General features: G+C 37.0%; 112 protein-coding genes, 2 pseudogenes and 1 riboswitch (1 of these 115 running past the window's edge). Of the genes and pseudogenes, 33 read left to right on the top strand and 81 right to left on the bottom strand.

Annotated features, from left to right (window positions below):
• The 20 genes from C9J29_RS05505 to prsW form a co-directional block, all read right to left on the bottom strand.
• Positions 1-813: the 5' portion of a thiolase family protein gene (locus tag C9J29_RS05505; RefSeq protein ID WP_107921769.1), read on the bottom strand. It extends 336 nt beyond the left edge of the window; only the first 813 of its 1,149 coding nucleotides appear in the window; the start codon lies at positions 811-813; its stop codon lies off the left edge, out of view.
• A gap of 258 nt (positions 814-1,071) precedes the next feature.
• The gene (ndk, locus tag C9J29_RS05500) at positions 1,072-1,488 is read right to left on the bottom strand and encodes a nucleoside-diphosphate kinase (protein WP_008180402.1); all 417 of its coding nucleotides are present in this window, start codon (positions 1,486-1,488) and stop codon (positions 1,072-1,074) included.
• Between the two features lie 86 nt (positions 1,489-1,574).
• Positions 1,575-2,549 (bottom strand): heptaprenyl diphosphate synthase component II, encoded by a 975-nt coding sequence (hepT, locus tag C9J29_RS05495; protein WP_089986596.1) that lies wholly within the window; start codon positions 2,547-2,549, stop codon positions 1,575-1,577.
• A gap of 19 nt (positions 2,550-2,568) precedes the next feature.
• Positions 2,569-3,273, bottom strand: coding sequence for a demethylmenaquinone methyltransferase (locus tag C9J29_RS05490; protein WP_008180404.1), 705 nt, complete (start codon positions 3,271-3,273; stop codon positions 2,569-2,571).
• A gap of 15 nt (positions 3,274-3,288) precedes the next feature.
• Positions 3,289-4,056, bottom strand: coding sequence for a heptaprenyl diphosphate synthase component 1 (locus tag C9J29_RS05485; protein WP_008180406.1), 768 nt, complete (start codon positions 4,054-4,056; stop codon positions 3,289-3,291).
• A 253-nt stretch (positions 4,057-4,309) separates the two neighbouring features.
• Entirely contained in the window at positions 4,310-4,528 is a 219-nt protein-coding gene (gene mtrB / locus C9J29_RS05480; protein ID WP_008180408.1) for a trp RNA-binding attenuation protein MtrB, read from the bottom strand.
• 62 nt (positions 4,529-4,590) lie between these two features.
• A complete protein-coding gene (gene folE / locus C9J29_RS05475) occupies positions 4,591-5,160 on the bottom strand; it encodes a GTP cyclohydrolase I FolE (protein ID WP_008180410.1) in 570 nt (189 codons plus the stop codon).
• A gap of 220 nt (positions 5,161-5,380) precedes the next feature.
• On the bottom strand, positions 5,381-5,653 hold the full coding sequence (locus C9J29_RS05470; protein WP_004232618.1) for an HU family DNA-binding protein: 273 nt from the start codon (positions 5,651-5,653) through the stop codon (positions 5,381-5,383).
• A 198-nt stretch (positions 5,654-5,851) separates the two neighbouring features.
• On the bottom strand, positions 5,852-7,330 hold the full coding sequence (gene spoIVA, locus C9J29_RS05465) for a stage IV sporulation protein A (RefSeq protein WP_008180413.1): 1,479 nt from the start codon (positions 7,328-7,330) through the stop codon (positions 5,852-5,854).
• A gap of 92 nt (positions 7,331-7,422) precedes the next feature.
• A complete protein-coding gene (locus C9J29_RS05460; RefSeq protein ID WP_090001290.1) occupies positions 7,423-8,205 on the bottom strand; it encodes a hypothetical protein in 783 nt (260 codons plus the stop codon).
• Between the two features lie 22 nt (positions 8,206-8,227).
• Positions 8,228-8,440, bottom strand: a complete 213-nt coding sequence (locus tag C9J29_RS05455; protein WP_008180416.1) for a DUF2768 domain-containing protein — start codon at positions 8,438-8,440, stop codon at positions 8,228-8,230.
• A 223-nt stretch (positions 8,441-8,663) separates the two neighbouring features.
• Positions 8,664-9,680, bottom strand: coding sequence for an NAD(P)H-dependent glycerol-3-phosphate dehydrogenase (locus C9J29_RS05450; RefSeq protein ID WP_008180418.1), 1,017 nt, complete (start codon positions 9,678-9,680; stop codon positions 8,664-8,666).
• 111 nt (positions 9,681-9,791) lie between these two features.
• Positions 9,792-11,102: a ribosome biogenesis GTPase Der gene (der, locus tag C9J29_RS05445; protein ID WP_008180419.1), complete on the bottom strand. Its 1,311-nt coding sequence runs from the start codon at positions 11,100-11,102 to the stop codon at positions 9,792-9,794.
• Between the two features lie 197 nt (positions 11,103-11,299).
• A complete protein-coding gene (locus C9J29_RS24905; protein WP_255319012.1) occupies positions 11,300-11,428 on the bottom strand; it encodes a hypothetical protein in 129 nt (42 codons plus the stop codon).
• A gap of 260 nt (positions 11,429-11,688) precedes the next feature.
• Positions 11,689-12,825, bottom strand: coding sequence for a 30S ribosomal protein S1 (gene rpsA / locus C9J29_RS05440; protein ID WP_008180421.1), 1,137 nt, complete (start codon positions 12,823-12,825; stop codon positions 11,689-11,691).
• A gap of 102 nt (positions 12,826-12,927) precedes the next feature.
• Positions 12,928-13,602, bottom strand: coding sequence for a (d)CMP kinase (cmk, locus tag C9J29_RS05435; protein WP_008180423.1), 675 nt, complete (start codon positions 13,600-13,602; stop codon positions 12,928-12,930).
• A gap of 96 nt (positions 13,603-13,698) precedes the next feature.
• The gene (locus tag C9J29_RS05430; RefSeq protein WP_008180425.1) at positions 13,699-14,358 is read right to left on the bottom strand and encodes a flagellar brake protein; all 660 of its coding nucleotides are present in this window, start codon (positions 14,356-14,358) and stop codon (positions 13,699-13,701) included.
• Between the two features lie 86 nt (positions 14,359-14,444).
• A complete protein-coding gene (locus C9J29_RS05425) occupies positions 14,445-15,728 on the bottom strand; it encodes a PepSY1/2 domain-containing protein (RefSeq protein ID WP_008180427.1) in 1,284 nt (427 codons plus the stop codon).
• 15 nt (positions 15,729-15,743) lie between these two features.
• A complete protein-coding gene (gene sleB, locus C9J29_RS05420; RefSeq protein ID WP_008180429.1) occupies positions 15,744-16,577 on the bottom strand; it encodes a spore cortex-lytic enzyme in 834 nt (277 codons plus the stop codon).
• 96 nt (positions 16,578-16,673) lie between these two features.
• Positions 16,674-17,348, bottom strand: a complete 675-nt coding sequence (prsW, locus tag C9J29_RS05415; protein ID WP_043990729.1) for a glutamic-type intramembrane protease PrsW — start codon at positions 17,346-17,348, stop codon at positions 16,674-16,676.
• Between the two features lie 84 nt (positions 17,349-17,432).
• On the opposite strand from prsW, the gene C9J29_RS05410 reads away from it, so the two are divergent.
• Positions 17,433-18,401, top strand: a complete 969-nt coding sequence (locus C9J29_RS05410; RefSeq protein WP_089986600.1) for an asparaginase — start codon at positions 17,433-17,435, stop codon at positions 18,399-18,401.
• Positions 18,402-18,429: 28 nt separating this feature from the next.
• Here C9J29_RS05410 and C9J29_RS05405 read toward each other — a convergent pair whose 3' ends face one another.
• The 7 genes from C9J29_RS05405 to C9J29_RS05375 form a co-directional block, all read right to left on the bottom strand.
• Entirely contained in the window at positions 18,430-19,971 is a 1,542-nt protein-coding gene (locus C9J29_RS05405) for an aminotransferase class V-fold PLP-dependent enzyme (protein ID WP_090001284.1), read from the bottom strand.
• 4 nt (positions 19,972-19,975) lie between these two features.
• The gene (locus C9J29_RS05400; protein ID WP_090001282.1) at positions 19,976-20,536 is read right to left on the bottom strand and encodes a glycerol-3-phosphate acyltransferase; all 561 of its coding nucleotides are present in this window, start codon (positions 20,534-20,536) and stop codon (positions 19,976-19,978) included.
• Between the two features lie 57 nt (positions 20,537-20,593).
• The gene (locus C9J29_RS05395) at positions 20,594-21,559 is read right to left on the bottom strand and encodes a YpdA family putative bacillithiol disulfide reductase (protein WP_036124550.1); all 966 of its coding nucleotides are present in this window, start codon (positions 21,557-21,559) and stop codon (positions 20,594-20,596) included.
• Positions 21,560-21,672: 113 nt separating this feature from the next.
• Positions 21,673-22,428 (bottom strand): metallophosphoesterase, encoded by a 756-nt coding sequence (locus C9J29_RS05390; protein ID WP_043990730.1) that lies wholly within the window; start codon positions 22,426-22,428, stop codon positions 21,673-21,675.
• 146 nt (positions 22,429-22,574) lie between these two features.
• Positions 22,575-23,285 carry a LysM peptidoglycan-binding domain-containing protein gene (locus C9J29_RS05385; RefSeq protein ID WP_008180442.1) on the bottom strand — a complete coding sequence of 237 codons (711 nt, stop codon included), beginning with the start codon at positions 23,283-23,285 and terminating at the stop codon, positions 22,575-22,577.
• A gap of 86 nt (positions 23,286-23,371) precedes the next feature.
• On the bottom strand, positions 23,372-24,814 hold the full coding sequence (locus C9J29_RS05380; RefSeq protein WP_008180445.1) for a RecQ family ATP-dependent DNA helicase: 1,443 nt from the start codon (positions 24,812-24,814) through the stop codon (positions 23,372-23,374).
• The gene (locus C9J29_RS05375) at positions 24,815-25,843 is read right to left on the bottom strand and encodes a YpbB family protein (RefSeq protein ID WP_089986604.1); all 1,029 of its coding nucleotides are present in this window, start codon (positions 25,841-25,843) and stop codon (positions 24,815-24,817) included.
• A gap of 106 nt (positions 25,844-25,949) precedes the next feature.
• Between C9J29_RS05375 and C9J29_RS05370 the strand changes: the two genes are divergently transcribed.
• The 3 genes from C9J29_RS05370 (at position 25,950) to C9J29_RS05360 (ending at position 27,868) form a co-directional block, all read left to right on the top strand.
• Positions 25,950-26,198, top strand: a complete 249-nt coding sequence (locus C9J29_RS05370) for a ferredoxin (RefSeq protein ID WP_004232564.1) — start codon at positions 25,950-25,952, stop codon at positions 26,196-26,198.
• A gap of 142 nt (positions 26,199-26,340) precedes the next feature.
• Complete coding sequence (locus C9J29_RS05365) at positions 26,341-26,937, top strand: hypothetical protein (RefSeq protein WP_237068754.1); 597 nt, start codon at positions 26,341-26,343, stop codon at positions 26,935-26,937.
• Positions 26,938-27,085: 148 nt separating this feature from the next.
• Positions 27,086-27,868 carry an enoyl-ACP reductase FabI gene (locus tag C9J29_RS05360; RefSeq protein WP_008174288.1) on the top strand — a complete coding sequence of 261 codons (783 nt, stop codon included), beginning with the start codon at positions 27,086-27,088 and terminating at the stop codon, positions 27,866-27,868.
• Positions 27,869-28,030: 162 nt separating this feature from the next.
• Here C9J29_RS05360 and C9J29_RS24220 read toward each other — a convergent pair whose 3' ends face one another.
• From C9J29_RS24220 to C9J29_RS05350, 3 genes are all read right to left on the bottom strand, one after another.
• Positions 28,031-28,195 carry a hypothetical protein gene (locus tag C9J29_RS24220; protein WP_164908686.1) on the bottom strand — a complete coding sequence of 55 codons (165 nt, stop codon included), beginning with the start codon at positions 28,193-28,195 and terminating at the stop codon, positions 28,031-28,033.
• A gap of 303 nt (positions 28,196-28,498) precedes the next feature.
• Positions 28,499-29,224 carry a sulfite exporter TauE/SafE family protein gene (locus C9J29_RS05355; RefSeq protein WP_174804711.1) on the bottom strand — a complete coding sequence of 242 codons (726 nt, stop codon included), beginning with the start codon at positions 29,222-29,224 and terminating at the stop codon, positions 28,499-28,501.
• 20 nt (positions 29,225-29,244) lie between these two features.
• Positions 29,245-30,447: an MFS transporter gene (locus tag C9J29_RS05350; protein WP_107921768.1), complete on the bottom strand. Its 1,203-nt coding sequence runs from the start codon at positions 30,445-30,447 to the stop codon at positions 29,245-29,247.
• Between the two features lie 293 nt (positions 30,448-30,740).
• Here C9J29_RS05350 and C9J29_RS05345 point away from each other — a divergent pair, with 293 nt between their 5' ends.
• Entirely contained in the window at positions 30,741-31,565 is an 825-nt protein-coding gene (locus tag C9J29_RS05345) for a methyl-accepting chemotaxis protein (RefSeq protein ID WP_025117432.1), read from the top strand.
• A 15-nt stretch (positions 31,566-31,580) separates the two neighbouring features.
• A complete protein-coding gene (locus C9J29_RS05340) occupies positions 31,581-32,126 on the top strand; it encodes a GNAT family N-acetyltransferase (RefSeq protein ID WP_008174298.1) in 546 nt (181 codons plus the stop codon).
• A 39-nt stretch (positions 32,127-32,165) separates the two neighbouring features.
• On the opposite strand, the gene C9J29_RS05335 is transcribed toward C9J29_RS05340, so the two are convergent.
• Together C9J29_RS05335 and C9J29_RS05330 are read right to left on the bottom strand one after the other, a co-directional pair.
• Positions 32,166-33,725 (bottom strand): flotillin family protein, encoded by a 1,560-nt coding sequence (locus C9J29_RS05335; RefSeq protein ID WP_008174299.1) that lies wholly within the window; start codon positions 33,723-33,725, stop codon positions 32,166-32,168.
• A gap of 15 nt (positions 33,726-33,740) precedes the next feature.
• Positions 33,741-34,271, bottom strand: coding sequence for an NfeD family membrane protein (locus tag C9J29_RS05330; protein WP_008174302.1), 531 nt, complete (start codon positions 34,269-34,271; stop codon positions 33,741-33,743).
• Between the two features lie 364 nt (positions 34,272-34,635).
• Here C9J29_RS05330 and C9J29_RS05325 point away from each other — a divergent pair, with 364 nt between their 5' ends.
• Positions 34,636-35,007, top strand: coding sequence for a hypothetical protein (locus C9J29_RS05325; protein WP_008174304.1), 372 nt, complete (start codon positions 34,636-34,638; stop codon positions 35,005-35,007).
• 90 nt (positions 35,008-35,097) lie between these two features.
• On the opposite strand, the gene C9J29_RS05320 is transcribed toward C9J29_RS05325, so the two are convergent.
• From C9J29_RS05320 to C9J29_RS05300, 5 genes are all read right to left on the bottom strand, one after another.
• Positions 35,098-35,832: a hypothetical protein gene (locus tag C9J29_RS05320; protein ID WP_043989737.1), complete on the bottom strand. Its 735-nt coding sequence runs from the start codon at positions 35,830-35,832 to the stop codon at positions 35,098-35,100.
• Positions 35,833-36,007: 175 nt separating this feature from the next.
• Positions 36,008-36,814 (bottom strand): phosphonate ABC transporter, permease protein PhnE, encoded by an 807-nt coding sequence (gene phnE, locus C9J29_RS05315; RefSeq protein WP_096363930.1) that lies wholly within the window; start codon positions 36,812-36,814, stop codon positions 36,008-36,010.
• A 10-nt stretch (positions 36,815-36,824) separates the two neighbouring features.
• Positions 36,825-37,640: a phosphonate ABC transporter, permease protein PhnE gene (gene phnE, locus C9J29_RS05310; protein WP_164908685.1), complete on the bottom strand. Its 816-nt coding sequence runs from the start codon at positions 37,638-37,640 to the stop codon at positions 36,825-36,827.
• Positions 37,597-38,400, bottom strand: a complete 804-nt coding sequence (gene phnC / locus C9J29_RS05305) for a phosphonate ABC transporter ATP-binding protein (RefSeq protein WP_008174314.1) — start codon at positions 38,398-38,400, stop codon at positions 37,597-37,599. The genes phnE (C9J29_RS05310) and phnC overlap by 44 nt, the downstream gene beginning before the upstream one ends.
• An 83-nt stretch (positions 38,401-38,483) precedes the next feature.
• A complete protein-coding gene (locus C9J29_RS05300; protein WP_237068753.1) occupies positions 38,484-39,557 on the bottom strand; it encodes a PhnD/SsuA/transferrin family substrate-binding protein in 1,074 nt (357 codons plus the stop codon).
• 181 nt (positions 39,558-39,738) lie between these two features.
• Here C9J29_RS05300 and C9J29_RS05295 point away from each other — a divergent pair, with 181 nt between their 5' ends.
• Positions 39,739-41,301: a bifunctional metallophosphatase/5'-nucleotidase gene (locus tag C9J29_RS05295; RefSeq protein WP_237068752.1), complete on the top strand. Its 1,563-nt coding sequence runs from the start codon at positions 39,739-39,741 to the stop codon at positions 41,299-41,301.
• 57 nt (positions 41,302-41,358) lie between these two features.
• Here the strand turns inward: C9J29_RS05295 and C9J29_RS05290 are convergent, their stop codons facing one another.
• From C9J29_RS05290 to C9J29_RS24215, 3 genes are all read right to left on the bottom strand, one after another.
• A complete protein-coding gene (locus tag C9J29_RS05290) occupies positions 41,359-42,150 on the bottom strand; it encodes a GNAT family N-acetyltransferase (RefSeq protein WP_089986641.1) in 792 nt (263 codons plus the stop codon).
• Complete coding sequence (gene abc-f, locus C9J29_RS05285; protein WP_107921766.1) at positions 42,143-43,951, bottom strand: ribosomal protection-like ABC-F family protein; 1,809 nt, start codon at positions 43,949-43,951, stop codon at positions 42,143-42,145. The genes C9J29_RS05290 and abc-f overlap by 8 nt, the downstream gene beginning before the upstream one ends.
• A gap of 104 nt (positions 43,952-44,055) precedes the next feature.
• A complete protein-coding gene (locus C9J29_RS24215; protein WP_008174324.1) occupies positions 44,056-44,196 on the bottom strand; it encodes an RAxF-45 family protein in 141 nt (46 codons plus the stop codon).
• Between the two features lie 213 nt (positions 44,197-44,409).
• On the opposite strand from C9J29_RS24215, the gene C9J29_RS05280 reads away from it, so the two are divergent.
• A complete protein-coding gene (locus C9J29_RS05280) occupies positions 44,410-46,104 on the top strand; it encodes a methyl-accepting chemotaxis protein (RefSeq protein ID WP_096363922.1) in 1,695 nt (564 codons plus the stop codon).
• 44 nt (positions 46,105-46,148) lie between these two features.
• Here the strand turns inward: C9J29_RS05280 and C9J29_RS05275 are convergent, their stop codons facing one another.
• Positions 46,149-47,177: an AbrB family transcriptional regulator gene (locus C9J29_RS05275; RefSeq protein WP_089985534.1), complete on the bottom strand. Its 1,029-nt coding sequence runs from the start codon at positions 47,175-47,177 to the stop codon at positions 46,149-46,151.
• Between the two features lie 224 nt (positions 47,178-47,401).
• On the opposite strand from C9J29_RS05275, the gene C9J29_RS05270 reads away from it, so the two are divergent.
• The 6 genes from C9J29_RS05270 to C9J29_RS05245 all read left to right on the top strand — a co-directional run bounded on the left by C9J29_RS05270 (position 47,402) and on the right by C9J29_RS05245 (position 51,307).
• Positions 47,402-47,851, top strand: coding sequence for a LytTR family DNA-binding domain-containing protein (locus C9J29_RS05270; protein WP_089985532.1), 450 nt, complete (start codon positions 47,402-47,404; stop codon positions 47,849-47,851).
• 1 nt (position 47,852) lies between these two features.
• Entirely contained in the window at positions 47,853-48,257 is a 405-nt protein-coding gene (locus C9J29_RS05265) for a DUF3021 domain-containing protein (protein ID WP_008174333.1), read from the top strand.
• 5 nt (positions 48,258-48,262) lie between these two features.
• Positions 48,263-49,183: an ABC transporter ATP-binding protein gene (locus C9J29_RS05260; RefSeq protein ID WP_107921765.1), complete on the top strand. Its 921-nt coding sequence runs from the start codon at positions 48,263-48,265 to the stop codon at positions 49,181-49,183.
• Entirely contained in the window at positions 49,183-50,058 is an 876-nt protein-coding gene (locus C9J29_RS05255) for an ABC transporter permease (RefSeq protein ID WP_089985527.1), read from the top strand. Before C9J29_RS05260 ends, C9J29_RS05255 begins: the two co-directional genes overlap by 1 nt.
• Positions 50,059-50,192: 134 nt before the next feature.
• Positions 50,193-50,948 (top strand): DUF2087 domain-containing protein, encoded by a 756-nt coding sequence (locus C9J29_RS05250; protein ID WP_008174339.1) that lies wholly within the window; start codon positions 50,193-50,195, stop codon positions 50,946-50,948.
• A 17-nt stretch (positions 50,949-50,965) separates the two neighbouring features.
• On the top strand, positions 50,966-51,307 hold the full coding sequence (locus tag C9J29_RS05245; protein WP_008174341.1) for a GIY-YIG nuclease family protein: 342 nt from the start codon (positions 50,966-50,968) through the stop codon (positions 51,305-51,307).
• 65 nt (positions 51,308-51,372) lie between these two features.
• On the opposite strand, the gene C9J29_RS05240 is transcribed toward C9J29_RS05245, so the two are convergent.
• From C9J29_RS05240 to C9J29_RS05205, 8 genes are all read right to left on the bottom strand, one after another.
• Complete coding sequence (locus C9J29_RS05240; RefSeq protein ID WP_089985524.1) at positions 51,373-51,747, bottom strand: MmcQ/YjbR family DNA-binding protein; 375 nt, start codon at positions 51,745-51,747, stop codon at positions 51,373-51,375.
• A gap of 96 nt (positions 51,748-51,843) precedes the next feature.
• Positions 51,844-52,662: a YitT family protein gene (locus C9J29_RS05235; RefSeq protein ID WP_107921764.1), complete on the bottom strand. Its 819-nt coding sequence runs from the start codon at positions 52,660-52,662 to the stop codon at positions 51,844-51,846.
• Positions 52,663-52,741: 79 nt separating this feature from the next.
• Positions 52,742-54,043: a M48 family metallopeptidase gene (locus C9J29_RS05230; RefSeq protein WP_043989743.1), complete on the bottom strand. Its 1,302-nt coding sequence runs from the start codon at positions 54,041-54,043 to the stop codon at positions 52,742-52,744.
• Positions 54,044-54,234: 191 nt separating this feature from the next.
• On the bottom strand, positions 54,235-55,041 hold the full coding sequence (locus C9J29_RS05225; RefSeq protein WP_008174350.1) for a hypothetical protein: 807 nt from the start codon (positions 55,039-55,041) through the stop codon (positions 54,235-54,237).
• Positions 55,034-56,104: an MBL fold metallo-hydrolase gene (locus C9J29_RS05220; protein ID WP_107921763.1), complete on the bottom strand. Its 1,071-nt coding sequence runs from the start codon at positions 56,102-56,104 to the stop codon at positions 55,034-55,036. The genes C9J29_RS05225 and C9J29_RS05220 overlap by 8 nt, the downstream gene beginning before the upstream one ends.
• On the bottom strand, positions 56,097-57,758 hold the full coding sequence (locus tag C9J29_RS05215; RefSeq protein ID WP_107921762.1) for an ABC transporter permease: 1,662 nt from the start codon (positions 57,756-57,758) through the stop codon (positions 56,097-56,099). The genes C9J29_RS05220 and C9J29_RS05215 overlap by 8 nt, the downstream gene beginning before the upstream one ends.
• 58 nt (positions 57,759-57,816) lie before the next feature.
• Positions 57,817-58,842 (bottom strand): ABC transporter substrate-binding protein, encoded by a 1,026-nt coding sequence (locus tag C9J29_RS05210; protein ID WP_008174357.1) that lies wholly within the window; start codon positions 58,840-58,842, stop codon positions 57,817-57,819.
• Positions 58,839-59,804 (bottom strand): ABC transporter ATP-binding protein, encoded by a 966-nt coding sequence (locus tag C9J29_RS05205; RefSeq protein WP_089985515.1) that lies wholly within the window; start codon positions 59,802-59,804, stop codon positions 58,839-58,841. The genes C9J29_RS05210 and C9J29_RS05205 overlap by 4 nt, the downstream gene beginning before the upstream one ends.
• Positions 59,805-59,942: 138 nt before the next feature.
• Between C9J29_RS05205 and C9J29_RS05200 the strand changes: the two genes are divergently transcribed.
• The 6 genes from C9J29_RS05200 to C9J29_RS05175 all read left to right on the top strand — a co-directional run bounded on the left by C9J29_RS05200 (position 59,943) and on the right by C9J29_RS05175 (position 65,841).
• Positions 59,943-60,854, top strand: a complete 912-nt coding sequence (locus C9J29_RS05200; RefSeq protein WP_008174360.1) for a LysR family transcriptional regulator — start codon at positions 59,943-59,945, stop codon at positions 60,852-60,854.
• A 55-nt stretch (positions 60,855-60,909) separates the two neighbouring features.
• Entirely contained in the window at positions 60,910-61,374 is a 465-nt protein-coding gene (locus C9J29_RS05195) for a PTS sugar transporter subunit IIA (protein ID WP_008174362.1), read from the top strand.
• On the top strand, positions 61,371-61,634 hold the full coding sequence (locus C9J29_RS05190) for a PTS sugar transporter subunit IIB (RefSeq protein ID WP_008174366.1): 264 nt from the start codon (positions 61,371-61,373) through the stop codon (positions 61,632-61,634). Before C9J29_RS05195 ends, C9J29_RS05190 begins: the two co-directional genes overlap by 4 nt.
• A 33-nt stretch (positions 61,635-61,667) precedes the next feature.
• On the top strand, positions 61,668-62,936 hold the full coding sequence (locus C9J29_RS05185; RefSeq protein ID WP_107921761.1) for a PTS ascorbate transporter subunit IIC: 1,269 nt from the start codon (positions 61,668-61,670) through the stop codon (positions 62,934-62,936).
• A 260-nt stretch (positions 62,937-63,196) separates the two neighbouring features.
• Positions 63,197-64,183: a BMP family lipoprotein gene (locus C9J29_RS05180; protein ID WP_107921760.1), complete on the top strand. Its 987-nt coding sequence runs from the start codon at positions 63,197-63,199 to the stop codon at positions 64,181-64,183.
• A complete protein-coding gene (locus C9J29_RS05175; protein WP_043989746.1) occupies positions 64,180-65,841 on the top strand; it encodes a methyl-accepting chemotaxis protein in 1,662 nt (553 codons plus the stop codon). The genes C9J29_RS05180 and C9J29_RS05175 overlap by 4 nt, the downstream gene beginning before the upstream one ends.
• Positions 65,842-65,898: 57 nt before the next feature.
• Here the strand turns inward: C9J29_RS05175 and C9J29_RS05170 are convergent, their stop codons facing one another.
• Positions 65,899-66,657, bottom strand: a complete 759-nt coding sequence (locus C9J29_RS05170; protein ID WP_089985507.1) for an SDR family NAD(P)-dependent oxidoreductase — start codon at positions 66,655-66,657, stop codon at positions 65,899-65,901.
• Between the two features lie 165 nt (positions 66,658-66,822).
• Between C9J29_RS05170 and C9J29_RS05165 the strand changes: the two genes are divergently transcribed.
• The 3 genes from C9J29_RS05165 to C9J29_RS05155 all read left to right on the top strand — a co-directional run bounded on the left by C9J29_RS05165 (position 66,823) and on the right by C9J29_RS05155 (position 70,073).
• Positions 66,823-68,010: an AraC family transcriptional regulator gene (locus C9J29_RS05165; RefSeq protein ID WP_164908684.1), complete on the top strand. Its 1,188-nt coding sequence runs from the start codon at positions 66,823-66,825 to the stop codon at positions 68,008-68,010.
• A 126-nt stretch (positions 68,011-68,136) separates the two neighbouring features.
• A complete protein-coding gene (locus C9J29_RS05160; RefSeq protein ID WP_107921758.1) occupies positions 68,137-69,135 on the top strand; it encodes a permease in 999 nt (332 codons plus the stop codon).
• Between the two features lie 11 nt (positions 69,136-69,146).
• Complete coding sequence (locus tag C9J29_RS05155) at positions 69,147-70,073, top strand: TIGR03943 family putative permease subunit (protein ID WP_107921757.1); 927 nt, start codon at positions 69,147-69,149, stop codon at positions 70,071-70,073.
• Positions 70,074-70,111: 38 nt separating this feature from the next.
• On the opposite strand, the gene C9J29_RS05150 is transcribed toward C9J29_RS05155, so the two are convergent.
• The 11 genes from C9J29_RS05150 to C9J29_RS05100 form a co-directional block, all read right to left on the bottom strand.
• Entirely contained in the window at positions 70,112-71,395 is a 1,284-nt protein-coding gene (locus C9J29_RS05150) for an NtaA/DmoA family FMN-dependent monooxygenase (protein ID WP_107921756.1), read from the bottom strand.
• A 325-nt stretch (positions 71,396-71,720) separates the two neighbouring features.
• Positions 71,721-72,851 (bottom strand): CamS family sex pheromone protein, encoded by a 1,131-nt coding sequence (locus tag C9J29_RS05145; RefSeq protein ID WP_090001257.1) that lies wholly within the window; start codon positions 72,849-72,851, stop codon positions 71,721-71,723.
• 234 nt (positions 72,852-73,085) lie between these two features.
• On the bottom strand, positions 73,086-73,481 hold the full coding sequence (locus C9J29_RS05140; RefSeq protein ID WP_043989750.1) for a VOC family protein: 396 nt from the start codon (positions 73,479-73,481) through the stop codon (positions 73,086-73,088).
• Positions 73,482-73,625: 144 nt separating this feature from the next.
• On the bottom strand, positions 73,626-74,540 hold the full coding sequence (locus C9J29_RS05135) for a D-alanyl-D-alanine carboxypeptidase family protein (RefSeq protein WP_089985498.1): 915 nt from the start codon (positions 74,538-74,540) through the stop codon (positions 73,626-73,628).
• Positions 74,541-74,631: 91 nt separating this feature from the next.
• Positions 74,632-75,726, bottom strand: a complete 1,095-nt coding sequence (locus C9J29_RS05130; RefSeq protein ID WP_174804713.1) for a sensor histidine kinase — start codon at positions 75,724-75,726, stop codon at positions 74,632-74,634.
• Positions 75,727-75,748: 22 nt separating this feature from the next.
• Entirely contained in the window at positions 75,749-76,435 is a 687-nt protein-coding gene (vanR, locus tag C9J29_RS05125) for a VanR-ABDEGLN family response regulator transcription factor (RefSeq protein ID WP_089985493.1), read from the bottom strand.
• Between the two features lie 199 nt (positions 76,436-76,634).
• The gene (locus C9J29_RS05120; RefSeq protein ID WP_107921754.1) at positions 76,635-77,222 is read right to left on the bottom strand and encodes a pyridoxamine 5'-phosphate oxidase family protein; all 588 of its coding nucleotides are present in this window, start codon (positions 77,220-77,222) and stop codon (positions 76,635-76,637) included.
• Positions 77,223-77,352: 130 nt separating this feature from the next.
• The gene (locus C9J29_RS05115) at positions 77,353-78,126 is read right to left on the bottom strand and encodes a DUF817 domain-containing protein (RefSeq protein WP_089985490.1); all 774 of its coding nucleotides are present in this window, start codon (positions 78,124-78,126) and stop codon (positions 77,353-77,355) included.
• A 240-nt stretch (positions 78,127-78,366) separates the two neighbouring features.
• A complete protein-coding gene (locus C9J29_RS05110) occupies positions 78,367-79,794 on the bottom strand; it encodes an amino acid permease (protein WP_008174402.1) in 1,428 nt (475 codons plus the stop codon).
• A 278-nt stretch (positions 79,795-80,072) separates the two neighbouring features.
• Entirely contained in the window at positions 80,073-80,978 is a 906-nt protein-coding gene (rocF, locus tag C9J29_RS05105) for an arginase (RefSeq protein WP_089985488.1), read from the bottom strand.
• A 429-nt stretch (positions 80,979-81,407) separates the two neighbouring features.
• Positions 81,408-81,998: a TetR/AcrR family transcriptional regulator gene (locus C9J29_RS05100; RefSeq protein ID WP_043989754.1), complete on the bottom strand. Its 591-nt coding sequence runs from the start codon at positions 81,996-81,998 to the stop codon at positions 81,408-81,410.
• A 126-nt stretch (positions 81,999-82,124) separates the two neighbouring features.
• Between C9J29_RS05100 and C9J29_RS05095 the strand changes: the two genes are divergently transcribed.
• Together C9J29_RS05095 and C9J29_RS05090 are read left to right on the top strand one after the other, a co-directional pair.
• Entirely contained in the window at positions 82,125-83,117 is a 993-nt protein-coding gene (locus C9J29_RS05095) for an NADPH:quinone oxidoreductase family protein (protein ID WP_008174407.1), read from the top strand.
• 280 nt (positions 83,118-83,397) lie between these two features.
• Positions 83,398-84,525 carry an acyltransferase gene (locus C9J29_RS05090; protein WP_107921753.1) on the top strand — a complete coding sequence of 376 codons (1,128 nt, stop codon included), beginning with the start codon at positions 83,398-83,400 and terminating at the stop codon, positions 84,523-84,525.
• A gap of 169 nt (positions 84,526-84,694) precedes the next feature.
• Here C9J29_RS05090 and C9J29_RS05085 read toward each other — a convergent pair.
• Both C9J29_RS05085 and C9J29_RS05080 read right to left on the bottom strand, forming a co-directional pair.
• Positions 84,695-86,151: pseudogene (locus tag C9J29_RS05085) on the bottom strand (IS1182 family transposase).
• A gap of 337 nt (positions 86,152-86,488) precedes the next feature.
• Positions 86,489-88,966, bottom strand: a complete 2,478-nt coding sequence (locus tag C9J29_RS05080; RefSeq protein WP_090001252.1) for an S-layer homology domain-containing protein — start codon at positions 88,964-88,966, stop codon at positions 86,489-86,491.
• A 532-nt stretch (positions 88,967-89,498) separates the two neighbouring features.
• On the opposite strand from C9J29_RS05080, the gene C9J29_RS05075 reads away from it, so the two are divergent.
• The gene (locus C9J29_RS05075) at positions 89,499-90,395 is read left to right on the top strand and encodes a LysR family transcriptional regulator (protein ID WP_107922000.1); all 897 of its coding nucleotides are present in this window, start codon (positions 89,499-89,501) and stop codon (positions 90,393-90,395) included.
• A 58-nt stretch (positions 90,396-90,453) separates the two neighbouring features.
• Here C9J29_RS05075 and C9J29_RS05070 read toward each other — a convergent pair whose 3' ends face one another.
• From C9J29_RS05070 to C9J29_RS05055, 4 genes are all read right to left on the bottom strand, one after another.
• Positions 90,454-91,443: an aldo/keto reductase family protein gene (locus tag C9J29_RS05070; protein WP_008174423.1), complete on the bottom strand. Its 990-nt coding sequence runs from the start codon at positions 91,441-91,443 to the stop codon at positions 90,454-90,456.
• A gap of 215 nt (positions 91,444-91,658) precedes the next feature.
• Positions 91,659-92,237, bottom strand: a complete 579-nt coding sequence (locus tag C9J29_RS05065) for a type 1 glutamine amidotransferase family protein (protein ID WP_008174425.1) — start codon at positions 92,235-92,237, stop codon at positions 91,659-91,661.
• Positions 92,238-92,395: 158 nt separating this feature from the next.
• A complete protein-coding gene (locus tag C9J29_RS05060) occupies positions 92,396-92,893 on the bottom strand; it encodes a DinB family protein (protein WP_008174428.1) in 498 nt (165 codons plus the stop codon).
• A 76-nt stretch (positions 92,894-92,969) separates the two neighbouring features.
• Positions 92,970-93,884 (bottom strand): helix-turn-helix transcriptional regulator, encoded by a 915-nt coding sequence (locus tag C9J29_RS05055; RefSeq protein ID WP_090001248.1) that lies wholly within the window; start codon positions 93,882-93,884, stop codon positions 92,970-92,972.
• Between the two features lie 399 nt (positions 93,885-94,283).
• Here C9J29_RS05055 and C9J29_RS05050 point away from each other — a divergent pair, with 399 nt between their 5' ends.
• Together C9J29_RS05050 and C9J29_RS05045 are read left to right on the top strand one after the other, a co-directional pair.
• Complete coding sequence (locus tag C9J29_RS05050; RefSeq protein WP_090001246.1) at positions 94,284-94,799, top strand: YwhD family protein; 516 nt, start codon at positions 94,284-94,286, stop codon at positions 94,797-94,799.
• A complete protein-coding gene (locus C9J29_RS05045; RefSeq protein ID WP_089985475.1) occupies positions 94,799-95,035 on the top strand; it encodes an indolepyruvate ferredoxin oxidoreductase subunit alpha in 237 nt (78 codons plus the stop codon). The genes C9J29_RS05050 and C9J29_RS05045 overlap by 1 nt, the downstream gene beginning before the upstream one ends.
• A gap of 158 nt (positions 95,036-95,193) precedes the next feature.
• Here C9J29_RS05045 and C9J29_RS05040 read toward each other — a convergent pair whose 3' ends face one another.
• The 9 genes from C9J29_RS05040 to C9J29_RS05000 form a co-directional block, all read right to left on the bottom strand.
• Positions 95,194-96,477, bottom strand: a complete 1,284-nt coding sequence (locus C9J29_RS05040) for a glycoside hydrolase family 5 protein (protein ID WP_371861896.1) — start codon at positions 96,475-96,477, stop codon at positions 95,194-95,196.
• 150 nt (positions 96,478-96,627) lie between these two features.
• A complete protein-coding gene (gene dut, locus C9J29_RS05035; protein ID WP_107921752.1) occupies positions 96,628-97,065 on the bottom strand; it encodes a dUTP diphosphatase in 438 nt (145 codons plus the stop codon).
• A gap of 11 nt (positions 97,066-97,076) precedes the next feature.
• A complete protein-coding gene (nrdF, locus tag C9J29_RS05030; RefSeq protein WP_008174439.1) occupies positions 97,077-98,045 on the bottom strand; it encodes a class 1b ribonucleoside-diphosphate reductase subunit beta in 969 nt (322 codons plus the stop codon).
• Positions 98,033-100,126, bottom strand: a complete 2,094-nt coding sequence (gene nrdE / locus C9J29_RS05025) for a class 1b ribonucleoside-diphosphate reductase subunit alpha (RefSeq protein ID WP_107921751.1) — start codon at positions 100,124-100,126, stop codon at positions 98,033-98,035. The genes nrdF and nrdE overlap by 13 nt, the downstream gene beginning before the upstream one ends.
• Complete coding sequence (nrdI, locus tag C9J29_RS05020) at positions 100,123-100,482, bottom strand: class Ib ribonucleoside-diphosphate reductase assembly flavoprotein NrdI (RefSeq protein ID WP_025114201.1); 360 nt, start codon at positions 100,480-100,482, stop codon at positions 100,123-100,125. Before nrdI ends, nrdE begins: the two co-directional genes overlap by 4 nt.
• The gene (locus C9J29_RS05015) at positions 100,479-100,703 is read right to left on the bottom strand and encodes a glutaredoxin family protein (protein WP_107921750.1); all 225 of its coding nucleotides are present in this window, start codon (positions 100,701-100,703) and stop codon (positions 100,479-100,481) included. Before C9J29_RS05015 ends, nrdI begins: the two co-directional genes overlap by 4 nt.
• Before the next feature lie 117 nt (positions 100,704-100,820).
• A riboswitch (cobalamin riboswitch) is annotated at positions 100,821-101,000 on the bottom strand.
• A 622-nt stretch (positions 101,001-101,622) separates the two neighbouring features.
• Positions 101,623-102,528, bottom strand: a complete 906-nt coding sequence (locus C9J29_RS05010; RefSeq protein ID WP_115648616.1) for an NAD(P)/FAD-dependent oxidoreductase — start codon at positions 102,526-102,528, stop codon at positions 101,623-101,625.
• A gap of 495 nt (positions 102,529-103,023) precedes the next feature.
• Positions 103,024-106,851 carry a chitobiase/beta-hexosaminidase C-terminal domain-containing protein gene (locus C9J29_RS05005; RefSeq protein WP_107921749.1) on the bottom strand — a complete coding sequence of 1,276 codons (3,828 nt, stop codon included), beginning with the start codon at positions 106,849-106,851 and terminating at the stop codon, positions 103,024-103,026.
• Between the two features lie 72 nt (positions 106,852-106,923).
• The gene (locus C9J29_RS05000; protein ID WP_237068750.1) at positions 106,924-108,798 is read right to left on the bottom strand and encodes an S-layer homology domain-containing protein; all 1,875 of its coding nucleotides are present in this window, start codon (positions 108,796-108,798) and stop codon (positions 106,924-106,926) included.
• 511 nt (positions 108,799-109,309) lie between these two features.
• Between C9J29_RS05000 and C9J29_RS04995 the strand changes: the two genes are divergently transcribed.
• The 3 genes from C9J29_RS04995 (at position 109,310) to C9J29_RS04985 (ending at position 110,468) form a co-directional block, all read left to right on the top strand.
• A complete protein-coding gene (locus C9J29_RS04995; RefSeq protein WP_237068749.1) occupies positions 109,310-109,672 on the top strand; it encodes a DUF2085 domain-containing protein in 363 nt (120 codons plus the stop codon).
• 21 nt (positions 109,673-109,693) lie between these two features.
• Complete coding sequence (locus C9J29_RS04990) at positions 109,694-109,975, top strand: zinc-ribbon domain-containing protein (RefSeq protein WP_107921748.1); 282 nt, start codon at positions 109,694-109,696, stop codon at positions 109,973-109,975.
• Positions 109,976-110,144: 169 nt separating this feature from the next.
• The gene (locus tag C9J29_RS04985; protein ID WP_107921747.1) at positions 110,145-110,468 is read left to right on the top strand and encodes a zinc-ribbon domain-containing protein; all 324 of its coding nucleotides are present in this window, start codon (positions 110,145-110,147) and stop codon (positions 110,466-110,468) included.
• A 200-nt stretch (positions 110,469-110,668) separates the two neighbouring features.
• Here the strand turns inward: C9J29_RS04985 and C9J29_RS04980 are convergent, their stop codons facing one another.
• The 5 genes from C9J29_RS04980 to C9J29_RS04960 all read right to left on the bottom strand — a co-directional run bounded on the left by C9J29_RS04980 (position 110,669) and on the right by C9J29_RS04960 (position 114,615).
• Positions 110,669-110,875, bottom strand: coding sequence for a TM2 domain-containing protein (locus C9J29_RS04980; RefSeq protein ID WP_107921746.1), 207 nt, complete (start codon positions 110,873-110,875; stop codon positions 110,669-110,671).
• A gap of 247 nt (positions 110,876-111,122) precedes the next feature.
• Positions 111,123-111,452 carry a cupin domain-containing protein gene (locus C9J29_RS04975; RefSeq protein WP_043989758.1) on the bottom strand — a complete coding sequence of 110 codons (330 nt, stop codon included), beginning with the start codon at positions 111,450-111,452 and terminating at the stop codon, positions 111,123-111,125.
• A gap of 53 nt (positions 111,453-111,505) precedes the next feature.
• The gene (locus tag C9J29_RS04970) at positions 111,506-112,489 is read right to left on the bottom strand and encodes an ABC transporter substrate-binding protein (protein WP_107921745.1); all 984 of its coding nucleotides are present in this window, start codon (positions 112,487-112,489) and stop codon (positions 111,506-111,508) included.
• Positions 112,490-112,571: 82 nt separating this feature from the next.
• Positions 112,572-113,399, bottom strand: coding sequence for a helix-turn-helix transcriptional regulator (locus C9J29_RS04965; RefSeq protein WP_107921744.1), 828 nt, complete (start codon positions 113,397-113,399; stop codon positions 112,572-112,574).
• Positions 113,400-113,823: 424 nt separating this feature from the next.
• On the bottom strand, positions 113,824-114,615 hold the full coding sequence (locus tag C9J29_RS04960; protein WP_237068748.1) for a nicotianamine synthase family protein: 792 nt from the start codon (positions 114,613-114,615) through the stop codon (positions 113,824-113,826).
• Between the two features lie 322 nt (positions 114,616-114,937).
• Between C9J29_RS04960 and C9J29_RS04955 the strand changes: the two are divergent.
• A pseudogene (locus C9J29_RS04955) lies at positions 114,938-115,343 on the top strand (GerAB/ArcD/ProY family transporter); the annotation flags it as partial.

Raw genomic sequence — 115,343 nt, 5'->3', positions numbered from 1 at the left:
TACAACAACTCTTGTGATAATTTTAGCGAGTGGCTGAATACCAAGTTCCTGTGCCTTATCCAATGCCATCACCACTACTGCTGATGCCCCATCACTCATCTGACTAGCATTACCAGCCGTAATGACGCCATCCTCTTGAAAAACAGTTTTTAAACCATTTAAAATGTCAACCGTAGTTTCAGCACGAGGTCCCTCATCCTTAGCAACCGTTGCGACAGTGCCATCTTCTTGAATGACTTCAATAGGTAGAATTTCATCTTTGAAAGACCCTGCTTCAATGGCTGCTAGTGCTCGTTGATGACTCTCGTAGGCATAACTATTAAGCTGCTCTTTTGATAAGGACCATTTTTCGGCTATTTTCTCTGCTGATAGTCCTTGATGTATAATATTATAATTTTCCTGTAAGCGATTACCTAAATGAGCATTTTTCATGTTAGTTCCCATAGGCACCCTAGACATACTTTCCACACCGCCAGCAATTACTATATCCATATCCCCCGCTAATATAGCTTGTGCAGCGAAATGCACAGCTTGCTGACTTGAACCACATTGACGATCAATGGTCACACCCGGCACACTATCAGGAAATCCAGCCATTAACAGGGCTGTCCGCGCAATATTTCCTCCCTGCTCTGCAGTCTGCGTCACACAGCCTAAAATGACATCATCCACTTGTTCCTTATTTATGCCTGCCCGTTGTACAGCCTCCTGCAACACATCGGCTGCCATATTATCCGCTCGAACATGACTTAATACTCCCTTACTTCGCCCAACAGCCGTTCGCACAGCCGCAACAATCACCACTTCTCTCATCTCCATTGCCCCTTTTCCTCGTCATCCTTCACAGTTTATTGACAAGACTATTAATATATTCCTCACTTAATTATCAGAATATTATAGCATTTATTGTACATGAACAAGAAGTTTTTAACAATTCTATATGGTTATAGAAATAGATGATTCACTAAGATGACTGGCCCATCTAATAACCACTATCCTACTAACCATCTCCATTTTTAAGCAAAAAAAAGCAACCTCAATTATATTGAGATTGCCTAATCTATTCGCAAATTAAACTAAATCTTCACCGAAGAATAAAGCGATTTCGCGCTCTGCAGAAGCAAGAGAGTCAGAACCGTGGATGATGTTGTGAGAAACAGTTGTTGCGTAGTCACCACGGATTGTACCTGGGTTAGATTCCTCAGGTTTTGTTGCACCCATCATTGTACGTGCAAGTTTAATTACGTTTTCGCCTTCCCATACCATAGCGAATACAGGACCAGAAGTGATGAAATCAACTAGTTCACCAAAGAATGGACGCTCAGCATGTTCAGCATAGTGTTTTTCTGCTAAATCTTTTGAAATTACCATTAATTTAGCACCTTTCATTACAAAACCGCGACGCTCGAAACGATCAACGATGTCACCAACTACTTGACGCTCAACGCCATCTGGCTTAACCATTAAAAAAGTTTGTTCAATTGCCATGTTTAAAACACTCCTTAAATTCTTCTAACAGGTTTTACACCTACCGATAAATATTAACAAAAAATGAGGCTTTGTACAACAAAAAGCTAGAATTTGCGCTTACCCATAAACAATGCGACATCACGTAGCTTTTTCTTTACGGGATGTTTTGGCAAAGCATCTATTTCTTGTAAAGCCTTTTTCAAATATTTATCACTCATACGATTAGCTTGCTCAATTGCATGAGATTTACGCACATACTGCAACATATTTTGACGTTCGGCTTCTGTTAATGTACCCGCAAATACTTTTACCAAGAATGGTTGCATCTCCGGATCATCCTTTAACAAGAGAATCGGTAAGGTAATATTGCCTTGTAATAAATCACTACCTGCTGGCTTTCCTAGCTCCTTATCTGTTGCCATAATATCTAACACATCGTCGATAATTTGGAAGCTCATGCCCACAAAGTAGCCGAAGCGTTTTAAATGACCTACAGTTTTAGCATCGACGCCTGCCGCAACAGCCCCTAGCTCACAACTAGAGGAAATAAGTAGAGCTGTTTTGCGTTTGATTCTTCTAAAATAATCCTTTAAACCTTGATCGAGTCTAAATTTATCTTCAATTTGAATAACTTCACCGTTACAAATCTCAACCATGGTACGTGCTAAAATCTGATGAACTAGTGGGTCTTCTATTTTTGTAATATATTCGAGAGCACGTGCAAAAATAAAATCGCCCGTGTACATTGCTACTCGGTTATTCCATTGCGCTTTGACAGTTGGGCGTCCTCTTCGCATATTGGAATCATCAATAACATCATCATGGACAAGTGATGCCATATGAATGAGCTCTAAAGGGACTGCAACATCCTTCATCTTCTCAATGTCATATTCACCAAATTTTGCACCTAGTAATACAAAAATTGGTCGTATACGTTTGCCACCAGCTTGTAATAAATGGAGAGAAGCATCGTTGATCAAATATGAAGATGAGTCCACCGCATTTTCTAACTCTCGTTCAATGATATCGATATCTGATTTCAAATCGGAATAGAGTAGTTTTAACTTCATCTTTTCCACGTGTGAAAACCTTCCCCCATTAACGTATCTTTTTAAAGCCTATATGCATTGCCGCAGCCCCGCCACTGTATGCTTTGTACGATACTTTTTCTAATCCTGCCTGCTCAAACAATGCCGCTAACTTTTTCATACCTGGGAAATCATTCGCAGATTCTTGAAGCCAAGAATACTCCTTATAACTTTTCGCAAATATTTTACCAAATATCGGCATTATAAATTTAAAATAAAAACGGAATAATTGACGGTAACCAGGAATTTCAGATTGAGATGTTTCTAAACAAACAACCATTCCACCTGGTTTTACGACACGGTGCATTTCCTTTAAGACTTGCAAATAATCTGGTACATTGCGTAGACCAAAGCCAATTGTCACATAATCAAACGTATCATCTGGGAAAGGTAATTCCATAGCATTTCCATGAATCAGTTCAATTTGTGGATATGATTGTACTTTTTGTTCGCCAACTTTAAGCATGTTTTGACTAAAGTCGAGTCCTTTTACTTCTCCTTTTTCTCCAACTGCCTCAGCCAATGCGATCGTCCAATCTGCCGTACCACAGCAAACATCCAATGCCTTTGATCCAGGTTTGACAGCCATGTGTTTCATCGTATCATTACGCCAACCAATATGCATTTGGAAACTAATAACACCGTTCATTTTGTCATAATTATCCGAGATACTCTCAAACACTTCATGAACGTGCTCTGCTTTCGTTTTAGCCATTTTGAAAAACCTCTCTTATCCGTTAGTAGAAGCAATAGAAGCCTCTACATGTGCATGTAAAGCTTGTTTCACATCACTTTGTAAAAATGATGCACTCTCCACCATCTTCGACAGCTCTATTTTTAAATGCACTATTTTTTCCTTGATGACGCTATTAAAAGTAGTACCATGACGTTGAACACTTTCTTCAAGTGCCTTACCTATTAAGGACGTTTGTCCACGTTGATAGGCTACCATTTCTTTTTCTAAACGTAAGATCAATAAACTTTTTTCCATCAACGGTATATATTCACTAAAGGAATAAAGCTCGAAAAACTGAGCAATTAATCCTGATTCAATATTGCACATCGAAGCATACCATTGCTCGATTGTTCTTTGTTCGGTCTCATACACCTTTATCTGGTTTTCACATCGTGTCACAATTCCTTGTGACAAATTTCGTATCAATGCGACATTTCCAGACATCGCTAATATTTCATAATAACGACCACTATAAAAATCCCCAGCTAATACTGTAAGCTGCTGTTCTTTAGAAGTAGCATCTAATTCTTTTATGTGATCGTGTGCCGCTAATGCCGCATACACAATGCCAACAGTAATGGCAGCCTCTTGTTGCTCTTGTTGCCACTCTTCACCATTCAAAAACGGGACTAACAAATAAAACAATTGATTTTCATCTACCACAGGCATTCCTGTGTATTTTTGCAAAGTTCTATGACGAACATCCATGAAAATCTCTGTTTTTAACTGGGCAATTGAATTTTGAATGTATGTTGCATTCATAGACCTTACTCCATTTCACTTTCAAATACGTTAATCCTATTGAAGGCTTAACGTTTGCTTACTGAGTCATTATAGCATACGCAACGATGCGGAATAAAAAAATTTTGCTTTCTTCAAGAGGATAGGCAGTAGAGCTTTCCCATAAAAAGGGACTGCTACTGCCCATATAATTAGTTTTTCACATCTCACTCTTTTATATGTGCCTAAATGGCACGGGCTAAAAACTATTATGAAACCATATCTTGTCTATTTATTATTTTTTTGCTTCGCTATGAATCACACCATGTGCTGTATGAATCTGTGCTTTCCCTCGAATCTTCATCGCAGAAGTGTGTTCTGTAAATTGAGCAATCATAACTTCGCCGGCATCTAATTTTTCAGAATGATGGAACTTTGTATCTGTTCCACGCGTTAAACCAATGACATGTACACCATCTTCTTCAGCTTGAATAACAATATAATCTTGTGACATTCTTGTACACTCCTTAAATCCGACAAATTCTTAGTTCATCATAACATAATTAGACAAGCAATTTAAGACATTTGAATAAATGATAGAACTTCTCTACGCTTCACTTCATCTTGCTCATAAACACCACGTGCTACAGATGTTACTGTCTTAGAGCCTGGTTTTTTCAGCCCTCGCATAGTCATACACATATGCTCAGCCTCAATCACCACATAAACTCCTTTTGGTGCGAGCATTTCCATAATGGTATCAGCGACTGAAGATGTAATACGTTCTTGCAACTGTGGTCGACGAGCAATGGTTTCTACTGCACGCCCTAATTTGCTTAGTCCTGCAACAATGCCGTCATTTGGTATGTAGGCGACATGTGCTTTTCCATAGAACGGAACTAGATGATGCTCACACATCGAATAAAAAGGAATATCTTTAACAAGAACCAATTCTTCATGATCCTCGTGGAACACTGTTCTAAAATAGTCTTTGGCATCTTCATGTAAGCCACTAAACATCTCAGCATACATTTTTGCGACACGTTTTGGTGTATCTAATAAACCTTCTCGATTTACGTCTTCACCTACCGCCTCTAAAATCATTTTTACTGCTTCTTCTATTTTCAATAAATCTATATTCGACATTCGAAAAAACCTCCTGCGTATCAAAACATTACACATTTCCCTATGCATCGTAGCACATCCAAAAGGTAAGCGCAAAATGACTTACTTGTTTCACAAAAAAATTGCTGCAAGTTAGCAAATCTAGCTTTTATTATCATTATGTATAGTCAACTTGAAGTTAAAAAGAGCAGTCTTCATGTTGTTCACATGAAGACTGCTCTATGTAACTACTAGACGAGTATTATTTTACTGCGTCTTTAAGCGCTTTACCTGGTTTGAAAGCAGGTACCTTGCTAGCAGCGATTTCGATTTCTTTACCAGTTTGTGGGTTACGACCTTTACGAGCCGCACGTTCACGTACTTCGAAGTTACCAAAACCAATTAATTGTACTTTGTCACCCTTTGCAAGAGCATCTTGAATTGTATCAAATACAGCTTCAACTGCTTTAGAAGCGTCTTTTTTAGAAAGACCTGCAGCTTCAGCAACAGAGTTTACTAATTCTGTTTTATTCACACCATTCACCTCCTCTCAAAGGGTCATGAACCAATTCTGTAAAAAGAGTAACACATAGAAAACCGCTACGCAACTGTATTCATTCATGATTATAACCAAAAAATCAGTTTTTCACCCAAAAAATCAAAAAAAAGGACTTTTCGCATAAAAACGAAAAGCCCTTTTCCTATTTTTTACACTTCTTATTATTTTTTATCACTATAAAATAAATGTGACTAACCCACGATCACCTTCGTTTACCATACGTTCGATCGTTTGACGCATACGTTTTTTGGCTGTATTTGGAACTGCATCCATTTTATATCGAATACCTTCTTTTAATACTTCATGTAATGGTGTTCCAAAAAGTTGTGTATTCCATAGAGCATCACGATCATGTAAATAAGCATGGTTCAAATCTTTTAAAAGTTGCTGACTATGGAACTCAGAGCCGATTAGCGGGGCAAATTCTGAATCCATATCGACACGAATAATGTGATAAGATGGCGCCTTCGCTTTCATTCGTACACCAAAGAAATTATTTTGCTTAATTAATTCTGGGGCTGTTGGCTCAAATTCCTGCATCATTGGTAATGTAACACCATAGCCTGTTGTATCCGCATCATGAATGGCACTTTTAAAGCGCTTTTGAGCTTCTTTTGCCTCTGCTGCTTCTTTAATAAACAGTAGCCAATCTTTTTTCGTTTCAATTGGTTCTTCTAACCACTCATTACAAACCGATTTATATAGTTCACCCTGTAAGGACACACGAATTACAGCTGTGCCAATACCAGCATCTACATGGACTACTTCACTTTGATCAATAAAATCAATAGCTTTAAAAGCATCGGATGCTTGTTGCACATCTCTAATTTTCATAACAGAAGAAAGTACTTCTTCCATCGAATCAATCAATGCAACATTTAATGGATGTGAGGCATCTAACACATCTAACCAATCTGGCTTCTCCACCTCTATCGTACGGATTGGGAATTCAAATAATGCCTCTTGTAAAATATACTGAATATCAGTTTCTCTCATTTGATCAATTGCAATGGCGATAACGGGAACATTATAACGTTCAAACAACTCATTGCGCAGTTGAACAGTTTCTTCTCTAGCTGGCATTTGGCAATTAAGTAGAATGACAAAAGGCTTGCCAATTTCCTTTAGTTGCTCAACAATCTCTTCTTCTGCCCTCTCAGCAGCTCGACGACTAATACCGTTAACCGTTCCATCAGTTGTCACTACAATTCCAATATTCGCATGATCGCGAATTACTTTATCCGTACCTATTTTCGCTGCTTCTTGGAACGGAATAGGCTCTGTATGCCAAGGAGTATGAACAAATTTTGGACCATTTTCATCTTCATAGCCTTTTGTTCCTTCGATAATGTAACCTACACAATCTGCTAATCGAATTTGAAATGGCATTTCATCGTCACCGACCACAATACGGGTTGCTTGGGCAGGCACAAACTTCGGCTCAGCAGTCATAATGACTGGCCCCGGAGAACTTTGTGGCAACTCATCCTGTGCTCGCATTCTTTCTGTTTCATCCACAATGTTTGGTAACACGACGGATTCCATTACCTTTTTTACAAATGTTGATTTACCTACACGTACTGGACCGACAACACCAATATAAACATCGCCATTTGTTCGCTCTGCAATTTCTCTAAATACTGCTTCACTCAAGGTTTCTGCCTCCTTTATCTACGCTTTTTCACTATATGCGAGCTTGTAGACAAATATGAAAAAGCCCCTCACAAATGTAAGGAGCTTGTTGATTATTCTTCTTTTTTCTTGGCGGCTTCTGCCTCTTGTTTTTGTCGTTCTTGAGCCTTCTTGACATCTGCCTTATAAGTGTCCATATCATAAACTGGCTCACCCTTCTCGTCCACTGTATACGGAACAGAGTAGGCAGGTACTACAGGAAATTTATCGACAAGTAATTGGCGAATATCATCGCCCGGTTTGACATCCGGCTTGTCTTCTTTTAGAAGTTGTCCTAAATCAATGGAATAATCTACATGCAATTCACCGTCACCAGTCATAAAGAGCGGTAATTCGACGCCAGAATAGGGGCTTTTCACAGTAACCTCTGTTTTATAGCCCAAATCCTTATAATTAATTTGGTACACATTATCAGATGATGAACCTGTTATTGGTAAATATTGTGTAGATAGTTTCCGAATTCCTATTTCGCGAATGCGCTCTGCAGCATTTAAATCTACTAGTTTAACGGTCGCTTCATGCTCAGGATCCCAAATAATATACTGATATATACCGCCTTTTTCATAGGCGTTTCCAGGGATCGTCGACAAATACTTCGGCATAAGCTTTTCAAAATCAATTAAATACTTGATATATAAATCTGTATCTAATTCGCTATTTTTAATGGGTACTAGCCCACCAGTTGCTTCACGGTATTCATTAACAGCACGCTGTACAGCTGCAAGTTGGTCCACATCAGGCGTTACCTTCGCCCTTTTCTCGTCTTCTGGGTACGCACACCCTACTAACAATATGGCGGTTGCAATTACCAACAGAAGAGCACTTAGTTTTTTCATGTTACTGACACCTCGTTATTTATTATGCTGGCCATGTGGCAACTATAAGTACCATTAAAAATGTGCCAAGTCCAAACAGTATGTATGCACATAAATTTACGATTGTTCGTAAAAATACATTCGAAATCTTGTTACGAGCTAAATAAATTAAGCCGACTGATATAATCATAAAGCCTATACAATAAAACGATACCCACATTACATCCAAAGCAGGCATATGAGCTAACGGGCCCATTTCAAATAACCACCTTTCTTTCTATGTCAAGACACAATCAAAGTATATTATACTATGTGCCTTTGTTAAAAAGAAATAGTTGTCCCATAACTATCAAGAAATGGACAACCTTTTAAAATGCTTTAACTATTCAATTACTAGCACATAATAAGGTGTCTCAGTAGATTCACCGAGACACCTTATTTATGTCCGTTTCATGACAAATTTAATCATAAAAATAATATTAATGCTTCATCTCGTCAATTTCACGTTTCTTCATGCGCATCATAAGTGCGTCTACTGCCACTTTCGGTTCTACTTCATTAAAGAGTACACTATAAAGCTCTGTAGAAATGGGCATTGCCACACCATACTTTTCTGCTAATTGAAAGGCAGCCTTTGTAGTACGTACACCCTCTACAACCATCCCCATTTGATCGAGAACCTCTTGTAACTTCATGCCCTGCCCTAACATATTACCTGCTCGCCAGTTTCTTGAGTGAACGCTTGTACACGTTACAATCAAATCACCCATGCCTGTAAGCCCTGAGAACGTAAATGGATTACCACCCATTTTTACACCTAAACGAGTAATCTCCGCAAGTCCTCGCGTAATTAATGCGGCTTTCGCGTTATCCCCGTAATTCAAGCCATCGGTAATGCCTGCAGCTAAAGCGATAACATTTTTCAGTGCCCCACCAATTTCTACACCAATTACATCGTCATTTGTATAAACACGGAAAAATTGATTCATAAATAAATCCTGTACTTTTTCAGCAGCATCTATGTCCGCACATGCAGCTGTAACCGTTGTAGGATGATGAAGGACTACTTCCTCAGCATGACTTGGCCCTGAAAGCACTACAATTTCATCCACTTTTTCAGCAGGTAAGCTCTCTGCTAATATTTCAGAAATTCGCTTTAAAGAGTCAGGCTCAATTCCTTTTGAAACATGTACAAATAAAACTTTTTTAGTTAATTCAGCCGTCAATTTTTCACAAACCTCACGAATTGCTTTTGTCGGCACAGCTACAACGATTGTTTCAGCATGTGTTGCTGCCTTTGCAATATCACTCGTAGCATGTAAATTTGTTGGCAAGACCGTTTCAGGTAAATATTTTTTATTGGTATGCATACGGTTGATTTCTTCTGCCTGTTCAGCTCGATGTGTCCATACAAGCGTATCATGGCCATTTTCCGCCAGTACCATTGCCAGCGCAGACCCCCAAGAGCCTGCCCCTAACACACAAACTTTTTCCATAAAAAAAATCCTCCCTTATTGTGGGTTGTCTACACTACTTTATTTTCTTGTAAAAAGACGCCACCCAACAATTGTGTCGGGTTGGCGTATTGTATGTGTATGACGATAACTTTAAGCACGAGCACGTGTAATTAAACGAATCGGCGTTCCTTCAAAGTCGAATGTTTCACGAATACGATTTTCTAAGAAACGTTCATAAGAGAAGTGCATAAGCTCAGGTTCATTCACAAATACCACAAACGTTGGTGGTTTAATTGCAACCTGTGTAGCGTAGTAAATACGTAAACGGCGACCTTTATCGGTTGGCGCAGGATTACGTGCTACAGAATCTTCTATGACTTCATTTAAAATAGAAGATTGAATACGCATCGCATGATTCTCACTAACACGTTGGATAATCGGTAAAATTTGATGAACACGCTGTTTCGTATTAGCCGAAACGAAAATTATCGGTGCATAGTCTAAAAATAGGAAATGCTCACGAATTTGCTGCGTAAAAACATTCATCGTTTTTTCGTCTTTCTCGATAGCATCCCATTTATTTACAACGATCACAACTGCTTTTCCGGCCTCATGTGCATACCCAGCAATTTTCTTATCTTGCTCCTGAATACCTTCTTCCGCATTCATAACCACTAACACAACGTCTGAACGTTCAATCGCACGTAACGCACGCAAAACAGAATATTTCTCGGTCGTCTCATAAATTTTCCCTTTTTTACGCATACCGGCAGTATCAATAATGACATATTCCTGATCATCATACGCATAAGGTGTGTCAATTGCATCGCGTGTCGTACCCGCAATATCACTAACAATTACTCGATCTTGACCTAAGAAAGCATTCACTAAAGATGATTTCCCCACATTCGGACGACCGATTAATGAGAATTTAATTACATCATCTCCGTACTGCTCTTCATCTTCTTTCGGGAAATGTTTCGCACATTCGTCTAATAAATCCCCTAAACCTAAGCCGTGAGAGCCAGAAATTGGCCAAGGCTCACCGAAGCCCAATGCATAAAAATCATAAATCATTTCACGCATATCAGGATTATCGATTTTATTGACTGCTAGTACAACGGGTTTCTTAGTTTTGTATAAAATTTTAGCTACTTGCTCATCGGCTGCCGTTACTCCTTCACGACCATTTGTCATAAAAATAATAACGTCCGCTTCTTCAATGGCGATTTCAGCTTGTTGACGAATTTGCTCTAAAAACGGCTCGTCCCCAATTTCAATCCCACCTGTATCAATAATATTAAAATCGTGTGTTAACCACTCTGCCGAACTATAAATACGATCACGTGTTACGCCTGGGATATCTTCCACAATAGACACACGCTCTCCAACGATACGGTTAAAAATCGTCGACTTACCTACGTTCGGACGACCTACGATGGCTACTACTGGTTTCGTCATCTGTACTTCATCCTTCCAACTTCTTGTCTTTCGCTATTATACACGAAAAATGCCATTATATCATATCATATCCATAAAGTAGAACGCTATGTATGGCTTTACCAATCCAAACGATTTATTTTCGCGGTTTTATGATGTATTTTGAGTACGTAGGTGGAGGATTTTTTGAGGGTAAATCCGTCGCTTTTTGGTTTCTATTAATTGGAAGGCTTTTTCGTTATATTGCGGGCTGTATCCGTCACTTCGAGAGTTGTATCCGTCATTTCGAACTTCCTATCCATCACTTTGTGAGGTCTATCCGTCACTTTTGGGATTCTATCCGTCATTTTGCAAGGTTTATCCGTCACTTTATGGATTTCCGTCTTCGATGCTTTTAACTATCACTTTTAGAGGTTTATCCCACTTCGCTGCCTCACCGTCATCTTGTAAGATGTATCCGCCATTTTGCCAGTTCTATCCGCCACTTTTTGACTCCTATCCTTTATAGGTTTTCTCCCATTTCAATGATTCTATCTATCACTTTGCAAATCCTATCTCATCACTCCAACAAAAAGCGAGGATACAATCTTGTATCCTCGCGTTCTTCTTATTTAAAGTTTTTTAATTGATCGCCAATAACGTCTCCGAATGAGAAGCCTGTGTTTTCTTCTGGTAATTCGTAGTCAATCACTTCTTCTGCTTCTGGATTTTCGAGTAATTCTTTAATGCTTAGCGCTAATCGGCCGTCTTCAGCATTGACATCAAGGACTTTTACTTGTACTTCTTGTCCTTCTTTTAATGCTTCATGTGGTGTATTGATATGTTTGTGAGCGATTTGCGAAATGTGCACTAATCCTTCAACACCTGGGAAAACTTCCACAAATGCGCCGAAAGATGTAAGACGTTTCACTTTCCCGTCTAAAATAGCACCTTTTGCTGCACGTTCTTCGATATTAGACCAAGGTCCAGGGATCGTTTCTTTGATTGATAATGAAATGCGTTCATTTGCTGGATCAACAGATAGAACTTTTACAGTTACACCTTGTCCTTCTGATAAAACCTCACTCACATCGCTTACATGCTCATGAGACACTTGTGAAATGTGGACAAGCCCATCGATACCACCAAGGTCAATAAATGCTCCAAACGATGCTAAACGCTGTACTTTACCATCTAAAACATCGCCAGCCTTAATTTGATTAATAACATTTTGCTTTTGTGAAGCTTTTTCTGATTCCACTACTGCGCGATGAGATAAAATTAAGCGATTCTTTTCTTTATCAAGTTCAACAATTTTAAAGCTTAATGTTTTGCCTTTATAGCCCTCAAAATCATCGACAAAGTAGTCTTCTACAAGCGATGCTGGTACAAAGCCACGTACACCTAAATCTACGACAAGACCACCTTTAACAATATCCTTCACTTCCGCTTCGAAAATTTCTCCTGCGGTAAATTGTTGCTCAAGTGTATCCCATGCTTTTAAAGCATCCACTTTACGTTTTGATAGGACAAAATTTTCTTCCTCAACCTTTGTAATCATCAAATCTAACTCATCCCCAACAGAGATGACATCAGAAGCTTTCTCAATGTGCAAGCTTGATAATTCACTGATTGGGACAATACCATCAAATGGTGCACCTGGAATTGATACAGATACTGCTTTTTCATCAACTTGCTCTGCAATACCTTTGACGATATCACCCTCGTTAAACGTTTGTTCTGCATAGTTCATTTCTTCAGACATATGTAACCCTCCTTCGCATCTTCCCTTACTATTTTATTCGATATTGAAGACAAAGACAAAAATAAATCCTTTAAATTTGAAAAATGTCTGAAATTTTAGGATTTATAGCATTTTTTCTTCTGCTAATTTTAAAATAGCTTGTGCTGCATCTTCGATAGACAACGCTGTCGTATCTAAAAATACGGCATCTTCTGCTTGGATAAGTGGTGATGCTTCACGCTCACTATCTTTTTTATCACGTAATGCAATTTCTTCCTGAAGTTTTTCAAGTGAAGAGTCGATTCCTCTTTTTTGATTATCTATAAATCGTCTTCTTGCGCGTTCCTCTACCGTTGCAGACATAAAAATCTTTAGTTCTGCATCTTTCAATACATGTGTAGCAATATCGCGGCCATCCATAACGACGCCACCGTTTGCTGCCAGCTTTTGTTGTTGAGCTACTAATAACTCACGAACCTTTGCATGGGCAGCTACTTGAGAAACTGATGAAGTGACTTCATTTGATCGAATATCAGCTGATACATTGTGACCATCTAAAAAGACAAGCTGTCCCTGTGGAGATGGCTTTAAATCAATGGTACTTGCTGCTAACATTTCAGCTAATTTTGCTTCATCATCTAAATGTATGTTTTGTTGCATCGCTTTATACGTAACTGCTCGATACATTGCACCTGTATCGATGTAAGTAAAATCAAGTGCCTCAGCAACAATTTTTGCAATAGTACTTTTACCGGCACCAGCAGGCCCGTCTATCGCAATTTGAATGTTTTTCTTCATATTCTTCCCTACTTTCTGTCACCTCATATTGTATCATATAACCTATAAAAAGCCCTCTGCTAGGAGAGGGCTTTTAAAAAATTACTATGCAAAATATTAAGCATTAAAGGGATTCAATTCTTTACGACGATTGCCTAATTGACGCTCAAAGCAAAAGCGCACGATATGTTGTTGGTCAACATCATCTGAATCCGTTAGCTGGATTGTTGCAATTCGTTTAGAATCTTTTTCAAAAATACGCACGACAATTGCCTCTGTTATCACGTATTTCACATCCCCATTGGCAAATGGTAAGGCAACCGTTAATTTCACCTCATCCCCATCATTGAAAGCCACTTCACCTTTCAAAATGAGGGCCAAGCCTCCTGCACTAATATCCGAAGCAACTAACTGATATTTGTGATCCTTGAACTGAACGGCCACATCCACGGGTGTTTCAACTCGTACATATTCTCGTCGTTGAATTTTAATAAATTCCTCTGGCTTTGGGCAATGCAACATAATCATAGGTATATGGCCCGCTTTACGGCCTATTACCTCCGTATTAAAGGCAAATGATTGTTTGTCCTCAGTGCGAAAGGTTGCTCTAAATTCTGAGCCATCTATCAAAAATGCTGTTTTCTTTGTCGCCATATTAATTGGATAATCAATATAAAGAATATGGTCTTGTTGCTCTACAACTTTACAGCGGAATTTCTCCACACGCTCTGTATAAGTCGGTTCAAGTTGTAATTGTGTGCCAATTTTAATCTCCATGAGCATCTCCCCGTACAATAAATATGGTTTAATTATCTCATGAGATATTAATTTTGGCTATAAAAATTGGTAGTATTTTCTTATTATTAAGTTAAATATTCCACTTTTAAAACATTATGATTTTCTGCATCAATGACGATTCTAAATGTTTCTTGTGTTTTACCATCACGCAAGGCAATGACCTCATAGCATAGACGTTGTTCAAATTCACCATTATCTGTATAAATATTTTTTACTTCTTGCACTTGAATATCATCCTGGAAGAATGTTTTCCAATCGATTGGTTTTGCTGTTTGCTTTTTAATATTTTCTTCTTGAATGTATTCCATCGCGTTTGCCCCTAACAACTCACCTGTATCTTTTGCTAATTTAAGTTGAACACCATCAGCATAAATTAATGCGTTATCCCCTGGATGTACACGGGCAAACGTTACATGCCATGCCTGATGGTTTTCACGCGATTCCACATAAGCTAAATCGTTCATGCCTAATTTCTTGACATAATCTTCGGCTTTTTTGAGAATTTCCTCTTGTGACTGCTTCGCTTCGTCAACAGGGCGTTCTACTAAATAGGACAGTAAATGTCCTCCTTTTACCGTTAAATCCGCATACCCTAAACGAATCCCTTGATGGAATTGTATGTGATAGAAAGGATATGGTGCGGTGTCACTACTTTTTGTGACTGTAAATGTTGCATCTTTAATAACTGGGAATAAATGCTTCACTTTTTCCAACGCTTCTTTTTCTGTAATTTCAGCATCCTGTAAAGCTTTTAATGCAATTTTTTTCTGCCAATCTGACTCAGATAATGTCAGCGGGAAATCTTTTTCTCCATAACCTTTTAACGTGTCTTTCACTTTATCAAAGTTCGTGTTTGGATTTTTATTATCGACTTGCTGCAGCCAAACATCCATTTTTCCATTATGTTTATAAAAATCAACGGTTGCAGCTGTCCAATCATCAGAAAGAGCTTGTAAATTCGTAGAGACCTGTGGCATTTTTTCACGCCAAGCTTCATAATCGCCTGTTTTTGCAGTTCTCTTCGCTTCATCGCCAAGTCGTCCTAAATAATTCATCCATTCATTGGATAGTTCTTGCCCTATCGGAATATTAGCAATGGAAGAACGAACTTCTGAGCTCAAACGCCAAACAGAATCTAATTCACTGTGAATGGCTTGCTCATCTTGAAACAGTAGGGATTGTGAGACTGATCGCTGTAGATGAGATAGTTTTTCAGATGCATCTGTTAGCTTATCGGTATACTGCGCTAGAACAGTACGTTGTAAATCTTCTTTATCACCATGTAAATCTATACTATATGCCCCTAACCCGATAACAGCTATCGTTAAGACCACGAGCCAAGTTTTCATCTATGTTCCTCCTTTCTATGAACAGAAAATATGCTCTCCAATTTGTTTAATTTGTGGACGAGACCAAATCCATTTACTTGTTGCCGTTTTCGGATTGAAGTAATACAAAGCATTTTCAGATGGATCCCAGCCATTCATTGCATCAATAACAGCTTCTTTTGCTCTATCATTAGGCTCTAACCAAATTTGTCCATCTGCTACAGCTGTAAACGCTAAAGGTTGGAATATAATACCAGAAATCGTATTCGGGAAATCGGGACTTTCTAAACGGTTTAAAATAACTGCCGCTACGGCTACTTGTCCCTCATATGGCTCTCCCCTAGCTTCTCCATACACAGCATTCGCCATTAGCTGTAAATCACGCTCTGTATATTTAGGAGGAACTTGAGTTTGTGTTCCATTGTTATTAGTAGTGCCACTACTATTTCCTCCACCACTACCGGCACCACTACCTGTACTAGTCCCTTTATTCACTTGCTGATCAAGAGGAACGCCACCATAGTAGGTAAATTGATTACCGGCATTTAATTGCGCTTTCACCCATTTTTCATCGTAATCAGAATAGCCAGCTATCGTTTTTTTGGTCTTCGCTCCAGCGATACCATCTACTGGTAAACCATATTTCTCTTGGAAATTACGTAATGCCCAGTATGTGTTATAGCCAAATTTCCCATCAATTTTACTCTTATAAAAACCTAAGTATTGTAGCCTTGCTTGCAATTCAATGACATCATCTCCATAGGCACCACGAGTAATTTGCTGGTCACTAAAGGCAATCACTTCATTTTGAGGAATCGCAATTATACTAATTCCTAATATCAAAGCAAAAAGTATGCTTACTAAACGCACTTTTATCACTCCTTTTTTTTATAGCTTGAAACAAAAGAGGCAATTTATACATGATAAAAAAGAATAAAGCGTAGAAATCTTGACGATTTCTACGCTTTAAATTTTTTTATGCATATGCAAATGTTGTACTAGATGATAATGCGCTAGTTTCACCTTTCGTAGGCCAAACCACCATAAAAACAGCATAAAAGGAATCATTAAATAAATCCAGTGACCTTTAAATGATAATATTGTATTGTATAGAATGTGAAGTACCACTGGTGCACAAAGCGCCATAGCAATCATTTCTTTCGTCTTGGCAAACTTTGAAAACTTAGCACGTCCATAATAGTAGCCCATGACTACGCCAAATAATGCATGACTTGATACAGGCAATAAGGCGCGCATAAATGCGGTATCCAAGCCAAAGGATAATAAATAAAGTACGTTCTCGATTGTGGCAAAACCAAGTGATATACTTGCCCCATACAATATACCGTCATATGGATCATCAAATTCAACATGATTGTAGATGGCAATTAATAGCACAAACCATTTAAAAAATTCTTCAACAACACTAGAGAAAAGAACGTCTTGAAGGTAAAAATATCGAAAAACCCCTTCCTCTGTTAGTACATATTGTAAAAACAGAATCGGGAACGTTAAAAATGCACCGTATAAAAATGTTTGTAATAAAGTTCTTCTTGGCTCCGTAGCCATTTGATTGCGCAAATAGAAATAACTAAAAAGCGCTAGACCGGGAGCAATGGCAGCAGATAATAAAATGATCATGATGCCGGCTCCTTTCAACAATAGACTGCTATTATTATACCATGTAATGACAAAAAAACTTTTTAAAAGGAGATTTTATTTTTTATGAAAAAAACAATTTTATTAATTCATACTGGCGGCACAATCTCCATGGCGATGAGTGCTGAAGGAGCAGTTATGCCCAATAAAGAAAATCCGCTCATGAAAGAGAGCAATAAACTTAATTCATTAGCAACCATTATTGAAATAGAAGCTTTTAACCTACCTTCTCCACATATCACGCCAAAAGAAATGCTTCAATTACGCAACTTGATTATGGAGCAAACTACAGCAACGCAAATCGATGGTGTTGTCATTACACATGGTACAGATACATTAGAAGAAACTGCCTATTTCTTAGAACTGACTACAAATTTAGCCATTCCCATTGTATTGACAGGGGCGATGCGCTCATCCAATGAGCTTGGAGCAGATGGTATTTATAATTTAATGGAGGCAATCCGGGTAGCGGTCGATGATGAAGCTCGCGACAAAGGCGTTCTCGTTGTGATGAACGATGAGGTACATCTTGCCGTCAATACAACGAAAACGAGCACAAGTTCGGTCAATACCTTCCAATCCCCACAATATGGACCAATTGGGCTGATTACAAAATCACGTATTTTGTTCCATCATGCACCAATTCGTCGTCAATACGTAGACATTAATAATTTATCTAAACGCGTAGCCATGCTAAAAGTTTATGCTGGTATGGAAGAAGATTTACTAGATGTTGTGCTCGCATGTAAATATGAGGGGGTTGTGCTTGAAGGGTTAGGTCAAGGAAATGTCCCACCTTCTGTTGTTAAAGGCATTGAGAGTCTGATCCAACGAAATATTCCTGTAGTCCTCGTTTCCCGCTGCTTTAATGGAATAGCAGAAGGTGTCTATGGATATATTGGTGGCGGTAAAATGCTGGAAGACTTAGGTGCGATATTTGCCACGGGAATAAATGGTCAAAAGGCACGATTAAAATTATTAATTGGACTTAACACAACTGGAGAGCCTTTAAATTTAAAGGATTTTTTCCTGTAAAGTCAATGTATTCATATTGAGCACTTGCTTATGCCTCGATTATTTGTTCATAGTAGTGCAGCATTTCATTAAGACGTACAAGAGCATCGTCGAAATCTGGCTGAATGACAGCAAACTGAAGAAATCCTCTTTGACGTAAATATGGGCTATCACCATGAACTAATAGTCCATTTAAGGCTAAATCGATGTGTAGGTTTGAAAGTGTCTTTGGCAGTTGAATGGTTATAAGCATTGGGTACCGAGTTGTTGGTAATTGAAAGTGCATATAGGGCAGCTGCAGTAGTGCCTCAAAACGTTGCTGTAGCTGCTCATAGCGGACAGGATAGGCTTGTAAAGACTCATCTAAATTACCAAGCAATACGGCTGGAAGCGTAAAAGGTATGGCACCTTGCTGGTAATTTGCTAAGTCCAAGTATGCAGGCAATGTAGTGGCGGATTGTGCTAAGTATTGTGAAAATACAAATGCGAGCCCACTTACTGCCCCAATTGCTTTCCCACTCACTGCAGTAGCCAAATAACAATCCTGTAACGAAAATGGCATAGCACCGAACGTACTGATGCTATCTACACATAGCTTCACATTATAACACTTTGCCAATTGACTAAGACCATCTAAATTATTACAAGTCCCCGTCGAGGTTTCCCCATGCACGACCAACACCCACTCATATGCTCTAGTTTCTAATAATAACGCTATTTTCTCGCAATCAAATAGTGTTCCCCATTCTTGTTCAACGACATCAAAATCTAATGACCAACGGACTGCTTGTTTTCTCAACCGCTCACCAAATTCCCCATTTGTTAGAATAAGACCTTTCCCTAATTGCTGTGCCTGTAATTGAGCAAGCATCACCTCATTGGCCAATGTTCCAGTTCCAACGATTATTCCAACATGCTTGGTATTCGCTAATTGTAGTAACTTTTGCTGTACTCGTTCATAGATTGCCTTAAAACTTAGCGAACGATGCGATAAATTGGTATATCCTATAGTCTCTAATTGCTTAACTGGTCCAGGATAAAAAGTATAGTTATCTTTTGCAAGCCTACGTTGTAGGTCATGTTCAAATACATCTCTAGTAAGCACCATAGGTAAAAACTGGGCATCCGTTACTCCAACAGCTGGAGCAAATTGTTGAAAACCCATTTGCTTATAGAGCTTTTCTTCACGCGTTGTTCCCGAAATTACGGCTGCCGTATAGCCCTTTTCATAGGCAAATGTATTTAAAGCTTGAGTGAGCTTCAATAGGACTCGCCCAGTTCGATAATTTTTTTTCACAGCAAGTAAGCGTATTTCACAAATCTTGTCACAAACCTCTTGCGGTAAAAATTGCTCCACCTTCCCAATTTTTTCATCAATTGAAAAGGGTCTTTGATCTCTAAATGCTACCATTCCAATTAATTCTGTTTTTTTATACACCACTATATATGTATTTTGCTCATGGAATCGGTCAACCTTTAGTCTTTGCGTATTTGGTTCATGCTGTGGTATTTCCTCCACAAATGTCTCATAATTCAATCGCGCAATCGCCTCATACTCTTCATTTGTTTGAGCTATTTTACACCAATACATCTCTTTACTTCCCTCTTTTCCATGACTCCTTAATATTAGACATATGTCTTATGAGCATACACACGATTGCCATCATCAAAAGTGCGTAGGGCACTAATAGGCCAGCCTGAATGATGGCGCCAACATAAAAAATAAAACCACCAACCATGCCTAATGTTAAGCTCCTTGTTAACATCAGTACGGCCCCAGTACCTGCAATCATCCATAAAAACAAGCCTGGTGATAAAGCGAGACCAACTCCAATAAAAGTTGCTACTCCCTTTCCTCCCTTATATTTTAGCCAGAAAGGATATAAATGACCTGCAATCACACAGGCTGCACCACTAACAATAACCCATTCTTCTAAATACCATAAACGGCCTAAGCCTACCACGAGCACACCCTTCAAGGCATCGCCAAGAAATGTCAGAAGAAAGGCCCTCTTGCCAAGGACGCTTCCTGCATTGCGCGCACCTAAATTTTTACTGCGTTCTTCCTGCAAATTGACACCATATATCTTTCCAACGAAAAATGCTGTCATGAAGTTTCCTATTAAATAACTGAAGAGCCAGTACAAACCAATCAATCCTATTCCTCCTTACTAAAAAGGCTGTATAAGCTACACGCCTATACAGCCTCACCATTATCCTTTTCTTTGAGCAATAGTTTGAGCGATACAATCCCCATGGAAACGTCCGTTTTCAATAAAAATTTCGTTGGCATTATTCCCCGCAGCAATTACGCCTGCGATAAACAAACCTTCGACATTTGTTTCCATCGTTTCCGGTGTAAAATAAGGGCGGCCCGTTTCTTCGTCAATATCAACACCCATGGCTTTAATAAAGGAATGATCAGGATGATAGCCAGTCATGGCAAAGACAAAATCATTGTGCAACACCTTTTCTTGGCCATCTATTTCTAAAACCACTTCATGCTCACGAATCTCTAACACATTCGTATTAAAATGCATGTCAACTTCTCCCGTTTTGACTACCCCCTCAAATTCAGGTAATACCCATGGCTTAATACTTGGAGAGTATTCACTTCCACGATAGGCAACCGTTACGCGAGCACCTGCCTTATTTAATTCCAATGCTGCATCTACAGCTGAATTTTTGCCTCCTATAACAAGAACATCCGTATCAAAAAATTCATGCCCCTCTTTAAAGTAATGGAAAACTTTAGGTAATTGTTCACCAGTGATATTTAAAAAATTAGGATGATCATAATAGCCTGTCGCAATAATGACATGAGGTGTTTCATATTTATCCTTGTCTGAAGTAACAGTAAACATACCATTATTTTTCACGACACTTTGCACTTTTTCGAAGCGGTTAACTTGAATATTTTTTAATCGAACAACTTCTCGATAATATACAAGCGCTTGATTCCGCTTGGGCTTACGTCCTTCAATAATAAATGGCACATCGCCAATTCCTAATCGTTCACTTGTACTAAAAAAAGTTTGATGTGTAGGATAATGATAAATCGCATTGACGATATTACCCTTTTCAATGACAATGGGGTTTAATCCAATATTTTGCAAAGCTATTGCTGCTGCTAAACCACATGGGCCTCCTCCAACAATAATGGCATCTGCTTGCTGCATTTCTTGACACTCCAATCGAATTTGGACAGCTTTAGTGGCTGTTCCTTGCTTACATCCATTATGAAAATAGACGATTCCTATATATTATACGCCTTCTAGCAAGTTTTGTTTGTTTATTTACTTGAAATATCGATGTCGATTATATGACATTGTGGTTTGGCACCAAGTCTCATGGGCAATAATGTAGTACCATAACCATTGCTTACTAAAGTCATGACACCATCTCGCTCTCGATAAGAACCATTAGGATGGACACCATATGGACCAAATCGAATCTGCCCTCCATGTAAATGTCCTCCCATCATTAAATCAGCACGGTACTTAGCGCGGACTTTTGCAAAAACCTCTGGATTATGCGCAATAAAAACAACTAGATCACGCTCTCCAACTTTTTTAAAGGCTTTTTCAAAGCTATATTCTTTAATCGTTGTATCCTCAATTGCACTAAGCCAGAAGCGGTTTTTCGTAGGTAACAGCACCGCATCATTGACAATAATTTGAATATGATATTTCTGCAAAATACTCTTCAGCCGATCTTCTCCCACTTCTCTATCATTATTTCCCCATACAAAATAAGTTGGTCCAATGGAGGTTAATAATTGTAAATTGTCATGAATACGTGAAATGGGTGTGCGATTATCTGCTAAATCTCCACCAATAATGACCGCATCAAAGTGTTCTGTTAGCTGTGCAATCATTCTTTTATTAATTTTACGCAAATGAACATCTGAAATAAAAAATAAACGTACCTTTTCCGGCTCTCCCTTTAATAATAGCTGGTGATGTAAAACATTGTTCTCATGCGCCACCTTCCACATATAAAGCAAAAAGATGACCACTATGATAAGCAATAGCCCTATATAAAGCATTCTCTCACTTCTCCTTACGACAGCAAAAAGACGATTCGTTTCTTATGAAGAATCGTCTTTTTGCTAAATCAGACGTACGTTTTGGTGTGAACGTTTGTCCTTTATTTTATACTTGCTAAACTATATGACCATTATATGGCTTTTATTTAAGGAAGTTTAATTACTTGCCCAACCATAACGGTATTTGAAGACATACCATTAGCAGCACGAATTTTAGCTAAAGTCGCTTCACTACCATCACCATAATGATTTAATGCAATACGGAATAAGTTCTCATTTGCTTTGACAGTGTGTGTACTTGCTTTAGCATTTTGTTTCGCTTCTTCTGCTTTTTTAGCCTCTTCAGCCTTTTTCGCTGCCTCTGCCTGTTGCTGAGCTATTCTTGCTTCTTCAGCTTTACGTGCTTCTTCAGCATTTTTTGCCTCTTGTGCTTTTTTCGCTGCCTCAGCTTCTTTTTGATCTGCCGTTACTTTATCAGCATCTTCTTTAGATGGCTCGTTTGATTTTTGATCAGCTTGATCGCCTTTGTCTTTATTTTTGTCTTTGTCAGATGCGGAAGCCTCTGAAGAATCCATTTCGACGACCTGTTCAGCTGAGTCCTTCTCAGCTTGCTCTATTGATTTCCCTGGTTCGTAAAACTTCCAAAAATAAACAAGAATAGTTAATGGGATAAGGATAAATATCACAAAAAGTATAGTCATTAACGGTGTTCTTCGTTTCGGATTTTTTGGCTTTTTGTTTTTATCTCCATTTTTATTCATTCTGGAAACTCTCGACAATGTTTGCTGTTCGTTTTGCTCATCTTCAAATGATTGTCGATGTTCTTCTATTTTATCGCGATAATCTTCTTTACTCATTCGTCTTTCCCCCAAACCTTACTACGCTTTCTGTCATTCTATTATGACGAATTTTACGAAAAAAGTAAATGACCGTCAGATTTAGTCTAATTACCCATTAAAAGTTGCTGCAATCGACGTTCCCACGAAATCATTTCTATTTTTTTCTCGGCAGTTAAGCGTTCTTTCTTGATTTCATCATAATGGATTCCACAGTTTTCACAACAGTTTTCCGGTTTTTTTTGCAATTTTTGCCCGAAATACCCGACAAGATGTTCACGAATACAGTCTTTTGTCTGTATAATCTTCAACATTTCATCGACTGCATGGTATTTTTCTAGGGCTAAATGATTTAGTCGAGCCTTCACTTGCTCCTTCGTTTCTTGTTGCATCCAATAGTCTAACACACGAAATGCCGTCTCACCTAGTTCCCCATTTTTTAACATCTGTGCTGGCAGTACCTGCTGGGAAATGAGTTCCTCATAGCGATCAACATGCTGTGGACTCGGAAGATCACCCGTAACAACGAACTTCGCTAGCTCTTCATCACCATCACTATAGAGTAAAATGGCAAGCGCAGACTCACCATCTCGACCTGCTCGACCAATTTCCTGCATATAATTTGCAATATTAGCAGGCATTGATTCATGAATGACCTGACGAATATCTTGTTTATTAATCCCCATACCAAAAGCGTTTGTTGCCACTATCCAGTCCAATTCGCCATCAATAAACTGCTGCTGAATAAATTGGCGATCCTCCGCCCCATAGCCTGCATGATAGGCTGCAGTACGAATACCCGCTTGTAAAAATGCCTCACTATATTGTTGCGCTCGTTTGCGTGAGGAAACATACAGTATTCCTGGGCCAGCAGTTTCTTTGACATGTCGCATAAGCCAGCTCGCTTTATCTGCCTTATCCTCTAGAACAATGCGTCCTAAATGAATATTTGGCCGATCCACATTATACATAAATTCAAATGGTTCCTTTAACGATAATGTTTCCCGAATATCTTGCATGACCTTACTTGTTGCAGTCGCGGATAGTGCTAGCAGTGGAGGTCGATTGTGCCTTGATAGCCACTCACCTATCCGTAAATAATCTGGTCGAAAATCATAACCCCATTGCGATATACAATGAGCCTCGTCCACTACGATTAAACCTAATTTCACTTGCGCTAATTTGTCTTGCACCTGCTGTTGAAGTAGCATCTCTGGAGAGGTAAAAATAAAACGATATTGTTCTAAATAATGTAATACATACCGTTTTTCAGTGAGAGATAAAAAGGAATTTAAGGCGACAACCCTCTTTTCTCCAAAACGTTTCAATTCCTCTACCTGATCTTGCATTAAAGAAAGCAATGGAGAAACGATTAGCACAGGTTTATCTAAAATGTAGGCCGGGAGCTGATAGCACAATGATTTTCCCATTCCTGTGGGCAATAAGGCCATTACATCTTTCTCTTGAAGTATTGCTTCAATGACTTCCCTTTGCCCTGGTCGAAATGATGAGTAACCAAAATGTTTATGCAATAGTTCTTCCAGTTCCATTTATACTTCTCCCTTCGCAAGGACAAGCCTTAATTGAAAATAACTCAATTCCTTTAAAGCCTCATGTAAGATTTTCAATTTTTTCGTTTGAAAATGCTTCGATGCCTGCCAAACTTTTTCAGCTTCCTTATATGAGACGAATGGACCAATAGAAAAGTTCGGTTCATACATCGCTAATTCCACAAAATGGTCCTCAATAGTACTTTGTTTCAGCTTTCTTATTTTCACTATTTGTTCAATTGAATATCCTTGTTCATATAATTGTGCTGTTTGCTGTGCAGAATCGGTTAGCAATATTTTCACTCTTAGTCCTTGTGCCACTTGTTTAAGCATTGGATAATCATTGCTTTGTTGCACTTCGTTTAATAATATATGTAGTGTTTCAATAAAAGCTAATTGACTATCCAGCACAGTTTCCTTCCGTTTATCGGCAAGCTGTTGCCATGTCCATCCAGGTAAGCGATATCCACTTAAACGGTAAAGGACAAGCTGTTTGCTACCATCTGAAACTGGAAGATTCTTTAGCGCACTGGTACATTCGTCTAATAATTGTTGTTGTAAATGACCTTGTAGGTAATGATGATCCTGCAAAAAGGATCGCACCCAAGTTTGAATCGCAGGATCTCTACTGATGGGCGAAAAAGAACGAACATCTGCAGTTTGATGTGACAAACTTTGCACAATTAATGAAAGACGTGCAAAAAACACATGCTCATTTCCTCGATAATGCCATCCATCAAAGAAAAATGTTGGCGTTTGTTGTGCTCTCTGTAAACCTAGGTTTTCCATGTGAAAATGACCAGAATCCTGCACTTTTAACCAACTATATTGCATAAATAACGTTACAGCCTCATCAAAGGTAGTCCGTGGTAGTTTAGGTAATAAGCCAAAATATTGATGCAATTGAAAAAGGCCAATGTCTTGAATGGTCTGACCTGAACGCTTTCCTCTCAGGACATGGTAGGCAGCCGAAATCGTCCGTTCCGTATTGAGTTTTTGAAAGATTTGCAATAGAATTTGATGAAACATTGACGCAAATTCCTCCAATTTAATAGTATTTAAGTTGAAATGTAAGATAAACATCTTTAAAATGAGTATGAAGCTTTGTAGGAACATCGTTAAAGGAGAGAAAAAAATGGCTAAATACACAATAGTTGATAAAGATACATGCATCGCTTGTGGCGCATGTGGAGCCGCAGCGCCAGACATTTATGATTATGATGATGAAGGTATTGCCTTCGTTATTTTAGATGATAACATGGGAACTGCTGAAGTGCCAGAAGATCTATTAGAGGATATGCAAGACGCATTTGAAGGGTGTCCAACTGACTCTATCAAAGTAGCAGATGAAACTTTTGATGGTGACTCATTAAAATTCGAATAGTCCTTTAATTTGTATGTATACCCAAAAGGCATCCTTCAATGGGTGCCTTTTCTTTTGAATGAAATATTTTGCTACCTTTTGCAACATGATAATCCATCATATAGCTCTTTTCTATACGGACCAATCTATTGGAGGAATGATGATGATGTTTGAGCAGTTACAAGTAGAGCATAGTTTATTTCATATCGATCAAGACCATATTGATCAATTTAAAAATCTTGCGGCAAAATGGCAAATGATTTTTCCACAGGTTTATGCTAAATGTTTAAATACACTCGATTCATGGGCCATAGTTTTAAATAATTGGGTATTTTTAAAATCTCAGCATACCGATGAACTGATACTCAATCCCTCTAAGGCCATATACTACTCTATCAATACATTTTTGCTGGAAGAGCTCAAAAAAATTCAAATAATTCAAAAAATAAATCATTGTAATAATGATGATTTACAATATTTTGCTGCATTCCAATTAGGAAATGCCATTGATTTATGGGTTTATAAGACCGTTGGAAAGAGTACTGAGGCAGATTTATTAAATTCGCAGGAAGATAAACCTTATTTTCTTGCATATTTAGATGATGGGTTTCAAACGGACAACACTCCTTTCCATAGAGACCAAACAAGAGCCATCAAAATTCTTGCCCAAACCATTCGTAGCCAAAATTGCTTTAGAATCACTATCAATAGTGCTGTTTATCAAGCAGTAGATATGTATGAAGATTATATAGCTCTATAGGTTGCTTTTTAATTCGTCTCTCACATAGAAGAGATGAATTTTTTTTGCCCGATAATCGGCTACTCTATTGCAACAGTTTTTTATGTATGATAAGATTTTAGTAGTTGGTACTAATAACAGATATTATCTCACAAAGGAGTTCTTCATAATGATGGATAATTTATTACAATTAAAAGATAAAAATATTGTTGTCATGGGTGTAGCGAATGATCGTAGTATCGCATGGGGCATTGCAAAACGTTTATTTGATGTAGGTGCAAACGTTATTTTCACTTATCGTCAAGAACGCTCATTGAAAAAATTACAAAAACAATTAGACAATATTGGTCAAACTGATTCCCTTGTTGTTCAATGTGACGTTAATAGTGATGAAAGTACAAAAGCAGCATTTGATGAAATTGGCTCAAAGGTTGGCGTTATTCACGGTATTGTCCACTCAGTAGCATTTGCTCATGCTGAAGATTTACACAACCGCTTCTTAGAAACAACACGTGAAGGCTATGCTTTTGCACAAGATACAAGTGCCTACTCTCTAATTTCAACAGCCAAAGCAGCTCATCCGTATATGACAGAGGGTGGCTCTATCGTTACAATGAGTTACTTAGGTGCGGAACGAGTGCTTGATGGCTATAATGTGATGGGTGTAGCAAAGGCTGCATTAGAAGCTTCTATGCGCTATCTTGCTGCTGATATTGGTCAAAACAATATTCGCGTAAATGCTATTTCAGCCGGTGCTATTCGTACGCTTGCTGCAAAAGGTGTCCCTTCCTTTAATACAATTTTACACAAAATCGAGGAAACAGCTCCTTTAAAACGAAATGTTCAACAAGATGAAGTAGCCGATATGACAATTGTTATGCTCTCTCACCTATCACGTGGTGTCACTGGAGAAACTATTTACATCGACGCAGGCTACAATATTATGGGTTAATAAAGCAGGATGGAAGACTAGGTCTCTTCCATCCTTTTTTCATTTATCTTCCTACTTTCATGTTTGAAACTTTGTGTAAAACACTCTTCGAACGGAGTATCTTTCTTAAGGCAATTTCTTTAAATTCATGGCTGCAAAAGCTCAGCTTTACATAGATTTGATTTATTTCATAGGAGTGCTAAGAATGGCGTTAATGTTCGGCCTCTTCCACATATAGTTTTCCAATATTACATAACAGCCTCTAGCTTTTTCGCTAAATAAACTTTGAAATTGATCAATCGTTAACATTTCTAATTGTTGACGCTCATGGATTTGATTTTTTGTCATGGTTGATCACCTCAAAAGTACACTTTAATAACATATGAAAGGGAGTTCTTTATGTAAAAAATTGATTGGAACGAAGGGCGGCGACTCCTGCGGGAAAAGCGGGAAGTTGAGATCCTGGACTGAGCAGAGCGAGGGAAGCAGCTCAACTCCGCCCACGGAAAGTGTCCGCCCGTAGTGGAAATCAGCAGCTTTACTTCGTTTCATGGTAAAAGAAAAAAGACTGTAGGCAATCTCAAAATTCAGTGAGAGTTTGTCTACAGTGTGAAAGGATGGAAGACTAAGCCTCTCCATCCTTTTTATCGTTTATAGCATCGCCCAAATGGATTGTATAAATAGCATAATACCAGAGGCAACTAATAGTACATAAATAAATGTTAAAAATAGCTTCTGATTGAGCTTGCGAAATAATAGTTGTCCTACTATCAGACCAATCAAAACAATCGGCAAGGCATATAAACTATAGAGCCAAACGGTTTTACTTGTACCTTCGATTGTTAATTGTGATAGTAAGCTAATCAAATAAATAAAAATATAATAAGCTAATGACGTTGCCCTAATCGTTTCTTTCTTTTTATGTGTGCTTGCAAAATAGAGGAGCAGTGGCGGTCCAGCCATCCCAATACTTGTTGTAAACATCCCTGATATAAAGCCAACACCATAATCTCTTCCATTTGTTTGTTGAATGGAAAGGTTCTTTATAAGCATAATTGTTAACCCAATTAAAAGAATTGCTATGAGCAGCTTGAATGTAGTGACATCCACGATGGCAAATAAAAGACTACCAACAGGTGCGCCTACAATACTCCCAATCATTATCTTTTTTAGCAACGCGAACTCAATATCTTTTTTAACCTTCCATAGCAACGAAAATGAAATAACAAGGGATAAAATAATATTCAATTGCATCGCCTGTGGTGGTGAGAAAAGCAACAGTAAAAATGGTGTAGCCATAATAGAGAAGCCGAATCCCGTGCTTGTTTGCAAAATGGCTGCGGTTAAAATAATAAAAAAATAAAACGTTAATTCCAGCAAAACAACACCTCACATCATTAAGTGGTTGTAATTCTTTGTCTAGTAATAATAGTTTTTAATAAAAATGATAGGCCACAAGCAATTATTAAAAATAAGGCAATCATTGCTATGACACCTACCCAACCGTATTTCATCCAAAATAGCCCACCTACAGTTCCTCCAACACTAGAGCCAAAGTAATAAAAAAATAAATAGAGGGAGGACGCTTGTGCTTTATCATGTGATGCCCGTTTACTTACCCAGCCACTAGCAATTGAATGAGCTGCAAAAAAGCCAAAGGTAAAAACGGTGATCCCGATTATTTTTAAAGATAGAAAACTATGAAGCGTCATGATGGCGCCTGCAAACATGATGGCAATCGCTAGTAATAGCATGCGTTGTTGCCCATAACGGTCAGCTAAACTGCCAAACCACGCTGAGCTGAATGTGCCGACTAAGTATATAACAAATATCCAGCCAACAATTGTGGCGCTTAGATTATAGGGGGGTGCCATTAATTTAAAGCCTATATAGTTATAAAGAGTGACAAAGCTCCCCATTAAAACAAAGCTAATTCCATATAGACAAAGCATCGAAGGGTCCTTCAAATGCTGAAAAAGAGTTTTGGATAATGCCCTTATTTGTAAGGGACGGGGGCTGAAATGTTTGGAGCCTGGTAATATCCAGACGAACACCACACTCACAAGTAAACTAATTCCCCCTAGTATAAACATCCCGATATGCCAATTATAGTGGTCCGTTAATGTGCCGATAATTATTCGGCCACTAAGACCGCCTACTGAATTTCCACTAATATATAAGCCCATGGCAACCCCTAAACTTGCTGGCTCCATTTCCTCTCCCAAATAGGCCATAGCGATGGCAGGTAATCCTGCAAAAACAATACCCTGCAATACTCGTAGCACAATTATTGTTTCAAAATTAGGAGAAAATGCTAGCGCAAGTGTAAAGATAGAAGCAGCAAAAATCGAAATGGTCATTAACGATTTCCTTCCCCATGCCTCTGATAATGATCCAACAATGACTAAACTCACCGCTAAAGCTAAGGTCGTTACTGAAAGAGATAAACTAGCAACGGCTGGTGATACTTTGAACACTTCCGCGAAGGTTGGCAATAATGGTTGCGTACTATATAAATTTGCAAACGTAATAAAGCCTGCTAAAAACAAAGCCCAATTAGCTTTATGAAACGACTTCGTCCCCTTTTGTATATATTCCATGAAAATCTCTCCTTCATTACTACACATCTATTAGTCTAATACAATATTCCATAAAAAACACACCTCTTCGTCAAAAAATGGACAAACTCTCCCTATCTTTTGGCACTAAATGACTAATTTACATTGACAGTAAAAAAAGAGACATTTTCTAGTTTCAACAAAAATAAAAATAGAATTTGCTATTTTGACTTGGCAAATATTGTGCTACATTAAAAGTAATCATCTAGCACCATTGTCATATTGAAAACAGATGAGCCAACCATTTTTCATTGACTAGACTTGGAGGAAATTTTATGAAAATTATTGAAGCTTTAGCCCTTTCAGCACCTTATATTCATCTAGCATTAAAACAAGAAGCTATTGTTGCTGTCATTGAAAAGGAAAGTGAAACAGTCATCAAATATTTAGCAGGTAAACGTGTGGATTCAGGCTACCAGGATGGACAAAAAGTAAATGCCAATGATCAAAATGTTTACATTGCCTTTACTGGACAAAATGCAGATGTGGTCATTCCTAAGGATGTATACGGTGTAGCCATCAATGCTTTTTCTTTCCCCATTCGTGAAAACGGTCAAGTCGTAGGAGCATTGGCTTTCGGACTACCTATTGATAATGAACTAAAACTCGAAGATTATATGAGTACAATGGACAATATCGTTAACAATCTTCAAGATAAAGTACATACAATCGCTTCACATTCAGAGGAATTAGCGGCTACGAGTGAGGAAATTAATAAGCAGGCACAACATGCATTAGAGGATTCGGAAAAAACAAATGACGTAACTGATCTAATTAAAAGTATTTCTCGCCAAACCAATTTACTTGGATTAAATGCTTCCATTGAGGCGGCTCGAGCTGGGCAACATGGTGCTGGCTTTAATATCGTGGCACAGGAGGTTCGAAAATTGTCCTTTGAGACGTCTAGCGCAACCGAAAATATCGAAGCTTCCTTACGAAATATTAATAGAAATCTTGAAAATTTAAAACAAAATATGGGTCAAATCAATGATGCAACGAATGAGCAAGCACAGCTCGTACAGGATTTTAGCGAAATTATCGAAGAGCTGACAGTGCTAAGCCGAGAGATGAAAGGCTTCATGCATGATGCCCTAAAATAATAATGAGGTGATGAGATGGAAATTTACATTAACGATGATTTATCTTTACGTACAATTACCTTAGAGGATGCAGAGGCAGTTTTTGCACTAACCGATGCTTCAAGAAAGCATTTAAAGGAATGGCTACCATGGTTGGATTATACAAAGGAAGTAGCAGATACAATCGCCTATATTGAAGGCTGTATCAAGGGGCATGAAGCTAATAATAGCCTTTCTCTTGTCATTCTCTTTAAAAATGAAATTGTCGGCATCGCTGGCTTCAATACTATTCATCCTACTAATAAAATCGGTACGATTGGCTACTGGCTTAGTGAAGGTGCACAGGGGCATGGCATTATGACCAAAACTGTAAAAGCTCTATTACAATATGCCTTTGAAACATTACACCTTCACAAAGTAGAAATTCGAGTGGCTGTTGGCAATGAAAAAAGCAGCGCTATCCCTGAGCGCCTCGGCTTCATAAAAGAGGGCACCCTGCGAGCAGCAGAATGGCTGTATGATCATTATGTAGATCATGTTGTATATGGCATGCTTCTAAGTGAGTGGCAGCAACAAAAATAACAAAGCGACCTGATGCATGAATCATCAGGTCGCTTTTACTTATGGTTGTTCCACTGTTTCTTTCGTTTCCTCAGCTTCAACCGCTGTTTGTTTTTTTTCAAGCCCTAGAGCAATTTGCTCTAATTCCGGACGCAATGTATGCTTACCAGCATAACTTTCAATCAGTTCCTTCACATCAATACCAGAAGTTTCTTTTAACGTTTCTTGTAGTGTAGACATTAAATTAGTAGCATAAGACGTTACTTTATTGGCGCCACTACCTTCTCCACCACCAGTATCAACGACAGTAATCTTATCGATATTACCAAGTGGGCTCGCTAGCTCTTTTGCATATTCTGGCATCATACGCACAACCATATCCAGTACAGCTGCTTGACCATAATATTCAAAGGCTTCAGCAATTTTACGTTTAGCTTCAGCTTCCGCAAGACCACGAAGGCGAATAATATCTGCCTCTGTCTCCCCTTGTGCTCGTTCTGCGTCCGCTTTAGCAAGACCATCTAATCTGATTTTTTCTGCTTCCGCTTTAGCTAAAGATTCGATACGGTATTTTTCTGCATCTGCTTGAGCAAGCTCTCGCATTTTTTCAGCTGCGGCATTTTGTTCCACCGCATAACGATCAGCGTCAGCCTTTTTCTTCACCTCAGAATCATATTGCTTCTCACGACGTAAAATCTCTTTCTCTTCTAATTCAATTTGCTTTTGACGCTCAATAATGCGAATTTGCATTTCTTGCTCCGTCACTTCCTGTTTAGCTCGAGCTGTTTCGAGCTCATAGGCTTGGTCAGCACGCGCTTTGGCAATATCTTGCTCACGGCGGAATTCAGCAACCTTTAATTGATTTTCTTTTTCCGCTTCCGCAATTTCTGTCGCACGCTCTAGCTCTGCCTTTTGCGCTTCCTTCGATGCTTCTGCACGTTTAATACGTGTTTCTTTTTCCGCATCCGCTGTCGCAATATCAGCATCTCGTTTTACCTGTGCAATTCTCGGTTTACCGAGTGAATCTAAATAACCATTTTTATCACGTACATCCTTGATCGTAAAGGAAACAATGATAAGACCCATTTTAGCTAAATCCTGTGAAGCAACACGTTGAACCTCCTGTGAGAATTTATCACGGTTTTTATAAATTTCCTCAACCGTCATGGAGCCTAAAATTGAACGTAAATGACCTTCTAACACTTCACGTGCTTCCCCTTCACGCTCTGCCTTTTGCTTTCCTAAAAACTGCTCTGCTGCAGTCGCAACTTCTGAAATAGAACCACCAATTTTAATAATGGCTGTACCATCAGCCATGACAGGAACACCTTGCTCCGTATACACTTCAGGCGTTGTTACTTCTAATTTGCTAGATAGTAAACTTAATGGCTTTGCTTGCTGGAAAATAGGGAATACAAATGTACCGCCACCGCGAATAATTTTTATGCGATTGCCCGACTCATCTTTATGTACATTTTTAGAGCCGAGATAGCTACCCGTCACAATCAGTGCTTCATCCGGACCTGCTGTTTTATATTTTGTTACATATAAACCTACTAGTGCAATTAATACAAATGCTACAATTCCTAAAACAATTAGAATATCGATTGACAAAGACATAGACATATCTCCCCTTTAGACAAATTTTTTCTCATATGCTCTAACAAAAAGTGTACCTTCCTTCACGTCCACGATAAGGACTGTTTCATCATAGTCAATGGCTTCATTATCGTAACCTGTTGCCCGTTTCGAAATCATACCACTTGTTGTTTCGATAACAACTTCTCCAAACCCATCTACAGGAATTGGTACAATGACTTTGCCCAATTGCCCACCTAGTGATTCTTCCGTATAAGCCAATGAAACATCCGCTGACCGTAGTGGAACGAGAATAAATAAATAAAATAAAGTACTTAAAATAGCACCGATGATACATGCAGCAATAATGTTCCAAACGCTAGAGAACCAGGCTAGTTTTTCTAAAATAAATCCTGCTGCAGACATCAACGTAATGAAAGAAAGAATGACACTCGGATTAAAAATGGGCAGTCCTTCCCCAATACCTTCGACTGCATCACCAAAAAACATAACTAGTATTGTGGCAAGACCAGCAAAAATCAAAACCACCAAAAAGATTTGCTCGAGTGAATAGCCAAATAGCGTCAAGTTGCTCACCCCTTTTCATCATATTACCTACTATACGGATGTCACTCAGGAAAAGTTTCAAAAATTTTCAAACTTTTAACACTTTCCTATTTTTACATGTTTATAGTGAATGAGTGCCGTAGTCATTAAAGTTTAGATTGAGGAGTGTACCAAGGGAGCTTCTATTCAAGATAAAGAGGTGTAAGATTCATTTAGTTTATAGTATTATTTTGCCCCTGCACCGCAGACTCAAGAAATTATTGAGGTTTATCTTTTTATATTTTTACTCAATTTACAATTTTCCCGCTAATATAACATAAATTCATTCCCATCTAATAGAACCATGTTACAATAGAAAGGATTCTGGCAACTAAGGAGATATAGCATGAAGCTCTCGACGATCTTAAATTTCTTTATTCTAGTATTTTTCACATTATTATTTGTAAATGATTTCTTCCCTGACACAACGATTGCATCGATCTTGACTAAAAAGATAATTCTTCTCATATTAGTCGTGCTAGTGATCATACAGCTAGCCTTAGATAAAGGTCAATATAAAAAAATGTCTAAGAAGGCCTATGTTGGTTTGACTCTGTATACAGTTGGATTATGGATTGTACTAACATTGCTTGGTGGTCAGTCACAAATTGGTTTGTCGTTTACTAGCCCACTGTTTTATATCATTATTGTATTGCTTGGGTTGGATTTATTACGTATTTCGCGCCAATCTAAACGCGATCAGCCTGAGAAAAAATAAAGAGTACACTCATAGGCCTGCTCATTATTATCTGTCTATACTATAAAAAGCATGTCACCGACTGAAATTTCAATCGGCCGACATGCTTTTTTAAGATTCTAGTACATTTAAAATCTCATCCAATTCATGAACGGCTAAATCTAGGCGTTCCTTTGCCTCGATATTTTGTTGTTTTAAATGATTAAACTCTAATAAATTGTTTTCATGTTTTAATTTGATAGAAGATAAGCGTTCAATTCGGGTTTCTACCTTCTCTATTGCTTGCTCACAGACTGTTGTCCAGAGCTTCTCTGAATGTTGCATTTCTGTAGTTGATGGATTGTGCTGACGCATAATGCGTGTGTAAATGACTTCTATTGGTTCGATTAATTCTGAATAAAAATGGCGCTCCACACGAGTAGTTTGGAATGTTGGATGCTCTACCTCTTTTGCATATGGTGTAATTTGACGTAGGAGCTTTCCAGCATTTTCTCCGAAGGCATGCGATAAATTTAAAACATTCATTAGTTGCAGCAATAAACGGATTTCTTCTAGATTAATCAGCTGTGAATCAATGCTTTCCTTTAATTTTAAGGACTCCATATAGCGACGATCAAAATGCTCTATTTCGCCGTTACGTTGCTCTACTAAATGTTCACTTGCATTGTCTTTTAAGCTTTTAATATAACGAATTGCATGGTTTTTTAGCTCTTCTGGTGACAGCAAGTTGTCATTATCTTGTTGTGGTTTTTCTCGTTGAACATAAGCAAATGCATCCATTTTTTTGGGCCATTTTGCTGCTGAAGTTTCTTTTGAGACATTATAGCGTATATAAATTCCGTGCATTCCATATCCTCCAAGTCCATAAACAAGTATCTCTAAAGACAATAAATCGAATACGGTATTTTTTCAAGTAAAAAACTTATAATCAATGAAAATTCCTCTTTTATAAGAATAAATCAAAATTCCTGAATAGTCGATACTATTCAGGAATTTTACTAACTATTACCTTCTAAAAATTTTATCCTTTAACCAGTTTAGTACGTGCACGATTTGAAACATACTCCACCAGTAAAATAAGAACAACAAGCCCTAATAAGATGGCACCTACCTCTGACCATTTGTACGAATTCATAGCGAAAATTAGGGGTGCACCGATGCCTCCTGCTCCCACTAAACCGAGTACAGTTGCATCTCGCAAATTCATATCAAAGCGATAAATGACAATAGATGTAAATAACGCCGTTAGCTGTGGCCATATACCAAAACGAATTTTTTCCATTAACGTACAACCAATAGCCTCCATCGACTCTAGTATACTTTTATCTAAGTCCTCAATAACATCCACATATAGCTTTGACAGCATTCCGATAGATGTTAATGACATAGTCAATACACCTGCAAATGGTCCAGGGCCTGTTACACGAATGAACATTAGTCCATAGACGATGGCAGGTATGGTTCTAATAATAATTAATAGAAAGCGAACAATAAATGCAACAGGCTTTGGTACAATAGTAGAAGCGGATAAAAAGGCTAGAGGGATCGCTAGCAATGCCCCTACAATAGTACCTAGAAACGCTATGGCCATTGTTTCGATTAATAAATAGGGTATACCTTCAGTTGTCACATTCATTATTAATGACCAATCAGGATTCAGCAAGCCTACGAAGATATTTTTTGCAATTTTCGTACCACTTGCCGAAACATTCTCGAAATGAATGGCGGTTACAGACCAAATAAATAATAAACTAAGTATGATCATTGTCATGATGTATGACATGCGTCGATTTGGTTGTAGTTGTAATTGCTTGTCGATAGCATTCATTACATCACCTCTACATTAATTTTTTGCGGAAATATTCGCTTGTTGTTTCAATTAGAAAAACCGTACAAACCAGCATGAGAAGGATCATCCCCACATTCTCATAGCTTCGCCATCCCAAACTTTCATTCAGAAGTAACCCAATTCCTCCTGCACCTACATACCCTAAAATCGACGCATAACGAACATTTCCCTCAAAGCAAAATAACGAGGTGGAGAGATAATTGGGTAAAATTTGCGGCATAATCGCATAACGAAATGCTTGAATTGTTGTGAGGCCCATTGAATGCATTGCCTCATATGCCCCCATATTGGCATTTTCTATTTGTTCATATAATAGTTTCCCTACATACGCTATAGTAAATAAAAAAATCGCCACTGTACCAGCCATCGTTCCAAGCCCAAAAATAAACGTCGCTATTAAGGCAACAATCAAAGTAGGCAACGTTCGTAGTAGACTTAACATAAATTTAGCTACCATGGCGATTCCTTTATATTTCGTGATAGTAGTGGCAGCAAGTATGGCAATAGGTAACGCAACTAAAGCACCTGCTACAGAGCCAAATAAGGACATTTTAATCGTATCAAATAGCGGCTGCCATAGCTTTGATAAGTAGTCCCAATTAGGTGGAATCATCTGCTGTAGGATGACAAAGAACTCTTGAATTCGATGGACAAGCACCTCTATGCTAAAGCCCGTAATACGAATTGAAAGAAAAAGTAGTACAACTATTAATAGCCACAACACAGGCAGGAATGAGCGTTTCTCCAGCACTTCTTTTCCATTAGGCAAAACTATTTTTTTCGGTGATCGCATCTTCCATGACATGTTCTGTTTCGCCTCTCCCTTGGTTCGTAGTGTTATAAATGAAGGCAAGCGTTTCCTCAGTTATTTCACTTGCCTGCCCATCAAATACAATTTCACCGCTCCGTACACCAATAACGCGTGTCGCATAGGCTAATGCCAAGTCAACATGGTGAATATTAATAATTATGGTCATGTTGAACTGTTTATTAATTCGTTTAAAATCGTCCATCACTTGTTTAGCTGTTACAGGGTCAAGTGACGCAACAGGCTCGTCCGCCAAAATAATTTGCGGATTTTGTGCAAGTGTACGAGCTAATGCCACACGCTGTTGTTGCCCCCCGGATAATTGGTCGACACGGACATACGCCTTATCCAAAATACCGACTTGATCGAGTGCCATTAATGCTTGTCGCTTTTCTTCTTGCGTAAATATGCCTAAAACTTTTCGCCATACTGGCATATTCGGCACAAAGGATACGAGCACGTTTTTCAAGACCGACACACGTGTCACAAGATTAAAAGATTGAAAAATCATGCCAATATTTCTGCGTAAATTACGGATGCCCTTGCCCTTCAGATGCTGCACATTGACTTCATTGACACGCAATGTACCTTCAGTAATGTCGTGCATTTTATTAATACAGCGTAATAATGTTGATTTTCCAGCACCGGACAAACCGATGATGGCCACGAATTCGCCCTGCTCAATTTGTAGATTAATGTGATTTAAGGCAAGAAAGCCATTCGGATAACGTTTTTCTACCTCTTTAAACTCAATCATTGAACCGCTCCCTATCTAGAAAATATAAAAGAAGAATCTGCTTTCTGCGAGTAAACCGCAGGCCACGCAGATTCTTCATTCCCTTATTTCGAACCGAGGTTTTGCACTAATTCCTGTGCCTTACGCTCGTTGTCATAGTCACTGTCTTTTGCCTCCTGATAGCCTTCATGACTATAGATAGCAATTACTTCCTTACCTTGATCTGTGTTACCAATATTCATGAAGGCCTGCTGAATTGCCTTCTTCAGGTCGTCAGTCATGACCTTGGAATTTTTACTTACACTAATAGTGTCGTTATAAATGGCAGGCATTACCCCGATTAAATCCGTCTCATCCCAAATGGAAGCAGTGCGTCCGAAATCTCCTTGCCAGCTTTCCTCATAATCACGACGTGCATCTGCATAAGTGACCAAGACATCTGTTTGTCCAGCAGCTAAACGTCCAAAGGCATTCCCATAAGAATCAGCTTGAACAACCTTCGCTAAATCAGGAATGGTTTTATCGAAATTCTCATGTAACCATAATGTAGGGTAAATATAGCCTGCTGGTGAAGAAGAGGACATAACATTCCACGTGACATTATTTAAATCTTCAAACGTTAATTTCTCACCATTGTTCACTTTCGCTGCTAATGCTTTACCTTTTTCAGATGGACCTGCCACTAAAATAGCCCTATATGATGTAGCCTGTGTTGTCGTTGGTGCTGTTGGTTTATTGTTATTCCACTCCACTGGGTTATCAGAATCATTATTTAATCCAGCACGTGTAGCAGTTAAAATTACTTCTGCGCCATCATCATATAACACATAAGTCCCTCCAGGTATTAAGCCAATATCTGTAGTACCTGCAGACAAGGCTTCCCCTACTGCTTCAAAATTAGTTCCAACGGTAATATCAATTTCACCTACATCAAAACCTAGTTTCGCAAGCTCGTCCTTTAACAAACCTTTTAAAGGTTCGGTTGCCGTAATAATTTCATCTGGATTACGAGAAGGTACAAAGCCAATCGATAAATTATCTATAGACTCATTGCCACTTGCCTCTGCAGCCACATCTGTCGTTTTATTATCTTTAGATGTGTCCGAAGCTTCATTTCCACATGCCATTAGGAACACAGTAAGCATGCATGTTAACGTGAAAAATAGTAGTTTCTTCAAAATGTTATCCTCCCTTTTTGAAATGCTTTTTCAGTATATACAGTAAATATTTTCCTAGTGTTAATAGCGCGTAAATTAATGTTTCTACTTGGTAAAATAATATTTTGATAGTGTAAATAAGCTAACTTCCTACGAAATTACTTTATATACTATGGATATACTAATGATCGGAGGATCTATTATGTCTACGAAAACGATACAAATACTTGCAACCAGTGATATTCATGGCTATATCATGCCCACAACCTTTCGACATGATCGAAATGAAGCGCTTGGGTTAGCCAAGCTTGCAACAATTATTGAAGAAAAAAGGCTTGAAATGCCAACCATCTTAATTGATAATGGTGACTTTATTCAGGGCAGTCCCATGACCTTTTATCATCAAAAATTTCATACGCAGGAACGGAATCCTTTGATTCAGGTGGCCAATGAGCTTCAATATGATGCCATCGTATTCGGTAATCATGAATTTAATTATGGACTTCAGACGTTACAATCGGTGATTCACCAATCACATTTCCCTTGGCTAGGCGCCAATATCGTGACCAAGGATGGGAGACCATTTACAAAGCCATATATCATTAAAGAAATAGATGGCATTAAAATAGCCATTTTAGGTGTGACAACACATTTTGTTACTAAGTGGGAGGAACCTCTTCACATTGAAGGACTTCATTTTGAAGATGCCTTTTCAAGTGCTAGCTACTGGGCAAAATGGATTCGTGCTAATGAACAAATTGACGTTCTAGTTTTATGTTATCACGGTGGATTCGAGAGAGATCTTGAATCAGGAGAACTACTTGAAGCTGAGGATGGAGAAAATCAAGGATACCGTATGTGTGCTGAAATAGAAGAAGTAGACATTATTATTTCTGGCCACCAGCATCGTGAAATTAGCACAACCATTATGGGAAAATCAGTCGTTCAACCTGGGACGAAGGGCGTTTGTATCGCTAAAATAGAGCTAGAAATTGACATGGATCATCAGCAAAAAATCCAATCGATTTGTCATACCCCATCGCTCATTTATAGTTCAGAGCATACGCAACCTCATGATGCTGTTTGTCAGATCATCTCACCAACCTTTGAAAAAACCGAAGCATGGTTAGATGAAACAATCGGCATGATCCAAGGAGATTTACAAATTGAAGATCCATTTCTTGCGCGCATTCAGGAACATCCCTATATTGAATTTATCAACCGCATTCAAATGGCTGTGTCGGAGGCATCTATTTCCTGTACAGCTCTTTTTCATGATGAACCAGGTGGCTTCAAACAAGCCGTTACGATGCGTGACATTGTGACAAACTATATTTACGCTAATACATTAAAAGTACTTCGACTCTCAGGACAGGACATTTTACTTGCCCTTGAACAATCCGCTAGCTATTTTACGGTAACAGCAGGTCAATTGCATGTAGCGGATTCATTCCTTTTCCCGAAGGCGCAACCTTATAATTATGATATGTGGGAAGGTATTGAGTATATCTTGGATATTTCAAAGCCTATTGGTGAACGTGTTACCAAACTTTCATATCATGGTGCAGCTATAAATAGGGAGGAAGAGTTCGATGTCGTAATGAGTAGTTATCGTGCGACTGGTGCAGGAAATTTTGACTTTTTAAGAAATCGCCCTGTTGTGAAAGAGATTCAGATTGATATGACCGAGCTAATTGCCGATTATCTGTTAAAACAGCCCATTGTCCAAGCGACATGTAATCATAATTGGCAAGTACAATACTAAAAAACCCGCCAAATTCTAAATTTCACAGGAATTTGGCGGGTTTTTATATATGTTAGATTAAGAATTTTGTCGTATATCTTGAATACTTTTACCTTCTGTAAATGCATGAATGGAGGCAATGGATCCAACCGATTTAAAGTTATACCTATCATAGACTTTAGCAACTTGATCGGTAATTGGCCATATCCAAAGCTGCTCAAGCTTCTGATTCACTGACTGCTGTTGGATATGCTGCAACATATAGCCGATTAAACCACGACCTCGATGGCTTTCAATTGTTGCTACACTCTCAATCCTTCCTTGATTTCCTGACACAAATAGATTTGCGGAACAGCATGGCACCCCATCAAGTTTTAATAAATAGTACGTAAAGCTTGGCGAATAATACGCTTGCTCAAAGGCCATTTTAATTAATTCAGGATCTCCAAAAGCAGAAATGCTCATTTCCACTGCCAAGGCTTCGTTCAAATTTGCTTCTGTTACCCGTTCAATTTTGATCGCTGGATGTGGTGAGAGTTGACGAAACTCACCATTCCAGCACTGAATTTCATTGACGAACTGCTCATATTGAAAGCCATGCATCTCTAAAGACTCTATACACGCTTGATTATCCTCAAGATTATATAAATACAGCCGTGGGATAAGCGACTTAGATTGATAGAACGTTTTTATATCTTCTAAAAACTGAACAGGTTTTTCGATCTTTCGCCAAACATGTGCATGATTAGCATCATAATAGGTCGGAATTGCCTTATTATAGAATAAAACTCCTTCTTTACATGCCTCCATTTCACTAAAACTCTTTACATAATCTATATCAAGCTGCATAATGTGTTCTAAATTAAGCATGTTCCGTTCCCTCTTCCATCCATTTTTCATATAACTCCTCTATATGCTGTTCGAGCTTTTGCCGTTGCTCTTTAGCAAGTGAAGGTTCCTCTAGTTTTGCCTCTAGTTTTTCAATTTGTTGCTCAATCGTTAGCTCTTTTTTGACAGATTGTATTTTAGGTGCCGCTTCATTTTCAACTTCAACTACTATTTTTTCCCAGAGCTCCTCAAGTTTTTGTCTAGCCCACTCATAATCTCCTTCAAAAACATGAATAGTTTGATCCTTTAGCCATGCTGTTTTGGTAAATATTTTTTGTAAGAAGTAGCGGTCATGGGACACACCAATAATGGTTCCCTCAAAGGTTTCTAGCGTATCCTCCAATACCTCTCTTGCTTCAATATCTAAATGGTTCGTTGGTTCATCCAAAATGAGCACATTAATATCCTCATGCATTAATTGAGCTAACCGAAGGCGCATTTTTTCTCCACCGCTTAAATTCTTCACTTTTTTAAAGACATCATAGCCATAGAACAAAAATCGTGCGAGAATATGGCGTGCTTCGGCCTCAGACACCGCTACATTTTCACGAAACGCATCAATTAATCGGATAGCTGGATTTTTATGTTCCAATTGCTGAGATAGATAACCAATTTTCACATTACTACCTACATGGCAAACACCGCGATTAGGAACGATTTCCCCTAACATCATTTTTAATAACGTTGATTTACCACTACCGTTGTTCCCAACAATCGCTAGTCTTTCTCCAAAGTAGACAGCTAGGTTACTGTCTATCAATAAAGGCTTATCATAGCCGTGGTAAATGTCTTGTAATTGCACTACCTCTTTACCGCTGCGTTCAGCCATCGTTAAAGCGAGATTCATTTTCTTTTTTGATATAGGCTTCTTCACCCGTTCGATACGTGCTAATGCTTTTTCCATACTTTTCGCACGTCTATGCATAGAAGCGTTTGGTGGATTTGCTTCATTAGCCCATTGTTTTAATCGTTTAATCGTTTCTTGCATTTTCTTAATTTTCTTCTGCTGCTCTTCATAATCAGCAAATTGCTGTTCAATCTTTGCCTCTTTTTGTGCTATAAACGCATCGTAATTACCTGTGTACGTAAAGGCCTCTCCATCTTCAATTTCAATGACTTTATGTGCAATCTGATTCATAAATTGGCGGTCATGAGAGACGACAATGACAATTCCCTCAAAGCTGCGTACGTAATTTTCAAGCCATTCGATTGCCTGCATATCAAGATGGTTCGTTGGTTCATCTAACAATAAAATAGCTGGCTGGCTCAATAAAATTTGCCCAAGCATTACTTTCGTCTTCTCTCCACCACTTAAACTACTAAATGGCTGTGCCAACATTTCCATAATGCCTAGCCCATTTGCAATCATCGCTAATTGGGCATCCACCTCATAGCCCCCCTGTAGCATGAATTGCTCCTGTACTTGCCCATATTGCCATAAAATTTTATCCGTTACGTTTGACTGCATCTCTTGCTCAAGTATCGTCATTCTAGCCTTTAATGCATAAATATCAGCAAATGCCTCTTCTAACACTTTCTTTACTGAATGACCCGGATAATTTGGTATTTGATGTAAATAGCCGACTGTGGCATCTTTACTTTTTATGATACGTCCCCGATCGGGAAAATCTACACCCGATAGAAGCTGCAATAAAGTTGTTTTACCACTACCATTTACGCCAACTATAGCAACATGCTCCCCACTATTTACCTCCAGTTGTAAATTCTCAAATAATATATTGCCACCCATAATTTTTTGTATTTGCTCAGCTTTCATTTGCATCGTTTTTTCCTCCAATGAAACGCGCGAAAACATCTTGACAACACAAAAAAGACTGCTCATTAACAAGCAGTCTTTTTCTCATTAAAATGTGTGAAAAAGAATGGTTAATTCGCTACGTTAGTTATTTGATTTTGCTTAAAAATGGACAGACCTATCCCGTTGTTCGCAAAATCGAAAGTAATGACACGTGCAAAATACATAGCTGTATCCACTTTTATACATGTGTCCGTAGCGTTTTTATTCATTCTTTTTCACCTCCGTTCAATATAGTTAAACATATAATACCATTTTTCAGATAATTTGAAAAGGGGATAAATGAACAATCATTTTATTTTATAAATATACAAACTGGCACACTAGTTATATACTAATAAAAAATAGAAATTTTTTCCCAAATTATATCAATATTTAGGCGATTGGTAGTAGGGTTTTTTACGGAGAATGTGGAGGGACATTTCATGAAAAAGCTAAGTATGCAAAAGAAAATGAGCTTATTAATTGTGGTTATTATTGGATTTGTACTCATTGCTATAGGTCTTATGAACACAACCGAAATGAAAAAAACATTACGAGATGAGTACAATACAAGGCTCCATCAAATTTTAGATTTAAGTATACTTAACCTCGACCAAACATTACCTGGTGAATGGCAATTAAAAAATGGTGAGCTTTACAAAGGCAATGTAAACGTAGCCAATGAAACGGCACTTATTGATACTTTAGGAGAATTATCACAGGCTGCCATTACAATTTTCGCTGGAGAAACGAGAATTAATACAAATATTGTCATAGATGGACAACGTGCTATTGGAACAACGGTCGACCCAAAAGTAGCTGACACTGTTTTACAGCAAGGGAAAACGTACACGGGTACTGCCGAAGTGCTAGGCAACCCCTATTTTACAAAATACGAGCCCATTAAAAATAAAAACGGCGAAACGATTGGCATGTTCTTTGCTGGGGTACCTTCCGCTGATATTGATGTAGTCGCACAAAAGATGTTATTAAAGACTGGAATTATCGCTGTCATCTCAGCCCTTATTGCAGTCATTGCAGGTATGCTCTTTATTCGTGGCATTGTCAGACCTTTAAAGCAATTAAACATCCAGCTAGAAACGATCTCTGCTGGGAAAGGTGATTTAACGCAGCAGCTACTAGTGCAATCAAAGGATGAAATCGGCCATGTGGCAGAGTCGTTTAATGCCATGCTGGCAACTTTACGTAGTATGATGCAACAAGTAGATGCAACAGCCAATCAAGTGTCTGCATCCTCACTGGAATTATCTGCAACGGCAGGTTCCACCACGACAACAACGGAGCAATTAACAGCCAATATGCAGGAGCTTGCAAGTGGTGCAAGTACTCAAAAGCATAGTGCTCATGAGAATGCCGAAGCGATGGAAGATATTGCTGGTGGAATTCAACTAGTTACAGAAACTAATAGTGAGGTATCTTCCTATGCGTCGGATGCCTTCGATACGGCCAAGCATGGTGAGGATGCCGCACATAATATGCAGTTTCAAATGCGTGCTATGACCAATGCCGTTCAGGAAAGTGCAGAAGCCATTGCAGCACTTGATACACATGCCAATAAAATAGATGAGATTGTGGAGGTCATTCATGCCATCGCTGATCAAACGAATTTATTAGCCCTCAATGCATCGATCGAGGCGGCTCGTGCGGGCGAACATGGCAAGGGCTTCGCAGTGGTTGCAGAAGAGGTTCGGAAGCTTGCCGAACAATCCAAAATCTCCGCAGCAGAAATTACAGAGACGATTCACACGATGCAACAACTGTCTAAGGAAGCACGGGTGTATATGCAGCAAAGTAAACAAGAGGCCACTACAAGCGCTGAGGTGGTCTACACAACTAGCAAGGCTTTTGCAGATATTACTACAAAGGTGTCACTTGTGACACTCAAAATTCAAGAGGTGTCAGGCATTGCCGAAGAGCTGTATGCAAGAATTGAACAGGCGAATGCTTCAACACAGATTATGGCTGAAATTGCTATGGATGCACGTGAACAATCAAAAATCGTCACACAAATTGCTGAAACGAATCTTCTATCAATGGATGATATTAATCAGGCAGCGTCACAGCTAACAGCGAATGCCGAAACATTGCAAGATTTAATCCATCAATTTAAATATTAAATCGACCAGCAAAAAAACATGAGGGATTAGTTGATCACTATCCCTCATGTTTTCACTTTTTTTACAAACATTTTGACCACAGGCACAAGGAAAATTGAAATCACTAGGATTCGGAAGAGTTGAAAAGCTGTGACGATTGTCACATTGGCATGTACAGAAGCCGCAATAATCCCCATTTGATCAAGTCCCCCAGGCACAATACTTAAAAAGCCTGTCTTAAAGTCGAGACTGTATAAACTTTTCATTAAAAATGTTAAGCCATACGCTGCTCCTATATAAATGCCAGCTGATACAAATGCATAAAAAATATGCCTCTTTGATAAATGTAAATCTTCTTTTTTCAACAATAACCCGATATGGATTCCAACCATCAATTGAGCAATATGTAGAAGAGATATGGGTATTCTAGGCACTTCTATCCCCACCATATTAATACCCATCAATAAAAATACTGGGCCGAGCATATAACCTGTTGGAATTTTAAGCTTTTGAGCAATCCATCCTGCTAAGCCACAAACAATTAGTATACCGATAAGGCCCCATGTATACATTCCGTTGTTCATAGTGCTGTTTCCACCAACATCTGTCAACATTAGCGGGACAAAGCCGACGATTAAAAGAACACGGAGGATTTGAAAGAATGTAATGACCACCATATCCATATCGCCTTGCTCCTCAGCAAAAGCCACAACCTGTGCCATGCCACCAGGTACACAGCATGTCAATGCCGTTGCAAAATCCAAATCTGTACGTTTGGCTACTAAATAACTGACACCAAAAAATAATAATATAAAAATCACATTTATAACGACAATACTCCCTAAAAAAAGCTTAATATCCTGCACCGCTTCTGGAGTAAAGGCAAAGCCGATAGAATACCCTGCTACGATTAAGCCAAAATTACGGAAGGAAGAGTGCCATCTCAATTGTACATTGGTCGACAATTGCACGATAAGTACAGCTGTAATAGCGCCTAGCAACCAAGGCATTGGTATATGAAGTAGTTGAAAAACGACAGCACCTATGAGGCCAATGCATAATGTAATCAACATATGCCTACCAAAAACAAACATACTAGCAACCCCTTACAACACTAGATAACTATATTATGACGTTTCTTAACCTTTTTTTCTATTGAAGCGACTTTTATATGGTTTGCTATCGTTAAAAAATAACCTGTTATCGATAAAATTGAACCTCTTATCCAATAATTTACCTTTGCTAAAATTATCTATGCTACATTATTATTACCTGATTCAGCGTTTTCCCTTTGAGGGGAAAATAAAGGAGGCCTCCTATGAAAATTCATTTGACTATTCACCATGAACTTGAAGAAACAGAGGTTCATATACATGCGAAAGAATACAACGAACAAATTGAAAGACTCATGCAGCAATTACAAGCGTCCCAAACGACTATGCTAGATGGGTACTTTCAACAAGAAATTCATCTACTAAAAATTTCTGATATTTATTCCATCTATGCAGAGGATGCCAAAGTATTTTTACAAACGAATGAGCAAGAGTTTGAGTCTAAACGAAAATTATATGAACTAGAGGCACAGCTTTCAAAGGACTTTGTACGAGTAAGTAAATCTACACTTGTCAATATCCATAAAATCTCCTCTATTCAAATGGGCAAAATCGGTACAACACAATTACTGCTTGAAAATGATGTAACCATTCATGTTAGTCGTAAATATATAAAAGAATTGAAGCGACACTTAGGTATTGGGAGGGATCTATAGCATGAAATATGTAAGCATGATGATTATCGGACTACTCATATCCCTTAGCTCTTCATATGTCTTAGTGACATTTAGCGTCCTATCAAATAATGCGATGGTGTCAGGCACAGAATTACTAGAGCAAATTGTTATTGCAGCCATACTTGGCATTGCCATCGGACTTATATCTGGTATTTTTGAGATTGAATCGATCCCTTTTATGGTGCAGCTACTCTTGCATTTAATCGCTGTGACAATCTGTGTTTTAATTGCTGGCTATTTTGGTGGTTGGTTTATGCATTCTGGTGTGAAATATGTGCTGCTTTCTGAAGCCGTTATTTACATCATCGTTTGGTGTATTCTTTATATCCTTCAATTAAATGATATTGAAAAAATAAATCGAGAAATCCGAAAAAGAAAGGAATAATCTGGATGACCTTCGCAATAAAAGTAGAGAATTTATGTAAACAATATGGTGATCATCATGCGGTTAATGATATTTCATTTGCGGTTGAACGAGGTACCCTCTTTGCTTTTTTAGGAGCAAACGGTGCTGGCAAATCGACAACAATTGAAATCCTTTGTACTTTATTAAAAAAATCCAGCGGCAATGTCACTATCAATAACTTTAAACTAGATGTCAGCAATCATAACGCAGATATCCGTAAATCCATTGGTGTTGTGTTTCAGCAAAGCTTATTAGATGATCGTTTAACTGTGCAGGAAAACATTCTACACCGAGGCAGAACATATGGATTATCAAAAACACAGCTTGCTGAAAACTATCAATTTGTTTCCTCCTATTTGCATTTAGAGGATATTGAAAAGCAAAAATATGGAACCTTATCAGGCGGTCAAAAAAGACGAGCAGACATTGCACGTGCACTTATTCATCGTCCAACTATATTATTTCTAGATGAACCTACAACCGGCTTAGATCCACAAACTCGACAATTAGTTTGGCAGGCCATCAAGCAGCTTCAACTCGAAACGAATATGACTGTGTTTTTAACGACCCATTATATGGAGGAAGCGGCAGTCGCCCATCAGGTCCTTGTTTTAAAGGAAGGAAAAATTGTCGCACAAGGTACGCCTGATGCGTTGAAAACAAAGTATGCCTATGACTCTATGGCCGTTGTTTTCAATAATCCACTAGACGGTGTTAAATGGCTGGAAGAACACGCCATTACCTATACCGAGAAACAGGAGATCTATACAATCCGTTTAGAGTCCACTCTACAAGCTCTCTCCCTTTTAAAGAAAGCGGAGCCACTCATCGCCTCCTTTGAAGTGATTAAAGGAACGATGGATGATGTCTTTCTTCATATTATGGCAGAGGAGGATGTTGCATAATGGAAGCCTTAATGAGCTTAGTACAACGAAATAGTAAAGTATTTAGACGAGATAAAACACAAGTGTTCTTCTCTCTACTATCGGTGATTATAGTCATCGTGCTTTACGCCTTATTCCTCCAAAAAATGCAGGTAGATGCAATTGAACGAATCACGGAAGCCACACCTGAAGTGATTACCATGGTGAACGAATGGGTTGTAGCAGGGTTACTATCGATGATTGCCGTTTCGTCAACACTTAGTGCATACGGTATCGCCATAAAGGATCAGGAATCAAAGGCAATGGCCGATTTTTTAACCGCCCCTCTTTCCCGCGCCACAATACAAATGAGCTATGTACTCAATGCATTAATAATTGGCTGTATTTTTTCCTTTATCGCATTAATTGGCTGTGAAATTTTTATCGTAGCAACAGGCGGTAAGCTTTTAAGCCTTGCACATTTTGTTCAAGTACTTGGCATTATCTTATTATCTGTCTTACTCGCAAGTGTCTTGAATCTATTTCTTTCCTTGTTTGTGTCGACACAAAATGCCTTCTCAACATTAGGAACTATTGTCGGTACACTACTCGGATTTTTATGCGGTGTTTATGTCCCACTCGGTGCTCTACCAAGCTTTGCACAAAATTTAATTATGTATTTCCCAGTTAGTCATACTACATTACTCTTACGAAACACATTTATGGAAAGCTCCATTGCCAATGTCTTTGAGGGTACACCGGTCTCCTATGTGAATGACTACAAAATTAATTATGGTATTGTCTACGAGCTTCATGGTAATACCCTTAGTGCCTCAACGAGCATCATCATTATCATTGGTACAATCCTCGTCCTAGCGATCGCCTCCTTCCTTTTGTTTAAAAGAAAATATAAATAAATAGTTGCCAACGTTTTTACACATCGTTTAGAAAACGATGTGTTTTTTATTGCTTTATCATAAACAATTTGTTATTTTAATAATAAATAAGCAAACAAAAATAAAAATCGTTTGTTTTTATCGGAGGATTCCTAATGGATGTAAATGAACTATTTTGGCAAGCGCCTATCGATAATCTAAAAAAGGGTTATATCGACGATGAGACACATTTCACTTGTCTACTATGTGGAGAAGAAATAGAAAAAGGAATTATTTACCCTTACGACGGCTTACTGTATGAAGCCGAAAAAATGATGCAGCATCATATTACGATTACACACCAGTCTGTTTTTCATTACTTAAATGGTCTCAATAAAAAAATGACCGGCTTAACTGAGCATCAAAGTCATATTTTAGGCTTATTTTATGAAGGTAAATCAGATCAGGAAATAAAAAAGGAATTAGAAATTGGCAGTGCCACGACTATTCGTCATCACCGCTTTGCTTTAAAGGAAAAAGAACGTCAAGCCAAGACGTTGTTAGTAATGATGGAATTACTGAAGGAACAAGATCGAAAGGAGGATACGTTTGTGTCTATTCATAAAACAGCTACAATGGTTGACGATCGCTATAACGTCACTCTCTCAGAAGAACAACAAGTATTGGCGAAATTATTCCCACACGGTGTTGGTAAGGAGCTAGTTCGTTTTCCTAAGCGTGAAAAACAAAAAATTATAGTACTTCGTGCCATCACAATGCTTTTTGACAAAGAAAAACAATATACAGAAAAAGAATTGAATGAAATCATCAAGCCCATGTATGAAGACTATGTTCATATACGCCGCTACTTAATTGAATACGGTTTTCTGGACCGCCAATCTGACGGCAGTGCTTACTGGGTTAAAAAATAAGAAGGCAGGTCATTAAAATGGATCATAAAAAAGAACTAAAAGAAATGTATAAGGACATGAAAATTGAAGCGGGCGTTTTTACTATGACGAATACACAAACAGATAAAGTATTTGTCGGTAGCTTTAATAATTTGAAGCGTTTAAATGGTTTTCAGTTTATGCTCAAAACGAATACACATACGAACAAGGAGCTTCAAGCGGACTATAATTCATTTGGTCAAGAAGCTTTCGAGGTGAAAATCGTTGAGTATTTAAAGAAGAAGGAAGAGGGTTATTTCGATGCCAAAAAAGAGCTTGAAAAGCTAGAGCAAAAATGGCTCGATACGCTAAATCCTTATGGTGAGCGCGGTTATAATTGATCAAAGATGAGCGCATTTACCAATAATAAAGGTAGATGCGCTATCCCTTACTCATATAAGTCTTGTTATTGTTTTGCTTCCAATAGGCAAATTTCCTGCTGTGCTTTTTTCGTTAATTTACTGAAAACAAGTTCATACGAATGCTTAATAAGTTTCTCTACCAAATCCATCGGAACATCTTCAGCATCCATATAAATGGAGTTCCAATGCGTTTTATTCATATAGTAGCCAGGTATAATGCTGGTATAGGCTTCTCGTAATTCCTCTGCTCGCGCAGGTTCACATTTTAACGTTAGCACTGGCCGACCTGTGGCATTTCCTCCAATCATGGCATACATCTTCCCACCTATAAGATAGCGATCTGCTTGCCATTCTTCCTTATAGTCATACGTTGTTCCTTGCAGCTGAAGACAATTTGCATGAATCGTTTCCTTTTCCATTTCCATTCCCCTTTCAACATTAACTAGTTACCCCTAAAACAAAAACACACGTTCGATTATAGTAAGTATAATCGAAAACATGTGTTGAGGATAGCGTTATTTACTTGTACCACGATCAAACATCCCCATCACCTCGGTTGTTTGCAAAATATTCACAAACGACTTAGGATCGGTTTCTTTAATCGTACTTTTCACATCAGCCAGTTGATAGCGTGTAATAACCGTAATTAATACTTGACGGCCTTCGCCAGAATAGGCTCCTTTCGCATCGATGATCGTTACCCCACGATGAAGTTTTTCTAATAATTGCTGTTTAACCTCTTCGCCTTTATTCGTAATAATCATAAGGGTTAATTTAATATGACTTGTATGAATCGTGTCCACTACTTTTCCGGTTGCATAAATGGAAACAAGCGTTAATAGCGCTGCATCCCAACTAAAGACAAAGCCTGAAGCTGCCACTACGATACCATTCATAGCAGCAATTAAAGTACCAAGCGGAAAATCACGTTTACGGCTTAAAAGCATGGCAATAATATCGAAGCCCCCAGAGGAGCCTGCTGCTCGGAAAATCAATCCCATGGCAACACCTACGATGACTCCACCAAATAAGGAAGCAAGAATGGGCTCTTGTGTCGCCTTGTAAATCGGAATAATATATAAACTCACTGATAAAACAGCCACCGATAAAATCGTATAGCTAATAAATCGTTTCCCAAGCTTCATCACACCTAAAATAAGCAAGGGCAAGTTCAGTAGTAGGTTTAGCACCCCGGTATTCAGCGGAGTAATAATCCCAAGCATAATGGCAATACCGCTTAATCCCCCACTTAAAATTTCATGAGGAATTAACAAAAAATTATAAGCAAAGGCCACTAAAATGGAAGAAAATGTAATAATAATCACATTACGCATGTTGATGTCCCCTATAAACGACCAAATTTTGATACATCTTTTCCATAGACTACCCAACTTACTTACTGGGAAAACATATTTACTTATTTTTCTTCTGTTCTTCCTTTAAAGGACCCTCTTGTTTGTACTCGCCCTTATCAGCAACGTTATTAATACGCTCTAGCATTGGAGGATGCGTATAACGGAACCATTTCACCAAAAGCGGTGGGTTGACCTCGCTTAAGCCCGAAATCGTTAGCTTTTGAAATGCCGTTACAGCCGCCTTGCGATCATTCATCAAGTCAATCGCATATTGATCTGCCCTTGATTCCTGGTATCTGGATACGTAATTAGAAACGGGATTGGAAGCAAATAATAATATGGAGGTAATTAGTAAAAATAATGGGTAGGAGCTAATATTACTAATTTTATTAATTTTGAATACCTGTCCATATCGTGTAACGAAGCGTCGCATAATTTTAGCTGTTAGCCATAAACCAGCTAAAGAGAGTAAAAGATAGCCTGCAATGCCAAAATAAATATGCTTTTCAACATAATGTCCCATTTCATGCGCCATAATAAACAAAATTTCATTATCTGTTAGTCTGTTTAATGTAGTATCCCAAAGAACAATTCTTGAATTGCTACCTATCCCTGTCACGTAAGCATTTAGGGCATTCGTCTTCTCAGCCATATTCACCTCGTAAACATGCTCTGCTGGGATATGTGCCTCGGTAGCAAGTGATAATATTTTAGTTTCCAGCTCTTTATTTTTTAACGGATAAAAGTCATTGTACAAAGGGTCGATCACAACTGGCTGGATAAACATCACAAACATTGTGAACGGGATGGTTAATAGCCATGCATAAAGCCACCATCTTTTCTCACTCTTTTTAATGAGCCAATAGAGCACTGTCACTATGATCAAGGTCATTCCAAAGTTCACCCAAAAATCAATGACACCATCCTTCATCCAAGATCCAAATGCTTGGTTGCTAATGCCATAGCTTTTACTGAGATAATAACGATAATAGTCCATTGGGAATAATGCGACATATACTAATAATGACAATAAAAATAAGTAGCCTGCATTTTGCAAAAGCTTCCACTTTGTTTGAGATGTGCTTACTTTCTCTAAATAACGTGAGACACCTAGCAGTAATATCATGAAGTAAACAAGCCATTCTAAAGGAGTAGCTACAAAGAATAAAAAGTTCCGTATTTTAGAATATTCACCACTTAAAAGAAGTTCCTTACCAGACATAAACATTACTGGATCAGCAACAGTTCCCTGTAAGGTACTTGGTATTTTGCCTCCTCCGCTATGGAATATATACCAGTACATACAAAGCACGTAAACACCGAAAAGTAATAGCGCAACAATGCCCATTTTTTTAGCTATGTCAATTCCCCCTCATATTACCCAAAGTTCGTCCTATAGTAAGTGTAAGCGAAATTATCAAAGTTAGAACAAATATGGACCTACTTTTTATCATCTGTTTTTTACAAGAAAAAATTCGCTCCATTTCTAACAATGAGGACAGTATATCCTTCTCATTGTTTCAACATGTCGCGAATTTATGAAAATGCTTGTTATTTATCCATTACAAATGTTGTTTTCCCACGTTGATCCGCACTTAAATAGCCTGCGGATAATAGTTGGTCATACCATTGCTGTTCGATAACAGCAGCTAGAGCGCTATCATCCACTTTTGTAGAAAGCTCGACCATTATATCTCCTTTATACTCCCAAACCTCAATATCGGCATCATGTCCTAAAAAGCTTCCTTTATAGGTAGTAGCTTTGGCAGGACCGTAGACAACAGCTTGAGATAATATATTTTTATACCAGGCTTCAGCATCCCAATTTAAAATTTTCTTAGGCGAATGATCAAGGATGAGTTTTTTAGCAGCACTTGTATCTACAGAATCGTAAGAAACATTGGAAGTCGTTTTCAAGGATTCTTTACGGCTAATCGTAAATGTACGCTGGTCGCCCTTTATATCTAATTCAAATTTATAATTAGATTCTGACCCCGTAAAGCCATGATCTGTTGCCTCAGCAATCGCTTCGTTCAACGGTGTATGAAGAAAACGTTTTTTATAGGTAATATCCATCTTATTGCTACCTTTATATACACGTAAGCGATGAATATAATCACTTTGGAGAAACATTTTATCAGACGTATCATAGAAATAAATTTTTACATCGTCTTTTTTTGTTGCTTGAAAAACATTTGCTATATTTGATTCTGTTAAAATGTCTGATTTGATATTAAATTTAATTTCATGCCCTGGTTCTATTGCTGCTTTTGCCTCTGTTGGATGGATATACATCATACTAATAATTGTCAAACCCATGAAGCACATATAAAATGCCCATTTCTTCAATTTAGCCATTATTTACTTCCTCCTTTTGTATGGTTGTTTCTAAATGTGTATGTGGACTGTGAAAATAAATAGTTTGTCGTGCATGGATACTTTGCGATAGCGAAATTGTATCCTGATAGTCGGGATGGGTTTTATAGAAAAATTCCTGAGAAGGTTGCATTGAAACATGCTGATTGAATGACGGACGCGAATACCCTGTTTCAATGAATATGGCCGTTGGATGCTCCTTTGCTAGTTCTTCAAGTCTAGCTTCATCCTGTTCCCTAACAAAATAGAGTGTATGACCATCGCCAGTGCATTGCTTGTGACCGACTTGTAACGTCATTCTGTGCGGCCAAATATTTTCAGGTTCTTCTTCATACTGTTTAAACAGGGACTGTAATTTTGTATCTATACAAATGGCTCGCGAAGTTCGCTGAGCAAGATAGGTGACAATATCGACGGTTTTTCCTGAAAAGGATGATGGAAAAATAAAAGCGTTGTTTGGATGTTCATTTACATAAGTTTCAAGTTTCCGTAATACCTCATGATTATCAATATTTTTTTCAATATGGCCACTATCGATGAATGCTACATCATAAATCGTCCCATCTTCTACTGGTAAGGAAGCCTTGAGCAAATAGGAATCACGAACATAATCACCTGAGAAAAAAATTACCTTTTCAAAAAAGCGAATTTTATACCATACACTTCCAATTAAATGGCCACTATATCCCCATTGAAAGGCCAAATAATCATTCACCTTTATCCAAGTCCCTCTCGAATCTGGATGGAAAGTGCGGATATGCGAAATAGGATGTTGAAGCTGCTGAGAAGTTTTATGACTCATTAGAACCGGCCCTTTGTAGCCCATTTCTTCAAGTAGCGGTAGTGCGCCCACATGGTCAATATGGGAATGAGAAATAAAAACTGCCTTTAGTTTTTCTACATGATTAAGTGTTATAGCTGGTGGGGTTTTTTGTGAATTTTTCATCACCCCGCAATCCAGTAAAATCGCCTTCCCTTGATTTTCGATATAAAAGCAATTGCGCCCATACTCCCCCACCCCGCCTAAAATTTCAATCTTAAACATGTGCTTGCCCTCCACGTTTTTGCAGCCAATCAAGTAGAATCATAAAAATCACCGTGATGAAGACGGTGATGACGGCAACAGCCATCCCAACACCTACATTCCCTTGCTCAAATTGACTATAAATAAACGTTGCGCCTGTCTCGACAGAAGGTGGCAAAATTAAGAGACCGGCCACTAACTCTCGCATCGAAATAATAAAGGTCATCATCATACCCGTAAGTATGCCCTGCATTAATAACGGAAGGATGATTCTGCGATAAATATCCCAGTTACTACGACTAAAAATTGCTGCCGATTGAAATATGGAAGCATCTAACTGAGAAAACGAAGATTTAATATACTGTACAGAATAGGGTAAGAAAAGAACACAGTATGTCACCACAACCATGGTTTTTGTGTTATAGATGGTTGCGGGAAGCCATGGAGCATTCCAAAACATAATCAATCCTACGACAAAGACAATACCTGGAATAATATTAGGCATTAAGCTAAGGAAGTCTAATACTTGCTGTTTCTTTGTTTCCCCTTTTTTTATATAGAGTGCCAAAAGCAAGCCAATAATTGCTGTGATCACGGCCGTCATGATGGAAAAAACAATACTATTTAAAAATGCTGTTAATCCTGCACTGCCAACTGTGAATAGCTCCTGATAGGAGGCAAAGCTAAAATTACCTGCTTGTAAACCATCTCCTCTCACCTTTTGCAAAGAGGTGACGATAATCGAAAAATAAGGGATGCCAATAGATAATAAAAGGATCAACCCGACAAAGGTCCATGATATGACTTTTATATACCATTTATCTGTGACCTCACGTTTTCCAGGACTTTTCCCTGAAAGCACGCCATAAGTATATTTGCGTGCCATTAAATTTTGGAAATACCAAATGACTAAACAAACCGAAAGTAAAAATAAAGACAGAGAGGTCGCCATCCTAATATCGACCGGCCATCTGGATAAATATGAATGAATTTCTGTTGTAAATACTTGAAAACCAATACGACTACCAAATGTAGCTGGTGTTCCAAATTCCGCAAGCGTTTTAATGAAAATCAGTAAACTGCCTAAAACATAGCTTGATAGAATAAGTGGTAAAACGACTTTCACCCAATTTCTCCACGGATTCCGTCCGAAAATCAATGCTGCATCTAAAAAGGAACCATTCATTCGTAGTAATGTATTTCTTAACATTAAATATAAAAACGGAAATAGGTGTAAGCTCATAATCATAACCATTCCAAATAAGGAAAAGAATGAATCCGTTAACCAAGCAGCGCCCGGAACTAATTGTTGAAGAAAACCATTATGCTGCATAAACAATATCCAACCCATAGAACCAATATAAGGGGGTGTCATAAATGGAATGGTCAAAACAATATCAAGCCATTCATGTTTATATAAGCTTGTTTTCGTTCGTATAAATGCCATAGGAAAGGCAATTAACGTTGTACCTAACATAACGAAAATCCCTAAGCCTATTGAATTTCCAAGTGTCTGCCATAATCGTTCATGTGCAAACATTCGGCTAAACTGTGAAAAATCAAAATGCCCATCTTTTGTAAACGTATAGAACAAAATCGCCATTAAAGGAGCGATAGCAAATACGACGACAATTGTCATTAAAAATCCAAAAGTTCGTCTTCCTTCCATGATCATGACTACTTCAACCCTTCTATTTGAAAACTCAACAGAGAACTATGTACCTCCCTATCGCTTAACGAAATAAATCGATAAACTTTGTTAATACGTCAAGTTGCTTGGCTTCAGCACCTGCCCACTCAACTTGTAGTTGAGGAATTTCATCTAATGCCGCACGATTTTTTACCGCAATCTCCTTATTTCCTGGTAATAAGTAAGCATCTGCTACAAGCTTTTGTCCTTCATCTGACAATAAAAAGTCAACATATGCCTTTGCAGCTTCAACATGTTTCGCATCCTTCAAAATACCAACAGCACGAGGACTAACGACCGTGCCGCTTTTCGGATAGACGATTTCCACTGGTTCTCCATCTGCTTTTGCTTTGTAAGCCATATAATCAACGCCTGCTATTGTCGCATTTTTCTCACCTGTAATGACTGCGTCTAACGCTTCCTTATTTGCGCCATTGACTTGTAATCCATTGTTCTTCCACGTATCCACTGTTGCCCATGCCGTTTTCTCTGCCTCCGTATAGCCAAATAAGAAATCGACAGCTGAACCTGATAAACTTGGATCCGGTATATTAATTTTGTTTTGCCACTCAGCTTTTGCTAAATCTGCCCAATCTGTCGGTGCCTGCTTTGTATTTTTCGTATTATAGGCAATACCTAAGGCCGAGGCACTGTAGCCGAAATAATACCCTTCTCCGTCTGACCAAGTAGGATTGATGTTCTCTTTATTTTCGGCATCTTTATAACTTTGTAGCTGGTCAGTTGCCTTAAGACCATCCATAGAAGCTACAGAGGCTAGTACGACAATATCGGCTACAGGATTATTTTTTTCCGCTTCTAAACGAGAAAGAATTTTGCCTGTAGTACCTTGAAACATCTCAACCTTAATACCTGTTTTTTCTTCAAAAGCTTGCTGAATATTTGCGGCTAAGCCATCAGGGCCCGCAGAATACACTGTTAATACTTGCTCCTCTTGTGTCTTTGCACTTGCCTGTTGCTCCTCCTCCACCTGTTTGTTCCCACAGCCAGCTAATGCCAATGTTAGTAGAATTCCCGCAGTTGCCCATAATTTAAAACGTCGCTTTTTCAATGTAAACCCTCCATTTGATAGATCTGATTTTCATCAATAAATACTTGTAATCGTTTTCCATGTTCTAGTGGCTGATTCTCGTAAAAGCTCCATGCTTTTCCTTCCACTTGAGCCTGTACTAAGTAACGGTCTCCAACAAACGTACTTTTCACAATCTTCGCTTGCTTAGCAATCGTGCCTGGACGTTGTATTCTAGAAACACCTTCAGGTCGCACAATAGATTGTCCATTTTGTAACCAATTTACTTTTCCAATAAAATCGGCTACATAAGGTGTTGCTGGCGCACGATAAATTTCTTCAGGGGAGCCGATTTGTGCAATGCTTCCCGCTTCCATAATGATAATTTGATCTGACATGGTCATCGCTTCTGTTTGATCGTGAGTAACAAAAATGGCTTGGCAATCAAGCTCATGGATAAGTTGCATAATTTCATCCTGCATTTGCTCTCGAAGCACTGCATCTAGGGCAGATAATGGCTCATCAAATAAAATTAATTGTGGGTTTGTAGCTAAAGCCCTTGCCAGTGCGACTCGTTGCTGCTGACCCCCTGATAACTCCCCTGGCTTCCGTTTCTCAAACCCTTGCATTTTTACTAATTGCATCACATGCTCTACACGTGCTGGAATGTCTGACTTTGGAATAATCCCCTTTAAACCAAAGGCGATATTTTGAAAGATGGTCATATGGGGCCATAGGGCAAAATCTTGAAAAACCATGGCGATATTGCGTTTATTCGGTTTGACATTTTTACGAGATTCCGAAGAATAAATGACAGTGTCATCAAATCGAATTTCCCCTTTCGTTGGCTGTTCAAGACCTGCCAACAATTTTAATAAAGTGGTTTTACCACAGCCTGATTGTCCGAGAATCGTAATGAATTGCTGATCTAACTCCACATTAATAGGCCATAATGCTTGAGATTGCCCATATTTTTTCTCGATATTAGCTAATGAGATTTTCATAAGTATCCTCCTCGTTACTAACTACTATAAATTCCACATATTTAGAAAATATTAATCTACTATTAATAACTCGTTAAAAAAAATCTAATAAACTTAAGTAAATGCATGATTTTTTCTAATTTACTTTAGGAGGATAAAATGAATAATTTAAAATTACAGGCATTTTGCTTACTCGTTGAATTAAAAAAATTAGCTCCGGTCGCCAAAGAACTCGGCATTACAGCCCCAACTGTGTCCTTTCATATTCGTTCAATTGAGGAGGAATATGGTATTCGTTTATTTCGCACAAATGCAGGCGGGTACCGCTTAACTGAAGCGGGCGAGGGTGTTTATCATTATGCTCGTCAAATTGTACAGCTGCAAAAAGATATGAATCGCTATATTGAAAACCTATTAGCTGGGCATATCGGCTCCCTCCGACTTGGGGCAAGTGGATTACCCGCACATATTTTCATGCCCGATTTAATCCATCAAGTTTCAATGGCTTATCCAGAGATTCGTATTTCGTTAGAGGTGAAAACAGCTCCTGAAATTGAAAATAAAGTAGCCCTTCAAGAATTAGATTTTGGGCTCATTATGGAGACTAAACAGGAAAATACCGCCCTTCATTACGAGACAATCGGAGAAGATGCCCTTGTTTTAGCATTAAGCCCAACACATGCACTCGCATCTAAAAAGTTCATCACCAGAGAGGATGTTCTTAAAAATAAACTGTTATTGCATACTTCATCTAGCTCCACGAATCACTTCATCGAAAAGTGGATGGACCCCTTTCAGCCTTCTACTTATACCATCGAATTGGATTCGGTAAGTACAATAAAAAAAATGCTGACCTTCGGAAAGAACTTGGCTTTCGTTTCCGCTGCCTTAATCGAAGAAGAATTAAAATCGGGTCTACTAATGAAAAAGGATTTACAAGATGTGACGCTTCGGAGAAAGATTCAATTTATATATCCTAAAACGCGGTTAGATAATGCCATTGATGAGTTTGTCAAAATGTCGATTTACGAAGTAGCACAGCGATTAAAAATGTCTTCAGTTCTGACATAATTCCACAGATCGCCGTAATAAAATGCAATGGGGATATATTTATTAGAAAGGAGGAATGTATTTGCTAACCAAATTGCTGACAAAGGATTGTATCCAAGTTGCAAACTTTGTTCAGTCCTGGCAAGAAGCCATTCGTTTAGCTGCCAAACCATTAATACGTCAAAATAAAATTGAACAACGCTATATCGTGGCAATGATTCAATCCATTGAGCAATATGGTCCTTATGTCGTCATTACGCCGAAAGTTGCAATTCCACATGCACGGCCTACAGACGGTGTTCATGCCTTAGCAGTAAGTTTGCTACGTTTACAGCAGCCTGTTTTTTTCAGCCCTAATCAGCCTGTCTTTTTAATTATTGTTTTAGCTGCAATCGACAATACATCACATCTACAGGCATTGGCTGATCTAACCTTAGTGCTACAACATCCGGATCAGGTTGATAGCCTTATTGCTTGTCAGCATGAAGAAGACATACGAGAGAAGATCAAACAATATACGACAAAGGAGTCAGCAGGATGAAAATATTAGTCGTGTGCGGTAGCGGATTAGGAAGTAGCTTTATTTTAGAATTAAATGTAAAGAAGGCATTAGAGGCTATGGGCAAAGAGGCAGAGGTGACCCATACGGATTTAGCATCCGCAAAGGCGGAGAAAGCTGATATTTATTTAGGTGCGGCCGATATTGTGAATGAATTAGCGAAAGACAACGCAATCATTGTGAGTATCGTCAATATGATGAATATATCGGAAATTAAGGAAAAGCTGGAACCTTGGCTTTAAGCAAAAAAAATTTGGATAGGATGAGGTGTTGGTATGTTAGATGTTATCATGCATGACATTTTAGGAACACCAGCTATATTAGTCGGCCTATTCGCATTTATTGGTTTATTCATTCAAAAGAAATCAAGCTCCACTATTCTTTCTGGTACTTTAAAAACGATTATGGGCTTTGTGATCCTAGGGGCAGGAGCAACTGTCCTAATAGGCTCGTTAGATCATTTTAGTAAAATGTTCGATCATGCTTTTCACGTACAGGGAGTTATTCCTAACAACGAGGCCATCGTAGCAGCTGCTCAAACTAATTTTGGAACAGCCACTGCACTCATTATGGTATTTGGGATGATTATGAACTTATTACTTGCGCGATTTACGCCATTAAAATATATCTTTTTAACTGGGCATCATACATTATTCATGGCTTGTTTAATCGCTGCCTCTTTATCTGTTGGCGGAATGAGTGGGACACCTCTTATCATTGTCGGTTCTATTATACTCGGACTTTGTATGGTAGTGTTCCCTGCTATTTTGCAACCAACTGTCCGCCAAATAACAGGCAGTGATGATTTTGCTGTAGGTCACTTTGGTAGTGTTGGTTACTATGTATCTGCTAAAATTGGAAAGCTTGTTGGTAATAAAGCAAAATCAACAGAAGATATACAGGTACCTAAGTCCCTTGGCTTTTTACGTGATACATCTGTCGCTATCTCTTTAACGATGAGTGTATTCTTTGTCATTGTAGCGCTATTTGCGGGACCTTCCTATATAGAGGCTCAACTATCTGGTGGATCTAACTTCATTATTTTCGCCATTATGCAAGCGATTACATTTGCTGCTGGGGTATATATCATTTTAGCTGGTGTACGGATGTTAATTGCTGAAATTGTTCCAGCCTTTAAAGGCATTGCTGATAAACTTGTGCCCAATACTAAGCCCGCACTCGATTGCCCAACTATTTTCCCATTTGCCCCGAATGCTGTGATCATTGGTTTCCTATTTAGCTTTTTAGCTGGACTTGTTTCAATGTTTATACTGCCTTTCATCGGACTGAAAGTAATTGTTCCAGGGCTAGTTCCCCACTTCTTTACTGGTGCTGCAGCAGGTGTGTTTGGCAATGCTACAGGAGGCAGAATCGGTGCTATGTCAGGTGCCTTTGCTAACGGTTTATTAATTAGCTTTATTCCCGCGATACTTCTAATATTTATGGGAGATATCGGTTATGAAGGTACGACCTTTGGTGATTCAGACTTTGGTGTTATCGGCATTATTATTATTAATTTATTAAAATTATTTGGAGCTGTTTAAATCTAGATAAAAGCCCTACGCAAATTGCGTTGGGCTTTTTTGTTATTGTACATCCGTGGAAAAGTGGGAAACTTTAATAAATATATTACTTGATTAGTCATCTAGCTTTATATTATTAACTTATTATGTATATAAATTTGGATATATATTCTTATAGATCGTACAGAAATTTATTTTATTCGACGTCTGACATCCGACTAAAAATATTAAATTTTTGCCGATATATACTTTATAACTAGAAACAACAGGAGGTACATATTTTGAAGAAATTAATGGTGGCTTGTCTTTTGATTGCTCTATTAATAGCAGGCTGTTCATCGGCTCAGACAGAAACATCCACGGAAGGTTATAAGATAGGAGTTTTACTATCGGATGCTGGACTTGGAGATGAATCATTCAACGATTCTGCTTTTAAAGGACTTGAAAAGGCGCGGGATGAACTTGGTATTTTATTTGATTATAAAGAGGCACCAGATGGAAATTATGAGGAAAAGCTACAGGAGCTTGTAGAAGAAAAATATGATATTATCATTGGTCTCGGTTTTTCTGTACAAGAGGCACTAGAAAAGACTGCGAAGCAATTCCCTGAGCAACAATTTGTATTGATTGATGGACAGTCAGATGTGAACAACATTATCTCTATTACCTTTAAGGAGCAAGAAGGAAGTTTCTTAGTTGGTATGGTGGCTGCTATGACAAGCAAAACAGGAAAAATCGGCTTTATTGGTGGGGCAGATGCTCCTGTTATCCATCACTTTGAAAATGGTTTTATAGAAGGAGCTGGCTATGTAAACCCAAATATTGAAATTATGAGTGACTATGCAGGAACCTTTGATGATACACAGGCTGGTGCGGCAATCGCTGATAAATATATCCAAAATCAAGTTGATTTTATTTACCACGCTGCTGGTTTTACAGGCTTTGGGGCGATTAAAAAAGCTGAAGAGATGGGAATTTATGCAGCTGGGGTTGATATCGATCAATTTTATATTGCTGAAAAAACAGTCGTCACTTCTATGTTAAAGAATGTTGACCATGCTGTTTTTCAACTCGCAAAAACATTGGTGGACGAAGGTAAATTAACTGAAAAATCCTTGGCTCTAGGACTAGCCGAGCAAGGTGTAGGACTAGCTGATATCCGTGTGATTACATTAACGTCTGAGCAACAAGCCGCCATTGAAAAAGCCCGTGAAGCAATTGTTTCAGGCTCGATAAAAGTTTCTGCAGAAAAGAGGGATAGTCAGTGACACTACGAAAGAAATTATTTATGAACACATTGATCCCCATCTTGCTGGCAATGGGGATGATTGGTTTTATTATTGTTCAAACATTTTCCATTCAAACAACGGCTCAAGATGATACCGCACTATTACTCTCAGTGAAAGAGCTTGAACAAAGCTTCGTAGTTGCTAGCCAATCATTAAATAACTACACCTATTTAGATAGTGAGGCCAATAAAAACGAAGCACTTGCTATCTTACAAGAAACAAAAGTCAATTTAGATGCATTAGCATCCCTATCGAAAATTCCTGAACATCAGAAATTAATTAGTAAAATTACAGATAAATTTGCAGCTCTTGAAAAAGCTACAAAAGCGGGCCTGCAAGAGGACAATCGTCCAGAAGTTAAAAAGCAATCTCTTCGAATTAAAGGCATTTTAAATGATATGTATTTGCTCAAAAAAGAAACGAATGAATGGTATCAAGAAATGATACAAGTAACAAAGCAAAAAATCGGTTTTATTATTACAACAGCTATCATAGGTAGTGTCCTATTAATCTTAGCAACAATTGTTTATTCCTATGTAGCTGCTAAAAGAATTACGAAACCTATCAACCAAATTGTAGAATGTGCACAGAGCGCGGCTACTGGGGATCTCACGATAGATACCTCCACCCTTTCCTATCAATCAAATAGCCGTTATGAAATTGATCGATTGACTGAAAGTTTTTCACAAATGATGACGAATTTAAAGAGCACCGTGTTATCCATCGATCAAATAGGCAAGGATGTTAGTTTATTTACACAGGATGTAACAAGCCATATGCAAAATATTAACGAAGGTAGCAATCAAGTAGCAGTATCTACGGACGAATTAGCAAAGGGTAGTTACACGATGTCAGAAGATATTCAATCTGTCGCGATTCTTATGAATAATATGTCGGATCAATTTAAATCCGTTGCTCACACAACAGAGCAATCAGCTATACATGGTAAACAGGCATTGGATGCCGTTCAAAATGGGCAATATACATTGGAAAAACAATCTACTATTGCGAAGGATATTCAAGGTGCCTCACTAGCAATTAAAAATGCTGTTACTCAATTTTCACAATTTACAACAGAAATCGAAGGAGCCGCTAATGCTGTTCATACAATTGCCAGTCAAACAAATTTGCTAGCTTTAAATGCGGCTATTGAAGCAGCTCGTGCTGGCGAAGCAGGAAAAGGATTTGCCGTCGTAGCCGATGAAGTTAAAAAGCTTTCTTCTGAAACGGAACATGCGACAAATTTAATTTCTTCAATGGTTACTCATATTCAAGGTGGTATAGATCACATCCTAGCTACGGCTGAAAGAGGGCATGACCTTTCAAATGAGCAAGCACAATCAATGCTAGAAACGGAACATTCATTTGCAGCCATTACTAATCATATTACTGATATCCATCATGATTTACAGCATCTCACTAAGGAAATGATGCAAACAAATGAAATGAGCCAGCAAGTGAATGGTACGATTGAAAATATTTCTGCGATTACAGAAGAAACAGCCGCAGGTACAGAGGAAATTTCAGCCTCAACACAGGAACAACTAGTATCCTTCCAAAAAATAAATACAAAAATCGTCGATCTTCAAAAAATGACGGATACATTAATGAGTGAGCTTAAAAAATTCACATTATAGCTTGTCAAATAAACATAAAAAAATCCAGTGACTAGTTGTTCACTGGATTTCTTCATTTTATAATGTTAAGCCACCATCAACTACTACGATAGAGCCTGTCATATAGCTTGCTTTGTCTGATGCTAGGAAAACAACCATTTCTGCTAATTCTTCTGGTTTAGCATAACGTCCCATTCTCATATTTGGAATTTCCTCTGGAATATAGCCCCCTGTTTCAAACATAGCAGTTACACTGTTTGTTAGCGCTGTTTCCACTCCACCAGGACAAATCGCATTGATTCGAATACCTTTTTTCACATACTCTAATGAAGCAGATTTTGTTAAACCAATAACTGCATGCTTACTTGCAGAATAAACAGCCATACTATGCTCGCTGCGAACACCAGCCGTTGAAGCTGTGTTTATAATAGAGCCGCTACCTTGTCCTTCCATAACTTTAATCACATGTTTTAAGCCAAGAAAAACTCCTTTTACGTTGATTGACATAATGCGATCATATTCACTATCAGCAATCTCTGTTAATGGGGAAATTTTTTGAATCACTCCTGCATTATTGAAAAACACATCAATACGACCGTATGTTTCAACGGCAGCATTCACATATTTCTTTACATCTTCACTTTTCGAAACATCAGCTTGAACGAAGATTCCCTCTCCGCCTTGTTCTTTCACCAATTTTAATGTTTCTTCTCCCGTTTCCTTGTTGAAATCAACGATCACGACTTTTGCACCGTTGCTAGCAAGCTTTAAACTGCTTGCTCTTCCAATACCGCTTCCAGCACCCGTTACTACGGCAATTTTATTTAAAAGTTCCATCTTCCATTCCTCCCTAGTATGTTGAATACATGGTCTATTTTATTGCTACTTTCCCCTTTTTTATTGTATTATTTTACACAAAATAGTACTTTCCCATTGTCTGTCCATAAAAATTGTAACTGCTTTCATTTTGAAAGCACCATGAAGAACTGAGGTGTGTAACACGTGAAAATATCCACTATCGACCTTCAATACATAAGTCAACTCGTTTATGAAACACATCATCTTCCTGTCTCTTATATTCATGCATCGGGAGAAATAATTTTTGAATATGCATCAGCGGAATGTCTCAATCATCCATCCTATCATTCTATAAAGGAACAATTGAAAATATATCCTTACCATACGTCTTCATCGGACTATCCGATTTTTTTCACAATCGCTAATTTTAATTTCTTCTTTATCAACCTCATCATAAACAAACAGCATTTAGGAGCCATAATTGTCGGTCCCTCTCTTTCACCACAATTGGAGGAAGCCACTTATCATGAGCACGAGCCGATTCCTACTCTTCATTATCAGCAGCGCTTAGCTATTAGTTTATTTGTTTATTATTCCATCTATCAGCGGAAATTAAATAAAACAGCGGTAATTCATTACAACCAAGAGCTAAAGCCTCTTATTCGTCATGAGGGACATACAGCGCTTGAGCTTTCGTATGCCAGAAGAAATGATATTGTTCATACAAATCTTTACTATGAAAAAATATTATTAGACAATGTGAAAAATGGGCGTATGGAGAAATTAACAGAAGTCTTGAACTATTCCATTGTTGAACAAGCGGAACTAGGCGTACTTTCAAAGCGTAATAATTTAAAAAGTGTCCAATATTTGATGATTACAGGGATTGCCCTAATTTGTCGTGCAGCAATTGAAGGTGGGTTAAACGAAGAAACAGCCTTTACACTAAGTGATTTTTACATTCAAAAACTAGAGGATCAAAATAGTATAATCGACATTCTTTCGTTAATGGAGGAAGCTATTTACGACTATACAAGTCGTGTAGCACAAGCCAAAACAAGGAAATATTCGGCTCCCATTACTACTTGTATTCATTATATTGAAAATCAATTATACGGAGATATAACACTCGATCAACTTTCAGCTATTTGCCATTTAAGCCCTAATTATCTTTCCTCCCTATTTAAAAAGGAAGTAGAGATTTCCTTTACTGAATATATTCAGCAGCAAAGGATTGATGAGGCGAAGAAGCTCTTAACATTTACAAACTATCCAATCTTAGATATCGGCTCTTTACTTAATTTCACTGACCAAAGCTATTTTATTAAAGTTTTCAAGAAATTTACGGGTATCACCCCTAAGCAATATAGAACTAAATATGCTCATCATTAAAGGAGAGAAAATAATAAGTTGGTGGGAACTAGCTTTTATTTTCTCTTTCTTTTTGAAAGTACTAACAGAAACTTTTATCACATACCTTGTATTAAAGCGTAATCATTACATTTTAAGGAGGTATTTGTGGTACATCTTGCTTACTCTAAATATGGATTGAATTTTTGGTTCCTCTTCATTCTATTTATTAGCATTCTATCGCTAATCTTGTTCAACATCTCTGCACTGAACAATCTAAGCTCCTCTTTACTCAGTTTGAACACCATTTTTTTAAGTATTTTAATTGAGGCATTACCATTTGTCTTAATTGGGATACTCATTGCTGGCTTTATTCAAATTTTTATTACAGAGGAACATATCCAAAGGTGGATCCCTCGAAACCCTCTGTTGGCCGTTGTTATGAGCTGTCTTATAGGAGCCTTATTTCCAGCCTGTGAATGTGGAATTGTTCCGATTGTTAAAAGATTGATTGCCAAAGGGGTACCTATACATGCAGCTATGGGATTTATGTTAACTGGCCCGCTCATTAATCCAGTCGTTATTCTTTCTACCTATATGGCATTTGGCAATGATTTAAGAATAGCTAGCCTTCGGATGCTAATTGGCTTTGTCATTGCCATTGTAGTCGCATTACTCATCAGCTTGTTTTTTAAAGGCTCACAATTTAAACGTTCCTTACAGCCCTATTCATTGACAACTACTAATCAACAAACATCCTTCGTCACAAAACTAATGAATATGTTTAAACATGCCATTGATGAATTTTTTGATGTGGGCAAATACTTCATTATTGGGGCGTTTTTAGCTGCCTTTGTGCAAACCTTTGTATCTACCAAGGCACTCGTCGAAATTGGAGATGGTGTATCCTCCTCAATTTTGGTCATGATGGGCTTAGCCTTCATTTTATCCCTTTGTTCGGAGGCCGATGCCTTTATTGGCGCATCCTTTAGCGCAGTTTTCTCCACACCATCCATTCTTGCATTTCTTATTTTCGGACCGATGATTGACTTGAAAAATACTATCATGTTGATGAGCGTATTTCGCTTAAAATTTGTCTTCTCGTTAATCGCCTTAGTGGCTACAGTTGTCTACATTAGTATATGGATTCTTTCAGCGTATCTCTAAGGGGGTAAACTATGAAATTTCACGTGCAACAAGCACTAAGAGCCTTAATGCTCCTCGCTTTTTCGGCTATGATAGCCAATCTGCATTGGACCGGAGAACTAACAAAATTCATCAACCCTAAATATGAAGGCCTTAGTCAAACAGCTGCCGCTTTATTTTTTATACTTTTTCTTGTGCAATCAACAACAGTTATATCTTTCTCAAAGACTTCCCATCCATATCATCCAATCGGGCAAGCTTGCTGCTCTAATCACGACCATGTTCACGCTCCTTCTACACGAAAAAAATGGCTAGCCTACCTTATTATCATAACCCCCATCATGACAGGCTTCTTCGTGCCAGCTAAAATTTTGGATGCTGCCATCGCTGATAAAAAGGGTGGTGCTTTTATGATCACTCAGCAAAATCAATCATCTAAAATAGAGGATTACCTGACTTCAAATGAAATGATCGATGAAAATATTTACGATGAGCATGATGCTGACCCCCGACTTCTGGAAGAAAAACAGGAGATGACGAAAAAACAATATGAACAATTAAAGCAACGGCTCTCACAACAGCCTATGCTGAAAATGACCGATGAGGACTATACCATTTACTATGAAGAAATCAATCAAAATTTGTCTAATTATTTAGGGAAGAAAATTCAAATAAAGGGCTTTGTTTTAAAAGAGGAAAGCTTTACAGAGCAGCAACTAGTTATTTCAAGATTTCTTATTACCCATTGTGTCGCTGATGCAAGTATCGTAGGCTTTCTAACAGAATTTCCTGAGGCACCTACGCTCACAGAAGATACATGGCTTGAAGTAGTCGGTACCATTGGTCAAACAACATATGGGGGGGCAAGCTTACCTGTCATCCATATTGATAATTGGGTAACAATTGAACTACCCGAATCAACCTATCTTTATCCTATTAATGTTCGGATGAGCTTCTAGCAAAAAAAGGGCAAAACTATTTGTTTGCCCTTTTTTGTTTATTTATTAGATAATTGCGCGTTTAAGCCTAAATGGGAACTTAATGTACTACCTTCATATTCAGCTCGAAATAACCCACGCTCTATTAACAGAGGGATAACTTTGCTAAAGAATAAATCCAAAGATTTCTCAGGACCACCTGGAACAGCAATAAAGCCATCCAATGCCCCCTCCTCATAAAAAGTAACGATTTGATCGACAATATGCTGTGGTGTGCCGATTGCTACAAGATGTGCTGAACCAATTACTTCTGGACGAGCAAGCAGTACTTCAACTGATGGTTCATTTTCCATGATGTAACGACGAACAAGATCAGCATGTGTTCGACTGCGTACTTTTTGATTCTCGGGTGGTAACATATCCACTGTTACAGGATCATGTAGTGCCATATGTCGAATATTCAAACCAATGACTGACTCTAAAGCATCGTAACGACGCTCCAGGGTTAAATGTGCGTGTGCATGATGGTACATGTCTAATGCTTCTTCATATGTATCTCCAATAAAGAAATAGAGTCCTGGTAATAAACGTATATCATCTGCTGTACGTCCCACGTTAACAGCTCGTTTCCGTAAATCATTGCGCATTTCAATACCAACTTCCATAGCTGGTGTCGCCGCAAAAATGGCATTGGATACGGTTGCTGCAAATTGTCGCCCCACGTCCGATGCTCCTGCTTGAAATAATGGAATTTCTCCCGCCGGATGCATCGGTATATTTAACGGTCCCTTTATATGGAAAAACTCTCCCTCATGATTGATTGGCTTCATAAGTTCTTTTATTTTCTCTATATTGCCATCTGTTTCTAACATTTCATAAGGATTACTATGCCATAGCTGCTTCACAACCTTAGTACATTCAGCCGCTTTAGCATAACGCTCCTCTGAGGAAGGCATAGCCTCGTTACTAAAATTATAGGCACCATCAATGGAGGTCACGATATTCCATCCTACACGTCCCCCACTAATCCAATTCAAGGATTGTAATTGTCGGGCAATTAAATAGGGTGGTATAAAGGATGTAGAAATGGTAGTGACTAAACCTATTTGCTTCGTTTCTCTTGCCACTGCTGTCAATAAAAAGCTAGGGTCTAACCCAACTGTACCTTTTGTTTTAGCCATTAATTCTGGATGAGCCATTAAGTAATCTGCTTTAAATAAAAAATCTAATTTAGCCGCCTCCGCACGCTTCGCAAATGCAATATGCTCATCAATCAACACATCTTTCTCGCCATGTTTGTTTTGCACAGCTAGATGCATACCAATAATGAGATGTCTTTTCATGAATTCTCCACTCCTCTTAAATGAAAATGATTATCATTTTCATCATACTCATTCATGTATAAGATTGCAATGCCATTTGCCATAAAAAAGAGGTGCCTCAGTTGAATGAGCACCTAGACGTTATTATTTTAAACACTTACTATAAAGAGAAATATAGCTATTATCATAATAAAAGATATCACCAAAGGCAGTGGTATCCATGAAAAGTTTGACCTCTTTATTAACAGCTAGCCTATGGGTCATAAGCTTTAATAATGTGGATAGTTCCCCTAATTTTAATTCATCCAAATACTAGTTATAAATAAACATTTACGTTGTCGAGAAGTTAAATAGGCTTTGCAAAAACTTGTTTTTCAATAGGGTCCCAAAGGACAATTCCTACATCTTGTTGCTGATCAATGATCCGAACTGTAATGGGAATATAATCGATTAATATCCTATTTAAATTGGTACTTATGAGCTGTAATAGACCAATCAACTCTGGTTCATTTATAAGTGGAGCGTTCACCTCTATTTGAATATCTGTTAATTTACCTTCTTCATATCGTAGCTTGCCAAATATTTTTAGGTTTAAATGTTTAAATCCTTCCTGGATGTCCTCTTTGAAAAGTAATAATTTAGTATACATATTTTGATCTAAACTATATAACGCTTCCGAGGGGAATATATAAAATTTCTTATCTATTTCAGCCCATTTTATAATGGTAGCTTCCCCCTGAGCAATAAACGTTTCCGCTAAAAATACCCCTGGAATAATATCATTTATATTCGATTCTTGAAATAACGTAAGGTAAATAGGAACATTCGGTATTTTTACATTTCCCCTAATATCTTTAACTATTTTTTCAGCTACTTTTTTACCAAAGTTTTTGACATCATCGACACCATCATCGTTTTGGTCTACTTTCACTTGCCCAGTGTAAATTAAACCTTCATCATCAGTTACTCGTATGTCATAATATTCATTTAACGATATGGCGATCGACATGCCTTCCATTTTACTAGTTTCTTTATTAATAAAATTTTGTTCCAATACATGGGAAAGGATTAAGGGATACCTTTTTTCATCCTCTAAAACATTATCGGTTTTATTTTCGATAGTAGGGTTTAAACCCACATCATCATTTGTTTTTCTACTTAGCCATTGACTAATCGTTTCATCACTTAAATATTGACCTTCCTGCAAATAAAACTTATCAGTCGAAAATTGATGGATGGATAAATCCATTAAACCTCTTTCTATTTCATTCATATTTAATGCATTATTCATATTCTTGATTATGGAGCCTCTAGCAATATTAAATTTAGCAGGATGTTGAATTTCATAAGTTTCCTTTTTTTGAATAGACGATATATACTTTTTCTCATTGTTCGTGTCCCCCTCCATCTCACTATTACAAGCACTTAAAAGTAATAGGGGCGCCACCAAAAATAACATTCGTTTTCTTCTTTTCATCACGATTACTCCTCGATCATTATGATACATTTTAAATACCTTTATTTACCATAACAAATTTACCAAAATAAAACATCATTAACTTGAAATTTTCACCATTTTTGCCCCTTTTGTTGTTGCGATGTCACCCATCAAAAAAAGACTTATGTCCGTAAAGGAACATAAGTCTTACCAGGTTATTTTAGATGGTTAATTTTGATTAATTGTGGGTTTCAAATGCTACATTATTCATTCTTACTTTGCATTTTTATCTGGCTGATGAATACCAAATATATTGCCTTCCGTATCCTTATAGTATCCTTGCCATGCCATACCTGGTAATGCATACTTTGGCATAGCTACTTGGCCACCGTTTTCTAGAATTTTTGCTTCCGTTATATCATAACTTTCTACGCCCATCGTACAAGCGAATCCATTCATAGCTTGGTTAGGCTCTGGAGGCGGACCTTGACGTTGCATTAAAGCACCATCAATGCCATGCTCATCCTCAACACCTGTTACCGCTCCAAAATACGGCATTCCTGCGTAGTCACTCCAATCTTGAAATGACCAACCAAATACGTTCCCATAGAAATTCTTTGCCCTCTCCATGTCACTTACATGAATTTCAAAATGAACTAATCTCCCCATTGTATCCTCCTTCGATGCAAATATGTTTGAATACATTTACTATAAAGCATTTTTTATAAGATGAAAAATAAAATAATTATTAATTTTCTATCAATTCAATATTACATGATTTCAGATGAATCTCTAAAGCTACATGAAACTAATTTATAATTGACTATACACAGAAAATGCATCTGTTATATTATATTGTTCTGTTCGAGAATTCCCTTCAGCCCCTACTGTTACTAAGATGTATTCTTGTCCATTTATTGTAGCTAAACTTGCTAAACATAAACCCGCATCGTCTGTATAGCCTGTTTTCCCACCTAAAATTTCTCCGCCTGGTAATGCTCTTGTTGTCATATTTTGAAACATTTTATTTGTAAAGGTTATCCCCTCTGGATGACGATTTGTAGGTTTGATAGAATATCTTTCCGCTGTATACACTTGACGAAATTCATCATTTGTTAATGCATATTGCAAAAGTAAAGACATATCTTTGACAGTCGTATAATGCTCTGTATGATGCAATCCAGTAGTATTCATAAAATGAGTATTTTCCATGCCTAACTGTTGGGCCTTTTCATTCATCAAATTTACAAATTTTCTTTCCGAGCCAGCAATATATTCAGCTAAACCGATGGAAGCCTCAGCGCCTGATGGCAGCATAGAACCATATAATAAATCCTCTAGCGTAAGCTTTTCATTTGGGAGAAAGCCAGCAAGTGATGCGTTCGCTTCGTATAAATGATTAAATATATTATTCCCTAAAACAATTTCTTCCTGTAAATTAGGAATCTGCTCGATAGCCACTAAAACCGTCATCATTTTTGTTAATGACGCAGGGTAAATAACTTCCTCGCTATTTTTATCTATCAGAACTTTATTTTCATCCAAATTCACCAAAATAGCATTCGGGCTATATAAATTAACATTCATCATATCGCCACTCTTTGTTGGAATGTCAAACGATTGCGTGTTGACTTGTAAGGATACAGGCGTTTCTTTAGCCCATATAAAATAAACAAACATCATGACGAAAATGAATAGTATAGTTAAAATACCTTTTCTCTTGAACATATAAAAAACAACTCCTTCTCATTATGTCTTTATTCAAACATAAAAAGAGGAGCTTTATTTTAATTAACTATTAGTGAATTCTTAAGGTTTCTTAAGAATTACCCGGAATCATGACAGTAAAGATCGTTTTTTCGTTACTAGAAGTAGCTGTAATTGTTCCGCCATGGGCTTGTACAATTTCATTTGAAATAGCTAAACCTAGTCCCGCACCACCAGTTTGTGTGGACCTTGCATTATCTAAACGATAGAACTTTTCAAATATCATCTTTAGTTTTTCAGGAGGGATCGTCTTTCCTGTATTTGAAAACGAAATAAATATCTCATTATTTTCTTTTTTAGCAGTAATTTCAATTGTACTATTAGGATCACTATAGGCCATGGCATTTTTTAAAATATTATTAAATACTCTTGCTAATTTATTGCCATCTGCATAAATAGTAATATCTCCATCGATATGGACGATTGCCTTTTGACCTCTAGGTGTTAACAATGGGTAAAATTCATCGGCGACTTGCATCAACATATAGTTTAGAGGAATTGAATCTTTTTCTAAAATAATGGATTGTAAATTAAATCGAGTGATTTCAAAAAACTCATTGATTAAGTGCTCAAGCCTATAAGATTTTTCTAGCGTAATCGTTACATATTTTTCTTTTTGCTCCACAGGCATGTCCTTAGCCTCGTCTAAAAGGCTTAAGTAGCCAATAATCGAAGTCAAAGGGGTTTTAATATCATGTGCCAAATAAACAACAAGGTCATTCTTCCGTTGCTCTGCTTCTTGCGCATCTCTTGCCCGTTTTTCTAATTTATTTTTTACATCATTTAATTTTTTCTCCAAAAAATCTAGCTCAGGAGGTAGGTGGATTTCCTGTTCTGACTCGTCAGAAAGCATGGAGATACTTGAACTAATTTGATGAAAATAACGAGTAAAACGAGATAAGGCCATATAAAAAATAACGAGCAGTAATAAAATAAATCCTATCGTTAGCAAAAGGGGTTTATTTTGTTGGAATAATACAAAATAAGCTTGTCGGGCTGCATAATAATCTAATTGTAAAATATTTTCACAGAAGGACATAAAAGCATTAGCGAAAGGCGCTTGCAAAACACCATCGATGAGGGCGAAGTTGATAATCAAACCGAATATAATGGCCACAGCAAGAATAAAAATAATTTGTAAAACCATTTTCCTCTTCAGTCTTCCAAACTCATTTTTCAATTGTATACCCCACTCCCCAAACCGTTTTAATAAATTTAGGGTTCTCTACAGAATCTTTCATTTTCTCGCGCAAATGCCGAATATGAACCATAACTGTATTATTGCTATTGAAATATTTTTCTCCCCATATTTCCTGAAACAACTCTTCTGAGCTAATAACCTTTCCTCTATTCGAGCTTAAATACCATAATATAGAAAACTCTGTAGGTGTAAGGGATAATTGTCTTTCATTTAACAAGACTTGTCTCGTATTCTTGTTCATCATTAAACCTGCAAAATCAATCGTATCCTCATGTGGCTTCGAGCTTTGGTTGTATAACGTAAATCTTCGTAACTGTGCCTTAACGCGAGCGACCAACTCTAATGGTCGAAAAGGCTTTGTAATATAATCATCTGCTCCTAAAGAAAAGCCATTTATTTTATCAATTTCCTCTTCCTTAGCCGTCAGCATTATGACAGGGAAATTATAGGTTTCACGTATTTTTTGTAAAACGGTAAAGCCATCAATATGTGGCATCATAATATCTAAAATAGCTAAATCTAAACCTTCACGCTCCATACAAGCCAATGCTTCCTGAGCTGTATAATATTTAAATACATTATAATTTTCATTTTTTAAATAAAGCTCTATTAAATCTGCAATTTCTTTTTCATCGTCAACTACTAAAATATTCAAACAAACTGCTCCTCCTTCTATCCTCGAATTTCCCACGTTTTTTCACACGCATTATAGCACTTCCTTATTGCTATATCTATAAATAAGAGTAGTTTATTTTCGAAACCAACTAAAAAAAGATTCGGAAATAACATATTTCCAAATCTTTATAACGAAATAAAGGAAAGCCATTCTGTAAAGCTAATTGTTTTATAGCGCATTAATTTGAAGAATGGATGGCAGTAGGAGCAGATTTTTGGGACATATCTTGTTTTACTATTCTCCCTGGATAAAATTTCATTTGTTCATTTAATTTATTTTCTTTTGCTGTTATCGTAATAGGTTTCACTTTCAAGACAAGTGTTTTACTCCCTAAAGAAGATTGATACTTTTCGATATGTTTTTTCGATAATTGATTATGGTAATAGTTTGGTACATATTTATCAAGCATTGCCTGCATCGCAGCAGTTGCTTCATTTAAATCTGTTACTATTTCCACTTGACCATGCGCAACCACACTCATATATGCTGTATCCGTTTCAGCAGGAATGGGGTCTACCATTGTTCCAAAAGTTTCGCATACTGTGATACATGCATGTGGATTGGTCTCGATAATATTTATTTTTCTCCCCTCATTCGCTCCATGAAAATAAAAATATTCATCTTTAAAGACATAATTAAATGGAATAACATATGGCATTTGTTCATCCACTAAACCAAGAAAAGCAGTTTGTGCGACCTCTAAAAATTGTTTTATTTGGTTGTCATCTTTACAGGCTCTTAGATGCACTCGAATGTCCGTTTTCATTTTTTAACCCCCTATTTCTCTTCTACAGAGGAGTCTACAGCAGGAAGGGCGCCTACGAAAGGGACAGTTTGATGAAAACCTGTGGGTACAACTTCAAACTATTTAATGTAAAGAGACTCTAATTCCTCATTCACTCACCCGAATCTCGATAAAATAACTTTAGCTGTGCCACAATCATAATGCTAATAACGACAAGTAAAAACCAAGAACTGATTTTCCCAAAATGAACAATCGTCCAGGCTACTTCTTGATTAGGGTATGACCATGCACCAAAAAATGTAGCAATATTTTCAGCAATCCAAATGAAAAACCCTATTAAAAAGAAAGATACGACAATCGGCATTTGATAGATGTTTTTGCGTACGGTAAATTTGACAACTGTACGGTAAAACACAATGAAAAGTAACACCATTAACAGCCATCTTAAATCGTAAATAAAATGGTGTGTGAAAAAATTCAAGTAAATCATGGCACCTAGTGGAATAGCAATATAACTCTTTGGCCAATTGACAATCTTTAAATCAAACCTGCGCCACGCCTGGCAAATATAGCTGGCTACACTTGCATACATAAAGCCACTATATAATGGCACACCTCCAATTTTTGACCAAGCCTCTTCTGGATAAGACCAAGAATTAACATTCACTTTATATAGTTCAAGAACAAGCCCAATAATATGAAACAGACAAATCACTTTTATTTCATCTTTCGTTTCTAGACCAAATTTATACATCAAGTATTGTGTCACAAGACAGATTATTAAAATGAAATCGTATCTTGCAACGCCTGGTATATGAATTACTTTTGAGAGCGCGAGAGTAATAAATATTACGACAGGAAAAATACAAGATAATGATTGATGGTACGTAAAGTAGCCTAAGTCTTTCAAAAAATTCTTCATCATACATTCACCTCAGTAATGATACAAAGTATGAGGAACTTAGCGTGCAAAACTAAATTCTTCTTGTATGAAGAATATACGATAAATTATCTAATTTCAATATTTTTTTATCGAATAACGATAAAATATTTCACTTTTTATTGGAACATTTTTTTATGAGATACGTCCTTCATTTTTCTAAATTTGTGGGATTGAGGAGGAAAAATAGAAAAGAGTAGCCGTCTTAGCAGCTACTCCCCATACTTAAAGATACATTTTTTGATCTAATTTTAACTGTACTTCTTGTTGGCTTATTTTTATCGCCTTAGTCTTCTTCACTTTTAAGTAATAAACGATGTAACAGCCAATAAAGAATGCTCCACCACAATAAAGTGCTAATCGTTGCGATGGATCAAATGCCAAGCTCGCCATAACAATACAGTTTGCGACTAAACCGATAATTGGAATGATTGGATAAAGTGGAGCTTTGAATTTTAAATCCTCCACTTTTCCCCCTTGTCGCACATAAGATCGTCTAAAGGCGATTTGTGATGCTGTAATTGCAATCCAGCCTATTTGAGCGCCTAAACCTGCTAGCGATAAAAGCCAAACAAAAACTGTTTTTGCAGCGAAAACACTAGACAGAAGTGATAATCCGGCTACAGCAAGTGTTATTAATAATGCGTTCATAGGAATCCCTCTCTTATTAACCTTCCCTAAAAGTGGGCTAGCCATTTTTTCAACGGAAAGAGAGAATAACATACGCGTTGCTGCATATAGACCAGAGTTAGCAACCGATAATAACGCTGTTAAAATAACGAAGTTCATGATGTCAGCCGCATAAGGTATACCTATACTATCCAATACAACTACAAATGGGCTTTCAACAACTCCCGCTTTATCCATAGGAATCATACCTGCAAGCACAACCACGGATAGAACAAAGAAGAAAAGTGTACGCCATACGGTTTGTTTAATAGATTTAGGAATCGTTTTTTCCGGATTTTCACTTTCCCCTGCAGCAATACCAATTAACTCTGTTCCTTGGAATGAAAAATTCACAGTGATCATCGTTATAAGCAATGCTGTTACACCATTTGGAAATAGTCCACCCTCATAAAAATGAGTAAGGAATGGGGCCTCCGTTCCATCCTTCATATCGATCAAGCCAAACATAGCTGCTCCCCCAACTCCTAGGAACATAATGATGGCCAAAATTTTAATGCTAGAAAAGACAAACTCTGCTTCACCAAATGCCTTTGCTGATAAACCATTTAACAAAAAGAGCAGTGCCCCGAATATTAAACACCACATCCATACTGGTGATTCAGGAAACCATCTTTGCATAAGTTGTCCAGCGCCTAAAAATTCAAGGGCAACCGTTACTGCCCAACCTAGCCAATAAAGCCAGCCAACAGCAAAACCAGTAGCAGGACCTATAAATTTCGTCGTGTATGTTTGAAATGAACCAGATACTGGCATAGCCACTGATAATTCACCTAAACAAAGCATCGTTAGATACATCACTAATCCGCCTACTAAATAAGAAAGAATGGCGCCAGTTGGTCCGGCTTGATTAATGGTAAAGCCTGATCCAAGGAAAAACCCCGTTCCTATACAACCCCCAAGTGAGATCATAAACAAGTGTCTAGCTTTCATACTTCTTTTTAATTCATATTGTTCTGATGCCATAAAAAAACCCCTTATGCTATTACCTTGTAAGCACTTACTTTTGTAAGTACAAAAAGATAACTAGTAGAAATATCAATAGATTTGATTTATAAAATTTAATCTATTTTGTGAACAGTCAATTTTCTGACAAATAAAAGTTCCCGTTTAGTCTAGAGCATTAATTCGTTCTATTGTAAACTATAATGAGGGAGAGCAATTTTCTAATATTCGGTTGTGCCGACCTAATTTTATTAAAAAAGTTCTTCCTTATAGGTTCATTCATCTTCCCAATCGTTTGCTTAAAGTAATGTATCGCCAAAGAGTGAGCTGATTAAAGCTACGGCAGCGATAGCTGTTTTATTATATTGATCTAAAACTGGGTTTGTCTCTACAAACTCTGCAGAAGTAATAATATTTGCTTCTGATAGCATTTCCATAGCAAGATGACTTTCTCGGTAGCTAATACCACCTGCCACTGGAGTTCCTACACCTGGAGCATCATTAGGATCAAGGCCATCTAAATCTAAAGATAAATGGACACCGTCAGTGCGTTCCTTTAAATATTCAATCGTTTCAGACATTACTGTCGTCATGCCCAAACGATCGATTTCATGCATCGTATACACCTTAATGCCAATTTCCTTAATTAGTTGTTTCTCACCTGGATCTAAATCACGTGCCCCAATAATAACAACATTTTCAGGCTTCACTTTTGGCGCATAGCCACCAATATTCGTAAGTGCCGGATGACCAAGTCCTAAGCTTACTGCCAAAGACATTCCATGAATATTACCTGAAGGTGATGTTTCACCTGTATTTAAATCACCATGGGCATCATACCAAATAACGCCTAGATTCTCATAATGTTTGGAAACACCTGCTAATGTACCAATGGCAATACTATGATCTCCACCTAAAACTAAAGGAAAGCGTTTTGAGGAAATAACTTGATCTACTTTTTGACCAAGCTTGTCATTAGCATCAGCTACAGTTTTTAAATTTTTTAAGTTAGTTGTTGCCTCTATTTCTACATCTTTATGAACGAGTTCGATAGTCAGATCCCCTTCGTCCTGAATGGAATATCCAAGACCCTCAAGTCGATCTGTTAGACCAGCATATCGAATTGCACTCGGCCCCATGTCGACTCCTCTTCTCGTTTGACCCAAATCCATTGGCACCCCAATAATTGTCACTTCTTTACGCATAATAATTTTCTCCTCTCCAATAATTACTTTCACAGTATAAAGAAAATGAAAAATTGACTCAACTCGACATTATTTTTAATTTTTATACAGTTTGGATTATTAAAAACATAGATTTCATCATGCATAAATGAATGCATAAACAGCAAAGTAATGAATACACAAACAATATTTTACAATTTTACATCATTTATTGTCAGAAATTTCAAAAACAGAACAGTGAAACTATTCTTTTTTTATAGTTTTTTTTGAAAATTTTCAAGGTAATTTAAGGTTTCAACACTATTTAATGTCATAATATTGAAAATACATCCTATTTTGTTTATGTTAGGCACTCTTTTTTTCTACTAAAAATTTTATTTAAAATAGCTTTAGTCGATTATTTGGACAGAAAAAAAGCCCTACGACGTAGCTAGTAGGGCCTTAAAACTGCTAAGTTTTTAATAATTTTAAAATACTATTCAAACACGTTTCTTTATAATATTGATGTTGTTCTTCTAAATCATCGGTTAACCATTGTATCAAAGAACCATCAATCATCGCCCTTACCATTTTTGCACTTGCTAAGGAATCCATATCTTCACAAAACACACCTTCATGCTGTCCTAACTCAATAATTTCTTGTCCAATTCCCCAACAATTCTCATAAAATTTTAAGTTTATTTTTTTATAGGCTTCATTTCCATTCGCTTGGGCTAAAAAATCTAAATACACTCTGTAAAATTTTTTATTGTCCTGAGGGGATACAAAAACAGCATTTATATAGGCATGAAGTTTTTCTATTGCCTTCTCGTATTTGGCAATTTCTTTTATTTCAAAACTATAGATTTTGTTTGTTGTGGATTCCAGTAATTCTAATAATATGTTTTGCTTGCTCGTAAAGTAATAGTGAACGACACCTTTCGAAACATCTGCATGATCGGCAATATCTTGTAATGTAACATTATCATAGCCTAAATTTGAAACAGCCTCAAAGGCTGCTTTCATTATTTGTTTCTTTCGTTCTTCCTCTTTCTTTTTCATAAAAGCCTCCAATGACTTGATACAAGTCATTATACATGAACAGAGTGCCATTTCCAATTTTATATTGACCGGTCAGAATAATTTTGATACTGTTTAATGGAATTATATTGTAGGAGGATGTTTAGGATGACATTAGAAAACTTTAAAGCGTTGGTAGTCAATCAAGATGAGAATTTTTCGGTGAAAGTTAATAATCTTACTGTAAATGATCTACCAAATGGTGAAGTATTAATTAAAGTAAGCTACTCTGGCATTAATTATAAAGACAGTTTAGCAACTATACCAGACGGTAAAATCGTTACTTCCTATCCTTTCGTACCCGGTATTGATTTAGCTGGGATTGTTGTATCCTCTGAAGATCCCCGTTTCCATGAAGGTGACGAGGTAATTGCAACAAGCTATGAAATTGGCGTAGCCCACTTTGGAGGATTTAGTGAGTACGCTCGTATTCCTTCTAAATGGATTGTTCCACTTCCAAGCGGTCTATCTCTCAAAGAGGCGATGATTATAGGAACAGCCGGATTTACAGCTGCTTTGTCTATTCAAAGACTCGAAGAAAATGGCATTAATCCTGAGAAAGGAAAAGTCCTTGTTACGGGTGCAACTGGGGGTGTAGGCAGTTTTGCTGTCTCGATTCTTTCAACACTAGGTTATCAAGTAGAAGCAAGTACAGGAAAAGATTCAGAACATGAATACTTGAATAACCTTGGAGCCACTTCAATTGTAGATCGTGGAGACGTATTTGATGGGAAAATTAGAGCGTTAGGCAAACAAAAATGGGCTGCAGCTGTCGATTCTGTTGGAGGAGAGCCACTTGCCTCTTTATTGAGCCAAATTCAGTATGGAGGTGCAGTTGCTAGCAGTGGGTTAACAGCAGGAACAAACCTTCCTACAAGTGTCTTCCCCTTCATTTTAAGAGGCGTGAATTTACTTGGAATTGATTCTGTTTATTGTCCAATGGATGTACGATTGAAAATATGGAATCGTTTAGCGACAGATTTTAAACCGACAAACCTTGAAAGCTTCATTCATCAAGAGGTAACATTGCAGCAACTTCCAGATGTTTTACCTATGTTACTGAAAGGTCAAGCAAGAGGTAGATTCCTTGTGAAATTATAAATAAATTAAACGAAGCCTTCTTACAAATGAATGTAGGAAGGCTTTTATCATGCTACTTTCATTCCTACAAGCTACTATGCCTCAGCATGGTAGCTTTTTTTGTTTGACATCTACCTGACATAAAAGCTCTTTATAGTAAGCCATGAACGTATCACTAGTTGCTTCTAGTCAAGCGTTATAAAAAATTGTCTAAATTCATGTTCTCAAACATACCATTAATGTATATGAGCATTAAATTCAGGGAACTCAAAAACTATCAACTATTTTTGGAGATGATCATATGAAACGAGCACATATTGATGAATTAAATATTACTAGAGCCTTAGCTATACTAGCTGTACTTCTTATCCATTCTACTAGTACACCTGTTACAGCTTTATCCAGCGAATCAAGACTCTACTCCATTTACGTATTTTTGAATATTTTTCCCAAATTCGCTGTCCCTGTTTTTATTTTTTTAAGTGGGTTTGTTTTATTTTACAACTATATACAAAAGGATTTCACAAAAACACTGATTGTTCGTTTTTATAAAAAAAGAGTTACCCAAATACTTATTCCCTATCTCTTTTTTTCCGTCTTTTATTATGCGGCCATGCAATTTTATGTGACACATGATTTTTCATTAACATGGCACGCCCTTTTTAGTGTTGAATTTCTTGAGAAACTACTAATTGGAAAAACATATACTCATTTATACTATATATTTATTATGGTGCAGTTCTATCTATTGTTCCCATTATTCTTATATATTTTAAAGAAAAAACCCGCCCTATCCCCTCACCTGATATGGATAGGACTAGCTCTTCAATGGATTTTTATCCAATTTAATGCTGAGTTTTGGCAGTATCCATTCAGAGGGAGTATTTCATTCTCTTATATACTTTATTTCCTGGCTGGTGCATTTTTAGGAATTTATTTTGAAAAGTATAAACGATGGTTCCAGCTAACAAAAGAAAACTTCCCTGTTTCTATATATTTCATTTGGGCTATTTGGTTATTTTCTACTATTTATAATATTTATCTATATTATTTTGTTTACTCATCCCAAACCTATTTAGCCAACAGTATCGTATTTGAACTAGTTTTTCAGCTCCAATCTTTATCGGCCTGTATTGTAGTGTTACAACTTTCCTTCTGGATTTATGAAAGAGGGAATAAAACCTTTGTAAATGCCCTTATTAACCTTGGGACACTATCATTTGGCATTTATTTATTACATCCTTTTTTCCTCTTACTTTATCGTCAAATACCTGTAAGTGGCAATAGTCTCTTATTTCATGTTTGGAGTGTGGGAGGCTTTATAGTTGCTCTATTTGCTACATGGATTGTAGTATTTCTGGTGGGAAAATATATTAAATATCATTGGATTGCATTCGGACCGATTCCGAAAGAGTTTCCTTATAAATAATGTTGCCTATTATAATAGTAGAAACTATGTGGACTAACAAAAAAGCCCTGTGGAAATCCTAGGGCACTGAAAAACTTACGTCTTCATACAAGCGAACCTTTTTCAGTTGAAAATAAGGCACTTTTTGTTCAATTTTGAACAGGAAGTGCCTTATTTCTGTCTCTATTCCTTATTCATTTTCGTTTAGTAGCTTTAATATCCGTTTCAAATTGACAGCGAATATCGTTGTAGCACCTTGAATTTCCATGCCAAATAGACCCGCAGTCGATGCTTTATCGTACCCGTGTCCGTTTTTTAATTCACTATTCTTCGCTTCTATTTTGTAGCGATTTACGGCTAATTGCTTAAATGCTTCCGTATTTTGAAATGCCTCTTGTTCGACATGTGTATCCGACTTAATTGTGACAGAATATGTTTTACTTTTTGCGCCTTCTTTATAACAGCCCTCTCTCATTGGATATACTCTGCATCTTTCAACGTTAAAATAATATGTCTGACTTTGACTCTTACTCGTTCCTTTTTTACCCGTACGGGCTTTTCTTGTCGCGAGATGACCGGCCTTACAAACATTCCAGCTTCTTTATTAAACTCAAACTTGTCTTCTTCTTTTCGTGGTCCTTGTGTAAGAATAGGATTCAGCTTTGCAACGAGCGCGATTTTCTCTTCTTTTGTATATTCGATATTTGCCTTTTCGGAGTAAGCTGCGTCTCCAATAACTTTATTAATTTTCATACCTGCTTGTGTGCTTTTTTCAATAAACTCTTGAAGATATTTTCCATCGCTTTTTTCACCTGTTGTAATGACAGCCGCTGTAATAATACGTTCATCACTCAACGCGATATGTGTCTTATACCCGAAGAAAGAAGATTCCGATGTCTTATGCCCTTTTCGCGCATCCGTATCAGAAGAGTAATTTAGATGTTCTTGGAAATCTTCTGCGACTTCTTTTAAAATATTCAGCTTTTCTTTGACAGATGGCATTTGTGCAATTTGTGGTTCCTTTTCAATGACTGAAATAACTGCCTTACAGTAAGTTAATTCATCCTTTACTTCGTTAGAAGTGGTCTTTGCGGGGAATTTCTCTTTCATTGATTCGTCAATTTTGTAGACAGCTTTTCGAGCGTTTTTTGATTTCTCTTGTAAAAATTCTTTAGGCGTTTTTTGGTTGTAACGTGCTTTTGTATGTGTGGCATCCACAATAATCGTTTGACGGTTGATGATATTTTTCTCCAATGCGATCTCAACTGTTTTCCCAATGAGCATGTCTAATAAGCTTACGTCTTGAAGACGAAGCCGACGAAATTTTGTAAGCGAACTTGAATCAATGACTGGATCTTCTGGCGCCATATCCAAGAAATATTTGAATGACATATCGAACTTTGAACGCTCTACAAGGTCGACGTCTGATACATCGTAAATCGCTTTTAATAATAAGTACTTAAACATACGAATTGGAGGAATGGCATTACGTCCATTGTCTAAACAATATTTTGGTTTTAACTCTTCTAAAATGAATGAAAAATCAACAAGTTCATTGATTTGGCGAAGTATATTATCTTTTGGCACAACAATATCGTAGATCGCCATATATGGACTTAAATTAAGGGTTTCTTGATTTGATATCATCGGGGGCACCACCTGCACATTAATTCTTTTATTATAAAAGAAAGCGTGACTAAAATAATAGTGTGATACATTGCGTTGTTTGGAGAAGTATCGCTCGACTCCTGCGGGAAAGCGAGACAGACGAGACCCCGCACGAAGAGAAGCGTAGGAGGAGGCTCGGCGCTCGCCCGCAGAAAGCGAGCGGAATGCTTCGGAAAACAACAGTAGAGTTACAGTGCCAAATGAAAAAAGCGAGGTATTCAACGATTTAATCGCTGAATACCTCGCAATATGAGAAGATATTGACTTTTTCAGTGCCCTCGGAAATCCACAGGGCTTTCTTACATGATCAGCTTAATTATTTTGAAACTGAACCGTCTTTTACTTTGTTGTTATTTGCATCAACAAGGTTTGTAGCTTTAAATTCAACTACAATGCTATCAGTTAAAGCGTAGTCAGCTTTAGTTGTTACAGTTAATTTACCATTAGCTACAGAAGCTGAAGCAATTTCTACAGTTGAGCCAGCAATTTTAACTGTTAAACCTGTTGGTGTAGCTTGATCAGCAATGCTTTCAGTGAAGTCAACTGTAAATGTTTTGCTATCTACTACTGTTACTTTAGAAGCTACAGGCACAATATTTTCTTTAAGAGCAACTAGAGTTGTCGCTTTGCCATTTTTAAGAGTGTTACCTTTAGTATCTACTACATTTTTAGCTTCAAGTACATAATTACCATTTGCAGTGATAGAACCCTCTGGTAAAGTGAAGCGTACTTTTTTAGTACCATCAACAAATTGAAGTTGAGTGCCAGCAGGTAGCTCTTTTCCTCCAAGTGTGTAGCTAGAAGCGTTTGTTGCTGTTGCAGTCACATCAGCAGCATATTCAACAGTGAATACATTGTTATCTGTTACTACAACTGGTGTAGCCCCAAATACTAATGAATCTGTAGTAGTTTCAGGTGTAGCTTCATACGTGCCAGTTGTCACATTGAATGTGATTGTATCTGCAGTTACGTTGCCAGCTAAATCAGCAACTGCTTTAGCAGATAATTCAAATGTGTATGTTGAATTGCTATCTAAGTCAATGTTCACTTTCACAGTGTTTTTCTCGGCACCCTCAATTTTACCGTTACCATCTACATCGTAACCAGCATCTGCTTTTACAGCTGTTTCTTTTCCAGTAGTGTAAGCAATACCATTTTGAGTTTTAACTGTTAATTTACCATCTACTTTTACTGGCTCGCTAAAAGTAAGGTATAGAGCATCTACATCAGTAGTAGCATTAACATCGTCAGCTACTAACATTTTAGTCGAAGTAGATACAAGTGTAGCAGGCGTTAAATCTTTAGATAAAATAGCCTTGAATTCAAATGCATCTCCAGCATTACCAGCTAAATCTTTTTGTCCTTCGACTTTCACGTCCGCATTAATGAATGTAGCTGTACCTAATGCAGCTTTTGCATCAATAGTAAATACAGTTTTATCCTCTGTATCTTTCATATCAGCATCTTTTAAGTAGTAAACAGTAGAACCGACTGTTACTTTTGCATATTCGGCAGCAGTAGCACCAGCATCTGCATCAAGATTTTGTTTCATTAATTCTTCTGAGAAATCAAACGTGATTTCTGTTCCATTCACTGCAGTAGAAACAGTTGGTTTAGAATTATCAACGTCTGCTTTTAGAACCGTGAAGTTCACTGCAATTGGATTTGCGATATTATTAGCGAAGTCAGTTGCCCCTACGATGTCTACTTTATAAGTTTGATCAGCAGTTAAACCTTTGATCGTTAATGTTTTTCCAGATAATGTATAACGATCTTTAGCAAGTTCAGTACCGTTTAAGCTTACTGTTCCTTCGTTTTGTACAAGCTCATCGAAAGTGATTACAGCTGTTGTGCCTTTTGCTTCAACAGAATTTACGCTAACAGGAGTTGTATCAGCAAATGTGATTAATTTATTAAATTCTTCAGTTAGAATTTTTGCATCTGCTTTTGTTTTGATTGGGTTTACAGTCACTTTGCCATTTGTTAATTTAATTTCTTTATCAGTTGTTAAAGTAACAGTCATTCCATCTTCAGATACTTTAGCGTTCGTAATCGTTACACCATCAATTGCATATTTCGCTGTTACAGCAGCATCTTTTGCATCAACAGCTGTGTTGAACTTCACTTCAAATTCTTTTGCATTAAGTCCTTTTACTGATTCTACTGCTGGTGTTACTTCTTTAACTGCATCAATTGTACGTTTAACCATAGTAGCAAATTCTTCGCGGCTAATTTTATCTTGTGGCGCTAATAATGATCCTTTACCATTGATTACACCATTTTCAACAGCTGTTTCTAAGTAAGATACAGCCCATTTAGAAGCTTTAGAAGCATCTGAGAATTGGCTAAGGTCTGCTTTACCAGTTAATTCATAACCTTGAACGATAACTTTAGCAGCTTGTTCTCTTGTTAATTGTGCTTTTGGTTCAAATTTACCATTACCCATACCGTCAAATAATTCTGGTGAAGTAGCAAGCACTGCATTATAGAACCAGTCATTTTCATTTACATCTGTAAAATCTTCTGTTCCAGTAGCTTTTAAGTCTAATGCTTTTGATAAAATTTCAGCAGCTTCAGCACGAGTAAGTGTACCTGCTGGGTTGAAGTTTCCTTTTTCATCACCTTGGATGAAACCTTTGTCAGTTAAAAACTGCACCGCTTCTTTTGCCCATGATGAAATGCTATCTGCATCATTAAATTCAGCAGCTGATGCTACCGGTACGATTGCTGATGCTACAAGTGCTGCTGTAGCAGTAGTTACGAAAAATTTACGACCTTTGTTATGTTTCGTCATTTTATATTCCTCCAGAATTCAAATAAAATTATATTATTCTGTGAGAACAATATTACCGCTCTATTAACTTTTAAAGATATGTATAATACGTTCTCTCAAATAATAATTACTAATCGTTATGGATAAAGCAGCCTTCAAAAATTTTCATGATGAAAAATACCAATCAATCTTAAATTTGCTTTACAAGACAATAATATAACTACATTACCAATAAATAAACGCTAAAAATAAGGTAATTTTAATACCAAATTGGTTAGATAGGTAATTATTACATAACTTTTTCCCAATAATTAGATAAACGAAGACAAAATGCACATAAAAACATTTATTTATAGCTGAAAACTTTAATTTCCATTTTTCAGATTCCATTTATTTTTTTGGTATAATAGTATGTTTAATGAATTATAGAACGGTATAAATGTAAAGCATTAACAGGTTAATCTCTATGCTAATAAAATATAAATTGTTAAAATTAGCTATAATTATTGTTCGCCTATCATTACTATATCGATTTTAGAAGGGGTGATTGAAAATAGATATTAGAAAGATGCGCTATTTCATGATGGTGGCAGAAGAATTGAATTTTAGTCGTGCGGCAGAACGTCTTCGGATGGCACAGCCTCCCCTTAGCCAAGAAATTCGTAAATTAGAAGAAGAGCTGGGCGTTCAACTTTTTCATCGGACAAAGAGAATGGTTGAGCTAACAGATGCAGGGAAGATATTTTTACAAGGATCTAGGCAAACTCTCATTCAATTAGAAAAAACCATACATGAAACACAACTTGCTGCTGAAGGGAAAAATGGGAGCTTAATCATAGGTTTTGTTGATTCAACAGAAATCGTTATAAAAATCCTTAATAAATTTAGAGCACGCTTTCCACAAGTTCATCTTACCTTACGTGAAATGACAACAGAACAACAATTAGCAGCACTTTATGAAAAACAAATTCATATTGGATTTATACGTTCTGAGCAGAACAACGAAACACTTGCTTCAGAAATTTGTTTTGAGGAATCTTTAAGATTAGTTTTACATCAAGATCACCCTTTAGTCTCTTTGCCCGAAATTCCATTACAATTACTAGCGGATGAACCGTTTATAATGTTTCCGCGGCATTTTGGTCCCCATTTTTATGATTTAATCATTAGCTACTTTTGGGATCACGGGGTAAGTTTAAACGTCGTGCAAGAGGCTATACAAATGCAAACGATTGTTAATCTAGTGGCAACTGGAATGGGTGTTTCTGTTGTTCCTTCATCGATGGAAAGTTATAACCGTCCTGGAGTAATCTATAAAAAAATCAAAGAGACTACACCAAAAATAAACCTATATGTTGGCTGGAGACAAGATGAAAAATCTTCAGTCGTTCCTCATTTCTTAACAATTGTTAGAGAGCACTATTATATGTCCCAAATGAATGACCAATAATAAAAGCCCATCCTATAATGGGATGGGTCATCAAGTATGAAAAGTCTTGTACAAAAAATTATCCCGTTTTACTTGGGTCGTACTCAATGATACCTTCTAGAACTCCATCAATCTGATTCATGATTGCAGGTTCTAGTTTGACGCTAGCAGCTAATGCATTCTCTCTTACCTGTTCTGGGCTTGACGCACCAATAATCGCTGAGGAAACATGCTCGTTTTGTAGTACCCAAGCTACTGCAAGTTGAGCAAGAGTAAGATCCATCTCTTGTGCAATAGGTTTAAGCTTTTGTATAGCCGTGAGTACATTGTCGTCCATCCAACGTCGTGCAAGTTTGTTGAAAAAAGGTTTGCCCGCATCAGAGTTAGCCCGGGACTGCACTGGCACTGGTTTTTGTGGTAAATATTTTCCTGTAAGAATACCTTGTGCTAGAGGCGACCAAACGACCTGTCCTAGCCCTTCACGTTGGCAAGTCGGTATCACATCAGTTTCGATAACTCTCCATAGCATGGAATACTGTGGTTGGCTAGCGATGAGAGGAATATGCAATTCTCGTGCAAGAGATGCAGCCCTAGTAATTTGTTCTGCCGTCCACTCACTTACACCGATATAAAGTACTTTACCTTGTCTTACAAGATCTGAGAATGCTAGCATCGTTTCTTCGAGAGGAGTAGTTGGATCGTACCTGTGTGCATAATAGACATCAATATAGTCGGTTTGTAACCGACGTAAAGAAGCATGACAATTTTCTAGAATATGTTTTCGAGATAAACCTTTATCGTTTGGCCCATTACCAGTCGGATGGCACACCTTCGTACATAGTTCAATGCTCTCTCTCCTCACATCTTGTAATGAGCGACCAAGTATTTCCTCTGCTTTCGTGTCTGAATAAACATCAGCGGTATCAAATGTTGTAATACCAACATCTAATGCTGCTCTTACACATGCATGTGCCATCTCCTCATTCACTTTTCCGCCATGATTTATCCAGTTTCCATAGGCAATCTTACTGATGGATAATCCACTATTGCCAAGTTTATTAAATTCCATGCTAGACCCTCCTTTTATATGGTATCTTCATTATAAAAGCCACGTATTATTACGGATAATATATTATTAGCTATAGATTAATATAAAAAATATATAACACTAAAGGGAAAAATAACCTCCTACTATCCTTAGATGTAGAAGGTTATTCCTAAATTATTATTTTAAAGGTATGGTAGAAATGGACTTATCAAATTTTAATAGCAACCTGATGACCATTAAACAATAAATCCTTTTTTAAATAAATCATACCATTCCTTTAGTTCTTTTTTTTCTAAAACAGCCAATTTACATAAAATATCTCTCGAAAATTCTAATGCACCGGTGCCATTTGCTGTTATAAGACTGCCATCACTAACGGATTGCTGGTCTATATATTTTTCATCCCCCTTATAATTAGGTGCCGCTTCTTTCAAATAGGCTAATGAATTACCTGTATGTTTATATTGCTCAAGAAATCCGTGATTCCCTAAAAAAGTAGTGGCATCACAGATTGCTGCAACTGGGATGTCCTCTGTAAAGCAAAACTCGACAAGCTTCTTGGCCTGTTGATTTTTCTCTTCCTTCCATCCAGTTCCACCAGGTATGATTAACATAGTGATTTCTAAATCAAAAGGAAAATCTAGTAGGCTATAGTCAGGAAGAACCGTCAATCCTCCCATCGATTTCTTTGGATTTTTATCAATTGCAATTGTCTGAACTTGAAATCCTGTCCCAGGTTTATTTAACTCTGCCGTTACATAACTTGCCTCCCAATCGGCAAAGCCATCAATAATAAAAACTAAAACATTTTTCAATTGTGTTCCTCCTTATTTTTTAATGATGAATGTAGTAAATCCAGCAAGGTTCTGCTGATTCAACCATATGATGAGTTGATTACTACCATTACCTCTAGTAAGATCATATAAAATCAGTAGTTGTGGCATTATATTTAAATGTTTAGTGTATGGAACAACTATAAATACCAATACAAAGAAAAGTCATTCATGATAGATTCGTACCCCTGTTGTCTTAACATAGTTGTTATGTTTCCACGGTGATATGTACCATGATTAGCAACATGGAATAAAATTTCTGAGTATGCTGTATTTCTAGAACCTGACCAAGGGTTATTCACGTTTATTTTCTGCTCTAAATCTTGCTGGCTACTCATCCATTTTTCATACTGTGTAGCAAGTTCTTCATTTGCCTTAATAAATTCATCTAAAGAATAAAAATTAGTCTTTTCTACCAATGTCCTTGCAGCTTGAAATGCTTCTTGCATATCAATTCCTTTAAGTACTTGTAACCACATTACATCAACGACATATATGTGACTAAATGTTTGAGCAATCGTTGAGTATGAACTTTTAATCTCTTCATATAGAACATGGCTTGGCAATTCCCTCATTCTTTCTAATAGCACCTTATTAGCCCAAACATGGTACTCGTACATATTTTTTGCATGATTCATAAAACATCTACTCCTTTATTATTAGTATTAGAAACTTACTTTTTGATTATAAAAAAAGATATATGACAGCAGCCTGTCATACATCTTTATAAATATTGATTAATTTTTTGGCTTCCTCTACTAAAATTGATTGCAGTTCAACAGGCTTTATAATTTTAGCCTCACTACCGAAGCTTAAAAGAATCGATTTCAGCCATCCAGCATGCAGAGGTTGATAAACGGAAAATGTAAATGTCATACTTCCATCGCTATTCATGACCTTTGAAGAATTTTGGAATTGGTCTAATGCTTCCGCTAAGGAATATGGACTTACCCAGATGACCACCTCCTGCACTCTCTCTTGATGACCTCTTGAATAGGATGAATCGCTTTTATACTCATGCATTTGTAAATACTTTTCTTGTGTCAGAGTAATGCCCATCATACGCGATACTTTAAATTCTCTATGACTCTTACGCCCTCTACAATAACCATATAAATACCAGTTACAATACTTATAATGAAGGTGAATGGGTTCTACTTCACGAGACGTAAATTCATTTTTATTATTTACATAATTAAAGTAAATTACTTTTCTTTCGTATATAGCTTGTCTAAGGTTCATTAAAGAACTCGGTTCCGTCCTATAGCTTTCCAAATCAATCATGAACGCACTTTTTTTATCACCTATGTCCAGCATTTTTAGTCTTTCTAGTGTATGTTCAACATCTTTATCTTCAAAGATACTTGATAAACTACTTAATACTGAGATTAAATTCAAAATGTCGTTAGGGTCCATTAAGCTTTTATCGAATTTGTATCCTTCTATAATCCCGAAACCGCCGTTTGTCCCTTGGAAAGAAACGACTGGTATACCAGCGGCACATATTGCTTCAATGTCTCTATAAATTGTCCTTGATGATACTTGAAATTCATTTGCTAAGCTAGAAGCCGACACTATTTCATGATTGAGAAGCTTGAAGATAATAGATAGTAATCGTTCTAATTTCATTATTCTTTTCCTCTCATTAAATCTATTTAGTACCAATTCTACTCTTTCTGTATGACTCAGTGAAATTTATTTATCGAAATAGACATTGTCAATTTTCTTATTTATATAAAGTTCATAAAAATGTAAGCGAACATCAATTTACCATATCATAACAATTCAGACGTAAGTCCGAAGACAACAAAGGATAATAAGTTGTATATTTCAGTTATACTTTTGAATTAAAAAAGTATGAGGAGAAATCCTTGGCAACCATTACGTATAGTATAAAAATTACTACTAAAACGTTCAATTAGATTAATTTATAAAAGCTATACGTAATGAATTTGCTTTTTAATACTATACATTGTTTCTATTTGCGACACCTGTAAATGTTGTAAAAAGAGTGTGGGGGTGTTTTCTATGAAAGAAAAGATACATTTTACCATCTTAAGTAATGATTCAACAGATGGAGATGGGGGGTTCGGAGTAGGTACCCTTGATTTAAATAATGTAACGCCTATTATTATAGATTGTGAAAAAGAACACGTATTTATAGACCTAGAAGCCTTACATGGGCGAAGTATTATTGAAAAAAAAGTGCGTTTTTCACCAGATTTAGCGCATGCTAGTGACGATTATAATCGATATTGGATTGTTTGGGTAGCGCTTCAGGTCGGGGAAAATGGACCTTATTATGCAGGATGTACCGCAAGTGAAGTACGGGTATCGAAAGAAGAACGCCGCATTAAACTTGGCTATAAATCGATGCCAGAGCAAGTAAATTATTTAGATAAAGCACTTAAAGGGAATTTTCTCCTCCATCATGTCGATACAAATTCAAAAAAACTACTTTCCCAATTTTTATCTGAATTTAATGAACTGTATTGGACACACTCACCTGAAGAATTAAAACATCAATTATGGGAGGATTTGTAATGGCTTTTGTAATTACAGAATTATGTAGGGATGAAAAAGCAGCCGTTTGTTTAGATGTCTGTCCCGTAAATTGCATTGTGAATACGGATACTCAATATGTCATTAACCCTGATATTTGTATTGATTGTGGCGCTTGTGAATTAGTTTGCCCCGTAGAGGCTATTTTTTTTGAGGATGAATTGCCTGATGAATATAATTCTGCAACTCTACTAGCGCGTAACTATTTTCGAAACTAAATGACAGGCAATTACTATCTTTTATTACCTGCAACAGCAAGATATTGATTGAAAGATGGACTGATTTAAAGCGCATAGTGTCAGGCAAAAAAGTAGTACAAACGATCGTTTGTACTACTACAATAATTTCTATTTGATCTTAGCAGAGAACAAATATGTTACTTGTTGAGATCTTTTTTCAGGACATCCCAAATAGAATTATCTACTTCTATTGCTTTTCTATCAGGTAGTTCTCCAATTGCCCGCGCATCCCAATAGGCCTCTTTAACAGGTTTATTACCTAATTCAAAATCCATAGCATCCCACGTGTCTTCACGAAATGCATAAAATGCCCAGTGCCAGCCGTAATCATTAAAAATATCAATTAAATCCTTCATATATTGATCCGCTCCATCAACCATTCGGTTAATGCCAAACTCTTCTGCAATAATTCGGTTGTTTGATATATTGTGCTTTTCTGCCCATTTAGCAACGGGTTCTAAAAAATCTTTTAATGAAGTTTTATCAAACATTTTTTCATTTTGATCATTCCCGACTTTGACCTTACCAGGATAAGTGTATGTGAATCCTTTTTTTCGATTTTGGCTTGTCATTTCATACGGTTCATACATATGGAAAGCATACAGCACATTTTTATCTTCTATTGGTTTTAAATAGTTTATTGCCCAAGGCGTAGCAAATAAACCCGAATCTAAAATAATAGGTGTATCCGCATCTACAGATCGTATAGAATCTACAATCGTTCCATAAAGTCTATTTAAATCTGCTGGCGTGTTTTCTATCTTGTCGTACCATTTATCATAGTCTTCTGTCCAAAAATCATTAAAACCTGTGGCTGTTTCAGGATGCGGTTCATTAATTACATTATATCCTACCACTGCGGGGTGATCTTTTAAGCGCATGGCAAGATCTTTCCAGAAAAGCGCTGCTTGCTCATGATAGTTAAAGTCTTGCCAAATTCGGTCATCATTTTCATAGTTATTAAACTGTCTCCAACGGTTTCCCGGAAGACTAAGAACAGTTAGTACAACTTTTGATCCTCTTGCATAAGCTGCATCTAAATCTTCTTTTAACATCTTAAAATCATTTTCAACAATTCCCTCATACTGATCTGCATTACCGATTAAAAAATCTTTATTAGGCGTAGCATCAGGTTTATCATCAAATAAGAAATCTCTTTCCTTTGCCCATTTATCAGGAGCTAAACGGATAAATTCAATGTTGAATTTATTAGCCTCTTCATAATTTTCTGGCAGAGAAGTGGAATTCATAAAATTTGTACCTTTTCTTTGCTCATCCCAAAAACCATTTTGCATCTGTGGCGTTGCCAGTTTCTCTTGTTTCTTTTGTTTTTCTTCTTGCTCCACAGAAATACAGCCATTAGCAAAGACGACTATTAAAGCACACCAAAGGGAAACTATCATGTTGAACTTATTTTTCATTCGTTTCCTATGATTTATTTCTCTCATATTATCACCTCATGTAAATCGTACTGAACCTACGTTACACGAATGTGACAATTTTAAAAAAACAAAAAGGATTGAGTTCAGTATCAAACTCAATCCCGACATACGCCTATTTAAAACTGACTCTTATTTTGTACCACTCGCTCCAAATCCAGAAGTTCCACGAACCGTTTGAGATAATTCATTGACTTCCAGTAGTTGAATAGTAGGGACAAATTGAATCACCATTTGGGCAATTCGCATAGATTTTTCTACTAAGAACGTATTTTGACCATGATTAATTAAAATAACACCAATTTCCCCTCTATAGCCTTCATCGATTGTTCCTGGGCTATTGAGCACTGTAATACTATGTTTTAAGGCTAGTCCACTTCTTGGTCGAATTTGTGCTTCCGTTCCTTTAGGTAATTCAATTTGAATGCCTGTTTTAATTAATTTAGTCCCACCAGCGGGTATCTCTACAGTTTCAATGGAATAGAGATCCATCCCAGCATCACCGGGATTAGCTTGCATTGGTAGCATTGCATCTTCATGCATTCTTTTAATTTTTACTTCTACGTTCATTGTTCTTCATCCTAACGATTAAAATTAAATGTGTCATCTGTAATTGGCGCTACTTTTGCTTTGGCATAGGTAGCCCCCTTTTGTGAAAAGAAATCATATGTGGAGCCCTCATTACGAATTCCATTCATGACGATCGGATTCACTTCTTCTTCAGGGAACATGGCTTCAAAGCCGACATTCATTAAGGCCTTATTAGCATTATAACGCACATAGGCTTTTACCTCAGGCGATAATCCTGTCTCCGCATAAATATCCTCGGTATATTTCATTTCATTTTGATATAAATCCAGCAATAATTCATAACCCCATAATTGTAAGGATTCTTGTTTTTCTTTAGAAAATTGCTTATATAGATTTTGAGCAAAAAACCCTACCGCTACGCCATGAATGGACTCGTCGCGCAAAATGAGAGAAATAATTTCAGCACTGTTTCTTAAAAAACCTTGTCCACCTAAGTATAATGGGTAGAAAAATCCAGAATAGAAAAGGAAAGATTCAAGCATAACGGATGAAAACATCGCTTTCCATAAGCTCTCAGAGTCCCCTTCTTCTATACTATTATAAATATCCGCAATCTTATTTGCCTTATATTGTAAATATTCATTTTTCTTTACCCATTCAAAAAGCTCGTCTATCTCCTCGTTTGTACAAAGCGTTGTAAATATATAAGAATATGATTTAGCATGTATTGCCTCAAATGCATCAAAAACGGTTAATACAGCCTTTTCCTGTAAATCGTCTGTATAAGCAGCAACACGATTCATCCCTATATTCGTCTGAACGGTATCAAGCAAAGTCAGTCCTGCAAACACTTTTTTATATGTGTCCTGATGCTCAAAACTTTTCCACTGTTTAATATCTTTACTCACAGCAATTTCTTCAGGAAACCAAATTTGCTTCCATTGCTGGTCCCAGAAAATTTGGGCAAGTTCACTTGTTGCCTTATTCCAGTTGACTGCCTCATACACTATATTTGACATGCTACACACTCCTCTAAGCTTTGTAATCGTTGACGAACATAGTAAACGGACTTAATCCCTTTAACCCATGCATAAATGTATACTTTAGCTAGTTGTTCTGTTGTCCAATTGTCAGTGACATAAAGAGTCAGTGAAATACCTTGGTCAACGTGTTTTTGAGAAGCTGCGTATAAATCAATTAAATCATAAGGATCAACATCATAGGCCTCAACATATAAATGACTGTTTTCGTTTGTTAAATGTGGCATTGGATAAATCGTGCGACTATCTGCATAATCACGGACCTCTACACGCTCTGTACAAGGAGAGATGGATGCCGTACAGCTACGAATATACGAAATACTGCCGGTTGGTGCTATCGCTAAACGATAGGAATGAAATAGACCATATTCCATAACATCTTCCTTTAATAATTCCCACATTTTATTAGTGATAATTGGAATGTTGCCAAGTGCTTTTAACACAGCAGATGATAGCTCTTCTTCATTCTTATTTACATATTGATCAAAATAGCTACCGGAAGCATAATCGCTATCTTCAAATCGGTAGAACGTTTCTGCTTTTTCTTTAGCCATTTCCATCGATGATTTAAGAGAATAATAGTTCATTGCTTCCATAAAACGGTCCATGAAATCAATAGAATCTTTCGAGCCATACATAATGCCCTCCGTAACAAGATGTCCATGGAGATTCATACAACCTAGCCCTACTGAGTGCATTAATCGATTCGCTTTTGCCACCGATGGGACATTTTTGATGTATGTCATTTGTGACACATTTGTTAATAAGTGCATAGCTGTATCGATTAATGTTTCAAAATCATTTACTTTACTCGCTGCATGAATATCAATTGACCCTAAATTACACGACACATCTAACCCATATTCGTTTGGTTGATCTTGATCTGTGATGACACTAGTTTCTTGAACTTGCAAGATTTCAGTACATAGGTTTGACATTTTTACACGACCGATATTTTTTAGTGGATGTACTTCATTGACATTATCATCAAAAATTTCAAAAGGATAACCTGATTCAAATTGAGCTTTTTTCACCTCAGTATAGAGTCTACGCGCATTCAAACGTTTAATTTTACGGATTTTAGGATTATCAAGTAGTTCATAGTACATTTCTGAAATTGAAATTTCCGACATTCGTTTACCATATACTTTAAAAATATCATATGGACTAAATAACACTATATCTTTATCACGTTTCATCAGATCGAAGAAAATACTTGGAATAATAATTCCTGTTGATAGTGTTGCGAGGCGAATTTTATCATCAGCATTTGGTTTTTTTGATGAAATGAAATTCTCTATATCTGCATGGAAGATATTTAGGTAAACAACTCCTGAGCCATTTCGTTGACCGAGCTGATTAGAATAACTAAATGAATTTTCTAATAGTTTTGCAACTGGGATAACTCCACTTGCACGGTTTAATATTTCTTTAATTGGATCACCTAAAGGTCGTAAATCCGTTAAGTTGACCCCGACCCCTCCGCCTAGGCGTGATAGCTCTAAACAATAACCAATATTTTCAGCAATGCTATTCATAGAATCATCCATTGATAATTTAAAGCAACTGACTAATTCACCACGGGCTTTTTTCCCACTATTTAATGCAGTAGGTGTTGCAGGCTGATAGGCTTCCATCATCGCTTCAACAGAACTCTTTGCTAGCACAGTATTCCCTTGTGCTAAGTACAGGGCAATAATGACAATACGGTCCTCATATTTTTCTAAGATTTCTTCACCATCACGACTTTTCATAGCATAGCTGTCATAAAATTTGCTTGCACTCATAAATGATGGGAAGCGGAAATTATAATCATATGCTTTTTTGTACAGCATCTTTATAAAATCCATCTCGTACATGTCGATAAAATCTTTCTCGTAGTAACCCTCATCCACTAAATAGCGGATTTTTTCCTCTATATCTATAAAATAACGTAAACGTACGTTGACATATTCTAAAAAGTAGCGGCGAGTAGCCTCACGGTCCTTTTCTAGCTCTAGTAGTCCCGTTGTACTATAACGATTCAGTACGTCATTATTAAGCTTTAAATAAGTTTTCATCCCATTACCCTCGTTTCATAAAACATTTGTATTGCTTCATAATCTGTTTGATTGCCACGCAAATCTAACTTCCTCACTAAGGGTACATGATAGGTAGTAGCAATTTTTTCCCCAGCAGCGCCAAAGACATGATGTCCGAAGTTACTATTGCCACTAGCAACTACTCCTTTACAAAAATCTCTATTTTTCTCTAAAAAACGTTGCACTTTTGCCGGAATGTCACCTAAGCCATCTGTATATGTAATTAAAAGATAAGGCTTATTCAAGCTTAATTCCTCAGAGAGTTCAATAGATTCTGCCCTTAATTTAGATACTACATTACGGACATTTCCTGTACGACTAGCGTAAACGATCATAGTGTAATCATCTCAATACGAGAAACAATTTCCTGAACCTCACCTATAAATGTTTCATCTACCTCTAAAACAGGCACACTTAAAAAACCTGCATCTATAATTGTTTTTTTCGCTTGTTCATCGTGATCAATATTAACAATTTCAGCTTCAAGTCCTGCTCGTTGTAATTCGGATTTTACCCAAAGGCATTTTGGACAGATTGTTTTTGTATAAAGTTTCATAGTAATCCCTCTTTTCATAAAATAAAAAAGCTACCTCTTCTAGAGAGATAGCTTAAATGGAAACGTTAACATACTAAAAATACGGACGTTCCCATCTCTTAATCCCCGAAGAAATGATAAATTTGTTTTATATAGGCAGGTCTCCTGGCTTTGCTTCAATCTCTGATTTCCTTCCCATGCGAATGCACACAGTGGTTACAATCATCGTCAGCTTCACAGTTGCGGGGACAGCGTCGGAATAGTACCGAACTTCCCTATTAAACTACATATAGTAGTACCTACACAAAACGAACACAATATATTGTTTTTCGATAGTTTTAAGTGTACCATCCTTTATATAAAAAGTAAATCGAGAAATAAAAGTTCATCAATTTGAGACTATTCATATTTTCTGACATAACCTTGTAGAACGAACTAAAACATAATCATATAAAATATAACCATGTAGCGATAGCATTATTTTATTAAAAAATAGGAACAAAAATAATAGTCGCTTATTTACCTAAAAACGTAGCCACCCTAGTAATTTTATACATAAAAAAGGCATCTTCCTTTACAGTAAAGATGCAATTATGTCTAAAACTATGAGTATGATGTAAATCTCGCATCCTACTCTATACATCCTATCTTCGTAGATTTTTTATTGTACTAGTCTAAAGTAGGACTCCTCTCTTACGATGATGACACATTTTAGTAGTCGTCATAACATTACGAAGACTACTAAAATGTGCTCAACATACAGGTGAGAGGCAACCAACGGTTCTACACTTTTCAGCTAATTTACAATGAATATGTACCTTTTCTAGTTATTCTATATTTATTTATAGTATAACATATCCAAGTTCATTCTCCGCCAGCTTGACTAGTCATATTCAAAATAGCTGATGAATTTTATATGACTCATCAGCTAACCATAAATTTAAAATCTTTCTATTGTTATATCCATGTTTATGCTTGAAGCAGCCTTAAAGCCTTCCGCAGCTGCAATCATTAAAGAAGAGGGACCACCCTTTTCCGTTTCACCAGCAATATATATTCCAGCCGCAGTTGTTCGTCCAGCACCATCAGTCATAATTGTTCCGTTTTCATCAACTTGACAATTTAGCTGTTTAGCAAATTTATTGGGACGATAAAAACTTGGCACAATAAAACCACCCGCTCTTAAAATATTGTCACCTGTTTCTAATTCAACACTAGATAAGTTACCATCATCCCCATGTAAATCTTTAATAGTATTTGTATACGCCTTAATTTTCTTTTGTTCAAAATCATTTTGAATCTTCTTGGAAAGTTGATGACCATTCGTAAAAACAATTAAATCCTGTGACCAATTAAAAACCAATTTCGTCATATGACTAATATGCTCCTCGTTTTCTGCAATGATAGCCAATGGCTTGTCTCGCAGCTCCCAACCATCGCAATATGGACAGCTAAACAAACTTTTACCATAATATTGTCTGATTTGCGGGAGTGGAAATTCCTCTTGTATTCCAGTAGCTAACAGTATTTTTTCAGTTACATAAGTTTTATTTTCCGAAGTATTGACTAGAAATAAACCAGTTATATCATCTTTAATTATTTCTATGACGGTTTGATCCATCATTGTTATAGAAGGATAAGATTCTATATCTTTACTTGCGAGATTCTTAAATTCTTGTGGCTTTATCCCATCTCTTGTTAAAAAACCATGTGACTCCTGAGTTACACGATTCCGATTTGTTCCATTATCAACTAGTGCAACCTTTCTGCGCGCTCTTCCTAATGTTAAGGCAGCACTTAACCCAGCAGGGCCTCCACCTATAATCATACAATCGTATTGATTCATCATTATTTCCCTCCATATCACAATATATTACAGACCTTTAATATCTGCAATTAAGACAAAAGACATCGCTAATTATATGTATGATATCTTTTTCATTCCATTTGTTAAGCCAATTATATATGAGTCATTGATCTCAATAAAAAAAGATACAGTTTAGCTGGTTGGGTCTAATCACTCTATTAAGGACTTAACATATCTATAATATCTATTTAGTTTTTTCTCGTCAAATTTTTCGTTTTCATGCCTAAAATACCGACTAAGCACCGTTAGTTGAAGTACATCTATTCACTTTATAAAGGTAATTCTTTTTATCTATTTTATGAAAATGAACCCACTCTCCATTTTTCATAGATATTGATAAGATGAGAAAAGTAAAAGCCACTCCAAATGGGTTTGGAATGGCATACTGATCTTCATGAATATGATCCATGCAGTTTAAATTAACAAGCCACTAAATGATTGACATATGCCTAACATTCTTACTGCAAGTAGTTATTACTTAAATTCAATTTCCTCAGCAGAAGCCCCTTTTGTATACGTTATAGTCGCTCCAGCAGGTAAATTACGAATTTCTTTTACATTTTTTCCTTCGATAATAATTTCACCAATTTCCGTACCTTTAAAATCAATAATCGCATTTCCTTTTTTAGGACTGATTGTTACAGTTTTGTCTGCAAATCCTTCACCATGGAATTCGGCATATTGACTAAATACTGCAATTCCATTTTTAATATTAGTATTTTTTCCTAACGTTAATGAAATGCTTGGACGATTCATTATTAATTTACCAGTCTTATAGTTATTAAAGCTATATACATTTTCAGGTACTATTGGTGTTGGTATTTCTTCTTTTCCTGCTTTCAAATCAATTTGAACTAATACAGGGTCATGATCCGATGCTCTCCCCTGCGCTTCTGTAAAGTTCGCATTAATATGAATCAAGTCTATAGCCGTAACGTTAGCAAGATTATTCGAAACTAAAATATGATCCAACACTTGATTGTTCCCTTGGAAGAAGTACGTAAAACGATCAGTCTCTGGGGCTTTATCCACCATATTCGTTAAAACATCACCTTTTAATGTTTCAAGTGCTGGTGTGAATTCAAAGTCATTCATGTCCCCTGCTACAATGATATTTATATCCGGATTGATGGCAAGACCTTCATCGATAAAATCATTGATGGCTTGAGCAAGCTGAAGACGTTTTGTTACTGATTCTAACACTGGCGGCTGAGTTGGTCCCCAAAGTGAACCATCGCCTCCTTTAGAATTTAAGTGCGCTCCTATAATGACTACATGCTCTTCCTGGAATTTGAATTCCGCCGCAATTGGTTTACGTGTATCTGCAAATTTAGTTGGATCAACAAAGCCTGGATTTAAAGCAAGGCTTCCATCTGCTGTCCACCCATTCGCTTGGTCACCCGCTCCCTTTGTACCAGTCACTAAAGAAACACGTGTCGGATTATATAAGTAGCCTACACGAATATTACCACCAGGCGCACCGCCTACTGTATTATTAATAGGCATTACGTCAATCCAATCATAAGCAGGGCCACCCGCAGCTTTAATTGCATTAATTAATCGCATATAGCTTTCAGATGCATCAGCATTTCCTGAATCAATTTGTCCATCATTATCTTGTACTTCGACTAATGTAATAATATCTGGTGACTTCATATTTTTCACAAATGTCGCTGCAATTCTGTCTACTTTTTCATTAGATGTATTGGCAGGATTATTCGAAAAGTTTTCGATATTATAGGAAGCGACATTTAACTTGTCCGCCACTGGTTCAAGATGCGTCACTTCTTGCTGAAGATTTGCCTTTGTCACATCAGAGAAGACTTTATTCGTGTTCAGTCGATAGCCATCTGTAAAGTTTTCTACAAATCCGATAAGTGGATCATTAAAACGATCACCCGAATCATAATTTTTTCCTGCTACCCCTTCAAGCATAATTTTTTCTGGATTATAATCGTCGGCTGCAATATTTAAACCGCCATTCACATTAAATGTATTATTTGTTGTGCTCGGTACAACAATTGGTGAATCATTATTATAAATTGGTCCAATCACTCTCGCATCAGGGAATGATACTCGCATATATTCAATAGATTCCCAAAAATCAATACCATCTTCTTGTGGATCAAAAATAGCAAAGCCATCATTATCAATAATTTTATTTGGTGGGGATAGGTCCTCTCCTATAACAAGTACTTTTGGAACTTCTGCTGTACCTGTTTTTGTGATATTCGTTGCTGAAATTTGCGTATCTCTTAATCGAGAGTTTCCACCCACTTCAGTTACATTCCCTGATACTTTAATAACATCTCCTACTGCTACATTATGTCCCGACTTACTTACCTTGATCGCTGTTGATTTTACGCCATCGAATGTCGAATCGCCCTCTTGCATAATGAAGCTACTTGAATTAATAACGAATGTTACAATTCCTTCTACATCACTTACTGTTAAATCGACATATGGTGATATATGACTTGGCCCTTGAATATCGCTAATTGTGGCATTTTCAGTATCAATAATCTCATAAACAAATGTAGCAATCGCACTATTCGTTAAACCTTCTTTTACTGCAATCGCTTTAATCGTCAACGGTTTATTAACAAGAATTTCCCCTGTATATTTTGTACTAGCTGTAGTTGGTGCTGAGCCGTCCACTGTATAATAAATCGTTGCATCTTCTGTCATGGTAGAAAGTGTAACGTTTGTACCCGCTGTTACCCCACCAACGTGAGAAGCTTTAATATCCTGAACCTTTGTTACATCTTCAATAATGCGAATCGGGAGTAGTTGATGATTTGTATATTGACCAACAATACCGGTAATTTCCCCATACGTTTTTCCACTTACTAAACCTGAGTCACGTGTTTTATCGTAAATAGCAAATGTGCCTACATCATCAGTTCCGGTAAAATTTTGACCTGAACCAGTAATGGCTACATTTTTAATCGTTACTAATTTCGATTCATTGTCTTCTGCAACCTCAATACTTTTAATAATGTTTGCCCCTGGTAGTTTAGAAGGAATAGGCATGCCAACAAGTGAAATATTTGTTAATTGCTTTAGTCCGCTATATTCAGCAACTTGACCTTGCACCGTCACCAAATCGCCGACATTTGCAGTAAGACTATCTACAGGGTAAATGGCAATCGCCGCACCCTCTTCATCTTGAATGTGAGCAGTAGCAGTTTCTAATTTTGCTGTTACAATACCCGATACGATTACTACTTGTCCTATTTCTTTATTACGTGCTTCCGTAATTGAAATAGTGGCTGGCGCATCTTTAACTGTAAAATCAAAGGATTTAATTTCGCTATTGTTTAAGCCAGTTGCTGTAGCAAATGCTTTGATCGTCATTGCTGCATTTACAACAATGCCCGCTGCTGCATCATAAACCTCACTAGCTGTTGACGGTTCAGAACCATCTATCGTGTAATAGATTGTTGCGTTTGGTGTATCTGTAGACAATGTTACTTTTGACCCTGCAAAAACTTCACCCGTTGCTGGATAAGCTTTAACATTCGCTACTTGTGTAGGCTCGTAGTTCCCTATTAATTGGAAACTTTCCGCGCTTAAGGTTTTTAATTGATAGGTCCCGTTAAAAATGGAAGCAATCCCTGTCACTGTAATTACATCATTGTTATTGAACCCATCTGCTACAAATTGAGAGAATTGATAGCCTGTACGGTTATCATGGCGAATTACTAGCTCGTTATTTTCTGCATCAACGGCTTTAAACTCAAATGTTCCATTCGTACCAGATGACGCTAAATCTTTAATCTTCACATTTTCAAGTGTAATTAATGTACCTTGTAAGCTATCTTCAAGTGGTAGATTCACTATTTGCGGTGCAGGTGCTGTCCCTATAAAAATACGTTCAATTGTCGGTGAATTAAATTGAACTTCTCCACTATATAAACTCGTTTTCCCTGTGATTTTGACAATATCTCCAACAGCTAAGTTCCCTGCTTCTGTAGAACTAGAGAAAACATAAACCCCTGCAGACTCATCCTGTACATAGAAGGCCTTGCCTCCCCAGCTACCAGGTTTTGTCGTAACGGTCCCTTGAATTTGAAATGTTTGGTCTTTTCCAACAGCTGCACGAGCTTCGGCAATTGTTCCTTCAGTGACTGAAGGATTAGCTGGCTCAGTCTGTTCTGTTGGATCAAGTCCAACAAAGTCAATTGAAGTGGCTTCTGTCGTTTCCGCCTTTACAACTGTTAAGGAAGGCAAAATCATAGATATTATAAGTAAAAATGATAAAGCTATTTTAGAAACGAAATTAAATTCATATTTCTTCATTCGTTAAGCTCCTTATGATTTTTTATCGTTCATCCTTTTCTCTATTTTGCAAAGGAATTTACGTGAAAGTTATTATTCAATTACTGTGTGTCCTTCAACAGTTAATCCATCTAAACTGATGTTTACATTTGGTGCATCAATGATTAAATCTCCTGAAATCGTACCCGTACTACCAGCTGGCATGAAAGTATATCTCCCTTTAGCTGTTGGGGCTGTTATCGTTACATTTCCATTCAAGGTATAACCATTCAAATCAAACATTACTAAATCTGTTAACGTTATATCTATAGTCACTGGAGCCATTAACTTAATTAAATCTCCTGCTTTTGCTTGTTTTAATGCTTGTTTTAATTCTTCAGCATTCTTGACATTAAATTCAATTACTTTTTCTGGTGGAATAACTGGATCGGGTGCTACATTTCCTCCGCCATTGTTTGGAACCCCAGTGCTTGGCGAAGAACCTCCAATAACGGCCTTAATTTGGGAAGCAACTGCTGCATAGTTCGTCATAATCTTTGTTACAGTTGAACCCGCTGGAATCGACAACGTATTGATCATTAAACCTGAACCGATTGTAATTCGAGCATCGGCGTTTAGAACCGATAAATAATTAACTACACCACCAACATTCAACGCTAATTCCACGGCCGTTGAAAGCAATAGTCGTTCAAAATTTACATTTCCAGTCATTTTCAGTTTTGCCGTAGATTCTATTGTTACCTTCTTTACAGCTCCCTCAATATTTATAGCAGAAATAGTAGCTGTAATAATGATTTCTGGAATAACCGAGTTCGACATAATTGAGATATTATTGCGTTTGACATGGACTTTTCCTGTTTGCGAATTTTTGATTGTCAATACAGGTGTAGTTTGACTTGCATTTTTATTTTCTAATGAAGCTTTTGCTCCATCTATGGCTTCTGCTATTATATCGCCAGTAATTGTAGCACCATCAAATGCCACTTTTGCTTTAACATTTGAGCTAATAATTGCATTTCCTGTAATCGATACATTTTTAACTATCACAGCATCTGCGTTAATCTTTATTGAATCGAGCGTTGCATTTGTCTTGAATACAACTTCCTTCTCTGCTGAACCTGCCTTATTTAAAACAACATTATTTACTTTTGTTATAACACCATTTTTAATAGTTGCTGTAATTTCTGCCCCCGTAAGTGCAGTCTTATTTTCAGTAGTAAAGATTGATTTTACCGAATCATCAAAATAATACGTCTTTCCATTAATAGTAATTTCACTCGCCGCATATTCTTCAACTTTAAACGTTACACTTTGTGAAGGTTGGAAAATCGGATGACCAACAGCTTCTGAACGAGTAATAAATGCAGCCATTTGCCCTCGTGTTACATTTGAAGAACCATCAAATAATGTAGTTGTTTTACCAGTCGTTACGTTGTTTTCATATAAAGCAGCGATTGCTTCCTTGTAATCAGCGCGCACATCTGTGAATGGTAATGAATTTGTATTCGAAGCTTTTAAATGGAAGGCGTTCGCTAAAATTTTTGCTACATGGTTACGCTCAATATAATCGCCCTGACGGAATGTTCCATCTTCATAGCCATCAATAATCCCCTCTTGCTTTAAAGCAGCAATAGCTCCAAAGTATTGATGAGTAGTGGGAATATCTTTAAAGTTGGGATTGCTAACATTCAATGTATCCAGTTCTAATACACTTGCAATAATTTTAGCAGCTTGTCCACGTGTTAAGTTTTGTTCAGGTTTAAATGTGCCATCTTGGAACCCATTAATAATGCCCCGATCATTTAAATTTTTAATGTCGTCATAAAATGGATGCGTTCGATGTACATCCTTGAAGCTACTTGCTTCTGATGCAATCGGTGCTACAACTACTACGGCTGAAGCCGTTAAAGCCATTGCTGTTATTGCTTTTAAATACTTCGATTTCTTCGATTTCCTCCATTTACTCATACTTAGAGTAATACCTCCCCATCCCTATTTAATAAGGAAAATTTTAAATCCAATTAACATTACCAAAATATTGGTTAACATAATAATTTTAACAGAAAAATAATAAAAACATTCTAATTTATTATTAATATTCTAAATACTATGTAAAATAATCCATACTAAACTTTTACAATATGAATAAGAGCAGTAATAACAGTCCTTTTTTCCCGTAACGTTTCATTCAACTATTTCGGCTTATATAACTATGAACAAAAGCGTAAATGTGCCCCCTAGTTCCCACAAACATTAAATGGTTGTAACCAAGACATAGGCTCACTTTCTCCTTAATTTTTTACAATGCGATAATCTCATTAACTGTAAAAAGCTGAGGAGTCTCATCTACTCGTCAGCTATTCATGATATTGTTCTCCGTTAGCTTCATTTTATATTAAAAACTAAATTATGTAGTATATTCCATAAATACTATTTATGTTATATACTATACGCTAGAATAATAAAGGAGTTTACAAATTTGGTAAATAGTATTAATTTTTTATTGAAGGTTGTTTTCTTTTGCCATCAAATGCCAGACCGTTCATTTCATTATAATGGGAGAAAATTCCCCCTATGTGCAAGATGTACTGGTATGGCAGTAGGCTATTTTTTATCCGTAATATTAGTCATATGTTTTGGAAGATTTGATTTATGGATTATAGCCTTATTAATTTTACCAATGGCTATCGATGGTATTGGACAATTATTTGGTAAATGGACAAGTAATAATATTAGACGGTTCTTCACTGGATTACCTGGTGGAATCGGTATTATTTATCTCTTCTACACTATTGGCTACCAATTTTTTTTATTTGGTCAATATGTTGGAAAAAATCTATAGCAGGATATTGGAGGTACTATTATGTATTGTAAAAATTGTGGCGAACAAATTTCGGAGCATGCAGAAATTTGTATCCACTGTGGTGTACGTGTAAAAAATGCAAGTGGTGAAGACAAACCAAACTGGGCTGTTAACATAATTACACTTTGCTGCGTTCCACTTGTGGGATTAATTCTGTTCTTTGTTTGGAAAGACGAAAAACCAATTGCTGCTAAATCAGCTTTAATGTTCTTCTTTATTAATATAGGAATTATCATATTATTCTATATTGCCATGCTCCTTATTGGATTTTTGAGTTACTAAAACGAGGGATTACATATGTATTGTAAGTATTGTAGTGAACATAGTTTGGATTTAGTTGAAATTACACTAGAAGAGGCGTACAACCATACGTTATCAGTACTAAACCTATTGCTAAAACAGCAGGCGATAGTTGCAAAAGGGCATTTTTTAAGATGCAGGAGGTATAAATATGTATTGTCCTAATTGTGGTTCTAGCATTAACGAGAATGCCGAAATTTGTGTACATTGTGGTGTTAACGTATTAAAGTTTAGCGGTCAAGTAACTACTGCAAAAGATGATACACCAAACATTTGGATTAATGTACTCAGTTTATGCTGCTCCCCTATACTTGGAATTATTATCTATGTTGTCTGGAAAGATTCACAACCTAAAGCTGCAAAATCAGCATTAATATATGCTTTGTTTGGTATAGCTATTTCAATTATTGTCTTGGTTATTTCATTTGTAATAGGGTTTGCAGTAGAAATGATGGATGATAGCTATTATTACTAATAAAAAAAGAGTGTAGTATATTGTTACCTTTATTTAAGTAATAAAATTCGCAATCAGCCACTAAATAATTAAGAAGGGTAGACATATAGAAAAGTCTCCCTTCTTTAATCCTATTACTATAGATAAAATCAACAAGCTGAAAAAATTGTATGTACAAGCCTATCGCTTTTTTATTTTAATAGTTTACTACTTATGTTCAATTAAGATTTAATAAGGTTCCCGTCACTATCAGTAAATTTACCAAGAATAATCATAATTAAATCAATGATTGTCCAAATACCGAATCCACCTAGTGTGAAAAACATTAAAATACCTGTACCGATTTTACCAGCATAAAAACGATGAACACCTAGACCTCCTAAAAAGAAACAAAGTAATACTGTTGTTACAAAACTTTTGTCTGACATTTAAATACCTCCGATAAATTAATAAATACTATAGTATGATACCCTACCAAATAATTATATTACAAAATAAGTATTTTTCAACATTTTTTTCCTCATAATACATTCTATTTTATTGGTATTTTACTCCTATAAAATTATCCTTCAGAAGGTCGATATTCTCTAGTCGATATATTTATCTACAACTATTAATCACCGCCTTTATTCAATAAAAAAAGAGCTGACAATGCAGCTCAATACTCATGTTACGTTAATGACTATCCGTGTCTACTACTTCCTTTGGTTCCACTAACATGATATGACATTCTTTTTCGGCGAAAGGCTTGTGCTCGGGCCCTCCGGGAATAATAATCATCTCCCCTTGAGAAACTTTCACTTGGCCATCGCGAAAAGCAATAAATAGCTCTCCTTCGAGCACAATAAATACTTTATCGGCGCCTTGATGCTCATGCCACATAAATTCCCCATCAATCTTCACCACTTTGAATTGGAAATCGTGTATTTCACCAACAACTTTCGGAGACCAAAGTTCTTTTATTTGAGCTGCACTCTCATTAAGATTAATAGCTTGATAATTCATAGACATCTCTCCCTATTGTTTTATTTGTTTTCGATAGAATTCTACTTTATTTTTTAGTGCTTTTGCAGAGCATTCGTTATATTTTGCAAAGCGTATTCAATTGCTAATGGACCACCCGTAATAGCAGACGTATCCATCAAATAAATATTCCCTTTCTTTACTGCGTTCATATTGTTCCAAACATTATTTTGATTTAACTCACTCATTAATGTTTCTTTTTTTGTTATGTCACCTATAAGGAAAATGTGGTCTGCATGAATAGTTGAAATTCCCTCGAACGCAGAAAATTGATTACTCTTCCCATTAAATGTGGTATCTGGTGTAAGCCCCAACCCCCTTTCTTTATCAAACGCAAGTGTATAAACAGGATTATCTTCACCTAAAACATTAAAAGTTTTTCCATCCCATGACACGATAAGTGCTACTGTCTCTCCTTCAATCGTTTTTAAATCTTGTCGACCAGTTGTAATTGCTTGCAGCATTTTTTCAATTACTTTTTCAGCTTCGTTCTCTTTGCCAATAATCTCAGCTACTGTACGGAGACCATATTGCCAATCTTCATAAATATCCTGGGATTTTAAAGTAATTACTGGCGCAATTTTTTCTAGTGATTCATACAGTTTTTCATGATGTTCTGTTGCTAAAATAAAATCAGGCTCAATCGATAGAGTTTTTTCAATACTAGGAGACAATTTATCTCCTAATTCTTCGGTTGAAGCTAGCTTTCCGTTTAAATATGCTAAAGAAGATAAATATTCTTTATCTGTAGAAGCAGCAGGAGGCTCACCCAATGCCACTAATATTTCCGGGTAAAAATACCAAAGGGAAGCTATTTTTTCAGGTTTCTTCTCGATCACTATTTCTTTACCCAAGGCATCCTTAATTGTTCTTGGCCAATCATTAGTATCCTGCTGAACCGTTGAAGTAGATGTTTCATTTGTAGATATTTCTTTATTTACAGTTGGTGTTTCATTACAGCCTCCTAGTATTCCTGCTAATAATAGTATTGAGAAACATAGTCCTTTCATCTTTTGCATCCAAAATTCCTCCAACATATGATCTTGATATGCCATTAGTATAGTAAAATCATTTATCGTTTTGAATGGATGCTTGTTGAAACTAGCATGGATTATTGATGAACTTCTCTCGATACTCTTTAGGGGGAATACCAAATTGTTTCTTAAACACTCTACTAAAATAAAAAGGGTCTTCAATTCCAACAGCCTGTGCAATTTGTTGGACAGGGGCCTCACTTGTATATAGCATTTTTTGCGCCATGTTTATCCGATATTTTAATAAATATTCTGCTGGTCCTATCCCTGCATGTTTTTTAAATACATAAGAGAGTCGATTTCGATTAACATGATTTTGTTCTGCAAGACAAGAAATGGTAAGGCTTTGATAATAATGCTCATGAATATAGTTACATACCCGTTCGAATAAAGTATGTGATTCACTGCTATTTTGACTATTCACCACACATAATAAAGCCTCATTCAGTACATCTCGAAATAGCATCTCGGTTTGAAACCTCGAAATGCCTCCACGCTGATTGTACACCTGCCAAAGACGCAAAATTAATTCGATAAGACGAGGAGATTGTCCAGTCAATAATTCAAAATGCTGCTGTGAAAAGCTGGACTCTTGTAGCTCTGTGTTACATATTTGGTATTGAACAAGAATATATTCCCAGTTCGCATATTCAAAATTTTTTTGATCTAGCTTCATATTTGCACCACCATGTACAATTTTTCCTGGTGAAAAGATATACGGGGTGCCATTAAATTGAAATTGTATTTTTCCGTTAAGAGGAAAAACGAATCCAGGAAAAGAATCTGTATATTCAGCATAGGGCACACCAGTGCTTTTAGCATATCGGTATACCCCCTGTACTTGAAATGGAATATGTGCTAAATGCTCTGCTAATTGCTCAACATCGATTTTCAAATTAATTACCTCATTTCAAAATTGTATTTACCGCCTATAATGGTGGAATCCTAGCTGTATGTTCTGTGCGTTTTTGACTACAAACTGTTCCATCTAAGGGATACAGACATAAAAAGCCGATGTGTAAGGTCAATTCCTCTTCCTATGAAATGCAAAAAGGTGGGTTGACGACCTTCGCCTATCCCCACCTTATCGATAATGATTATCATTGTCAATTTGAAATATAACCACCCTTCGACAAATTGGTGGCTTACACTACGTATGAAAAGCTTGAACATAGAACCATTTCTCTAAATTCACACGTCCGCTAATGCGGCTTTATGAAACTACATATTGTAATCTCTAAATGCCTTTCTAATCATTTTCCATATGTGAACCCTTGCTAAATTCAAAACGTTTGCTTTCTACACAATTATCAATTTCGTTAAACCTTTTGATATAAAATAACATCAAATACATCCTGAGGATGCATAATCTCTTCTACTATATGCCATTTGGTATCATCTACCTTCTGCATCGGATAATTAAAAAGAGACTTTAACCCATTTCCGTAGCGCATAGCAACAAGCACATCTTTATTTGTTACATCGTATAGTTGATCTAAAATGTCATATTTATTGCTGACCGTTGAGCTAAATATAATATGACTAACTTGTTTTATTACTGCGAGCTCCGCTACCGTCTTTTTATCAATTTGAATGGATAAATGATCCCCTAATTTATTGACTACCTGTTTTCCTAATTGAATGGCTTCATCATCAATATCTATTCCAAAAACGTCTGCTCCCGTGCGCTCCGCAACCATTAATAAGGTAATCGGAAAGGATCCAGATCCAATTAAGAGTACCTTCGACTGACTAGTTATTTCAAAATCGCCAAATTCCTTTCCAATACAATTTTCAATGTTACGAAAATAATCTGTGACTGCTTCCTGTTCATGACTTAATAATAACGCTCGATATTTCTCCAAGATTTGCACACAAACAGACGCGTTCATTCTTAAATTGTCGGTTAATAATAGGATTTCTTTCGATTCCTTCATATTCGCCCACTGTTCTTCATTGTCACGATTTATGATAAAAGAAGAATATTCATCCATTAATTCACACAGCTCAAAATAATTAATCTGTTGCTGCTCCATATTTTGCTGGATAATGAACTGAAATTTCTTATCAAAGTTCAGTAGTTCTTTTAAAAATAACATCCTATCCTTCACTTACCCCACTCCTAATTTGAGAATTAAAGTTCAATATATGCCATGCCTTGTAAAACTATTTCAGCATTTTTAAAGGTATGTGAATTATTTGGCCACTCTTCAAAATTAGGAGGATACAGTGTAAAACAATCAAAATCTATTTTTGATTGTTTTTTACGTATATTAATAGAATTATTGCTAGGTTTTCTATGAAACTAGTTTGAATGAGAGTAATATAGGAGCCTAAAAATTGCGAGAGGTGAGTATAGATTTCATTAGAAGCTCCAAGGGGTTAGATGGCAACCAATATGGGCAATATTGTTAGAAGGAGGTTTAAGATAAAATGAATAAAGTTATACAGCCAATCCATGTATATTGTTTGTTATTTTTATCAGTTAGTTTTTTAGCACATTTCATTTTAATTCCTACCATTTTCACAATCGTCGAACGTGAAGCATGGATAAGCGCTTTGGCAAGTTTAATCCCAATATTAATTTTAGCATTCCTTATTTCTAGAATTATCAATAAATTAAATAATACTTCGTTTTTTGAACAACAATTTTCACAAGATAATAGACCACTTTATTTATTTATCATTACTTCATATATCATGTATTTAATTTCATCAACGTTCGTCTCACTCAAATTTACAATTATTTGGGCAGAAGAAAGTTTTAACTCTGATTATCCATATTTTATTACAGTTATTTTATTTATATTATTATGCTTTTATGGTTCCCTAAAAGGGA

It is taken from the genome of Lysinibacillus fusiformis (assembly GCF_003049525.1).
Lineage (GTDB): Bacteria > Bacillota > Bacilli > Bacillales_A > Planococcaceae > Lysinibacillus > Lysinibacillus fusiformis.
The sequence above is the reverse complement of the archived record's forward strand: the minus strand, read 5'-3'. Positions and strand labels throughout refer to the sequence as shown.

What these genes read in the sequence shown, in the direction of transcription:
- ndk (WP_008180402.1), bottom strand. Translation starts at nt 1,488, where the DNA reads ATGGCAATTGAACAAACTTTTTTAATGGTTAAGCCAGATGGCGTTGAG.
- C9J29_RS05490 (WP_008180404.1), bottom strand. Translation starts at nt 3,273, where the DNA reads ATGGCTAAAACGAAAGCAGAGCACGTTCATGAAGTGTTTGAGAGTATC.
- C9J29_RS05485 (WP_008180406.1), bottom strand. Translation starts at nt 4,056, where the DNA reads ATGAATGCAACATACATTCAAAATTCAATTGCCCAGTTAAAAACAGAG.
- mtrB (WP_008180408.1), bottom strand. Translation starts at nt 4,528, where the DNA reads ATGTCACAAGATTATATTGTTATTCAAGCTGAAGAAGATGGTGTACAT.
- folE (WP_008180410.1), bottom strand. Translation starts at nt 5,160, where the DNA reads ATGTCGAATATAGATTTATTGAAAATAGAAGAAGCAGTAAAAATGATT.
- C9J29_RS05460 (WP_090001290.1), bottom strand. Translation starts at nt 8,205, where the DNA reads ATGAAAAAACTAAGTGCTCTTCTGTTGGTAATTGCAACCGCCATATTG.
- C9J29_RS05455 (WP_008180416.1), bottom strand. Translation starts at nt 8,440, where the DNA reads ATGGGCCCGTTAGCTCATATGCCTGCTTTGGATGTAATGTGGGTATCG.
- C9J29_RS05450 (WP_008180418.1), bottom strand. Translation starts at nt 9,680, where the DNA reads ATGGAAAAAGTTTGTGTGTTAGGGGCAGGCTCTTGGGGGTCTGCGCTG.
- der (WP_008180419.1), bottom strand. Translation starts at nt 11,102, where the DNA reads ATGACGAAACCAGTAGTAGCCATCGTAGGTCGTCCGAACGTAGGTAAG.
- C9J29_RS24905 (WP_255319012.1), bottom strand. Translation starts at nt 11,428, where the DNA reads ATGACGGATAGAATCCCAAAAGTGACGGATAGACCTCACAAAGTGATG.
- rpsA (WP_008180421.1), bottom strand. Translation starts at nt 12,825, where the DNA reads ATGTCTGAAGAAATGAACTATGCAGAACAAACGTTTAACGAGGGTGAT.
- cmk (WP_008180423.1), bottom strand. Translation starts at nt 13,602, where the DNA reads ATGAAGAAAAACATTCAAATTGCGATAGACGGGCCTGCTGGTGCCGGT.
- C9J29_RS05430 (WP_008180425.1), bottom strand. Translation starts at nt 14,358, where the DNA reads ATGGAGATTAAAATTGGCACACAATTACAACTTGAACCGACTTATACA.
- C9J29_RS05425 (WP_008180427.1), bottom strand. Translation starts at nt 15,728, where the DNA reads ATGAAAACTTGGCTCGTGGTCTTAACGATAGCTGTTATCGGGTTAGGG.
- prsW (WP_043990729.1), bottom strand. Translation starts at nt 17,348, where the DNA reads ATGATCATTTTATTATCTGCTGCCATTGCTCCCGGTCTAGCGCTTTTT.
- C9J29_RS05410 (WP_089986600.1), top strand. Translation starts at nt 17,433, where the DNA reads ATGAAAAAAACAATTTTATTAATTCATACTGGCGGCACAATCTCCATG.
- C9J29_RS05405 (WP_090001284.1), bottom strand. Translation starts at nt 19,971, where the DNA reads ATGTATTGGTGTAAAATAGCTCAAACAAATGAAGAGTATGAGGCGATT.
- C9J29_RS05395 (WP_036124550.1), bottom strand. Translation starts at nt 21,559, where the DNA reads ATGCAGCAAGCAGATGCCATTATTGTTGGAGGAGGCCCATGTGGTTTA.
- C9J29_RS05390 (WP_043990730.1), bottom strand. Translation starts at nt 22,428, where the DNA reads ATGCTTTATATAGGGCTATTGCTTATCATAGTGGTCATCTTTTTGCTT.
- C9J29_RS05385 (WP_008180442.1), bottom strand. Translation starts at nt 23,285, where the DNA reads ATGAGTAAAGAAGATTATCGCGATAAAATAGAAGAACATCGACAATCA.
- C9J29_RS05380 (WP_008180445.1), bottom strand. Translation starts at nt 24,814, where the DNA reads ATGGAACTGGAAGAACTATTGCATAAACATTTTGGTTACTCATCATTT.
- C9J29_RS05375 (WP_089986604.1), bottom strand. Translation starts at nt 25,843, where the DNA reads ATGTTTCATCAAATTCTATTGCAAATCTTTCAAAAACTCAATACGGAA.
- C9J29_RS05370 (WP_004232564.1), top strand. Translation starts at nt 25,950, where the DNA reads ATGGCTAAATACACAATAGTTGATAAAGATACATGCATCGCTTGTGGC.
- C9J29_RS05365 (WP_237068754.1), top strand. Translation starts at nt 26,341, where the DNA reads ATGATGTTTGAGCAGTTACAAGTAGAGCATAGTTTATTTCATATCGAT.
- C9J29_RS05360 (WP_008174288.1), top strand. Translation starts at nt 27,086, where the DNA reads ATGATGGATAATTTATTACAATTAAAAGATAAAAATATTGTTGTCATG.
- C9J29_RS24220 (WP_164908686.1), bottom strand. Translation starts at nt 28,195, where the DNA reads ATGACAAAAAATCAAATCCATGAGCGTCAACAATTAGAAATGTTAACG.
- C9J29_RS05350 (WP_107921768.1), bottom strand. Translation starts at nt 30,447, where the DNA reads ATGGAATATATACAAAAGGGGACGAAGTCGTTTCATAAAGCTAATTGG.
- C9J29_RS05345 (WP_025117432.1), top strand. Translation starts at nt 30,741, where the DNA reads ATGAAAATTATTGAAGCTTTAGCCCTTTCAGCACCTTATATTCATCTA.
- C9J29_RS05340 (WP_008174298.1), top strand. Translation starts at nt 31,581, where the DNA reads ATGGAAATTTACATTAACGATGATTTATCTTTACGTACAATTACCTTA.
- C9J29_RS05335 (WP_008174299.1), bottom strand. Translation starts at nt 33,725, where the DNA reads ATGTCTTTGTCAATCGATATTCTAATTGTTTTAGGAATTGTAGCATTT.
- C9J29_RS05325 (WP_008174304.1), top strand. Translation starts at nt 34,636, where the DNA reads ATGAAGCTCTCGACGATCTTAAATTTCTTTATTCTAGTATTTTTCACA.
- C9J29_RS05320 (WP_043989737.1), bottom strand. Translation starts at nt 35,832, where the DNA reads ATGCACGGAATTTATATACGCTATAATGTCTCAAAAGAAACTTCAGCA.
- phnE (WP_096363930.1), bottom strand. Translation starts at nt 36,814, where the DNA reads ATGAATGCTATCGACAAGCAATTACAACTACAACCAAATCGACGCATG.
- phnE (WP_164908685.1), bottom strand. Translation starts at nt 37,640, where the DNA reads ATGTCATGGAAGATGCGATCACCGAAAAAAATAGTTTTGCCTAATGGA.
- phnC (WP_008174314.1), bottom strand. Translation starts at nt 38,400, where the DNA reads ATGATTGAGTTTAAAGAGGTAGAAAAACGTTATCCGAATGGCTTTCTT.
- C9J29_RS05295 (WP_237068752.1), top strand. Translation starts at nt 39,739, where the DNA reads ATGTCTACGAAAACGATACAAATACTTGCAACCAGTGATATTCATGGC.
- C9J29_RS05290 (WP_089986641.1), bottom strand. Translation starts at nt 42,150, where the DNA reads ATGCTTAATTTAGAACACATTATGCAGCTTGATATAGATTATGTAAAG.
- abc-f (WP_107921766.1), bottom strand. Translation starts at nt 43,951, where the DNA reads ATGCAAATGAAAGCTGAGCAAATACAAAAAATTATGGGTGGCAATATA.
- C9J29_RS24215 (WP_008174324.1), bottom strand. Translation starts at nt 44,196, where the DNA reads ATGAATAAAAACGCTACGGACACATGTATAAAAGTGGATACAGCTATG.
- C9J29_RS05280 (WP_096363922.1), top strand. Translation starts at nt 44,410, where the DNA reads ATGAAAAAGCTAAGTATGCAAAAGAAAATGAGCTTATTAATTGTGGTT.
- C9J29_RS05275 (WP_089985534.1), bottom strand. Translation starts at nt 47,177, where the DNA reads ATGTTTGTTTTTGGTAGGCATATGTTGATTACATTATGCATTGGCCTC.
- C9J29_RS05270 (WP_089985532.1), top strand. Translation starts at nt 47,402, where the DNA reads ATGAAAATTCATTTGACTATTCACCATGAACTTGAAGAAACAGAGGTT.
- C9J29_RS05265 (WP_008174333.1), top strand. Translation starts at nt 47,853, where the DNA reads ATGAAATATGTAAGCATGATGATTATCGGACTACTCATATCCCTTAGC.
- C9J29_RS05260 (WP_107921765.1), top strand. Translation starts at nt 48,263, where the DNA reads ATGACCTTCGCAATAAAAGTAGAGAATTTATGTAAACAATATGGTGAT.
- C9J29_RS05255 (WP_089985527.1), top strand. Translation starts at nt 49,183, where the DNA reads ATGGAAGCCTTAATGAGCTTAGTACAACGAAATAGTAAAGTATTTAGA.
- C9J29_RS05250 (WP_008174339.1), top strand. Translation starts at nt 50,193, where the DNA reads ATGGATGTAAATGAACTATTTTGGCAAGCGCCTATCGATAATCTAAAA.
- C9J29_RS05245 (WP_008174341.1), top strand. Translation starts at nt 50,966, where the DNA reads ATGGATCATAAAAAAGAACTAAAAGAAATGTATAAGGACATGAAAATT.
- C9J29_RS05240 (WP_089985524.1), bottom strand. Translation starts at nt 51,747, where the DNA reads ATGGAAAAGGAAACGATTCATGCAAATTGTCTTCAGCTGCAAGGAACA.
- C9J29_RS05235 (WP_107921764.1), bottom strand. Translation starts at nt 52,662, where the DNA reads ATGCGTAATGTGATTATTATTACATTTTCTTCCATTTTAGTGGCCTTT.
- C9J29_RS05225 (WP_008174350.1), bottom strand. Translation starts at nt 55,041, where the DNA reads ATGGCTAAATTGAAGAAATGGGCATTTTATATGTGCTTCATGGGTTTG.
- C9J29_RS05220 (WP_107921763.1), bottom strand. Translation starts at nt 56,104, where the DNA reads ATGTTTAAGATTGAAATTTTAGGCGGGGTGGGGGAGTATGGGCGCAAT.
- C9J29_RS05215 (WP_107921762.1), bottom strand. Translation starts at nt 57,758, where the DNA reads ATGATCATGGAAGGAAGACGAACTTTTGGATTTTTAATGACAATTGTC.
- C9J29_RS05205 (WP_089985515.1), bottom strand. Translation starts at nt 59,804, where the DNA reads ATGAAAATCTCATTAGCTAATATCGAGAAAAAATATGGGCAATCTCAA.
- C9J29_RS05200 (WP_008174360.1), top strand. Translation starts at nt 59,943, where the DNA reads ATGAATAATTTAAAATTACAGGCATTTTGCTTACTCGTTGAATTAAAA.
- C9J29_RS05195 (WP_008174362.1), top strand. Translation starts at nt 60,910, where the DNA reads ATGTATTTGCTAACCAAATTGCTGACAAAGGATTGTATCCAAGTTGCA.
- C9J29_RS05190 (WP_008174366.1), top strand. Translation starts at nt 61,371, where the DNA reads ATGAAAATATTAGTCGTGTGCGGTAGCGGATTAGGAAGTAGCTTTATT.
- C9J29_RS05185 (WP_107921761.1), top strand. Translation starts at nt 61,668, where the DNA reads ATGTTAGATGTTATCATGCATGACATTTTAGGAACACCAGCTATATTA.
- C9J29_RS05170 (WP_089985507.1), bottom strand. Translation starts at nt 66,657, where the DNA reads ATGGAACTTTTAAATAAAATTGCCGTAGTAACGGGTGCTGGAAGCGGT.
- C9J29_RS05155 (WP_107921757.1), top strand. Translation starts at nt 69,147, where the DNA reads ATGAAATTTCACGTGCAACAAGCACTAAGAGCCTTAATGCTCCTCGCT.
- C9J29_RS05150 (WP_107921756.1), bottom strand. Translation starts at nt 71,395, where the DNA reads ATGAAAAGACATCTCATTATTGGTATGCATCTAGCTGTGCAAAACAAA.
- C9J29_RS05145 (WP_090001257.1), bottom strand. Translation starts at nt 72,851, where the DNA reads ATGAAAAGAAGAAAACGAATGTTATTTTTGGTGGCGCCCCTATTACTT.
- C9J29_RS05140 (WP_043989750.1), bottom strand. Translation starts at nt 73,481, where the DNA reads ATGGGGAGATTAGTTCATTTTGAAATTCATGTAAGTGACATGGAGAGG.
- C9J29_RS05135 (WP_089985498.1), bottom strand. Translation starts at nt 74,540, where the DNA reads ATGTTCAAGAGAAAAGGTATTTTAACTATACTATTCATTTTCGTCATG.
- C9J29_RS05130 (WP_174804713.1), bottom strand. Translation starts at nt 75,726, where the DNA reads ATGGTTTTACAAATTATTTTTATTCTTGCTGTGGCCATTATATTCGGT.
- C9J29_RS05120 (WP_107921754.1), bottom strand. Translation starts at nt 77,222, where the DNA reads ATGAAAACGGACATTCGAGTGCATCTAAGAGCCTGTAAAGATGACAAC.
- C9J29_RS05115 (WP_089985490.1), bottom strand. Translation starts at nt 78,126, where the DNA reads ATGATGAAGAATTTTTTGAAAGACTTAGGCTACTTTACGTACCATCAA.
- C9J29_RS05110 (WP_008174402.1), bottom strand. Translation starts at nt 79,794, where the DNA reads ATGGCATCAGAACAATATGAATTAAAAAGAAGTATGAAAGCTAGACAC.
- rocF (WP_089985488.1), bottom strand. Translation starts at nt 80,978, where the DNA reads ATGCGTAAAGAAGTGACAATTATTGGGGTGCCAATGGATTTGGGTCAA.
- C9J29_RS05100 (WP_043989754.1), bottom strand. Translation starts at nt 81,998, where the DNA reads ATGAAAAAGAAAGAGGAAGAACGAAAGAAACAAATAATGAAAGCAGCC.
- C9J29_RS05095 (WP_008174407.1), top strand. Translation starts at nt 82,125, where the DNA reads ATGACATTAGAAAACTTTAAAGCGTTGGTAGTCAATCAAGATGAGAAT.
- C9J29_RS05090 (WP_107921753.1), top strand. Translation starts at nt 83,398, where the DNA reads ATGAAACGAGCACATATTGATGAATTAAATATTACTAGAGCCTTAGCT.
- C9J29_RS05080 (WP_090001252.1), bottom strand. Translation starts at nt 88,966, where the DNA reads ATGACGAAACATAACAAAGGTCGTAAATTTTTCGTAACTACTGCTACA.
- C9J29_RS05070 (WP_008174423.1), bottom strand. Translation starts at nt 91,443, where the DNA reads ATGGAATTTAATAAACTTGGCAATAGTGGATTATCCATCAGTAAGATT.
- C9J29_RS05060 (WP_008174428.1), bottom strand. Translation starts at nt 92,893, where the DNA reads ATGAATCATGCAAAAAATATGTACGAGTACCATGTTTGGGCTAATAAG.
- C9J29_RS05055 (WP_090001248.1), bottom strand. Translation starts at nt 93,884, where the DNA reads ATGAAATTAGAACGATTACTATCTATTATCTTCAAGCTTCTCAATCAT.
- C9J29_RS05050 (WP_090001246.1), top strand. Translation starts at nt 94,284, where the DNA reads ATGAAAGAAAAGATACATTTTACCATCTTAAGTAATGATTCAACAGAT.
- C9J29_RS05045 (WP_089985475.1), top strand. Translation starts at nt 94,799, where the DNA reads ATGGCTTTTGTAATTACAGAATTATGTAGGGATGAAAAAGCAGCCGTT.
- C9J29_RS05040 (WP_371861896.1), bottom strand. Translation starts at nt 96,477, where the DNA reads ATGAAAAATAAGTTCAACATGATAGTTTCCCTTTGGTGTGCTTTAATA.
- dut (WP_107921752.1), bottom strand. Translation starts at nt 97,065, where the DNA reads ATGAACGTAGAAGTAAAAATTAAAAGAATGCATGAAGATGCAATGCTA.
- nrdF (WP_008174439.1), bottom strand. Translation starts at nt 98,045, where the DNA reads ATGTCAAATATAGTGTATGAGGCAGTCAACTGGAATAAGGCAACAAGT.
- nrdE (WP_107921751.1), bottom strand. Translation starts at nt 100,126, where the DNA reads ATGAAAACTTATTTAAAGCTTAATAATGACGTACTGAATCGTTATAGT.
- nrdI (WP_025114201.1), bottom strand. Translation starts at nt 100,482, where the DNA reads ATGATCGTTTACGCTAGTCGTACAGGAAATGTCCGTAATGTAGTATCT.
- C9J29_RS05015 (WP_107921750.1), bottom strand. Translation starts at nt 100,703, where the DNA reads ATGAAACTTTATACAAAAACAATCTGTCCAAAATGCCTTTGGGTAAAA.
- C9J29_RS05010 (WP_115648616.1), bottom strand. Translation starts at nt 102,528, where the DNA reads ATGAATCAATACGATTGTATGATTATAGGTGGAGGCCCTGCTGGGTTA.
- C9J29_RS05005 (WP_107921749.1), bottom strand. Translation starts at nt 106,851, where the DNA reads ATGAAGAAATATGAATTTAATTTCGTTTCTAAAATAGCTTTATCATTT.
- C9J29_RS05000 (WP_237068750.1), bottom strand. Translation starts at nt 108,798, where the DNA reads ATGAGTAAATGGAGGAAATCGAAGAAATCGAAGTATTTAAAAGCAATA.
- C9J29_RS04990 (WP_107921748.1), top strand. Translation starts at nt 109,694, where the DNA reads ATGTATTGTAAAAATTGTGGCGAACAAATTTCGGAGCATGCAGAAATT.
- C9J29_RS04985 (WP_107921747.1), top strand. Translation starts at nt 110,145, where the DNA reads ATGTATTGTCCTAATTGTGGTTCTAGCATTAACGAGAATGCCGAAATT.
- C9J29_RS04980 (WP_107921746.1), bottom strand. Translation starts at nt 110,875, where the DNA reads ATGTCAGACAAAAGTTTTGTAACAACAGTATTACTTTGTTTCTTTTTA.
- C9J29_RS04975 (WP_043989758.1), bottom strand. Translation starts at nt 111,452, where the DNA reads ATGAATTATCAAGCTATTAATCTTAATGAGAGTGCAGCTCAAATAAAA.
- C9J29_RS04970 (WP_107921745.1), bottom strand. Translation starts at nt 112,489, where the DNA reads ATGCAAAAGATGAAAGGACTATGTTTCTCAATACTATTATTAGCAGGA.